Annotated in this window: 113 protein-coding genes, 2 pseudogenes and 1 riboswitch (1 of these 116 running past the window's edge); of the genes and pseudogenes, 44 read left to right on the top strand and 71 right to left on the bottom strand. The window is 53.0% G+C overall.

The features are described 5' to 3' along the window. On the bottom strand, nt 1-1,100 hold the 5' portion of the coding sequence (locus CF651_RS18350) for an extracellular solute-binding protein (RefSeq protein ID WP_094016315.1). The gene continues 433 nt to the left of window position 1, outside the view; the window shows 1,100 of its 1,533 coding nt (coding positions 1-1,100); it begins with the start codon at nt 1,098-1,100; its stop codon lies beyond the left edge, outside the window. A gap of 3 nt (nt 1,101-1,103) precedes the next feature. After that, nucleotides 1,104-3,497, bottom strand: coding sequence for a helix-turn-helix domain-containing protein (locus CF651_RS18345; protein ID WP_094016314.1), 2,394 nt, complete (start codon nt 3,495-3,497; stop codon nt 1,104-1,106). Nucleotides 3,498-3,749: 252 nt separating this feature from the next. Here CF651_RS18345 and CF651_RS18340 point away from each other — a divergent pair, with 252 nt between their 5' ends. Beyond that, entirely contained in the window at nt 3,750-6,086 is a 2,337-nt protein-coding gene (locus tag CF651_RS18340) for a UvrD-helicase domain-containing protein (protein WP_094016313.1), read from the top strand. Nucleotides 6,087-6,342: 256 nt separating this feature from the next. Here CF651_RS18340 and CF651_RS18335 read toward each other — a convergent pair whose 3' ends face one another. Next, a complete protein-coding gene (locus CF651_RS18335; RefSeq protein WP_094016312.1) occupies nt 6,343-7,086 on the bottom strand; it encodes a YqjF family protein in 744 nt (247 codons plus the stop codon). 254 nt (nt 7,087-7,340) lie between these two features. Beyond that, the gene (gene mgrA / locus CF651_RS18330) at nt 7,341-8,336 is read right to left on the bottom strand and encodes an L-glyceraldehyde 3-phosphate reductase (RefSeq protein ID WP_094016311.1); all 996 of its coding nucleotides are present in this window, start codon (nt 8,334-8,336) and stop codon (nt 7,341-7,343) included. A gap of 221 nt (nt 8,337-8,557) precedes the next feature. On the opposite strand from mgrA, the gene CF651_RS18325 reads away from it, so the two are divergent. The 4 genes from CF651_RS18325 to trpA all read left to right on the top strand — a co-directional run bounded on the left by CF651_RS18325 (nt 8,558) and on the right by trpA (nt 12,963). Beyond that, nucleotides 8,558-9,505 carry an AraC family transcriptional regulator gene (locus CF651_RS18325; RefSeq protein ID WP_094016310.1) on the top strand — a complete coding sequence of 316 codons (948 nt, stop codon included), beginning with the start codon at nt 8,558-8,560 and terminating at the stop codon, nt 9,503-9,505. A 454-nt stretch (nt 9,506-9,959) separates the two neighbouring features. After that, complete coding sequence (locus CF651_RS18320) at nt 9,960-10,955, top strand: sugar-binding transcriptional regulator (RefSeq protein ID WP_094016309.1); 996 nt, start codon at nt 9,960-9,962, stop codon at nt 10,953-10,955. A 3-nt stretch (nt 10,956-10,958) separates the two neighbouring features. Then, complete coding sequence (gene trpB / locus CF651_RS18315) at nt 10,959-12,197, top strand: tryptophan synthase subunit beta (protein ID WP_094016308.1); 1,239 nt, start codon at nt 10,959-10,961, stop codon at nt 12,195-12,197. Next, entirely contained in the window at nt 12,145-12,963 is an 819-nt protein-coding gene (gene trpA / locus CF651_RS18310) for a tryptophan synthase subunit alpha (RefSeq protein ID WP_094016307.1), read from the top strand. The genes trpB and trpA overlap by 53 nt, the downstream gene beginning before the upstream one ends. Before the next feature lie 208 nt (nt 12,964-13,171). Here the strand turns inward: trpA and CF651_RS18305 are convergent, their stop codons facing one another. Both CF651_RS18305 and CF651_RS18300 read right to left on the bottom strand, forming a co-directional pair. Further along, a complete protein-coding gene (locus CF651_RS18305) occupies nt 13,172-14,128 on the bottom strand; it encodes an aldo/keto reductase (protein ID WP_094016306.1) in 957 nt (318 codons plus the stop codon). 51 nt (nt 14,129-14,179) lie between these two features. Next, nucleotides 14,180-14,563 carry a MerR family transcriptional regulator gene (locus tag CF651_RS18300; RefSeq protein ID WP_218827864.1) on the bottom strand — a complete coding sequence of 128 codons (384 nt, stop codon included), beginning with the start codon at nt 14,561-14,563 and terminating at the stop codon, nt 14,180-14,182. Between the two features lie 258 nt (nt 14,564-14,821). Between CF651_RS18300 and CF651_RS32340 the strand changes: the two genes are divergently transcribed. After that, the gene (locus tag CF651_RS32340; protein WP_179232867.1) at nt 14,822-14,995 is read left to right on the top strand and encodes a hypothetical protein; all 174 of its coding nucleotides are present in this window, start codon (nt 14,822-14,824) and stop codon (nt 14,993-14,995) included. Between the two features lie 165 nt (nt 14,996-15,160). Here the strand turns inward: CF651_RS32340 and CF651_RS18295 are convergent, their stop codons facing one another. From CF651_RS18295 to CF651_RS18285, 3 genes are all read right to left on the bottom strand, one after another. Continuing rightward, nucleotides 15,161-15,586 (bottom strand): HIT family protein, encoded by a 426-nt coding sequence (locus tag CF651_RS18295; RefSeq protein WP_094016305.1) that lies wholly within the window; start codon nt 15,584-15,586, stop codon nt 15,161-15,163. Between the two features lie 245 nt (nt 15,587-15,831). After that, nucleotides 15,832-16,032 carry a cold-shock protein gene (locus CF651_RS18290; RefSeq protein WP_094016304.1) on the bottom strand — a complete coding sequence of 67 codons (201 nt, stop codon included), beginning with the start codon at nt 16,030-16,032 and terminating at the stop codon, nt 15,832-15,834. A 414-nt stretch (nt 16,033-16,446) separates the two neighbouring features. Then, complete coding sequence (locus CF651_RS18285) at nt 16,447-17,016, bottom strand: pyridoxamine 5'-phosphate oxidase family protein (RefSeq protein WP_094016303.1); 570 nt, start codon at nt 17,014-17,016, stop codon at nt 16,447-16,449. Between the two features lie 164 nt (nt 17,017-17,180). Between CF651_RS18285 and CF651_RS18280 the strand changes: the two genes are divergently transcribed. The 4 genes from CF651_RS18280 (at nt 17,181) to CF651_RS18265 (ending at nt 19,521) form a co-directional block, all read left to right on the top strand. Further along, the gene (locus tag CF651_RS18280) at nt 17,181-18,167 is read left to right on the top strand and encodes a cation diffusion facilitator family transporter (RefSeq protein WP_094016302.1); all 987 of its coding nucleotides are present in this window, start codon (nt 17,181-17,183) and stop codon (nt 18,165-18,167) included. Nucleotides 18,168-18,289: 122 nt separating this feature from the next. After that, a complete protein-coding gene (locus tag CF651_RS18275; protein ID WP_094016301.1) occupies nt 18,290-18,838 on the top strand; it encodes a TetR/AcrR family transcriptional regulator in 549 nt (182 codons plus the stop codon). A gap of 2 nt (nt 18,839-18,840) precedes the next feature. Next, entirely contained in the window at nt 18,841-19,200 is a 360-nt protein-coding gene (locus tag CF651_RS18270; RefSeq protein ID WP_094016300.1) for a DMT family transporter, read from the top strand. Nucleotides 19,201-19,206: 6 nt separating this feature from the next. Then, nucleotides 19,207-19,521, top strand: a complete 315-nt coding sequence (locus CF651_RS18265; protein ID WP_094016299.1) for a DMT family transporter — start codon at nt 19,207-19,209, stop codon at nt 19,519-19,521. Nucleotides 19,522-19,675: 154 nt separating this feature from the next. On the opposite strand, the gene CF651_RS18260 is transcribed toward CF651_RS18265, so the two are convergent. Together CF651_RS18260 and CF651_RS18255 are read right to left on the bottom strand one after the other, a co-directional pair. Next, nucleotides 19,676-20,086, bottom strand: coding sequence for a DoxX family protein (locus CF651_RS18260; RefSeq protein WP_179232866.1), 411 nt, complete (start codon nt 20,084-20,086; stop codon nt 19,676-19,678). 33 nt (nt 20,087-20,119) lie between these two features. Next, entirely contained in the window at nt 20,120-20,980 is an 861-nt protein-coding gene (locus tag CF651_RS18255; protein WP_094016297.1) for a VOC family protein, read from the bottom strand. A 172-nt stretch (nt 20,981-21,152) separates the two neighbouring features. Between CF651_RS18255 and CF651_RS18250 the strand changes: the two genes are divergently transcribed. After that, on the top strand, nt 21,153-21,485 hold the full coding sequence (locus CF651_RS18250) for a winged helix-turn-helix transcriptional regulator (RefSeq protein WP_094016296.1): 333 nt from the start codon (nt 21,153-21,155) through the stop codon (nt 21,483-21,485). A gap of 76 nt (nt 21,486-21,561) precedes the next feature. Here the strand turns inward: CF651_RS18250 and CF651_RS18245 are convergent, their stop codons facing one another. Then, entirely contained in the window at nt 21,562-22,332 is a 771-nt protein-coding gene (locus tag CF651_RS18245) for a PHP domain-containing protein (RefSeq protein ID WP_094016295.1), read from the bottom strand. A 94-nt stretch (nt 22,333-22,426) separates the two neighbouring features. Here CF651_RS18245 and CF651_RS18240 point away from each other — a divergent pair, with 94 nt between their 5' ends. After that, entirely contained in the window at nt 22,427-23,263 is an 837-nt protein-coding gene (locus CF651_RS18240) for a MurR/RpiR family transcriptional regulator (protein WP_094016294.1), read from the top strand. On the opposite strand, the gene CF651_RS18235 is transcribed toward CF651_RS18240, so the two are convergent. From CF651_RS18235 to CF651_RS18225, 3 genes are read right to left on the bottom strand one after another with little or no spacing between them, the layout of a single operon-like run. Beyond that, on the bottom strand, nt 23,248-24,495 hold the full coding sequence (locus CF651_RS18235) for an ABC transporter ATP-binding protein (protein WP_094016293.1): 1,248 nt from the start codon (nt 24,493-24,495) through the stop codon (nt 23,248-23,250). The genes CF651_RS18240 and CF651_RS18235 overlap by 16 nt on opposite strands. A 1-nt stretch (nt 24,496) precedes the next feature. Beyond that, a complete protein-coding gene (locus tag CF651_RS18230; RefSeq protein WP_094016422.1) occupies nt 24,497-26,374 on the bottom strand; it encodes an ABC transporter permease in 1,878 nt (625 codons plus the stop codon). Between the two features lie 14 nt (nt 26,375-26,388). Continuing rightward, nucleotides 26,389-27,594, bottom strand: a complete 1,206-nt coding sequence (locus tag CF651_RS18225; protein WP_245856022.1) for an ABC transporter substrate-binding protein — start codon at nt 27,592-27,594, stop codon at nt 26,389-26,391. A 229-nt stretch (nt 27,595-27,823) separates the two neighbouring features. Between CF651_RS18225 and CF651_RS18220 the strand changes: the two genes are divergently transcribed. Together CF651_RS18220 and CF651_RS18215 are read left to right on the top strand one after the other, a co-directional pair. Then, entirely contained in the window at nt 27,824-28,498 is a 675-nt protein-coding gene (locus tag CF651_RS18220) for an ArsR/SmtB family transcription factor (RefSeq protein WP_425436285.1), read from the top strand. 44 nt (nt 28,499-28,542) lie between these two features. After that, a complete protein-coding gene (locus tag CF651_RS18215) occupies nt 28,543-29,853 on the top strand; it encodes an MFS transporter (protein WP_094016291.1) in 1,311 nt (436 codons plus the stop codon). Nucleotides 29,854-29,940: 87 nt separating this feature from the next. Here CF651_RS18215 and CF651_RS18210 read toward each other — a convergent pair whose 3' ends face one another. From CF651_RS18210 to CF651_RS18195, 5 genes and pseudogenes are all read right to left on the bottom strand, one after another. Continuing rightward, a complete protein-coding gene (locus CF651_RS18210) occupies nt 29,941-30,546 on the bottom strand; it encodes an alpha/beta hydrolase (protein ID WP_094016290.1) in 606 nt (201 codons plus the stop codon). 1 nt (nt 30,547) lies between these two features. Continuing rightward, nucleotides 30,548-31,495: a ring-cleaving dioxygenase gene (locus tag CF651_RS18205; RefSeq protein ID WP_094016289.1), complete on the bottom strand. Its 948-nt coding sequence runs from the start codon at nt 31,493-31,495 to the stop codon at nt 30,548-30,550. Nucleotides 31,496-31,525: 30 nt separating this feature from the next. Continuing rightward, nucleotides 31,526-31,720 (bottom strand): annotated as a pseudogene (locus CF651_RS33405) (nitroreductase family protein); the annotation flags it as partial. After that, nucleotides 31,644-31,841 carry a nitroreductase family protein gene (locus tag CF651_RS33400; protein ID WP_425436287.1) on the bottom strand — a complete coding sequence of 66 codons (198 nt, stop codon included), beginning with the start codon at nt 31,839-31,841 and terminating at the stop codon, nt 31,644-31,646. The gene CF651_RS33400 and the pseudogene CF651_RS33405, both read right to left, overlap by 77 nt. Nucleotides 31,842-31,944: 103 nt before the next feature. Further along, a complete protein-coding gene (locus CF651_RS18195) occupies nt 31,945-32,388 on the bottom strand; it encodes a MarR family winged helix-turn-helix transcriptional regulator (RefSeq protein ID WP_094016288.1) in 444 nt (147 codons plus the stop codon). Between the two features lie 276 nt (nt 32,389-32,664). Between CF651_RS18195 and CF651_RS18190 the strand changes: the two genes are divergently transcribed. Then, complete coding sequence (locus tag CF651_RS18190; RefSeq protein ID WP_094016287.1) at nt 32,665-33,009, top strand: FlxA-like family protein; 345 nt, start codon at nt 32,665-32,667, stop codon at nt 33,007-33,009. Between the two features lie 113 nt (nt 33,010-33,122). Here CF651_RS18190 and CF651_RS18185 read toward each other — a convergent pair whose 3' ends face one another. From CF651_RS18185 to CF651_RS18160, 6 genes are all read right to left on the bottom strand, one after another. Continuing rightward, nucleotides 33,123-34,109 carry a siderophore ABC transporter substrate-binding protein gene (locus tag CF651_RS18185; RefSeq protein WP_094016286.1) on the bottom strand — a complete coding sequence of 329 codons (987 nt, stop codon included), beginning with the start codon at nt 34,107-34,109 and terminating at the stop codon, nt 33,123-33,125. Between the two features lie 120 nt (nt 34,110-34,229). Continuing rightward, nucleotides 34,230-34,988, bottom strand: a complete 759-nt coding sequence (locus CF651_RS18180; protein WP_094016285.1) for an iron ABC transporter ATP-binding protein — start codon at nt 34,986-34,988, stop codon at nt 34,230-34,232. Then, nucleotides 34,985-35,932, bottom strand: a complete 948-nt coding sequence (locus tag CF651_RS18175) for an iron chelate uptake ABC transporter family permease subunit (protein WP_094016284.1) — start codon at nt 35,930-35,932, stop codon at nt 34,985-34,987. The genes CF651_RS18180 and CF651_RS18175 overlap by 4 nt, the downstream gene beginning before the upstream one ends. After that, nucleotides 35,922-36,875, bottom strand: a complete 954-nt coding sequence (locus CF651_RS18170) for an ABC transporter permease (protein WP_094016283.1) — start codon at nt 36,873-36,875, stop codon at nt 35,922-35,924. The genes CF651_RS18175 and CF651_RS18170 overlap by 11 nt, the downstream gene beginning before the upstream one ends. A gap of 19 nt (nt 36,876-36,894) precedes the next feature. Continuing rightward, the gene (locus CF651_RS18165) at nt 36,895-37,455 is read right to left on the bottom strand and encodes a nitroreductase family protein (RefSeq protein WP_094016282.1); all 561 of its coding nucleotides are present in this window, start codon (nt 37,453-37,455) and stop codon (nt 36,895-36,897) included. Nucleotides 37,456-37,617: 162 nt separating this feature from the next. Further along, nucleotides 37,618-39,183 (bottom strand): helix-turn-helix domain-containing protein, encoded by a 1,566-nt coding sequence (locus tag CF651_RS18160; RefSeq protein ID WP_094016281.1) that lies wholly within the window; start codon nt 39,181-39,183, stop codon nt 37,618-37,620. Between the two features lie 206 nt (nt 39,184-39,389). On the opposite strand from CF651_RS18160, the gene CF651_RS18155 reads away from it, so the two are divergent. Further along, entirely contained in the window at nt 39,390-40,514 is a 1,125-nt protein-coding gene (locus CF651_RS18155; RefSeq protein WP_094016280.1) for a glycosyltransferase 87 family protein, read from the top strand. Beyond that, nucleotides 40,468-41,109 (top strand): hypothetical protein, encoded by a 642-nt coding sequence (locus CF651_RS18150; protein ID WP_094016279.1) that lies wholly within the window; start codon nt 40,468-40,470, stop codon nt 41,107-41,109. Before CF651_RS18155 ends, CF651_RS18150 begins: the two co-directional genes overlap by 47 nt. 130 nt (nt 41,110-41,239) lie before the next feature. Here CF651_RS18150 and desA read toward each other — a convergent pair whose 3' ends face one another. Beyond that, nucleotides 41,240-42,232: a Delta(5) desaturase DesA gene (gene desA / locus CF651_RS18145; protein WP_094016278.1), complete on the bottom strand. Its 993-nt coding sequence runs from the start codon at nt 42,230-42,232 to the stop codon at nt 41,240-41,242. Nucleotides 42,233-42,513: 281 nt separating this feature from the next. Here desA and CF651_RS18140 point away from each other — a divergent pair, with 281 nt between their 5' ends. From CF651_RS18140 to CF651_RS33180, 9 genes are all read left to right on the top strand, one after another. Then, nucleotides 42,514-43,182 (top strand): response regulator transcription factor, encoded by a 669-nt coding sequence (locus tag CF651_RS18140; protein WP_144029074.1) that lies wholly within the window; start codon nt 42,514-42,516, stop codon nt 43,180-43,182. 3 nt (nt 43,183-43,185) lie between these two features. Further along, entirely contained in the window at nt 43,186-44,592 is a 1,407-nt protein-coding gene (locus CF651_RS18135) for a sensor histidine kinase (RefSeq protein ID WP_094016276.1), read from the top strand. 82 nt (nt 44,593-44,674) lie between these two features. Further along, on the top strand, nt 44,675-45,457 hold the full coding sequence (locus CF651_RS18130) for a DUF3919 family protein (protein WP_094016275.1): 783 nt from the start codon (nt 44,675-44,677) through the stop codon (nt 45,455-45,457). A 28-nt stretch (nt 45,458-45,485) separates the two neighbouring features. Then, nucleotides 45,486-46,520 carry an ABC transporter substrate-binding protein gene (locus tag CF651_RS18125; protein ID WP_094016274.1) on the top strand — a complete coding sequence of 345 codons (1,035 nt, stop codon included), beginning with the start codon at nt 45,486-45,488 and terminating at the stop codon, nt 46,518-46,520. Between the two features lie 103 nt (nt 46,521-46,623). Continuing rightward, entirely contained in the window at nt 46,624-48,279 is a 1,656-nt protein-coding gene (locus tag CF651_RS18120; protein ID WP_094016273.1) for an ABC transporter permease, read from the top strand. Nucleotides 48,280-48,297: 18 nt separating this feature from the next. Next, nucleotides 48,298-49,377 (top strand): ABC transporter ATP-binding protein, encoded by a 1,080-nt coding sequence (locus CF651_RS18115; protein WP_218827862.1) that lies wholly within the window; start codon nt 48,298-48,300, stop codon nt 49,375-49,377. Nucleotides 49,378-49,493: 116 nt separating this feature from the next. After that, entirely contained in the window at nt 49,494-50,609 is a 1,116-nt protein-coding gene (locus CF651_RS18110; RefSeq protein WP_094016272.1) for an extracellular solute-binding protein, read from the top strand. Nucleotides 50,610-50,771: 162 nt separating this feature from the next. Further along, the gene (locus CF651_RS18105) at nt 50,772-51,614 is read left to right on the top strand and encodes a Cof-type HAD-IIB family hydrolase (RefSeq protein WP_281254485.1); all 843 of its coding nucleotides are present in this window, start codon (nt 50,772-50,774) and stop codon (nt 51,612-51,614) included. After that, a complete protein-coding gene (locus tag CF651_RS33180; RefSeq protein ID WP_281254484.1) occupies nt 51,607-51,741 on the top strand; it encodes a hypothetical protein in 135 nt (44 codons plus the stop codon). The genes CF651_RS18105 and CF651_RS33180 overlap by 8 nt, the downstream gene beginning before the upstream one ends. Nucleotides 51,742-51,867: 126 nt before the next feature. On the opposite strand, the gene CF651_RS18100 is transcribed toward CF651_RS33180, so the two are convergent. Together CF651_RS18100 and CF651_RS18095 are read right to left on the bottom strand one after the other, a co-directional pair. Continuing rightward, nucleotides 51,868-52,413, bottom strand: a complete 546-nt coding sequence (locus tag CF651_RS18100; protein ID WP_094016271.1) for a DinB family protein — start codon at nt 52,411-52,413, stop codon at nt 51,868-51,870. Nucleotides 52,414-52,477: 64 nt separating this feature from the next. Continuing rightward, entirely contained in the window at nt 52,478-53,434 is a 957-nt protein-coding gene (locus tag CF651_RS18095) for a helix-turn-helix transcriptional regulator (protein ID WP_094016270.1), read from the bottom strand. A gap of 118 nt (nt 53,435-53,552) precedes the next feature. Here CF651_RS18095 and CF651_RS18090 point away from each other — a divergent pair, with 118 nt between their 5' ends. Both CF651_RS18090 and CF651_RS18085 read left to right on the top strand, forming a co-directional pair. Then, a complete protein-coding gene (locus tag CF651_RS18090) occupies nt 53,553-53,795 on the top strand; it encodes a hypothetical protein (RefSeq protein WP_094016269.1) in 243 nt (80 codons plus the stop codon). Between the two features lie 173 nt (nt 53,796-53,968). Continuing rightward, nucleotides 53,969-54,664 (top strand): class I SAM-dependent methyltransferase, encoded by a 696-nt coding sequence (locus tag CF651_RS18085; RefSeq protein ID WP_094016268.1) that lies wholly within the window; start codon nt 53,969-53,971, stop codon nt 54,662-54,664. Between the two features lie 240 nt (nt 54,665-54,904). On the opposite strand, the gene CF651_RS18075 is transcribed toward CF651_RS18085, so the two are convergent. Continuing rightward, nucleotides 54,905-55,327, bottom strand: a complete 423-nt coding sequence (locus CF651_RS18075) for a VOC family protein (RefSeq protein ID WP_094016267.1) — start codon at nt 55,325-55,327, stop codon at nt 54,905-54,907. A 361-nt stretch (nt 55,328-55,688) separates the two neighbouring features. Here CF651_RS18075 and CF651_RS18070 point away from each other — a divergent pair, with 361 nt between their 5' ends. Then, a complete protein-coding gene (locus tag CF651_RS18070) occupies nt 55,689-56,570 on the top strand; it encodes a hypothetical protein (protein ID WP_179232865.1) in 882 nt (293 codons plus the stop codon). A gap of 351 nt (nt 56,571-56,921) precedes the next feature. Here CF651_RS18070 and CF651_RS18065 read toward each other — a convergent pair whose 3' ends face one another. Next, nucleotides 56,922-57,227 (bottom strand): hypothetical protein, encoded by a 306-nt coding sequence (locus CF651_RS18065; protein ID WP_094016265.1) that lies wholly within the window; start codon nt 57,225-57,227, stop codon nt 56,922-56,924. 71 nt (nt 57,228-57,298) lie between these two features. Here CF651_RS18065 and infC point away from each other — a divergent pair, with 71 nt between their 5' ends. Continuing rightward, entirely contained in the window at nt 57,299-57,790 is a 492-nt protein-coding gene (gene infC, locus CF651_RS18060; RefSeq protein ID WP_094016264.1) for a translation initiation factor IF-3, read from the top strand. Nucleotides 57,791-58,039: 249 nt separating this feature from the next. Here the strand turns inward: infC and CF651_RS18055 are convergent, their stop codons facing one another. The 6 genes from CF651_RS18055 to CF651_RS18030 all read right to left on the bottom strand — a co-directional run bounded on the left by CF651_RS18055 (nt 58,040) and on the right by CF651_RS18030 (nt 65,837). Continuing rightward, nucleotides 58,040-58,906 carry a copper amine oxidase N-terminal domain-containing protein gene (locus CF651_RS18055; protein ID WP_342746590.1) on the bottom strand — a complete coding sequence of 289 codons (867 nt, stop codon included), beginning with the start codon at nt 58,904-58,906 and terminating at the stop codon, nt 58,040-58,042. Between the two features lie 171 nt (nt 58,907-59,077). Further along, entirely contained in the window at nt 59,078-60,694 is a 1,617-nt protein-coding gene (locus CF651_RS18050; protein ID WP_094016262.1) for a response regulator transcription factor, read from the bottom strand. A 163-nt stretch (nt 60,695-60,857) separates the two neighbouring features. Beyond that, nucleotides 60,858-62,615 (bottom strand): sensor histidine kinase, encoded by a 1,758-nt coding sequence (locus tag CF651_RS18045; RefSeq protein ID WP_094016261.1) that lies wholly within the window; start codon nt 62,613-62,615, stop codon nt 60,858-60,860. A 50-nt stretch (nt 62,616-62,665) separates the two neighbouring features. After that, nucleotides 62,666-63,481, bottom strand: a complete 816-nt coding sequence (locus CF651_RS18040; protein WP_094016260.1) for a carbohydrate ABC transporter permease — start codon at nt 63,479-63,481, stop codon at nt 62,666-62,668. Continuing rightward, a complete protein-coding gene (locus tag CF651_RS18035) occupies nt 63,478-64,359 on the bottom strand; it encodes a carbohydrate ABC transporter permease (protein WP_094016418.1) in 882 nt (293 codons plus the stop codon). The genes CF651_RS18040 and CF651_RS18035 overlap by 4 nt, the downstream gene beginning before the upstream one ends. Nucleotides 64,360-64,505: 146 nt before the next feature. Then, nucleotides 64,506-65,837, bottom strand: a complete 1,332-nt coding sequence (locus CF651_RS18030) for an ABC transporter substrate-binding protein (protein WP_094016259.1) — start codon at nt 65,835-65,837, stop codon at nt 64,506-64,508. Between the two features lie 218 nt (nt 65,838-66,055). Here CF651_RS18030 and CF651_RS18025 point away from each other — a divergent pair, with 218 nt between their 5' ends. From CF651_RS18025 to CF651_RS18015, 3 genes are all read left to right on the top strand, one after another. Further along, complete coding sequence (locus CF651_RS18025) at nt 66,056-66,637, top strand: hypothetical protein (RefSeq protein ID WP_245856020.1); 582 nt, start codon at nt 66,056-66,058, stop codon at nt 66,635-66,637. 211 nt (nt 66,638-66,848) lie between these two features. Beyond that, complete coding sequence (locus CF651_RS18020; RefSeq protein WP_094016258.1) at nt 66,849-67,577, top strand: SDR family oxidoreductase; 729 nt, start codon at nt 66,849-66,851, stop codon at nt 67,575-67,577. Nucleotides 67,578-67,599: 22 nt separating this feature from the next. Continuing rightward, entirely contained in the window at nt 67,600-68,091 is a 492-nt protein-coding gene (locus CF651_RS18015; RefSeq protein ID WP_094016257.1) for a MerR family transcriptional regulator, read from the top strand. Between the two features lie 27 nt (nt 68,092-68,118). On the opposite strand, the gene CF651_RS18010 is transcribed toward CF651_RS18015, so the two are convergent. Next, entirely contained in the window at nt 68,119-68,502 is a 384-nt protein-coding gene (locus CF651_RS18010) for a winged helix-turn-helix transcriptional regulator (RefSeq protein ID WP_094016256.1), read from the bottom strand. Nucleotides 68,503-68,740: 238 nt separating this feature from the next. Between CF651_RS18010 and CF651_RS18005 the strand changes: the two genes are divergently transcribed. Then, nucleotides 68,741-69,280, top strand: coding sequence for an NAD(P)H-dependent oxidoreductase (locus CF651_RS18005; protein WP_094016255.1), 540 nt, complete (start codon nt 68,741-68,743; stop codon nt 69,278-69,280). A 128-nt stretch (nt 69,281-69,408) separates the two neighbouring features. Next, nucleotides 69,409-69,816 carry a carboxymuconolactone decarboxylase family protein gene (locus tag CF651_RS18000; protein WP_094016254.1) on the top strand — a complete coding sequence of 136 codons (408 nt, stop codon included), beginning with the start codon at nt 69,409-69,411 and terminating at the stop codon, nt 69,814-69,816. 77 nt (nt 69,817-69,893) lie between these two features. On the opposite strand, the gene CF651_RS17995 is transcribed toward CF651_RS18000, so the two are convergent. Together CF651_RS17995 and CF651_RS17990 are read right to left on the bottom strand one after the other, a co-directional pair. Beyond that, nucleotides 69,894-70,508: a PH domain-containing protein gene (locus CF651_RS17995; RefSeq protein WP_094016253.1), complete on the bottom strand. Its 615-nt coding sequence runs from the start codon at nt 70,506-70,508 to the stop codon at nt 69,894-69,896. Between the two features lie 128 nt (nt 70,509-70,636). After that, nucleotides 70,637-71,005: a GIY-YIG nuclease family protein gene (locus tag CF651_RS17990; RefSeq protein WP_094016252.1), complete on the bottom strand. Its 369-nt coding sequence runs from the start codon at nt 71,003-71,005 to the stop codon at nt 70,637-70,639. 384 nt (nt 71,006-71,389) lie between these two features. Here CF651_RS17990 and CF651_RS17985 point away from each other — a divergent pair, with 384 nt between their 5' ends. Further along, a complete protein-coding gene (locus CF651_RS17985; RefSeq protein ID WP_094016251.1) occupies nt 71,390-73,039 on the top strand; it encodes a stalk domain-containing protein in 1,650 nt (549 codons plus the stop codon). Nucleotides 73,040-73,114: 75 nt separating this feature from the next. Here CF651_RS17985 and CF651_RS17980 read toward each other — a convergent pair whose 3' ends face one another. Together CF651_RS17980 and CF651_RS17975 are read right to left on the bottom strand one after the other, a co-directional pair. After that, nucleotides 73,115-74,842, bottom strand: coding sequence for a DUF4179 domain-containing protein (locus CF651_RS17980; protein WP_094016250.1), 1,728 nt, complete (start codon nt 74,840-74,842; stop codon nt 73,115-73,117). Next, complete coding sequence (locus tag CF651_RS17975; protein WP_245856018.1) at nt 74,839-75,402, bottom strand: RNA polymerase sigma factor; 564 nt, start codon at nt 75,400-75,402, stop codon at nt 74,839-74,841. Before CF651_RS17975 ends, CF651_RS17980 begins: the two co-directional genes overlap by 4 nt. A 338-nt stretch (nt 75,403-75,740) precedes the next feature. Here CF651_RS17975 and CF651_RS17970 point away from each other — a divergent pair, with 338 nt between their 5' ends. Next, the gene (locus CF651_RS17970) at nt 75,741-76,910 is read left to right on the top strand and encodes a pectate lyase family protein (RefSeq protein WP_218827861.1); all 1,170 of its coding nucleotides are present in this window, start codon (nt 75,741-75,743) and stop codon (nt 76,908-76,910) included. Between the two features lie 243 nt (nt 76,911-77,153). Here CF651_RS17970 and CF651_RS17965 read toward each other — a convergent pair whose 3' ends face one another. The 4 genes from CF651_RS17965 to CF651_RS17950 form a co-directional block, all read right to left on the bottom strand. Further along, complete coding sequence (locus CF651_RS17965; RefSeq protein WP_094016249.1) at nt 77,154-78,344, bottom strand: MFS transporter; 1,191 nt, start codon at nt 78,342-78,344, stop codon at nt 77,154-77,156. 71 nt (nt 78,345-78,415) lie between these two features. Further along, entirely contained in the window at nt 78,416-78,697 is a 282-nt protein-coding gene (locus CF651_RS17960; RefSeq protein ID WP_094016248.1) for an ArsR/SmtB family transcription factor, read from the bottom strand. Nucleotides 78,698-78,828: 131 nt separating this feature from the next. Then, nucleotides 78,829-79,386 (bottom strand): SLOG family protein, encoded by a 558-nt coding sequence (locus CF651_RS17955; protein WP_179232875.1) that lies wholly within the window; start codon nt 79,384-79,386, stop codon nt 78,829-78,831. A gap of 91 nt (nt 79,387-79,477) precedes the next feature. Next, nucleotides 79,478-80,662, bottom strand: a complete 1,185-nt coding sequence (locus CF651_RS17950) for an MFS transporter (protein WP_094016246.1) — start codon at nt 80,660-80,662, stop codon at nt 79,478-79,480. A 202-nt stretch (nt 80,663-80,864) separates the two neighbouring features. Here CF651_RS17950 and CF651_RS17945 point away from each other — a divergent pair, with 202 nt between their 5' ends. Next, the gene (locus CF651_RS17945; RefSeq protein WP_094016245.1) at nt 80,865-81,863 is read left to right on the top strand and encodes a pectinesterase family protein; all 999 of its coding nucleotides are present in this window, start codon (nt 80,865-80,867) and stop codon (nt 81,861-81,863) included. Nucleotides 81,864-82,013: 150 nt separating this feature from the next. Here the strand turns inward: CF651_RS17945 and CF651_RS17940 are convergent, their stop codons facing one another. Next, nucleotides 82,014-82,775: an SDR family oxidoreductase gene (locus tag CF651_RS17940; protein WP_094016244.1), complete on the bottom strand. Its 762-nt coding sequence runs from the start codon at nt 82,773-82,775 to the stop codon at nt 82,014-82,016. A 30-nt stretch (nt 82,776-82,805) separates the two neighbouring features. Then, on the bottom strand, nt 82,806-83,186 hold the full coding sequence (locus tag CF651_RS17935) for a MerR family transcriptional regulator (RefSeq protein ID WP_094016243.1): 381 nt from the start codon (nt 83,184-83,186) through the stop codon (nt 82,806-82,808). Between the two features lie 124 nt (nt 83,187-83,310). Further along, a riboswitch (ZMP/ZTP riboswitch) is annotated at nt 83,311-83,392 on the top strand. Nucleotides 83,393-83,452: 60 nt separating this feature from the next. On the opposite strand from CF651_RS17935, the gene CF651_RS17930 reads away from it, so the two are divergent. After that, entirely contained in the window at nt 83,453-84,052 is a 600-nt protein-coding gene (locus tag CF651_RS17930) for a DJ-1/PfpI family protein (RefSeq protein WP_094016242.1), read from the top strand. 73 nt (nt 84,053-84,125) lie between these two features. Here CF651_RS17930 and CF651_RS17925 read toward each other — a convergent pair whose 3' ends face one another. Then, the gene (locus CF651_RS17925) at nt 84,126-84,590 is read right to left on the bottom strand and encodes a MarR family winged helix-turn-helix transcriptional regulator (RefSeq protein ID WP_094016241.1); all 465 of its coding nucleotides are present in this window, start codon (nt 84,588-84,590) and stop codon (nt 84,126-84,128) included. Between the two features lie 123 nt (nt 84,591-84,713). Here CF651_RS17925 and CF651_RS17920 point away from each other — a divergent pair, with 123 nt between their 5' ends. From CF651_RS17920 to CF651_RS17910, 3 genes are all read left to right on the top strand, one after another. After that, nucleotides 84,714-85,634, top strand: a complete 921-nt coding sequence (locus CF651_RS17920; protein WP_094016240.1) for an alpha/beta hydrolase family protein — start codon at nt 84,714-84,716, stop codon at nt 85,632-85,634. Between the two features lie 175 nt (nt 85,635-85,809). Continuing rightward, nucleotides 85,810-86,820 carry an AraC family transcriptional regulator gene (locus tag CF651_RS17915; RefSeq protein ID WP_094016239.1) on the top strand — a complete coding sequence of 337 codons (1,011 nt, stop codon included), beginning with the start codon at nt 85,810-85,812 and terminating at the stop codon, nt 86,818-86,820. A gap of 202 nt (nt 86,821-87,022) precedes the next feature. Further along, on the top strand, nt 87,023-87,814 hold the full coding sequence (locus CF651_RS17910; RefSeq protein ID WP_094016238.1) for an SDR family NAD(P)-dependent oxidoreductase: 792 nt from the start codon (nt 87,023-87,025) through the stop codon (nt 87,812-87,814). Nucleotides 87,815-87,961: 147 nt separating this feature from the next. Here the strand turns inward: CF651_RS17910 and CF651_RS17905 are convergent, their stop codons facing one another. The 3 genes from CF651_RS17905 to CF651_RS17895 all read right to left on the bottom strand — a co-directional run bounded on the left by CF651_RS17905 (nt 87,962) and on the right by CF651_RS17895 (nt 89,760). Next, the gene (locus tag CF651_RS17905; protein WP_094016237.1) at nt 87,962-88,288 is read right to left on the bottom strand and encodes a MarR family winged helix-turn-helix transcriptional regulator; all 327 of its coding nucleotides are present in this window, start codon (nt 88,286-88,288) and stop codon (nt 87,962-87,964) included. Nucleotides 88,289-88,432: 144 nt separating this feature from the next. Beyond that, entirely contained in the window at nt 88,433-88,945 is a 513-nt protein-coding gene (locus CF651_RS17900; protein WP_094016236.1) for a DinB family protein, read from the bottom strand. A gap of 26 nt (nt 88,946-88,971) precedes the next feature. Continuing rightward, nucleotides 88,972-89,760 (bottom strand): TrmB family transcriptional regulator, encoded by a 789-nt coding sequence (locus CF651_RS17895; protein ID WP_245856036.1) that lies wholly within the window; start codon nt 89,758-89,760, stop codon nt 88,972-88,974. Between the two features lie 215 nt (nt 89,761-89,975). On the opposite strand from CF651_RS17895, the gene CF651_RS17890 reads away from it, so the two are divergent. Then, the gene (locus CF651_RS17890; RefSeq protein ID WP_094016234.1) at nt 89,976-91,205 is read left to right on the top strand and encodes a macrolide family glycosyltransferase; all 1,230 of its coding nucleotides are present in this window, start codon (nt 89,976-89,978) and stop codon (nt 91,203-91,205) included. On the opposite strand, the gene CF651_RS17885 is transcribed toward CF651_RS17890, so the two are convergent. The 16 genes from CF651_RS17885 to CF651_RS17810 form a co-directional block, all read right to left on the bottom strand. Next, a complete protein-coding gene (locus tag CF651_RS17885; protein WP_094016233.1) occupies nt 91,202-91,606 on the bottom strand; it encodes a CBS domain-containing protein in 405 nt (134 codons plus the stop codon). The genes CF651_RS17890 and CF651_RS17885 overlap by 4 nt on opposite strands. A 132-nt stretch (nt 91,607-91,738) precedes the next feature. Continuing rightward, nucleotides 91,739-92,644: an NAD(P)/FAD-dependent oxidoreductase gene (locus CF651_RS17880; protein WP_094016232.1), complete on the bottom strand. Its 906-nt coding sequence runs from the start codon at nt 92,642-92,644 to the stop codon at nt 91,739-91,741. A gap of 288 nt (nt 92,645-92,932) precedes the next feature. Next, nucleotides 92,933-93,238, bottom strand: a complete 306-nt coding sequence (locus CF651_RS33510) for a four-helix bundle copper-binding protein (protein ID WP_483869982.1) — start codon at nt 93,236-93,238, stop codon at nt 92,933-92,935. A gap of 229 nt (nt 93,239-93,467) precedes the next feature. Further along, a complete protein-coding gene (locus tag CF651_RS17870) occupies nt 93,468-94,253 on the bottom strand; it encodes a carbohydrate ABC transporter permease (protein ID WP_094016414.1) in 786 nt (261 codons plus the stop codon). A 122-nt stretch (nt 94,254-94,375) separates the two neighbouring features. After that, a complete protein-coding gene (locus CF651_RS17865; RefSeq protein WP_094016230.1) occupies nt 94,376-95,257 on the bottom strand; it encodes a carbohydrate ABC transporter permease in 882 nt (293 codons plus the stop codon). Between the two features lie 12 nt (nt 95,258-95,269). Further along, nucleotides 95,270-96,583, bottom strand: a complete 1,314-nt coding sequence (locus CF651_RS17860; RefSeq protein ID WP_094016229.1) for an ABC transporter substrate-binding protein — start codon at nt 96,581-96,583, stop codon at nt 95,270-95,272. Nucleotides 96,584-96,696: 113 nt separating this feature from the next. Beyond that, a complete protein-coding gene (locus CF651_RS17855) occupies nt 96,697-97,872 on the bottom strand; it encodes a response regulator transcription factor (RefSeq protein WP_094016228.1) in 1,176 nt (391 codons plus the stop codon). Nucleotides 97,873-97,876: 4 nt separating this feature from the next. After that, nucleotides 97,877-99,250 carry an ABC transporter substrate-binding protein gene (locus CF651_RS17850; protein WP_245856016.1) on the bottom strand — a complete coding sequence of 458 codons (1,374 nt, stop codon included), beginning with the start codon at nt 99,248-99,250 and terminating at the stop codon, nt 97,877-97,879. A gap of 100 nt (nt 99,251-99,350) precedes the next feature. Continuing rightward, nucleotides 99,351-101,126: a cache domain-containing sensor histidine kinase gene (locus CF651_RS17845; RefSeq protein WP_245856015.1), complete on the bottom strand. Its 1,776-nt coding sequence runs from the start codon at nt 101,124-101,126 to the stop codon at nt 99,351-99,353. 557 nt (nt 101,127-101,683) lie between these two features. Beyond that, entirely contained in the window at nt 101,684-102,205 is a 522-nt protein-coding gene (locus CF651_RS17840; protein ID WP_094016225.1) for a TetR/AcrR family transcriptional regulator, read from the bottom strand. A 337-nt stretch (nt 102,206-102,542) separates the two neighbouring features. After that, complete coding sequence (gene pdxA, locus CF651_RS17835) at nt 102,543-103,535, bottom strand: 4-hydroxythreonine-4-phosphate dehydrogenase PdxA (RefSeq protein WP_179232863.1); 993 nt, start codon at nt 103,533-103,535, stop codon at nt 102,543-102,545. After that, nucleotides 103,528-104,850 (bottom strand): four-carbon acid sugar kinase family protein, encoded by a 1,323-nt coding sequence (locus CF651_RS17830; protein ID WP_179232862.1) that lies wholly within the window; start codon nt 104,848-104,850, stop codon nt 103,528-103,530. The genes pdxA and CF651_RS17830 overlap by 8 nt, the downstream gene beginning before the upstream one ends. A 106-nt stretch (nt 104,851-104,956) precedes the next feature. Beyond that, nucleotides 104,957-106,798 (bottom strand): sigma-54-dependent Fis family transcriptional regulator, encoded by a 1,842-nt coding sequence (locus CF651_RS17825; RefSeq protein ID WP_179232861.1) that lies wholly within the window; start codon nt 106,796-106,798, stop codon nt 104,957-104,959. Nucleotides 106,799-107,004: 206 nt separating this feature from the next. After that, nucleotides 107,005-107,775 (bottom strand): class I SAM-dependent methyltransferase, encoded by a 771-nt coding sequence (locus CF651_RS17820; RefSeq protein ID WP_094016221.1) that lies wholly within the window; start codon nt 107,773-107,775, stop codon nt 107,005-107,007. Between the two features lie 313 nt (nt 107,776-108,088). Beyond that, entirely contained in the window at nt 108,089-112,045 is a 3,957-nt protein-coding gene (locus tag CF651_RS17815; protein WP_094016220.1) for an S-layer homology domain-containing protein, read from the bottom strand. A 12-nt stretch (nt 112,046-112,057) separates the two neighbouring features. Further along, the gene (locus CF651_RS17810; RefSeq protein WP_094016219.1) at nt 112,058-112,630 is read right to left on the bottom strand and encodes a type VI secretion system tube protein Hcp; all 573 of its coding nucleotides are present in this window, start codon (nt 112,628-112,630) and stop codon (nt 112,058-112,060) included. Between the two features lie 329 nt (nt 112,631-112,959). Between CF651_RS17810 and CF651_RS17805 the strand changes: the two genes are divergently transcribed. After that, a complete protein-coding gene (locus tag CF651_RS17805) occupies nt 112,960-113,514 on the top strand; it encodes a DoxX family protein (RefSeq protein ID WP_094016218.1) in 555 nt (184 codons plus the stop codon). Nucleotides 113,515-113,651: 137 nt separating this feature from the next. Here CF651_RS17805 and CF651_RS33275 read toward each other — a convergent pair whose 3' ends face one another. The 3 genes and pseudogenes from CF651_RS33275 to CF651_RS17790 form a co-directional block, all read right to left on the bottom strand. Then, nucleotides 113,652-114,524, bottom strand: a complete 873-nt coding sequence (locus CF651_RS33275) for an SRPBCC family protein (RefSeq protein ID WP_094016217.1) — start codon at nt 114,522-114,524, stop codon at nt 113,652-113,654. Between the two features lie 20 nt (nt 114,525-114,544). After that, a complete protein-coding gene (locus tag CF651_RS17795) occupies nt 114,545-115,024 on the bottom strand; it encodes a MerR family transcriptional regulator (protein WP_094016216.1) in 480 nt (159 codons plus the stop codon). A gap of 229 nt (nt 115,025-115,253) precedes the next feature. Continuing rightward, nucleotides 115,254-115,343: pseudogene (locus tag CF651_RS17790) on the bottom strand (tRNA-binding protein); the annotation flags it as partial.

Here is a 115,343-nt window from a genome sequence, read left to right as displayed (position 1 = left end):
ACATCCTCGGATAACAGGCGGTTGAAAAAAGCCAACACCTCCCGAAGCTCCGCCTCGGATTTGACGCTGGATTTGGGGAAGAGGAACAAGCCCCCAAAGCCGCTGCCGCCCCAGATCCGCTCCCCCTTTGGACCTTGAACCCGGTTCATGATTTCCACATTGGCCATCTTATTAACCTTTTGAATCCGATTTCGGATGGATGAAGCGACAACATTGCTGATCATCATGCCGGCCTCGCCTTTGACGAACCGCTCCTCCTGCTGTACCTTGCTCGTTACCGTAAAATCAGGATTGATGAGCTTCTCATCATACAGCTTCTTCATAAATTTCATGGCATCGGCATATTCCGGCGTCATAAAATCCGGGACGAGTCTGCCCTCGGCAAGCCCCCAACCGTTGGGCGCGCCAAAGTAGGCTGCGATATTTTTAAAGGCGCCGTACACCAGGTCGTTGCGGTCGACCAGGCCCAACGTATCCTGTTTGCCGTTACCGTCAGGGTCCCCGTAAGTAAATGCCTTAAGCACCTCGTAAATATCGTTGATCGCCCTCGGTTCCTTCAGGCCGAGCCGGTCAAGCCAATCCTTACGGTATTGAATCCCTTGTCTCGATTGCGGACGCTCCCAATAGATTCCGTACGTCTTGCCGAAATAAGACGCGTTATTCTGAATGACCGGATTGACATACTTGCTGAGCAGCGGATATTCCTTCAAATAAGGCCCTATCTCCCAAAACAAACCGGATCGTATGCCGTTCACGACGGATGGATGCAGCACATCGACCGCCTTAACCTGCACCGCTTTGGGTAAGGTCCCTGTAGCGATAGCAGCCACCATCTTGTCCGAATAAATATTATCGGGAACCCAGTTGAAGATGAGCTTGGTGTTCGTCATCGTCTGTAAAGCAGGCACGATCGTACCCTGAGGCGGGTCGTCCCGGTTCAAAATAAGCATGAGGCTTATTTCTGAAGGGGTGTCGGCCACCCCCTGTTCGCCTTGGGGTTGCAATGCGGGCTGGGATGCGCAGCCAGCTCCTGCCGAAGCCAGCAGCAGAGCTGCGATGACGCCCCCTATATACCTGTGGGGGTTCCATTTTGTATGCATAGCTTATCCTCCAATCGATGCTGCATCTTGGGAGGCGCTCTCCTGATGCCGCTCCAGCTCCCGGTATTTCCCCGGGCTGATGCCCTCGGTTTTGCGGAAGGAGCGAATGAAATTTTGCGGGTTGTTATAGCGCAGCCGCTCCGCGATATCTTTAATGGCCATATCTGTTTCCTTCAGCCACCTTAAAGCGATGTTATGGCGGTATTGAGCCAAGTAAGCGCTGAAAGTGACGTCCATGCTTTTGCGGAATATGGTGCTGAGGTAGCTCGCATTATAGTGCAGACGGTCCGCGCAAATATCAATGGTAAGGTCTGTGTCGAACCCCTCGTGAATCATTTGCACCAGCTGCTTGGACACCGAAAGGTGCCGCACCTCCGTCTGTCCTTCAATCTCAGCCAGGAGAGGACTGATGATTTGGGTCATGAACCAGGCTTCCCCGGTTTCAGCAAAGCTTAAATGAAACAGCTCGTCAAAAAGCGCCTGCTGCCGCTGCATCGGGATCGCTTGTCCCGCAATGCCGTTCGAGAGGCCAAGCAAATTCATCAATAAACGCACGGCATTGAACTGCATATCGTAGGGATTCGGGTGGTTTTGCCCGATCTCGTGCAGCAGCTCGCGAAGCAGCGGCCTGACCCGTTCCCGGTCCGCCAGCTTAATCGCATCGAACAGCTCCGATTGCAGGGCAGACGGATAAGCGTAATGAAGCGCGTGATTTTCGCCGAGATCTCCGAAATAGCCGATGGCTTTTTCTCCGAAGGAGGCATATCGTTTCATCGCTTCCACCGCTTCTTCGTAGGCCCGCGGGATGTCCGGCAGCCGCTGGTACGGAACACTGATTCCGATATTGACCTTCAGGTCCAGTACCTCTGCAACCTTGTTCTGTACCAGCCTCGCGATAGCATACACATCGGCTAGAAACAGCTCGGCGGTTTCGGCATGTCCCGTAACGACCGTCGTTTGCGTCCGCCCCAGCACGATAGGCTGAAGCCTCCGTTCGGACGCGATGAGCTCCCCGACCATATTATTGACGGCGAACAGCAGTAAATCGGCATCCTTCTCGGAGAAACGGGTGGACTCCAGACTGCTGATCTGCAAGGCCAGCACGCAGAACCGGGAGAAATCATGACGCAGCCCCAAGGCTTCCATCCGTTCAACAATCTCCCTTTCCTTCATGCCGAACAGAAACAGCTGGACCATAAGAAACGTGCGCAGCAGCTCGGTTTGGCCCTCCAGCCTGTGCTCCAGCCGCCGCTTCGTATCGAATAGCTTATTTACCTGCTCGCCAATGACCTGGATCTCATCGAGCGATTTGCGGGATGCCCCCATCCCCATTTGAGAGATGACTTCCTTGTAAATTTGGGCGATGGGCCGGTACAGCCGTTTCGTCCACAGCAGGGTTACGATAATAGACAGCAGCAGCAGACTGATGCACATATACAGCGTAAACCAGCCGATTTCACGGGAGGAGCGGGTTAATTGGTCCAGCGTTACGACAGACATGTAGGTCCAGCCGTTGTAGTCCGATCTTCGGTACGTGACCGTAAAGGGCTGTTTGTCGATACTTATGCTGTATTGTCCTGTTCGCCCCCGGGGGAGCTGCCCCAACGATTGCTGGAGAGAAGTATCCAGTCCGTTCAGCGTAACCCCTTTATGGACGAACAGCTGCGACTGCTGATCGAACACAAGCACCGCTTCATGCTCCGTATTGACGGAAATCAGACTGCTGAGGCTGCAGGCCGGGATTTCAATCATCGCCGTACCGATACTCCGGTAGCCTGTCAACGGCAGTCGCTTTAGCAAATTCACATTCATGCCACATGCATTGACCGTCGATAGCACGGTACTCCCGCCGCTGCGCGTGCCGTTCGAATCGGCAGCCCCAGCAGAAAGCCCATCAAGGTCCGCCGCAGCTTCAACCGAGCTGACCTCCCAGACGGTTGGCGCAGCGGGCTCCGGCAGCGGACTGGACGAATGGTCCCTTGTCCAGGCATCAAGCCGGTACAGGCCGTCATTGTTCATAAGCCAGTTGCCTGTCTTGCTCCACACTTGAATATCGTTAATGCCCGTATCCAGCCTCTGTAGTCCGTTGAGCTCGGTTTTCACCTGGGAGAACAGCTGAAATTGATCCGGACCCAGCGGCTCGTTAAGTGCCGTTTGTATAATTTTGGAGCCCAAAAAGTGCGTCGTCGCCTGATCCGCCACCTTCAGGGAATGCTCTACATTCAACTGGGTTTGCTGCAGGCTGAGCGCCGTTTCTTTATTCATCTTGTCCTGCACGACACCCGACGATTTCACATAGGAGAATATCCCCACCAGCATGGCCGACAGCGTGGTGATAATAAAGCATAGCAAGACCCATCTCACATAGTAACGGTTCGGCTGTCTATTCCTCTTCATGTGTGTTCATCCTTTGTTTAGCTCCATCCGGGGAAAGCGTTTTCTTTTCTTGGTTCCCACATTGTAACAGAAATGATTGCTTACATATATATGTATACCTCCGGGAAGTAACGTTCAATGTGCAGCTTTTAACTTCTTTTCGCTTCTTCTCCCCGGATCCATACGCCACCCCTACGAGGCCATTTATTCCATTTGTTCTGCGTGCCCGATTGGTGTACACTAAAGTTTTCCGTTGAAATGAAAGGTGATCGTATGCATACCGAATTTTATGCTTCAACCCCTCATGGCGCAGGGAGCAAAAAGATACCGCTGGCTCCGCTCGCCGCAACAACGACAAGCCAGGCGCTGGTGCCCGACGGGCAGCCGGACGCTTTTTATTTTCGTGCCCTGGAGGAGCAGGGCATCTTTTTGAACAAAGCGCAGATCGAAGCGGTGCGGCACGGAGACGGGCCTCTGCTCACGCTGGCAGGCGCAGGCTCCGGCAAAACGTCGGTGCTCGTCTGCCGGACCGGCTACCTGATCGCCGTTCGGGGAATCAGCCCGCGGAGCATCCTGCTGGTAACCTTCTCCAGCAAGGCTGCTGCCGAAATGAAGCAGCGCATTGCGGGGCTGCCGGGCATGACGCCTCGCATGGCAGGCGACGTGCAGGCGCGAACGTACCATTCGTTCTTCCTGCTGCTGCTGCGCAGACAGGGATACGATCAGGACATCCTGTCTGAAACGCGCTACCAGCACATCATCGTGAAACGGATGCTTCGGGAGATGGGGCTTCAGGACGAGTATCAGCCGGAGACGCTGCTCGCCGAGCTGTCCCACTACAAAATGAATTTGATCGACATCGACGATGTACCGGAGAAAACGGCGGATGAACGTAATATCAAATCGATTTTCCGGCAGTACGAGCAGTGGAAGAAAACACACCATAAAATGGACTTTGACGACGTGCTGCTGTATGCCCACCAGCTGCTGCTCCGTTCCCCGCACCTGCTCCAATCGCTGCAGGAGCGGTTCGTCTATGTGATGAACGACGAGTTTCAGGATACGAACCGGCTGCAGTACGAGCTGGTCCAAATGATCGCAGCCCCGCAGCACAATTTTATGGTCGTAGGCGACGATGACCAGACCATCTACAGCTTTAACGGCGCAAGCCATGAATATATATTGGATTTTCATAAGCTGTACCCGACGGCCCGAACCGTTACGCTCGACATTAATTACCGCTCTACCTCAAGCATTGTCGGGCTGGGCAACGAAGTCATTCGACGCAACAAGAAGCGGAAGCCCAAGCAGCTGCAGGCCACCCGCTCAAGCGATACGATGCCCCGCTACTATCGGCCGGGGGACTCCAACGAGGAAGCGCAGGCCGTCATCGCCCGTATTACGGAGGACGTCGCACAGCGGCAGCGCTCGTACAGCGACTTTGCGATTTTGTACCGCAGCGCAAGCGACAGCCGTGCCCTGCTGGAGCAGCTCGTGCTGCGGGAGGTTCCTTTCGTCCATTATGGGGGCGGAGATGTGTTTTACGAGCAGTGGATGGTCAAGCCGGTGATCGATTATTTGAGGCTCTCCCTGCATCGGCGCAACTTCGAGGCCATGGAAGGCATCCTGCCTACGCTGTACATTAACCGGGACAAAGGCATGGAGTTTATTCGCCAGCAGGAAGCGGTTCAACGAAAAAAAGGACCGCTCGCCTACCTGCTTTTTTTTCCCGAGCTGAAGGACTTTCAGAAGGACAAGCTGAGGGATCGTCTGGCACAGATCAAAACCTTCGCACAAATGAAGCCTGTCGATGCGATCCGGGACATGCGGCGCACATTCTATGATGCTTTCCTTGAAACGAGCGACAGCCGCAAGCTGACACCGCACAAGGAAGTGCTGAAGGAGACGCTCGATGAGCTGGAGTCGGCAGCCAAGCCGTTCGCCTCGACCGCCGAGTTTGTCGAGCATGTGGAGCTGATGATTCGAAAGCATAAGGAGATGGAACTGCTCCGACAAGATGCGGAGGCCGATCGTGTGACGGTGATGACCATTCACAAGTCCAAAGGGCTTGAGTTCCCCGTCGTGTTCGTCATCGGCGTATCCGACGGCATGCTGCCGCACAGCTCGGCGCTGGAGCAGCCGAACGTCCGCGGGGAGAAAGCGGCCGCTTCGTCGGCAGAGGAAAAAGCCGCCGCCCTGGAAGAGGAACGGAGGCTGGCTTATGTAGCAATCACCCGGGCCAGGGAGGAGCTGATTCTGAGCTCCCCGGCGTATTTCCGCGGCAAAAAAGCCGAGGTGTCCCAGTTCATCCTCGCCCCGTTCCGTCAGGCGTCCCCGCAGGGAACGTCGTCATCGGCTCACGGGGGCCGGCTCACGGGAAGCAGCGGCGGCTCACGGCCTAAGGACCTGACGCGGGGCGCTGCGGTGCCTAAACCTCCGGTTCGTACCGTAAGCGAAACAGTGTATGCGTGGGTATGCACTGCCGGGAGCTGCAATGCCTGGTCGCGCATTTCAACGCCGCAGGAAACGAAAGTGAAGGACAAGGCTTGCCCCTTGTGCCATGCACCCATGCGGCGTGGCAGCAAAACCGTGGCCGTGCGGCAGGGTTAAGGCGGCTTTGGCTTTCTGTCTCGCTGCTGCGGTTATGGAGGGGACTGCGCATGGGGCGGAGCCGTGCCTGTGGCCTGCCAATGCGGCGGCAGTGTTTTCGCCCTCGTCTGCTGGGAGTCTGCATCAGACAAGGGCTTGCTGCTGTGATTGCAGCCCACAGCTTGCGGCGGCAGAGTGCGGCGGCAGTGTTTTGCCCCCGCTGCTGCTAGCCTGGAGCGACGGCTTACGGCTCGAGAGCTCTGCCTGGCCCGACCGTCTAAGGCTGCGCCTTGACGAGGGGCCAGATCAGCACGTCGAGCCTGGAGGCATAATGCAGCAGCGGCGCCTTCCCGCCGATGGAAGGCAGGCCCTGCCCGGTCAGCATGGTGCAGCTCCGGAGCTCGGCTTCCGCCAGCTGCAGCGGCCACACCGGATGGTGGATGTCGCAGCGCATCGGCTCGCCCGAGCTTCCCAGCGTGTACAGGCAGTACCGCTCCGTCAGCCAACGCTCCAGCGAACCGTGCGCCGCCTCGAACACCGGAGAAACGGGCCGGTAGCGGCCTTCGAACTGCACCGTGCCATCCGCCCTGCGGCTGAGGTACCGGATCTCCTGCCCCGCCTTTTCAAGCTTCATCTCCGCCAAGTAATACGGCAGACGATAAAACCGCCGCGCCCCCCAGACGGCAAGCGCATGGGCGGCATCCAGGCTGAAAAAATAAACGCCCGGCTTGCCTTGCAGCGTAACGTAGGTTCTCACGTTGATCTCGGGAAACCGGCTTGTGCCTGGGATAGGCGGGAGCCCCCGTGCCCGAATGCCGGTCATGCCGAACGGCACGACTGCAATCCACGCGTTCCCCCCGAACGTATCCAGAGGTAAAGCGTCCGGCACCCATGGCCGAAGCAGCCCGACCGGCACCGGCCAATGGGCAAAAAGCAAATCATGCCACGTCTGCTTCATAATCCAGGGAAGCTTCGGCAGCGGCCAGGGCCGGTGCGAGCTATTTTGCAATAATTCGTGCATGATTAGTTTTGCCTCCTGTCACTGCGATCCAACTGCCTGCTGCCAAGGATAAACGGCTTCGCCAGCTTTCCAGATGGCATGCGTTTGTCAAGGTAGACGAAGGTTGTGAAACTTATACTTTCTTATCTGCCAAAATAGGGAAGCAAGCGAACATTTTCGCTGCTTCCCCTTTTTCATGCCGTCCTAAACGCCGACAGCGCCGTTTATCGTTGTGTTTCCCCTAGCATACACGACCGTGACGCAATGTACAATCATTACGCATTTAAAATAGCATCGATCCGTGCCAATTCCTCTGCGCTGAATTCCAGGTTGTTCACGGCACCCGCCGCATCCTCAATCTGGCTCACCTTGCTCGCCCCGATCAGAGCGGAAGTCACACGGCCGCCCCGCAATACCCAAGCCAGCGCCATTTGCGACAGCTTTTGGCCGCGCTCCTGCGCCAAGTCGTTCAGCTTCCGTACTTTGCCGATCACTTCCTCGGTAATATCCTCACGCTTCAAGAACACGCTTTGTCCAGCGGCGCGGGAGTCTGCCGGAATCCCGTCCAGGTATCTGTCCGTCAAAATTCCTTTAAACAGCGGCGAGAAGACGATGCTGCCTACACCTTCCTCCTCGAGCACATCCAGCAGTCCGTCTTCTACCCAACGGTTCATCATCGAGTAGCTTGGCTGATGAATCAAGCATGGCGTACCCAGGCTTTTCAAAATACGGATCGCCTGCCTTGCCTCTTCCGGCTTGTAGTTGGAAATCCCGACGTACAGCGCCTTGCCTTGACGAACGATCAGATCGAGCGCCGACATCGTTTCTTCCAGAGGCGTGTTTGGATCCGGACGGTGGTGGTAGAAAATGTCCACGTAGTCCAATTTCATCCGTTTCAAGCTTTGATCCAGACTCGATACGAGGTATTTCTTCGAGCCGAAGTCCCCGTAAGGTCCCGGCCACATCAGATACCCGGCTTTGGTGGAGATGATCATTTCGTCACGGTATGGCGTCAAATCATCCTTCATCATCGCTCCGAACATTTCTTCCGCACTGCCTGGAGGCGGTCCGTAGTTGTTCGCCAGGTCGAAGTGGGTAATGCCCAAATCGAATGCGCGGCGTACCATCGCCCGGCCTCTCTCGTAGGAATCAACGCCTCCGAAGTTGTGCCACAGACCTAAGGAAATGGCCGGCAGCTTCAACCCGCTGTTGCCGCAGCGGTTATATTTCATAGCCTCGTAACGCTGCTCCGATGCTGTATAAGGTGTCATCAGTTATCGTTCCTCCTCAAAGTTAGTCCCTGATCAGGACGGATGTCGTGCCTTCAAGCTTCTATTTCCCTCCTTATTGTAACCCAGTTGCCGCCCTAGGGACATGTCAGCATGCGGCAACTATATGGTATAATGTCTTTTAAACAACCATTTCAACACAAATAGATCATTGCCGTTCGATTCGAATCCTCATGAACATCACTTGAGCTAGGAGATGCGCCATGCCCGATTTCAAATATATGCTTCCCCATAACCAATTTTATCCATATGAGGATTTAAAGCTGTATTATTGCGGCTCGGAGCAATGTCAGCCCGGCCATTCCTGGGGACCTGCACTAAAGGACCACTACAAAATTCATTATGTCCACAGCGGCAAAGGCACGTTCCGGACAGCCAGCCAGACCTATGTCCTCACGCAGGGACAAGGCTTTCTGATCAGTCCTGATGTCCTTTCCTCCTACCAGGCGGATGCACAGGAGCCTTGGACTTATTCCTGGGTTGCCTTCCAGGGGACCAATGCGGACTGGATTTTGCAGCGTGCAGGCTTGACGCCGGTTCAGCCTATTTTCCAAACGGCTCAGCAGGAGGCCATTTCGCTCTGCTTCCAGCAAATGTTCCAGGCAAGCCTGACACAAAAAAGCCGTGATCTCCGGCTGCTCAGCTTGCTGTATACGTTCCTATCCATTCTCATTGAGGATACCTCGAACGAGGCATACGCTGAAGGGATCGGGGCAAACAGACAGCAGCTGTATGTCGCCAAAGCGGTAGAGTTCATAGAGACCAACTATTCCCGGTCCATGTCCATTGCCGAGATGGCGGACGAGGTCGGCCTTGAACGCAAATATTTGACCCGCCTGTTTAAAGCAAGCACCGGGCTCTCTCCCCAGCTGTATGTGATTGATTACCGCATCAGCAAGGCTTGTGAATGGATGGCGAATCCGCTGCTGTCCATTACCGAAATTGCCTACTCCGTTGGCTACAAGGACCCTCTGCTGTTCTCCAAAATGTTCAAGAAAATGAAAGGCATCTCCCCCAGCCAATATCGGAGCACGCTATCTGGAGGCACTTCTGGAGGCACTTCTGGAGGCACTTCTGGAGGCACTTCTGGAGGCACTTCTGGAGGCACTTCTGGAGGCACTTCTGGAGGCACTTCTGGAGGCTCTGTCTGATCCTCATCCAGTTTTCCTTCTGATCTTCTGCTTGATCTTCTGCTTGATCTTCTGCTAGATCTTCTGCTAGATCTTCTGCTAGATCTTTTGCTTGATCTTCTGCTTTGTCCTCTGCATCATTTCCTGCCCTATCTCCTGCTTCATCTCTTTGTCTCATTTCCTGCCCGATCTTCTGCCCATCTCCTGCGACATCTCCCGCATCGGCTTTTCCGCGCCTTCCTCCAGCGTTTTACCTGAGGTCTTTTCCGCCGATCCGGTAGCATGCGAGCATTCGCTTTCCCTGCTTCACTTCGCCTTTTCTGTCCCGTGCGAAGCGCTGCTTCGTTCCGTTCCTTCACGTTTTTTTGCCATGTCACTTGCCAAATAAACCTGTAGAGTCTATAGTTATGTACACAATTACATCACTTGAACATATGTACATCAAATTAAAACACCCCAAGCTTCAGGAGGATCTATGACGGATATAAAAAGCGAGCGCAACCGGCTACTGGTCAAAATCAGCCAGCTTTACTACGAAGAAGGTCTGAACCAACAGGATATCGCCGCACGGCTCGGCATGTCGAGACCCCACGTCAGCCGGATGCTGACCGCAGCCAAGCAGGAAGGCATCGTGCAAATCACGATTAAGAACCCTTATTCCGCCGAGCAGCAGGTGGAGCGCGCGCTGCTCGAAACATTCGGTATCCATGATGCGCTGGTCGTCGATGCCTCTCAGCCCGCAGGGCTTCCGCTGTCCGTGCAGCTTGGAAGAACCTGCGCCGTGCTGCTGGAATCGATTCTGAAGGATCATGACACCGTCGGCATCATGGCCGGCCGTACCGTTGCCGCCGTAGGCACCGAGCTCGATTACTTCCCGCGAAACGGTCTGCAATTCGTTCCGCTGGTAGGCGGATGGGGCTCCGAAGGCGCTTCCTGGCATGCCAACTCCAATACGGCGACCATCGCCGACAAGCTTAAATCGAAATATTGGCAGCTGCATGCGCCGGCCGTCGTCACCCACGAGCAAACCGGCAAGCTGTTAAAACAGGAGCCCGACATCGATAAAGTGCTCCAGCAGGCAAAGCGCTGCCAAGTTGCCGTCATCGGCATCGGGGAGGTGTCCGAGCACGCCTCCATCGTGCAATCGGGCAACTTCACCTCTGCTGACTTGGACCAAGTGAAGGCCGGTGGAGCGGCAGCTAACCTGTGCGCCTCCTTCCTTGACGGGAACGGACAAACGATCGCCCTGCCTGTGAACGACCGGATGATCGGGCTGACCGCTCAAGAGCTCCGGGGCATCCCGAACGTTGTAGCCGTGGCCGGGGGGCAGGATAAAGTGGCCGCCATTACGGCTGCGCTCCGCGGCAAATGGATCGATATTCTCGTCACCGATGCAGCTACCGCCGAGGCCGTGCTGCGCTTTCATGCCCAGCTTTCTCCCACCCTACCACTTAAAAAAAAGGACCGATGACCTATGAAAAGCCAGAGCCAGGAAGGCTATTACGGCAACTACGGCGGAAGCTTCATCCCCGAAATTTTGGTTCCCGCCATCCATGAAATCACCCGGGAGTTCGAAGCCGTCAAGCAGGAACCCTCCTTTTGGCAGCAATACTGCGATCTGCTCTCGGGCTACTCCGGACGCCCTACGCCGCTCACCTATGCCGACCGGCTGACGGAGCATTTTGGCCGGGCCAAAATTTATATCAAACGCGAGGACTTGAACCATTCCGGCGCGCACAAGCTTAATAACGCGCTAGGCCAGGCACTGCTTGCCAAACGCATGAACAAAACCCGCCTCATCGCCGAAACCGGCGCAGGCCAGCATGGCGTTGCCACCGCAACCGTCGCCGCCAAGCTGGGGATGCAGGCGACGATCTATATGGGACGCGAGGATATGGAGCGCCAGTATGCCAACGTCTTCTGGATGAAACGGCTCGGAGCCGAAGTCGTCCCTGTCGACTACGGCACTCGCACGTTAAAGGATGCCATCAATGAAGCATTTCGCGACTGGGTCTCCAGCTTCGAAACGACGCACTACGTGCTGGGCACGGCGTCGGGTCCGCATCCTTTTCCGGCGCTGGTTGCTTACTTTCAGAACATCATCGGCATCGAAGCCCGTGATCAAATGCTTGGCTTGGAGGGCCGGCTGCCAAGCCGGGTCTACGCATGCGTAGGAGGAGGCTCCAATGCGCTCGGCGTGTTTCAAGCCTTCTTCCCCGATCCAGAGGTGGAGCTGGTTGGCGTAGAGGCCGGGGGCCAAGGCCCGAATTCAGGCAAGCATGCCGTACGTATTGCTTACGGCCAAGGTAAGCCGGGCATCGCCCAAGGCTACAAGACCCTGTTCCTTCAAGACCGGGACGGGCAAATGACAGATACGTACAGTGTCGCGGCAGGACTCGATTATACGGGGGTCTCCCCGATCCTGGCCGACTTGTCGGAGCAAGGCCGGGTTCGCTTTACAGCCGCTACCGATGAAGAGGTCGTTCGAACGCTTCAACTGGTCATGCGCAAGGAAGGAATCATTCCGGCCTTGGAGTCCACACATGCTTTTGCCGGCGCCTTGCAGGACATTGCGGAGAGCTCCAGCTCCGACATCTTTCTGATTAACATGTCGGGGCGGGGAGACAAAGATATTTTTAACATAGCGGAGGGGCTGCGGGATGAAGAATGGACTGAATTTATCCACCGAAAGCATACGCAATATGCAAAGTAAGATGGCACAAGAAATCCGGGAGAAGCGAAAGTCCAAGCAGATTTTGATCATGACGCATCAAATATTGGGCTACCCCGATTTCGAGACAAATTATGAAATGATCCGGCTGTTTCATGAATGCGGAGTCGATCTGATTGAGCTGCAGCTGCCTTTCTCCGAGCCGACTGCCGATGGCCCCGTGTTCCTGCGGGCAAATCAGGCTTCTCTGGAGCGCGGCACTACGGTGGAGCAGTGCCTGGATTTCGCCCGCAAGGTAACTGCCGAGTTCAATATCCCTTTTATTTTCATGACGTATTACAATATTTTGTACCAATATGGGGTGGAGCGTTTCATAGCGGAATGCAGCCGTATCGGTATCCGCGGCCTTATCGTACCGGATGCGTTTCCGGAAGAAAGCCAGGTGTACATGGAAGCTTGCCGGACCTCCGGGGTAGATCCGATCCTCATTGTCACACCTTATACCCCGCCTGAGCGGCTTGCCTACTTATCGTCTCAAACCGGCGGCTTCCTGTACTGTGTAGCGCGTAAAGGCGTCACCGGCTCACGAACGACCTTCGAGCATGAGCAAGCCTTGTTTCTTGAAAGCTGCCGCCAAGCCGCTCATACCCCTACCGCCGTCGGCTTCGGCATCCAGGACCGGTCCGATGTGCAGTACCTCACCGGCAAAACGGATATTGCCATCATCGGCACGCAGCTGCTGAAGGTGCTCGAAGCCGAAGGGCTCAGCGGAGTCCGGAGCCTGCTGCATTCGATGACGGCTTCGTAAAGCGATTCAGGCAGCTTACTTTGTACAGCAGGTCTGCGGTTCCAGTCCCATTTGGCTGAATCCTCCTTATACAAGGATAAACGGCTAAGCCGTCTTTCAAGATGGCACACGTTTGTCAAGGTAGACGAAGCATGAGAACTTATACTTTCTACGCACAAAAGGGCTGTCGAGGCAGCCCCTTCCTTATGGAACTAAATCATTTATATAGCTAAGCTTTCGTTAAGCGGTCCAGCTGATCCGGCGTCAGCCGAATGTGCAGCGAGCCCAGGTTTTCCTGCAATTGCACCTTGCTGCTGACAGCAATCAGAGGTAACGCCGCAGGTGTGCTTTGCATAAGCCAAGCCAGTACGACTTGATTCGGCGTCCTTCCGGTCTCAGCCGCAACTTCCCTTAATACACCGAGCCTTGCCCGCGCAGCATGCCCTTCGTATTGATCCGGCAGAGGACCGTCCTGTCTCGTATAAGCGCCGTTGAGCAGCGGTGAGTAGGCAAGAAGCGCAAAGTCATCCCGGCTCCGGCAATAGCTCAGCAGCTCCTCATCCGCGCTCACCTGAACCCCGAAGTCCGCTTCCGGCTGCGGATGGAGAAACGTATACCGCTGTTGGATGCAGGCGTATCCGGTCCAGCTGCGGGCTTCACAAATGCTTTGGGCCTCCATGATTCTCGGCAATCGATAATTGCTGCAGCCGATGGCTCTGACCTTCCCCGCACGAACCAGCCCGTCGAGCGTCTCCAGCGTCTCTTCCAGAGGTGTCCTCGTGTCATCAATGTGAGCATAATACAAATCGACGTAATCCGTTCCGAGCCGCAGCAGACTCTCATCCAGCGCTTGTTCGATGGCTTTGCGGCTCAGCCCTTCCATGTTCTCGAAGCCCCCGCCCGGGAAGGTCGGCTTGGCCCCCACCTTGGTCGCCACAACCATCCGGTTCCGGTTCCCGCGTTCCTTCATCCACTGTCCAAGCAGCAATTCGCTCTCCCCGCCGACGCACCCCTCGTTCCAGAAGGCATAGTTGTTGGATGTGTCCAGAAACGTCCCGCCCGCCTCCTCATACGCATCGAGCAAACCGTAGGACGTCTCTCGATCGTCCCGGGAGCCGAAGTTCAAGCATCCCAAAGCCATGACGCTTACCTGAATTCCCGTGCTGCCTAGCTGTATTTGACGCATGAAATGTGCCTCCTCGAAAATAAATTCCGAGCTTCAATCGGGAGCATCCTCCTACCTTTGTACCTGCCCCGCTTCCCACGCCTTGTAGTAGGCTATCTTGTCTTTCAGCAGAGCGAGTGTTTCCTGGAGCTCCTTCACCTGCCCAAGCAGGTCCGCCTCGTGCTCCTCCAGCAGAGCCCTTCGTTGGGAAATCCCTGCGTCCCCCAAGCGCATCATGCTTGCGAACCGCTGCATTTGCGCAATCGGCATTCCCGTAGTACGCAGCCGTTTCAGCAGCACAATCCATTCCAGGTCTTTTAGATGGTAAGAGCGATGACCGTTTGTCGCCCGGCTTATCGGTTCCATTAGACCGATTCTTTCATAATATCTCAGGGTGTGTACACTTAGCTCCGTTTTGGCAGCCACCTGCTGAATCGTTAATTCCATGTCAATCATGAAGAGGCCTCCTCGCTGATTTCGTTCAGTTTACTATTTAGAGCGCGCTCGAAGTCAACCCAGAGCGGATCTTTTTTTCCATAAAAAGTATCTAGCTCTATTATAGTTTCGAGCATGAACATTGAAAAACAATTCTCGCATTGTGAAGTAAGGTGACGATCCCTCCTACCAATCCCCTACATTCATCCAATTACTAGGGTATAAAACAACGGCCGGATGGCAATAGTTACAGTAACTCGATGAAAAGGGGTGTACCCAATGGAAGCTAACATGAGTGTGGTAGATGTGATGGCTCAAATTCAGCAGCTCAAACAGATCGGAGACCCGTTAAGCAAGAAAAAAATTAAGCAGTCCCATCCGGAGCTGATGCAAAATGCACTTTACTACTTCCCCAGCTGGGAGCATGCCATTCAAAGCGCTGACATCCTTTAACCGAACGTACCCACAGCGCGTCAAACGGGGATCTGTGATCCCCCATGGAAAAAGGCCGCGATAGCGCCTTTTTTACCCGCAAAAAAGAGCAGTCCTGTTCAAACAGGCTGCTCTTTCCCTATATCGCCCCGCGTAGGGGAACTTCAGCAACGCTTTAAAATAAAATCAGGCTTGCAGCTGTTCCAGAATGGCCGCAATACGTTCCTTGTAGACCTCATCACTTAGCTGCAGGTTATCCGCAGGATTCATCTCGAACATCTTGCCCCACGCATGCCCGCCTTCATATTTCGGTACCACATGGAAATGCAAATGCGGCATCGTATCCCCGAAGGCCCCATAATTAATTTTGTCCGGCCCAAAGGCGCGCTCTATAGCGCTTGCCGTCTGAGCCACATCCCGCATGAAGGCATCCTGCGTATCCTGCGGCAAATGGAAAAACTCACGCGCATGCTCATTCAAAGCTACGATACAACGTCCAGGGTACGTTTGCTCCCGAAACAAATACACCGTAGATACCCGAAGCTTGCAGATTTCGATCATCAGCTTGTCGATCCGTTCGTCCTGGGCACAATAAATACAGGCTTGGGTCATGAATTCCGCTCCTCTTACCAATAAAATGAACTTACCTCTTTTTCCCTATTTCTTATACTAAACGTCTCCATTGCGATTGTCCATCTCCATTGTGATAGCGCTTACTGTTTTCTGCCCTAAAGCGCTGCTTAACAGCCCGAAATACGCTGCTTCCCAAGAAAAGGGCTTCTGCCGACACCTTGAATATGCCAAGACAAATAAAAAACTGCCTCTAACCGAAGTTAGAGGCAGTCTCTGTTGTTAGATTACAGCTTTACAACGTTCTCAGCTTGTGGTCCACGGTTGCCTTGTACCACGTTGAATTGAACTTGTTGGCCTTCGTCCAAAGTTTTGAAGCCGTCGCCTTGAATCGCGCTGAAGTGAACGAATACATCGTTGCCGCCTTCAACCTCGATAAAGCCAAAGCCTTTCTCTGCGTTAAACCATTTAACTGTTCCTGTTTGCATGGGGAATTACCTCCAAAATTAAATTTAACATGTTCCTTTTATTCACCGAAAGTAAAATAAAAATTCACACATTGGAAAAAGTACCAAAGTACACTTGGTAACCCTTTACAATATGTGAAGAAAGGTTACAGCTTTACAGTTGAGTACATCATACCATGCCGATTAGGGAAAAGCAAGTTGATCCCTGCGCCCTTCCAAAAATTTCATTACTAGACGCCTCCTAACGTAAAAAACGCTTCGATTCCACACCCGTATCGCACTAAAAAAAGGAGACCCGCAGCAACGGGCCGCGAGTCCCAAGCATTTATATATTAAAAAAGGGGGTCATCTTGTATTATAGGCATGTTTCATTAACAACAGATGAAAAACACATTACAGCTTCATTACAAATTCAGCTTTGGGATGGCGGCGGCTTTAAGTCTCCGTCTTCTTCATCAGCTGTCCGTACGTAGTAAGCTGTCCATCCATACTGAGCGTATTTTTCTCCAAACGGTATTCCTGCAAGGCTGGCTCGCCTTTGGCGGCAGCCCACTTTTGGAGCGTCTCGCGCTCGCCTTCGTACGAGAAGAAAGGAACGCTGTAGCCGCAGGAGGTTTTGACCGCGTGGAGATCGGCATAAATGATTTGCCTCGCACCCGGAAGCAGCTCGAATTGCGGGGCAAGCGCCTCCCACGCTTCCGTTCCAGGAAGAATGACTCTGCCCTTTCCGTACAATCGGAGAATCATCGGTGGCCCTTCAACGGCCATGAAGAGAAACGTAATCCGTCCGTTATCCTCCAGATGCGCGCTCGTCTCATTCCCGCTGCCCGTCAAATCCAGATAAGCTACCGCTGTCGGTGACAAGATGCGAAGCACATCGTGCCCTTTCGGTGAAATGTTCACGTGCCCTTCCTCATTCATAGGGGCCGAGCCTACAAAGAAAACATGCTGCTTGCGTATAAAGGCCTCATGCTCTGGCAATATAGCTGAAAACATTTTCCCCATCACTTCACCTCATTATCGAAAGTTACATACTAACCTATGCCTCGTCGGATACTAACTATAAATTTACAACTTCCCTGTTACTTTTGGAAGATCCATCCGTATGTACTTTTTAATGCTAAAAGATGATGGCAGTAACAATCTCAACGGAGGTCTAATCAAAATCTATGAGTTCATTGCTGGAAACACTGAAAAAAGGAAATATGTCTTCCCTCACGGCAGCCATAGGGAACACGGGCATCGCCATATTGAAAGCTATTGCAGCAGCCATGAGCGGCAGCGGGGCGATGTTTGCCTCGGCTATGCACTCCGTGGCGGACGCCATTAATCAAGGGTTCGTATTCGTAGGAAGTGTATTGGCGGAACGGAAGCCATCCCCCAAATTTCCTGTCGGCTTCGGACGTGTCATTAATATATTTTGCATGGTCGCTGTTATTGTCGTCTCGATCATGGCCTATGAAACCATCAAGGAAGGCATTCATCTGCTGAATCACCCTGCACATTCCAGCCATTTCTGGATTAATTTTATCGTTCTGGCTGTAGCGATCATCGTCGACGGGGTCGTCTGGGTGAAAGCGATGAAGGAAATTGTCCACGAAACCCGGGCGGAGGCGAAGGGATTCGCCATTTTTGCAGCCTCCTTCAAGCATGTCGGACGGGCTGCGCCCCCGACCCGACTTGTTTTTTATGAGGATTTGGTTGCTACTCTCGGCTCAACCCTGGCTCTGATCGCCGTTCTCGTATCCACCTTCACGAGCGTACAGCTGCTGGACGGTATTGCAACGATCCTTATCGGCTGCCTCATGATCGGTGTCGTATTCAAGGTAGGCTATGACAATATGGTCGGCTTGATCGGTGTAGCGGCACCCAAAGCTGTGGAGGATAAAGTCGCAAGAATGATTCTGGCGGACTCCCATGTCACGGATATTAATAAATTGCGGATTATTCAGGAAGGCCGGTTTTACCATGTGGAGGGCTATATTGAGCTGATTAAGGGCCTCTCCCTTGCCGATGCGGATGATATCAAGTTCCGGGTACGGGATAAGCTGCTGAATGACCCGGATATTTCAGACGTCATTCTCGGCATTATCGAGGATAACGGGGTGCAGGACTGGAATAAAGCGGAGTCCCGGCCTGCGGTGACGCAAGGATAACCTTTAGATTTAGAGATCCAATTAAGAAGAGCCGTCAGGCGTCCTGATGGCTCTTTTCTTGCCTTGAAACTAAACCGTCCAGACGGTATAGTAAGTACAGGAATAGGAGGCGTCAACGAACGATGGAAAACGTAACGAAGCGTACCGCCCTGCTAAAAGCCGCCTGCCAATTAGTGCAGGAGAAGGGCGCCGCTACGCTGACCCTGGATGCGGTTGCCAAGGAAGCGGGCGTCAGCAAAGGCGGCCTGCTGTATCACTTTCCCTCCAAGGACGCGCTGATCAAGGCGCTGATGGAGGATTTTCTTGATCGGTTCGATAAAGAAACCGAGCTGGAGTCGGCTACGAATGCCGAATTGACCAATAATCGATGGGCACAAGCCTTTTTGATCAAAACAGTTCAGCTGACGAAGGAGGATTTGGAGATGAATGCGGCGGTGATGGCCGCAGCAGCGATGAATCCGGATTTGCTGCAGCCGATCAAGGAGCGGTATGAGGCCTGGCAGCAGCGCATCGAAACCACCGAAGCCGATCCGGTGGCCGCTACGGTCATTCGTCTTGCAGCCGACGGCCTCTTTTTCTCCGAGCTGTTCGGCTTCGCGCCGTTATCGGAACCGATGAAAGCCGCTGTGCTGAAATACATGATGGCCCCCGCAACGAAGGAGGAGAACTAACCATGGCGTGGATTTATGTCGTAATCGGAGGTTTAATGGACGTCGGCTGGGCCACCGGTCTTGCGATGACGGACGGCTTTACGAAGCTCGTCCCCAGTCTGCTGACCTTGACCTGCATCGTCCTCAGCTTTTATCTGTATGCACTGTCCTTGAAAAATTTGCCCGTCGGAACAGCCTATGCCGTCTTTACCGGGATCGGTGCCGCCGGCACGGTCATTGTAGGCATGCTGTTTCTGGGGGAGCCGAAGGATGCGCTGCGGCTGTTGTTTATTGCGTTATTAGTCGGAGGCCTTCTCGGCCTGAAGCTGGTGACGCCCAAGGAGGAGAGCACTCCCACCTCCAAATCTCAGCGAGAGGCTTGATGGAACATGTCTTGGGTATTTTTAATTTTTGCCGGACTTATGGAGGTTGTCTCCGTTATTTTCATTAAAAAATCGGACGGTTTCACGCGATGGAAGCCGACACTCGTCTGCCTGTGCGCTATGGGACTGAGTCTGTACAGCTTGTCTATGGCTTTAAAGCATATTCCTATCGGAACGGCTTACAGCATTTGGACCGGTATCGGGGCGGCGGGAGCCTCTATTGTAGGCATCATCGCTTTCGGGGAATCCCGCGATCCGAAGCGGATTGCATGCATCCTCATGATTATCGCGGGTGTCATCGGCTTGAAAGTGACCGGTTAAGCCCCGCACAGGTCAACCACCGTCATGCAGCGCCACACCGCTGCTTTTCCTCTAATACAAAAATAACAAGGCACCTCCCTCGATAAAGAGGGGATGCCTTGTTGTTTTTTCACGATGTATTCTAATCCACCGGCATGGTCATTCACCGGGCATGTTACGCTTCCTTGGTAGCAGCGTTGGACCCTTTTCCAACTGCAAGCAGGCTGCTGCCGCTTAAGGCCAGTAGGACGGATACGGCCAGCAATGCCAATTCAAGCTCATAGCCCGCCATTTGCGGTGTGCCTGTGAAGCCTGCTCCCAGCTTCGCCATCAAGATCGCTCCTGCCATGACCACAGCGAACAAGACCGCCACAATTCGCGTACCGAGTCCGATGATCATGGCGATCCCGCCAGCCACTTCAATGATAGCTGTTGCATACGCCGTAAAGCCCGGAAGCCCGATGCTTTCAAACCAGCCGGCAATATTGCCGATCCCGCTTTGAAATTTAATAATCCCATGAATTAAAAAAGTAATCCCTACGACCAATCGAACAAGCAGCAAGCCGACTTCTGTTTTCTTTGTCACAATCTAATCCTCCTATATGGTTCCGTATGATATTCAGATGACCAAATGAATGGCAATGCCTGAAGGGTCGTGCACGATCCAGGCTCCGTCCTTCAGCTGCGAAGGGGCCACTCCCTTGCTTTGAAGGCGCTCCAGCGTATGGTTCAGCTGCTCCGCATCGGAGAACTGTACCGTGAAGTAGTCCAGCCCTGCCGCATTCGACGGTGCCAGAGGTGCCCCTGCGCCTGCCCAGCTATTCAAACCGATATGGTGGTGATACCCGCCGGCCGAGATGAACAGCGCGCTGTCTCCGTATTTGGCGACGATGTCGAAGCCTAGCACTCCGTTGTAAAAAGCTTCGGTCTCCCGCAGGTCACTGACATGAAGATGAATGTGTCCGATCTTCGTTCCCTCCGGCAGTCCGTTCCACTCGGCATCCCCGGCCTCAGCCAGCAAGCTGTCGCCGTCGAGAGGTATCGTCGCCATCTTCACGTGGCCCGACGCTTCATACTGCCAAGCCGACCGCGGGCGGTCCGCATAAATTTCAATGCCGTTGTTGTCCGGATCGGCAATGTACAGCGCCTCGCTCACCAAATGGTCCGAGCTGCCGATATGGATGCCCGAGCGGATCAAATTGCGCAGCGAAAGCCCCAGCGCCTTGCGGTTAGGCAGCAGAATAGCAAAGTGATACAGCCCCGCGGCGGATCTTCTGGGCAGCTTCACCGCATTCGGAATTTGCTCGAGTAGCAGCAGCGGGGTTTGACTGTCTGCCGCTGCAAGAGCTGCCGTCCCTTCGGTCCGCTCCACAACCCGCAGACCCACCACTTCCTGATAAAAAGCAAGCGAGGTGTCCAAATGGCTGACTCTGAGCTTCACTTGGCCTATCTCGAGATTTGGATCTAAAAAATACGTCATGGGGGGTTACCTCCTAAAAGTTTCTGCCGTCTGCTACAGAATCATTAAGTTAGTTACTTTTCGTAACAAAGTATACTTAAACAAATAATTTATGTCAAGTAACTTATATATAAAAAATTACTTTGTTACGCAAGCGGCTTTTGATATAATACTAAGTAACGAGGTGATTACTATGGATACATCATCCTTATGCCCCAGATTTGAAAAAGGCATGCAGATTTTAAGTAAACGGTGGTCGGGGCTGATCATTCATCAGCTGTTGGCGGGGCCTCAGCGTTTCTGTACGATCGAGTCGGCGCTTCCCAGCATCAGCGGCAGGCTGTTGTCCGAAAGACTCAAGGACCTGGAGCAGGAAGGGATTGTCAAGAGGGATGTCTATCCCGAGACACCCGTTCGTATAGAATACTCTTTAACCGACAAAGGCCGTGCCATCGAGCCGATCATTCGGGGAATTGAAGCTTGGTCCCAAGCTTGGGTGAAATTAGAGGCGGAGGTACAAGCCTGATTGTTCCCTTCCCCAAAAAAAGAATCGACCCTCACAGCAGCCGCTGAATAGGGTCGATTTTTGTTGTGGCGGGCCGTCAGCTTACCACTGCGCCCGGCTCCAGATTTGCTTTAAGCATTTTTTTGATCGTATTCGCCGCTTTAACCTTCGTGGCCAGACACGGCGATATGTCGATTCGGTACCGCCCCTGCTGAACAGAGCGTTTCAATTCAGCTACGGTGGTGCACGCTTCGTCCAGATGATTCACAACGCACCCGAACTGCATCGGATGATGTGTATCGCTTCCCCCGACAACCGGCACGCCGAGCTGGGAGCCGAATTTCAGCACCTGCTCGCGCATTGTGTCGACGCCGTATTTGTACATGTCCTTGCCGTTTAGATCGAAGCAGTCGAACTGCATCAGCAGCTCGGCCGCCACATGGTGCAGCGGATTGGACTCCCGGAACGGGTGTGCGCCGGTTTTGAGCAAATCGTACGGCTCCCCGATACGAAACAGCGTCTCCAGCCCGATAAAACGGTCCTCCGTCTCATGCCCGTCCAGCTGCCTGCGAATGTCTCGAATCGCCTGCCGATTGCCCACGAATAGGATGTGGCCGCCCTCCTTCACATCAATCTCCATTCCCGTGAACACCTTGAAGCCGTCCACATCATAGCAATCGCCATGATAAGCATATTCCTGGTCCAAAGCATCGTACATATCCCCGAAACGGTACGTATTAAAATGCTCTGTCAGTGTCAGCGCGGTCAGCCCGCTCTCCTTCGCCTCCTCAATGGATTTGCGGAAATATTCGAGCGAAAACGCCACTTTTTTCGTTAATTTCATATGTGTGTGAAAATCGATAATCATGCCTGGTCTCTCCCATTGGTTTGGATTACTTTCAAGTTGGCTTTCAAGTATAATGAATCTTATAGACAAGTGCGGTAAAGGAGCCTGTACAAGCATGGAAAAAAAGTTTCAATGGAATCTTGCGGCCCTCTCCTCGAATCAAAAGAAAATTGCGGATTTTATCGAGAAAAATCATCTTAGAATGCCGCTGCTGACGGAGCAGGACATCGCTACGGAGCTCCAAATCAGCATTGCCTCCGTCTCCCGCTTCTGGAAGACGGTCGGATACAAGAACCTTAAGGATTTCAAGCTCGCTCTGTTGGAAGAACGGGATATATCCCCAGCCAATAAAATGCGCAATATGCTGAACAAGGTGGAGGCCGACGATTTGCCGGGGCATATGATGGAGCTTGGCGTTCAATATTTGACCGAAACGTCAGGCGAGCTGTCCCGCGAGCATTTTCGGCTGGCCGTCGAGGCGATGAACGCCGCCAAGCATATGTATGTATACGCCCCGGGACCTTCAGAAGGGCTCGGCAGCCTGCTCCGGTTCCGGCTCATGCGGTTCGGTTACGCCATTCAATCGCTGCCCAAAAGCGGCCGCGAGCTGTACGAATACTTGCCGCTGCTGCAGCCGGAGGATGTCGTTATCGTCTTCGGCTTCGTCAATATGCACCCCGAGACGAAGGTGCTGCTCGATCGGGCGAGAGAGATCGGCTGCAGGTCGATCCTGATTACCGATGTGCTCGTGTCGGACATGCTGGCCAACGCGGATCTCATCCTGTATGCATTTCGCGGTCAAATGTGGGAGTTTCATTCCATGGTCGCACCGACAGCCCTAGTCGAAAGCTTGATCGTAGCCGTAGGCATGAACAATAAAGAAGCGACCCTGAAAAATCTGGAGCAGTTCAACGCGCTGCGCAAGCAATACGCCCCCTACCTCCCCAAATAAGCCGGCTCCTTCGGTTTCGCCTCCGGAGCATCCGCCTCTGGAGCATGGCCATGGCCGGGGCCCGCTCCCGTTCCAGCCTCCTGCACCTGAACCGCAGCGGCTGGGATACGGCCTGCCTCCACAGCAGGCTTGCCGTATCGGGACAGCAGCCTGCCGGTTGCCGCATCATACACATTGATCTTCTCCGTCGGAACGGTGATCCACACTTGGCTGTCCGTGTCGAGCTCCACCTGCCCGAGCAGCTTCGCCATGAGCAGCAGGTTGCCGGCCGTCAGCTGGAGCAGTGTCTCCGAGCCGGCAGGAAAGACCGAGTATACCGTGCAGGCAATCGCCTTCTCCTCCGGTGCCGTCCGCACCGTAATGTCCTCAGGCTTGACCGCCAGCGTTAAGCCCCGTTCCGGCGGCGATTCGCAGGATACGTCCAACCGGCCCAAGCCGGATTGCGTCATGAGCCTGCCATCCTTCGGAGCTCCGACGGGAAACGCTTCTACGAAGTTGATGCTCGGGTTACCGATGAAATCGGCCACCTGCAATGTAGCCGGGTTGCGGTACAGCTCACTCGGCGTATCCACCTGAACCAGCTCTCCTTGGAAAAACACCGCGATCTTCGTAGACAGCGTCAGCGCTTCGACCTGATCGTGCGTAACATAGATGATCGTCGTCTTCAGCTCGCGGTGCAGCCGTTTGAGCTCGGCGCGCATCTCCATGCGCAGCTTTGCGTCGAGATTGGACAACGGCTCATCCAGCAGCAGGATGCGCGGCTCCGTGACGATGGCGCGGGCAATGGCGACCCGCTGCTGCTGACCGCCGGACAGCTCCGACGGATAGCGGTCCGTCAGATCGAGAATGCGCATCTTCTCCAACGCTTCCTCCACTTTGGCGCGGATGGCGGGCTTGGGCAGCTTCTTCATCGTGAGCCCGAAGGCCACATTGTCGAATACGCTCATGTGAGGCCACAGCGCATAGCTTTGAAATACAAGGCTGAGGCCCCGCTCCGACGAAGCCTTGTGAAAAGCGGCCCGCCCGTCGTCGGCCAGCTTCCCATCAATGACGATGGTGCCGGACTCCGGATGCTCCAAGCCTGCGATCATTCGAAGCGTCGTCGTCTTCCCGCAGCCGGAAGGCCCGAGAAAGGTCATAAAATCGCCTTCCTCGATATGAAGGCTCAAATTTCTCAAAATGGGATTTCCGTCAAAATGCTTGTTTACCTGCTTCAGTTCAATAAGGCCCATGTCAGCCACCTATCCCCTTCGTCAAATCCGCCTTACCCAGCTTCGTCGCAAGATAGTACATGATCATTATGATGACAATAATGATAAGAATGAGCGCGTCGGTGAACTGGAAATAGCCTTTCTCGGCATACCAGAACGTCAGCGTGGTCAAAGTCCCTGTTTTGGGGGTAATCAGCAAAATAATGAGATCCATTTCCTTCATCGCTCCGACAAAGACGAGCAGAAAGCTGCTGATCAAGCTTTTACGGCTCAAGGGCAGTAAAATCCGGGTGAACCGCCGCAGCCAACCGGCACCTTGGATCTGCGCCGCCTCCTCCAGCTCTCCGCCGATCTGCATCATTGCGCCGGTGCCCGCACGCGTGGTGAACGGCAGCTCCTTGACGAGTGTGATCAGAATGATCAGTCCGAGCGTCCCGTACAGCGCAGGGAGAAACCAGGTCGGCTTGGCGAACATCGAGATGTAAATCGCCGACAGTGAAATACCGGGAATCAGATAGGGAAAGAACGAGATGTGCTCGATCCAGCTCGAAAGCAGCCTTTGCTTTTGTTTGCCGCGGTAAATGAGATAGCCGAGCAGCAGACCGAATACCGCCGCAAGCGTGGAGGCGATAAGCGCAATGACAACTGAATTTTTGAGCGCGAGCCAGATCCCTTGATTTTTAAGCACGCCGACCTCGCCGGAGGCGATCTTCGGATTGGACTCTCCGTTCCAATAATGGAGCGTCAGGTTGCTGAAGCTGTAGTCGCCATCCTTCAGCATGAAGGTTTGCCAGACGAGCAGCAGGAGCGGGAAGATCGCAATCGCCGCCATGAACAGCATCGTGAAGCCTGCGGCCGGGAGCCTCCATTTCCCGAGAGAGGTAAGCGATCTTCTGCCGTCCTTGCCCCCTATGGTGACGAAGCTTTTGCGCCGTCCGATCATTTTTTGGTTAAAATAGATCGTTACGACCGATATCCCGATCAGGATGAGGCTCAGCACGTAAGATTCGGTAATCATCCGGTTGCGCATGCTGCTGTAGAGCATCGTCGAGATCGTATAATAATTGACCGGCAGCCCCAGCAGCGCGGGCGGACCGAAGGAGCCCATCGCCTTCGTGAAGGTAAGAATAAGAGCCGACAGGATAGCGGGCAGCACAAGCGGCAATGTGACACGCCGGAGAATCGTGAGCCGATTCGCGCCGAGAATGCCCGCCGATTCCTCGAGCTGGCTGTTCATGGAGCTGAGGGCTACGCCCACCAGCAAATAAAAATAGACACTGTCATGCACGGTAAGCGAGGCTACGACCGGGATGAAGCCGTAGGACAGCCAATCCGGCGGATTGATATGAAATACAGCCTGCAGCAGGCCGTCGCTGCCGCCGATCTTTTGGTTCTTGAAAACCGTGAGCCATGCCAGGGAAAAAATCCATGACGGCAGCATGTAAGGGATCACGGCGAGAAAGGCGATCGTTTTTTTGAGCGGCATGTCGCTTCTCGTGACAAGCCAGGCGAGGCCGGTGCCGAGCAGCAGGGATAGGCACGATACGGCTACCCCTACCGACAGCGAGTTCAGCATCGGCTTGTAGAACATCGATGCGCTCATTTCGCTGGACAGCACGCGAGCCCAATGGAACCAGGTGAAGTGGCCGGGATTGGCATCCGGTGAGAGCCGCACATCCTGCGGCTTCCACAGCAGGGTCGTCTTCACAATTTCAAGCATCGGCACGACGATGGTGTAAGCGAGAAAGAGAAAGGCCAGCAGACCGATCCAATAGACCGGATTGGCAAGCCCGCTCTTGATGGTGTTCTTTATTCGGGTCCACCGAAGACGGTTCCCGCTGCCACCGGACACGGCGGGCTTCAGATCAGACGCAGACGGCGTCTTTTTCGCTGCAAGCATAGATTCGTTCAGCCTCATTTCAGCTTGATCCAGAAGTCACGGACTTTGCCCGAGTTTTTATAAAAAGCCTGTGCGTCATACGTCCACATATTCAGCTTTTCGAACGGAAACGCATTGACCGTCTTCACATCCGTGCGCGGAACCCAGGCCCCCAGCTGGTTAAACGGCACCAGGCCCTCGGCTTTCCCGTCCGCTTCCCCCATCATCCAGCGCATCAGCAGCTTGCCGGCATTGACATGAGGAGCTTTATTCACCATATACAAGTACCCGGCGTCCGGCACGGAAGCCTTGGGCTGCACATCGAACATCGGGGCTACCTTCAGCCCCTCTTCCTCCACCGTGCTCATGTCCCCGGATACGGCAATGCCAACCGCAGGGCTTTTGGAGCCTGCCTTGCCGATCGCCTCCAGCACATCGCCGCTGCCCTTCAATACAATCAGCCCGTTGCCTACAAGTCGCTTAATAAATTCATAGCCGGCATTTTCCGTTCCGTTCAGCTCAATGTCTTTGCCGAACTTATCCTTGTACGCTTTCTTCATATCCTCGCTGTTAACGGTCATTGCCGTAAACAGGTCCATAAAAGCCGGGGAGCTGAGCGGATCGGCGGTGTATACCTTTCCTTTCCATTCCGGCGTCGTCAAGTCCCACCAGTTCGTCACCGGCGGTTGGGTGTACGCCTCGGTGTTATAGTAAAGGCTCCGCATCTCCACATAATTCGCATAGCCCGGAGATTGGGTGCGGAACGGCTCCTCCACATGCTTCGCGATATCCTCCGGCAAATATTTATAAATACGGCCCGGCTTTACCATCTCTTCTTCCACCGCGCCGCTGACTTCCTTCGTAATGATCAAATCCGCGTTGTACAGCCCTGCGTCCTGCTCCCGGATCAGCTTGTCCATCATGTCGTTCGACTTCACCTTGAATACTTCCACCGTAACCCCGGGATATTTGGCTTCGAAGGACTTCTTCGCATCATTGGCGCGGCCCGATGTCGAATAAACGACGACCTTTCCCTCTTTCTTCGCCAATTCATACAAGTCTTCCGGCTTCTCTGCCGGTGCGGGAGCAGCGGATTTCACGCTAGCCGATACACCGTTCGTCCCTGCCGCATCTATACCGGTCGTTGAAGCCGCTCCGCAAGCGGATAAAGCGACTGACATGAGTACAAGGCCGGATAACAGCGGAGCCCCGCTGCGACTGCTCTGGAACCATTTCATCATGAACATAACCTCCATTTACTCGGATAATTGTCATTATAGGGAGCAACTATTATCGGAATGTAAACGGAATGTGTCACCATTGTTAAATTTATTACATTTATATATTTATGTAAATTTTATTACATTATGAAGGATAGATTACAGGTGTCCCTTGACACAAAGCAGCGGTAACTTTATTCTATAACTATTCAATAAATTAATTGAATAGTTGAGGTGGTTACTTGTGAACTTGGAACGAGAATGGAAGGATCAGCTTTACCAGGAGTTTGCTCGTATCGGTAAATGCCTGTCGAGTCCTAAACGCTTAGAGCTGATTGACATCCTTGCTCAAGGTCCTAAATCGGTGGAGCAGCTCGCTAAGATGACCGGAATGAGTGTTGCCAATGTATCACAGCATTTGCAAACCTTGCATGAATCCCGATTGGTTCGCTTCACGAAGAAGGGGAACTATGTCATTTACGAAATTGCTGAACTAAGTGTCGCTGATTTTATGGTGTCCTTGCATCGTCTTAGCGAAAAGCAATTAGTGGAAATTCAACGGCTTAAGAATGAAATTGTTCAACAGCACGCAAGTATGGAACCCATACCTCTGGAAGAGCTTAGGGTACGAATGGAAAAAGGAGAAGTATTATTGCTGGATGTGCGGCCAAAGGATGAATATGTCATGGGCCATATCCCGGGCGCTATTTCCATACCCATTGAAGAACTGGAGGAACATCTGGCGTCTTTACCGGTGGATAAGGAAATTGTGGCGTACTGCCGAGGTCCTTACTGCTTCATGTCTGCACAAGCGGTTGAAATTTTGAAAACCAACGGGATAAAGGCCTCTCGTTTGGAAGAAGGCGTATACGAATGGAAACGTTATGTGGAATATTCCAATGTCTCACTCCCAGGAGATGCTTAATATAAAACTAGTGTTATAAACAAACAGAAAGGTGGTTCTACGCGATGAAGCATGAACCCCAACCTATTGACAATCCTATACGAGCTTACATCGATTCTCCGGATATGCAGCGGCAATTGTATAAGCGCTCCCTGCTCATTGTCGTCATTTCACAAATTTTTGGCGGTGCAGGACTTGCCGCAGGGGTCACCGTCGGAGCACTCCTTGCCCAGGATATGCTGGGGACGGACAGCTTTGCGGGTATTCCTGCCGCTTTACTCACTCTTGGGTCTGCTATGGCGGCGCTGCTCGTTGGTCGTCTTTCGCAGCGTTCCGGGCGCCGGTTGGGGCTTGCAGCGGGCTTCCTGGCAGGAGGCCTCGGTGCCGTAGGGGTTGTATTGGCAGCGGTAAACCAAAGTATAGGTCTGCTGTTCGTATCTCTGGTTATCTACGGTGCAGGCACTGCGACGAACCTGCAAGCACGTTATGCGGGGACTGATTTAGCAAAGCCTACACAGAGGGCAACGGCAGTCAGCATTGCAATGGTTTCAACGACTTTCGGTGCCGTTGCAGGCCCTAATTTGGTAGACGTTATGGGCCGCTTCGCCATGTCTCTCGGTGTCCCGGCCCTGGCAGGACCTTTCCTATTATCTGCAGCAGCCTTCATCCTGGCAGGCTTGGTATTTTTAATTTTTCTCCGCCCTGATCCATTAATGGTTGCAAAGGCTATAACCCAGGCGCAATCCCATCAGAGCACTCTCAAAGATAGGCCGGCGAATCCACAAAAAATGAACAACCGAGGCTTAATTGTTGGCACAACAGTCATGATCCTAACTCAAATTGTGATGATTGCAATTATGACGATGACCCCGATTCATATGAAGCACCATGGACATGGTTTGGGTGATGTCGGCTTAGTTATAGGTATCCATATAGGCTTTATGTACTTTCCATCTCTCATGACAGGTATACTCATTGACAAGATCGGCCGCACAGCCATGTCGATTGCTTCAGGTGCTGTTCTGCTTATTGCTGCTACTGTTGCAGCATTAGCGCCTGCGGATTCCATATTGGTTCTAATCATTGCTCTTGCATTGCTGGGTCTTGGCTGGAACTTTGGCTTAATCAGCGGAACCGCTCTTATCGTGGATGCAACGGAACCGGCGACCCGGGCCAAAACTCAAGGAACGATTGATGTGTTAATTGCTTTGGCCGGGGCATCGGGCGGAGCGCTTTCGGGTGTGGTAGTAGCTCATTCGAGCTACGCAACGCTTTCATTTGCCGGCGGCGGCCTCGCGCTTTTACTCATTCCAGTCGTGATATGGTCCCGCAAAAAGCAAAAGACATCGGCATCAGACACGATTTCTATGAGCTAGCATTGAGAAATCCGCGATTTGAGATTTCACCTGTCCAGACGGACAAGAGAAAAGGGAGCCCTTCAAGGACTCCCTTTTTCTCATCTATCAAAACTGTTCACGGAACCAAGCCGCCGCCGCATTCGCTTCGTTCTGCGACAGCTGGTGGCCGAAGTTCTCCCAATGGACTGTCACTGGGGCTCCTGCATCGCTGAGCAGCTTTTGCAGCTCCTCCGTCTCCTGCGGAGAGCAGATCGGGTCGTTCCTCCCTGCCCCGATGAAGACAGGGATGCCGCTCAGATCGGGCAGCCCGATCCCCCTCCGCGGCACCATCGGATGGTGCAGGATGGCGCCACGGAACGCATCCGGGCAGTGAAACAGAAGGCTCCCGGCGATATTCGCCCCGTTGGAGTAGCCGACCGCTACGAAGTTGCGGCGATCCAGACCATGCGCCACAGCTGCATCATCGAGAAAATCGCTCAGCTCCTTCGTACGGAAGATGAGGTCCTCCTCATCAAAAATACCCTCGGCCAGCCGGCGGAAAAACCGCGGCATGCCGTTCTCCAGCACATTGCCTCTTACCCCGAGAACCGAGGAGGCCGGCGAAATGAGCCGGCCCAAAGGCAGCAGATCGCGCTCGTTGCCTCCGGTCCCGTGGAGAAGGACAAGGACCGGTGCGCCAGGATCGGTACCACTTTCAAATACATGCTTCATCTTATTGATCCTCCTTCAGTACCCTCACCTCGAACGGCTCCAGGTTTTGTACGATTTCGTCGCGTTTCGGTTCAAACCAAGATGGCAGCATCAGTTGTTCACCCAGGTGCTCCGGCTCCTCGTCTCTGGCAAAGCCTGGAGGATCCGTCGCAATCTCAAATAAGATGCCGCCCTCTTCCCGGAAATAAATCGCATTGAAGTATTGACGGTCCACGATAGGCGTCGGGTGAAACCCGTTCTGCTCCACATGGCTTCTCCACAAGGCATGATCGGCGTCATCTATGGCGCGCCATGCGATATGGTGCACGGTACCGGCGCCGCCGATGCCATAGCCCATAGGCGTTACATTCAAGTCGATCACATTGCCAAGGTCACCGGTTGCTCTGTAGCGGGCGTAGGCTCCTTCCTGTCCCACTTTGGTAAGTCCCATCACGTGCTCCAGCAAGTGGCCGGTTTGATTGGGCGCCGTGCTGTACAGAATCGCCCCGCCGAAGCCTTTGATTGCTTTGTCGGCAGGCACGCCGCCGAAGGTCCATTGGCTTTGCGGTCCTTCCTCGCGGGCTACGATTTCCAGCTGCAGACCGTCTTTATCTTCAAATTGCAAATAGGTTTCCCCAAAACGAACGGTCTCGGTGAACGGAATTTGAAATTTCGCCAGCCGCTCTGCCCAGAAATCCAATGTTCCTCCCGGTACGACATACGTCGTGTAGCCAACCTGTCCTCCGCCGATGCGGCCTTTCCGGGAATGGGCCCACGGGAAGAAGGTAATAATGGTTCCCGGGCTGCCCAGCTCATTGCCCAAGTACAAGTGGTACACTTCAGGGGCATCGAAGTTAATCGTTTGTTTGATCAATCTCAATCCAAGCACCCCTGCGTAAAAATCAACGGTTTGCTGCGGATTTCTTACGAAAGCTGTAATATGGTGAATACCTGCGGTTTGTTTTGTCATTTGTTCCATCTCCCTTATCATTTCAATTTTTTATAGTTCAAAACGGTTGTAGCTAACGAATTCACCTGTCGGTTTACGGTAGCCGCGCGGCCGTTGACTTGACGTGTCTTCTTTTCCAATTGTCATCATCAGTGCGGGAACATAGGAATCAGGAATGTTCAATGCCTCGCGGACTGCCGCCGGATCGAAGCCGATCATCGGGCACGTGTCCCACCCTTTTTCCTTCTTCCTTCGCAAACTTGACCAGCTGGAACATCTCTTCCAGTTCCTTATCCAGTATTTCCACCCCGGGAATAAATTTATTAGCCGATCTGCGTTCCTTCAATAAGGGAATGAATTCGCTCATGAGATACAGCCTCCTGATAAATAAAAGTTAGAATTAGCAATTTAAAGAATCTTAAAATTAAGATATATGACAGTTAGGAAAGCAGCCGCCATGATCGGGTCAGCTACTTAAAGGTTTGCTGTGCATGCTTTCCCAGCTTCTTAAGCAATTCACTTGCAAGCTGCTTCTCTTCCGAGGTTAGCGCCTCAACCGCCTTCTCGATGACATCCATATGCTGCGGAAACACCTGCTCGATAAACTGCTCGCCTTGCTTGGTAATCTCTGCATAGATGAGACGCCGGTCTTCCGTCGAGGCTTTGCGCTGTACAAACTGCTTCTTCTCCAATTTGTCCACGACATAGGTGATGTTGCCGCTGCTCATAAGCACCTTGCCGCCGATCTGTTGAATAGGCTGTGCGCCCTTGTGGTATAACAATTCAAGAACCCCGAATTCGGTCCGGTTCAAGCCATGCGTCCTGATGTCTCTGTCGGCATGTGCGTTCACCCACTGGCTGGCCCGGGAAAGAGCGATGAATAGATCGAGTGATTCTGTCTTGGGAGTCGGCATCTTGTATTCTCCTGTCCCTGTTGTTTATCTTGAATTTGTTTATCTTGATTTAAAGATACTCTATTTGCATTCATTTGTCAACACCCTGCTTGAAACATTTTTCTAAAATCCGGTAATCCATGCCTGGAACGACGGAACATGGTCTCCAACCAGGACAATCAGGCCTAACATTCAGTCCAAATTCAGTCGACATTCAGCAAATCCTCAGGTTCCCCCACTCGAAAAGGAGTATATTAAATGCATAAGATCAACTGACTGAATCCGAGGAGTGGGAGCTTGAATATTTCGTCCTTATCATCCGGTACATCTACCTCTTATCCTTCCAGCAGCAGCGATACCGCCGCTTTGGAAAAGCAAAAGGCTCAGCTGCAAGCCCAGCTGGATAAGATCAAGGATAGTAAGCAAGATGAGGAAACCAAAAGTAAACAAACGCAGCTTATTCAGCAGCAAATTCAACAAATTGAGCTTCAAATCGCCCAAGCGAAAGGGAGCTCCGGCAGCAGCAGCAATAGCGGAGCCTCCAGTCAAAGCCAGCAGCAAAGCTCGGCGCAAGCCCAGAGTCAAAGCCTGATCGGTAAAAATACCGCAAGCGGCGACACCACAATAGATATCCGCATCTAATTGATACACAGAGAGAACGGAACACCCGTTCAAGATATGAAAAAAGGTTAGGATAACCAAACACCCCCTCCACGCTCAGGCGTGCCAGGGGGTGTTTGGTCTTTAGATGGTTCTCATTTATAGCCTTTAGCGGCTTGGTTGATCATTTCCGCTACGGAGGTCAGCCCTCCGCCGGACAAGTACCAGTAATTTTGATCCAGGTAGATGATATGGTTGTCCGTGAAGGCTTTTGTTTTCTTCACCAGCTCATTCTCCACAAGCGGCTTCGCAGCGGTGGAGGCCGTGTTAGCTACAGCGGCTCCACGGTCGACGACGAACAAGTAGTCCGGATTTTTTTGTGCAATGTATTCGAACGAAATGCTTTGGCCGTGCGTGGATACCTCCAGGTTTGGATCTACGGCCGGAATGCCGAGCACATCATGAACAAGACCGAAGCGGGAGCCTGGACCGAAGGCGCTGATGGTGCCGTCGTTCGCCAGAATAACAAGCGCATTTTTATGATTCGCTTTCACTTGTGCCTGCACATCCTTGATCGTCTGATCGATCTTCGCAAGCTCCGCCTCGACCGCCGATTCCTTGCCGAATATTTGACCGATCATGTTCATGTTCTTTTTAAACGACTCCATGTAATTTTTGGTATCTACACCCACATACAGCGTGGGAGCCAGCTTGCTCAGCTCCGGATAAGCCGTTTGCTGTCTGCCCGAAATGAGGATCAGGTCCGGCTTGATCGAGCTGATTTTCTCGTAATCCGGCTCCTGCAGTGTGCCGATGTTCTGGTATTTGGCGTCCTTGTACTTGGACAAATACGCCGGCAGGTTCTTTTGCGCTACGCCTGTTACTTCAATGCCCAGCTTATCCAGCGTATCCAATGCGCCGAAATCGAACGCAATGACTTTCTTCGGGTTTTTCTTTACTTTCGTCTCGCCTAATTGATGCTTGAATGTCAGTTCTTCATTCGTCGCTGCCGCCGGTGCGGCGCCTCCCTGCGCACCGCCGCTTGCAGCCGGAGCCGCATCCTTGGACGGGCTGGTGCCGCAAGCCGCGGCAAATAGAGCCAAGCATAGCATCATCAACAGCATGGGTAAACTTTTTCTCATAGGAACCACCTCTTGAATTTAATAGAATGAATGATTAACGTTGTAAAGCTTGGGAAGTCAGGCGAATACATACCTGCTCCGCTGCTTGTTCACCGGACTTACAGATACCGGCTTCACTTCTTAGCTGAAATAGACGCATATCCGGCGGCCGCCCACGTTCTCGATCGGAATGTCCATATCGTACACTTCCTTCAGCACCGCCGAATCGATGATCTCTTCCGTAGCGCCCTCCTTCACGACCTTCCCGTTCTTCAGAGCGACGATGTAATCCGAATAGCAGGAGGCAAAGTTAATGTCGTGAATGACGATAACGACCGTCTTCCCCAGCTCGTCCACGAGCCGCCGGAGCACCCTCATAATCTGTACCGAATGGCGCATATCCAGATTGTTCAGCGGCTCATCCAGCAGCACATACTCCGTATTCTGAGCGATGACCATCGCGATATAAGCTCTTTGGTTCTGGCCTCCGCTCAGCTGATCCAAATAGTTGTGCTGCAGCTCCCCAAGCTCCATATAGGCAATCGCCTCATCGACATGCTTCCAATCCTCGGGAGTCAGCTTGCCCTGGGAGTACGGGAACCGCCCGAATGAGACGAGCTCCCTGACCGTCAGCCTGACGCTGATATGATTCGACTGCTTCAGAATCGATATTTGCTTAGCCAGCTCGGTGCTTTTGCATTGGCTGAGCTCTCGACCCTCGATAAGAATCTCACCCGCATCCCGGTTCGTGAGGCGGCTGATCATCGAGAGCAGGGTGCTTTTGCCTGCACCGTTGGGACCGATAAACGAAGTAATCTTGCCCTTGCCGATGCGGACAGACACGTTGTCAACGACGTTTTTGCCGCCGTAGCTTTTGGATAGATGCCTGACTTCAATCATGATTTGTTCTCCCTCAGCAGCAGATATAAGAAATACACTCCGCCGATCAGATTAATAATGACACTCAACGTGGTCGTAAAGGTAAATACTTTCTCCACGATGAGCTGCCCTCCGACCAGCGCAATAACACTTAGCAGAATGGATCCAGGGACCAGGACCGCGTGCCGGTACGTCCTCATAAACTGGTAGGTCACGTTGGCCACAAGCAGACCGAGGAACGTGATCGGACCAACCAGCGCGGTAGCTACGGAAATGAGTGCGGCGATGACGATGAGCAGCCTTTTGACCACAGCATTGTAATCTACGCCCAGACTCACCGCCTGATCCTTGCCGAGCGACAGCACATCCATGTACTTGGCCAACCTGAAGTAATACATCGCGATCAACAGAACCACGACAAAGCAAATCGTCGTCAGCTGGCCCTGCACCTTGTTGTAGCTGGCGAACATTTTGCCCTGCAGCACGAGGAACTCGTTGGGATCGATCAGCACCTGCATGAAGGTGGTCAGGCTGCCGAGCAGGGTCCCCATAATGATGCCGACCAGCAGAAGATGGTAGATGTGCCCGCCCTCGCGCTGGAACATCATCTTATACAGCAGCCCTGCAAACAGCATCATGATCACGAGCGTCAGCGCAAAATTCAGGTTGTTGTCGACGAGCAGCTTCGTCCCGGAGCCGAAAACATACACAACCGCCGTTTGTGCGAGCATATACATCGAATCCAGACCGATGATGTTCGGAGTGAGAATTTTGTTATTCGTAATCGTCTGGAATAATACGGTAGAGAAGGCGATGCATGCGCCGGTCAGCACGATGGAAGCAATTTTCCAGGCCCTCCGGGGAAAAACGTAATCCCAGCTGCCGTTCACACCGACGGTCAGGAAAAGGGCGATGACCACCAACGCACCTACGGAAAGAACGCCAAGCTTGGCCTTATAAGTCATATGCCTTTCTCCTCAACAATAAGTAAAGAAATATCGCGCTCCCGAGCACCCCGACGGTCAGGCCGATCGGAATTTCGAACGGGTAAATGATCACCCGCCCCAAAATATCGCAAAACAGGACGAAGACGGCTCCGAGCAAAGCGGTGTGCGGGAGGTTTTTTTTCAGATGATCGCCGTTATACAGGGTGACGATGTTCGGAATGATGAGTCCGAGAAACGGAATCGTTCCCACCGTCAGCATGACGACCGAGGAGGCCAGAGCGACAATGATCAGGCCCAGGTTGACGACCTGCTTGTAATTCAACCCCAGATTGACGGAAAACTCCTCTCCCATACCGGCAATCGTAAACCGGTTGGCGTACAAATAAGCGATAAGGACGACCGGAATACTAATGTACAGCAGCTCGTAGCGGCCTTTCATCGTCAAAGCGAAATTCCCTTGAAGCCAGGAAGATAAATTTTGAACCAAATCGTATTTGTAAGCGATGAAGGTCGAGAAGGACGTGACAATGCCCCCGAACATGAGGCCCACGAGCGGGATAAAAATCGTATCCTTGTATTTGACCTTATCCAATATTTTCATAAAAACGAACGTCCCCAGCAGTGCAAACGCAAAAGCGACGAGCATCTTCTGCATCGGCGTCGCGCCGGTGAACAGCATCAGCGAGACCAGAATCCCCAATCTGGCGGAGTCGTCCGTCCCTCCCGTCGTCGGAGAAACGAACTTGTTGCGCGTCAGCTGCTGCATAATCAAGCCGACGACCCCCATACTGATACCAGCCATCCAGATGCTGAACAGCCTCGGAAACCGGGAAATGAACAGCACATGAAGCTGGTCCTGGCTCAGCCGGAACAGATCCCACGGGCGTATATCCTTCACCCCGATAAATATGGACGCAATGGATAAAATCATCAGTGCGGCAAACAGCGTTCTCAGCTTCATCGGTCAGCAGGCATCCCCATCACGCTTGATCGATGACGGTGAGCAGCTGCTCGGCCGGGATTCTTGGCTGGGCCGGGGGGATTTTGGCGGGATAGCCCACATGGAGGCTGCCGATGATTTTCTCACCGGGTCCGGCTCCGAACACGTCGCGGAATTCCGGGTTGTGCAGCAGCGGATACGTCTCCCAGACGAGCCCAAGCCCCTGCTCCCACGCCAGCAGGCTGAAATTATGAATAAGGCAGCTGGTGGACGCGTAATCCTCCTCCCAGACGACGGGATGGGTATTCTCCTTCATGATGACGGCAATGAACATAGGGACCGACAGGAACCGGTCATAAAATTTTTGGCCGAGCTCCTTCGCGTTCGCGGGATCTCTTTTCTCGGCAGCGGCACGGGCAATGTCTGCAAGCCTTCTGCGGCCTTCCCCGTGCACGATTACGAATCGCCAAGGCTGCGTCATTTTATGATTCGGAACCCATACCGCCGTGTTCAGCAGATCGGCAACCTGTTCCAGCGAAACGGGACGAGCCTCGAATTGATGCACCGAGCGTCGTTCCTTGATAATCCGGGCTAACTCCATGGATGCAAAACCTCCTGTTTGAAGCATGTATATGACCTTACGGCAAGCTCCTATTTCGAGATGAAAGTGATAATCATTATCATCTATACTCATTTTACACATTCTGACGGCAGCGAGAATAGACATTTCTTCAGCCGGCATGGATTTTTCTTCATACGTCCATCAGCCGATAAAATGATCGACGAACTGATCCATCAGCCCTTCATAAAAAGAGGCGTTGTACAGCAGAGGCTCCTCATGCCTGATAAAAATGCAGTGCTTCTGCCGCCTGCTGCGTTTGAGCTGAAGCCACTCCTCCTCCATGCGGATACAATGCTCGTCCGGTAGCGAGGCCGGCGCAAGAATGAGAATATTGCCGCAGTCCAATGAGGCGATGTCCGCCAGGGAATCGACATCCCAGAACGTGATCTGCTCGGCCGCGGCGGGCGGCTTGACCCGCAGCTCATCGTAAAACAAGTCCTTCACCTTCATGCGCTGCAGCCCATATACCCGGTAAAACGGCTTCAAGGCGCTGACGACCAGAAACGGCTCCTCTCCCAAATGCCGCTGCAAATGGCCTCTCGCATGCTCCACTTTGACTTGAAAATAAGCCAGCCAGCGCTCTGCCACGGTCGGAATTCCAAGCCTGCTGCCGATCTGCTGCAGACGCTTTTTCCAGGAATAGCCCTTCCACTGAATCATCACGACAGGGGCAATCTGCGACAATATACGGTACACGTCCTCAGCAACCGGTGCCGTGAAGATGAGATCAGGCTTGCACTGCTCGATCTGCTTGTAATACTTGTCCTTGTTCGAATCGGTATACCATTCCCTCTGGAGCTCCAGCACCGGGGAGAGGCCCAGCACCTTGAAATCGCCACCAAATACGGGACACAGGTTGGCCACCCTCGTCTTGGCGCAAGCCGCATATTCCGTAGGGGACAAGCCCATGTGCTTCTTGAACAGACGGCTGAAATACAGCTCATCCGGATAGCCTACGGCATGGGCAACTTCCGTAACGGAGGATGGACCGTTAGCCAAAAGACGGAGCGCCTTATTCATTCGGGCAACCGTCATATATTGGAGCGGGCTGTGCCCGGTATGCTTTTTGAAGACTTGATAAAAACGCGTGTAGCTGGCCCCGGATAAACGGGCCATCTCCTCCACATCCATCGGTGCGCCGCAATGCTCTACCATTTGCTGTTTGACTTGATGAACGTAATCGATCAGATGATCGTCTGTTACGCTGGGCTTCCCTGCCGCTGACATACATTCGGCCGCTATCGCGTAAAGGTAGGACTGGACTTGGAAATATTGGGAAGGCTCCTGCTGCTGCAAGCCTTCGTTCCATAGATCCTGAATCCAGCTGTATATTCTGGGCATCCGAAAGCGGTGCAGCTTCAAATCCTTCTGAGGAAGGAAGGCTCCGAATAGAGAAGCCGTGCCCGCGCCAGCCGGCCTCATGGAGGTTAAAAAACGGATAAGAATGACCTGAGCGGGCTGTTTCTCCTTGTTGCGGATCGTGCATAAGCTGGACGAGGGGAGAAAAAACACGTCCCCGAACGAGATTTTGGCAGTCCGCTGCTGCTGTCCGGCGGTTAAAGTCACCTGGACGGCCCCTTTCAGCACAAAGCCAAAAGCCTCATATTCTTCGGTCATCGTCTCGTGACTGCGATGCTGAGGCACCTTATATTCACACGTATCTATGTATTGCAATGTGAGCTCGCGGAGGGGTTGAACCGGATGCATAAGCCCCGCTCCTTTCCAGATGTTGAACAAGATTCATCAAAATTATAAATGATAATGATTTTCATTTGCAAGTAGATCCCTTGTTCTAACTTCTGGAATCAGCTTCAACATTCAGGGAACCATCAGTTTCCGTTAAGCACGCATTCAGTTCCGAAGGGCATAATGGAGTTAAACTATGCTGGCGTGAATGAAAGGAGTGAACGGGGATGTCCCTGTTAAAAAAACAGTCGCTCTGGATTGCAATGAGCCTGATTCTGATCGTATCCGCAGGCTTGTGCGTATACTCTATAAGCAGCTATCAAGGAAGCGGCGCGGCTTCCTCCGGGATCGGCAGGCCGCAGCAGAGCTTCGGCGGCCAAGGCGGCGGTCCCGCGCCCGGTCAGCGGGCCGGACAAGGCCCGCAGGGGCAGCAGCGGCCGCAGGGAGCACCTGCGGGCGATAGCGCCAGCGCGCAGGGCGCTGCGGCTCGCGGCGGCGGCGGCAGCGCCAAAGGCGGCCCGGCTCCTCCCGCAGGGGGAGCCGGGTTCGGCGGGCGCGCCGGAGGCGTGAGCGCGGACGCCGCGTATTCGACGCCGCTGGCCGTCTATACGGTGCTGTTCTTCCTGCTCGCGGCGGCCGGCTGCGCCTGGATCGCCCGAGTGAAGCCGGCGCTCCGCCTCAGTACTCGCCAGAAGCAGGCGCTCGTATGGACGGCGCTCGGCACCGGCCTGCTCCTGAGAATCGCGGCGGCGCCGTGGATCGCCGGGCATCCTTTTGACATCAGCCTGTTCAAAAGCTGGGCCGCTGCGGCAGCAGATCATTTGACCGGCTTCTACGTGAACGGCTCCAGCGACTACCCGCCCTTCTACGTCTATATTCTATATGCTGTCGGAAAGCTGTCGGCTGCGTCCGCCCTGAGCCCCTATTTCACACTGCTCATCAAGCTGCCTTCGATCGTGGCGGATGTGGCGACCGCTTACCTGCTGTACAGGGTTGCCCGCAAGTCCGTTTCTTTCGAGCTAAGCCTGTTGATTGCGGCGTTCTATACGTTCAATCCGGCCGTTTTCATCAATTCGACCTTCTGGGGACAGGTCGATTCCTTTTTCACCTTGATGGTAGTGGGAGCTGCCATTCTACTTAGCCGGGGCCGGCTCGCATGGGCAACCGTCGTGTTCACCGCTGCCGTACTGATGAAGCCGCAGGGCATTCTGTACCTGCCGCTGCTCGGGTTCGAGCTGATCCGGCGCAAGCAGTGGAAGCCTTGGCTTGTCGCGGCCGCTTCCGCCATAGGGAACGATCCTCGTCGTGGCGCTGCCCTTCTCGATCGGCCAAAGCCCGCTGTGGCTGTATAAGCTGTATGCAGGTACCGTGAACGAATATCCTTACGCATCCGTCAATGCTTACAATTTCTTCGCACTGCTCGGAGCCAATTACAAGCAGGATACTTCGGTGCTGTTCCTGTTCAGCTACCATACGTGGGGAATGGCGTTCATCGTCCTGATCACGCTGTTCTCGTGGCGGGTATATCACAAGGGCGGAGCCAGGCTGGCTCCTCTGGCAGCGCTGCTGCAAATTGCCGGAGTCTTCACCTTCTCGTCAAGCATGCACGAGCGTTACTTGTTTCCCGCAGCCGCTCTTGCCTTGCTCGCTTACAGCGGCTTGAAGGACCGGCGGCTGTTATGGCTTGCCGCAGGCTTCAGCTTAACGGTCTTTATGAATACGTATGCTGTCTTTTACAATGCAACGAAGGGGGCGGCCGCCTACAACTTCACCCTCTTTTTTACCTCATGGATCAATGTGCTGCTCTGTCTCTACCTGTTGAAGGTGGCATGGGATCTGGCAGCTGAGAAACAGGCACTGACTCTCACCGGAAATGAGTCCGATAAGCCTAAGGAGCCTAAAGTAATCGAAGCGGCGGAAGCGGTCAAAACAGCGCCATTAAGCTAACCGCCCCCTCATGACATCGAGCCGAACTGCAAGAAACACGAAAAGAGGCCCTCCAACCGCCGGATGACGGAAGGAAAGCCTCTTTTTTTCTATATTTTACGGAAAGAGAGCCGACTGCCGGTCAGCTGTCTCATCCCCGCTTCATATCCTTATAGCTTAAAAACCTTTTGCTCTGCTCGCACCATACCCGGAACTTGAGCGAACGAAGACTCGATTTGAGCGTAATCGTCTGTACATCCCTTAAGACCGGATTCGTGTTGTGCACCGTCTCCAGGTAATAGTTCGGTACCCTTGGACTCAGGTGATGGATATGGTGAAAACCGATGTTGCCGGTAATCCAGTGAAGCAGCTTCGGCAGCTTGTAATATGAACTTCCCTGCAGCGCAGCCTTTACGTAATCCCACTCGTCCTCATTCTCATAATACGTTTCCTCGAACGTGTGCTGAACATAAAAGAGCCAAATCCCGAGCATCCCCGAAATGAAAAAGATGGGGCCCTGCACCAGCAGAAATTCCTGCCAGCCGATCAGCCAGCTCAGCGTTCCCGCTCCGCCTGCAATGCTCAAATTCGTGATATACGTATTGAGCCGCTCCTTCCACCCGGCGCGCTTGCGGTTAAAGCGGTAGTCGATCAGGAAAATATAGATCGGACCGATCAGAAACATGACGAAAGGATTGCGGTACAGCCTGTAAATCAGACGGCGAACCTTGGAAGAGGATGCGTATTCCTTGACCGTCAGCGTCCATATATCCCCGACTCCCCGTTTGTTCAGGTTGCCGCTGGAGGCATGATGTACGCTGTGGCTATGTTTCCACTGATGATAGGGGCAGCAGGTTAATATTCCTGTAATGGTGCCAATGATTTCATTGGCCGTGCGGCTTTTGAAGAACGATTTATGGCAGCAGTCATGAAAAATGATAAATATGCGGACCAGAAACCCGCCTGCTAACATAGTTAAAGGAAGGGTGATCCAATACGAAACCGATAAACTTTCATAAGCGAGATACCAAAGCAGTGCAAAAGGAACCAGCGTATTCATCATTTGCCATATACTGTGCCTCATCCTTGGTCTTTCGTAGGGTGCGATGTCTGTGCGCCATCCGCCAGCCGCTTCTAATGTCATTCTTTAAATCTTCCTCTCCGAGTCTTTGCCTTGGTCTCCTAATATTTAATGACCTCAACTAAGTGTAAAGGATGCGCTCCCAAAATGATATGCCCATCTTTTAACTCTGGAAACATTTCACCCCCGGCCCCTTTATTTCCGTCACAATTAAGTCAATTTCTTGCCTTTTTTACGTTTTTGAAGGAGACGGAGCGAAACATTGTGGTTGAAGGAATCGACAGGAGTCGTATAATGGAGGTCAAAAGCTTACGACCTTGGGGGAAGAAAGGGTGCTGCACCTCATGAATATTTTAATCATCGAAGATGACCCGAGCATTCAAATGCTGCTGAAGCTGAGCCTGGAGGTGGAGGGCTTTAAGCCGGTGATCGCCGGATCCGTCGCCGCAGGCATGGAAGCGCTTAATAAGCGGACAACCGATCTGATCCTGCTTGATCTGATGCTGCCGGACCGTTCCGGGCTGGAGCTGCTTCAAACGCTGCAGCAGCAGTATGCCACCATTCCTGTTATCGTCTTGACTGCCAAAAACGAAATGAACGATAAAATTCTCGGGTTTCAGCTCGGAGCGGACGATTACTTGACCAAGCCTTTCGAGACCCGCGAGCTGATTGTGCGGATCCGTGCCGTGATGCGGCGGATGAAGGCGGCTGCGCCGGCCGCGGAAGCCCTGCACATCGGCGTAATGGAGATCGATAAACGGGAGAGGTCGCTGAAGGTAGCCAGCCTCCCCATCAAGACAACCAGCAAGGAATTCGATTTCCTCTGGCTGCTGTGCAGCCATCCGAAGAAGGTGTTCACCCGCGAGGAAATTTTGGAGCAGGTATGGGGATTCGAATATTATGGACAGACCCGCTCCGTCGATATGATGGTGAACCGGCTGCGGGAAAAAATAAAGCCCCATGATCCCATGATCGCTACCGTTCACGGCATGGGCTACAAGCTGGAGGGATAGCCGATGGGCCTGCGGAACAAGCTGTTTCTCCAGCATACCGTCACCATCTTGATGCTGCTAACCGCGATGTATTTCATCGTCAATTATACGCTCGGCAAAAGCATGATCGAACGGGACACGCAGACGTTAAGCCAATATTACGCGCTGCACCGGATCGAAGCGTTAAAAATCGTCAACGATAAAAAAATCAATATCGAGCAGCTGTTTTCCGGCACTTACGCGCCTTTAATCGCCTCGCATCTGGCCGCCAACAGCAACTTCCAGGTGCAGCTGTTTGCCTTGGACGAAACGATTGTCGGGAACAGCGGCGACAAACAAAATTTGCTGAAGCGAGGCGACATTCAGGCAGCTCTTGCCGGGCAGACGGCTACGGTTCTGACCGAAGCCGACGATACGCAATATTTGATTTATGCGGCTCCCTTCTGGTATGAGGGCAAGATTGTAGGCGGCTTCCGCTACCTGCTTGACCTGAAGCAGCATGTGGAGACGCAGGTACAGATGCGGTACTGGTTTATCGGCGTCGCTTTGGGCTGCCTGTTGATCTCGCTTCTCGCGAGCTATTCCTTCTTCTCGATTCTGATGAGGCCGCTTCATGACTTGAAGCAGGCGCTGAAGCTTGTATCCATCGGTGATTTCAGCAAAAAAATCGTCGTCCACAGCCAGGACGAGGTCAAGGAGCTGGCCAAAGACTTCAATCATATGTCCGATGCGCTGCAGCAGCACATTCAGATGCTTCACTATGAGCAGGGCAAGCAGAAGACCTTCTACGACAACATGACGCACGAATTGAAAACGCCGCTGACCTCCATCATCGGCTTCTCCGATTTGATCGCCAAGATGAACCAGCCGGGGGATATCCAAACCTGCAACAGCTATATCCGCAAGGAAAGCGGGAAGCTGCTGCACATGGTGGAGGATTTGCTGCAAACCTCGCTCAAGGGGAACGAGACGTGGAGTGTCCGGCTGGAGCGGCTCGATCTTGCCGCCGTCATTACGGACAGTCTGCGGATTCTGGAGCCGACGATCCAGAAGTCCTCGATCCGCACCACGGTGCGGCTGGCTTCCTGCGAGGCTTATCTCGATCCGCAGCGTACCCAGCAGGTGCTGTTCAATATGATCGATAACGTGCTGAAGCACAGTGAATGCAGCCATCTGCATATCCAGCTCGACGAGCACGAGGGCCGCGGGCGGGTATGCATTACCGACGATGGCAAGGGCATCCCCGAGCAGGAGAAGCACGCCTTGTTCCTTCCATCCGAGCTGAAGCAGCACCGGGTCATCTCTGCGCGGTCCCACGGGCTCGGTCTGCCGCTGTGCAAGCAGCTGATGGAGCTGCAGGGCGGCTCGATTTACATCGAGAGCTCCGAAGGCGCCGGGACTGAGGTCCAGCTGCTGTTCAATATGGGGTAGCGGATAAGGAGACGCATGTAAGCGCTGTTACAAAATTGATACAAACTTACGATTTTTTTGAGATAAAAGGAGGGTAAAGTAAATGCCAGAGGAGAAGAAAGGGCTTACATGGTTTCGTCTTATCCTGTTGCAAGTCGTTGTCGGCTGCCTGCTCATCGGCATTTGCGCTTACAGCTTCCGCATCCCTGTCGATGAAGTGCACATCGTGCCGCCGCAGCAGGACGGCCGTGAGATGTTCGCCGGCGTCCCCATGCGGGTCGATGTGACGTATCCGGGCTTGGGCACCATCTCGATTGACGATCCGAAGGAGCTGCTGAAGCTGAAGGCTTCCTTTGCCGATCTGCTCGCCGGCGGCAAGCAGCAGCCGCAGAGCAAGCAGCCGCGCCTGCTTTTGACAGGCTCGATCGCTTATCTGGATCAGGAGGACGTACCGTTCCAGATCGAGACCAATGCATTCCGCTTCGGCGCCGAATCGGTCAACTCGCTTAACGTCAGTGCCGATATCCGCAAGCTGCAAAGCATGCTTATCGACAAGACGCTAACCTCAGCTACCGTGGGTACGGCCATCGAAGCTGCGGACAACGAGGTGTACTCCCTGCGGCAAGGCGAGCTGACGCCTCTGTCACCGGAGGAGCGGGTCACCCTGACATCGCAGGTGCGTTCTGCGATCCGTGTCATTGACTTCAGTCATTTTGACTTTCTCGCGGAGCAGCCTGACGCCCATTACGTCGTCCAGCTGGCGGACAGCGGGGGGGCCAAGAAGCACTGGCTTCATGTGGACCGCTACAACAACGCTTACTTCGTCGTTTTCGATTTATTGGATGAGACCAACCAAAGAGCCTATTTCAAACTAAACGCCTCGTAACATACGCCTGAAGGGACGGTTTGAAACTATGGCCAGAAAGAAAAATAATAACTCGGTCATCTTGGTATCTGTTGTTGTCGTAGCGCTTATCGCTGCATTTTTCTTGTACAAATCCGGAGTGTTCGGAGGGAAGGTTCAAGGGAAGGTTACCGTGTATTCCATCTTCCAGGAGGAAGAGGCACGCAAAATTTTGGACAAATTCAAAGCCGAGACCGGCATCGATTATGACATTCTCCGTTTGCCGAGCGGTGAAGCGGTATCCCGCGTGCAGAATGAAATGGGCAAGCCGCAGGCCGACTTCCTGATGGGCGGACCCGCAGATTCGCACGAGGTTTTGAAAAAAGCGGGCGCATTGGAAGCCTACGTCTCCCCTAACGCGTCGGACATTCCCGACAATATGAAGGATAAAGAGGGCTTCTGGACCGGCTTCTATCTGAACCCGGTAGCTATCGGTATCAACGAGCAGCGCTGGAAGGAGAAATACGGCACCGCCCCTTACCCGCAATCGTTCAAGGAATTGCTTGATCCTAAGTTTAAAGGCGAGATCGGCATGTCCGACCCGGCCACTTCGGGAACCGCTTACACCGCCGTTGCTTCACTGGCACAGGTGTGGGGCAAGGATGAAATGCTGAAATATATGGCGCAGCTGCTCCCGAACTTGAAGGAGCGTCCGAAATCCGGCATTGAGCCGATTCAGAAGGCTGCCAAAGGCGAATATACCATCGGGGTTACGTTCCTGGGGGATCAGTTGAAAATCAAAAACCAAGGCAATCCGATCGTCAGCATCGTGCCGGAAGCGGCAGGCTATGAGGTAGGCGGCCTCGCTATCGTCAAGAACGGGCCTAACACCGCAGCAGCCAAGAAGCTGATGGATTACATGCTGACGAATGAACCGGGCGCACTGTATACGCAATCCGCTTATGCGGTATCAGTGAAGCCGTCCGTACCCGTTCCACAAGGCGGCATCGACATCAAAACAACGAAGTACAACAAAACGTACAGCCTGTGGACCGCAGCGGAGCAAAGAAAAGCGCTCCAAGATGCTTTGAAGGATTTGAAATAAGACTCATCTCATTCACGGGGCATTGCATGTGCAGCCGCTTAGCTAGACCGGCTGCCTGCAGTGCCTCTTATGAAAGCTAAGGAAAGGTGGTATTTCGCCCCCTATGAAAGAGAAAACCGGCATCGGGGAGTCGATAGGCAGGCTCATCAAAGATCCTTCTTCACTCCTGCTAGTGTTGATCAGCTTTGCGCTCTTATGTTTATTCGTCATTTACCCGCTTATTTTCGTCGTCTTCATTCCGAACGGGGACAACTGGATTACGTTTTTCAGCAAAGGCCGTTACGGCACCGCGCTGTTGAACACGATCGTCAGCTCCTCTCTATCGGCGTTGACTGCGACCGTATTCGGCTTCATTTATGCTTACGCCATTAACTACAGCAGCATTGCAGGCAAAAAGTTTTTCCGCTTTATCGCATTTCTGCCCTTGCTAGCTCCTTCGGTCATGAGCGGCCTCGCTTTCCTGCTGCTGTTCGGCCGGGGCGGCATGGTCTCCCAATGGCTTAAGGCCTGGTTTAACGTCGAGCTTGATTTGTACGGGCTGCCGGGGCTGTGGATCGTGCAGACGATTTCGTACTTCCCGCTGGCCTACATGACAATCACAGGCGTGCTTCGCTCCATCTCGCCGAATCTGGAGATCGCCGCACAAAATCTGGGCGCAAGAGGCTTCTACCTCTTCCGCACCATCACGCTCAAGCTGGCGCTTCCCGGAGTCGTCAATGCATTCCTGCTTGTGGCGATTAACTGCTTCGCAGATTTCGGGAATCCGAAGCTGATCGGAGGGAACTATTCCCTGCTCGCCGTCGAAATCTACGGTGAAATTCTCAACAATGAGCCGGGACTTGCTTCGGTGATGGGCATTATACTCGTCATACCGGCACTGATCGTGTTCTGGGTGCAGAACAAGCTGCTGTCCAAGGGCTCCTACTCCACCATTACAGGCAAGCCGGTCTCCGGTCTGAACCGGATGACGACATCACGCAAGACGGATGTGCTGCTTTTTCTGTTCAACAGCCTGATGTCCGTCTTCATTATTGCAATGTTCGCGATCACGATTCTGTTTGCCTTCACCAAAAACTTCGGACGCGACAACACGTTCACAATGGATCATATTATGAAGGTCGTATTCAACCCGTCCTCTCCGGCGGTGATGAACAGTCTGGTTTTGTCGCTCATCAGCTCGCTGCTCGCGGTGGCATTCGCGCTGGTGCTTGCCTATATCATTGTACGCAAGCCGTTCCCCGGCAAAAGGCTGCTTGATTTCACAGCCGTGCTGCCGATCGCCCTTCCAGGTACGTTCGTCGGTCTCGCCCTCATCGTCGCTTTCAGCTCCGGTCCGATCATGCTGCAGGGCTCCGCGATCCTGATTATTGTCGCGATGCTGCTGAAGCAAATGCCGGTCGGCTACCGCGGACTTACCGCTTCCTTCAAGCAGGTGGACAAATCGATCGAAGAGGCCGCCACCAACCTGGGAGCGGACAGCCGCAGAACGTTGACGACCATCGTCTTTCCGATGCTGCAAAAAACCGTCGTAGCCAATTTCGTCTACGCGTTTATGAAAAATATGAACACCTTAAGCACCATCGTATTTCTGATTACACCGAAATGGGTGGTGGCGGCCGTATCCATCTTTAACTATGCGGAGACCGGCACCTATTACTGGGCAGCTGCCGTTGCCGTAGGGCTGATGGCCGCGACGCTCGGCACCCTTGGGATTATGAAGCTGATCTTCCGGTCCAAAGTAAAAATATTCGATTTCTAGATAGAGGGAGTGGGCATCATGAGCACACAAGTGCTGCTGGATCTCAAAAACGTGAATAAAGTGTTCGGAACCAATCACGTGCTCAAACAAATAGATTTGCAAATTGAACGGGGAAAATTCATCACCTTCCTCGGCCCGAGCGGGTGCGGGAAAACGACGCTGCTGCGCTCCATTGCAGGCTTTTATACCATTGATGAGGGTGAAATCTGGATCGACGGCAAGCTCGTGAACGACCTTCCCCCTTACAAACGGGGAACACCGATGGTGTTTCAGGAATATGCGTTATTCCCTCATATGACCGTCTTCGATAACGTAGCCTACGGACTCGATATCCAGAAGCGGCCGGAAGCGGAGGTGCAGGAGCGCGTTCAGGCTGCTTTGGCCAAGGTCAAGCTGACCGGGCTGGAGGAACGGTACCCGCATCAAATGTCAGGCGGCCAGCAGCAGCGGGTAGCGATGGCGCGGGCGCTCGTCATGAACTCACCGATCATCCTGCTGGATGAGCCGCTCAGCAACCTCGATGCGAAGCTGCGGGAGGAAGTCCGTGTGGAGCTGCGCGCCATTCAGCAGGAGCTCGGGCTGACCGTCATCTACGTGACGCACGACCAGCTGGAGGCGTTGTCGATGTCCGACTACATCGTCGTTTTCAACAAAGGCGCAATCGATCAGTACGGCACGCCGCACGAGATTTACTACAAGCCGCGCACCCGCTATGTAGCGGACTTTATCGGCACGACGAACTTCGTCGAGGCCACGGTGAAGGAAGTCTCCGGCCCCGAGGCCACCGTAGAATACGGAATAAACGGGCATACCGTAAAGGTATCCACCTCGGAGCAAGTTGCGGTCGGCGAGCAGGTGCTTTTAAGCATCCGGCCCGAGTCGCTTCGGATCAATCAGCCGGAGGCGGGCGATTTTACAATCCGGGCTGTCGTGAAATCGTCCATGTTCCTCGGTGAGAAGGAGCGCTACTTCCTCTCCGGCTATAACGGAACCGAATGGATTGTCGATGCTTATGATATCGGCCAGACGTCGTTCGAAGGCAATGTGGATATCCGTGCTGCAGCAGACAAAATTCATTTGATCAAAATGGCGGATTAGCCTGGCATGATCCGCAGTCGTCTGCCTTAAGGCCGTAAAAAGGAAAACAACCGTTTTCCTTTTTTGGCATTCCGGCAAGCCGCGGCTCCCCTGCGATAAGGGGGCGCGGATATTCGATGGCGGGCTGGGAAAACCTCTATCGAAACCTTGCGAAGATGAGCGACCGCGCTCAGGCTCACAACAAAGAACAACAGATCAGGAAAGGGGCGGTTGGCATGTGGAAAAAAGGCATCATCATCTTGTCGCTGCTCGCATGCGTATTTATAGGCTACCCGTTCTACAGCAGCCAAAACAACAGCCAACCGCTGAAGGTATACGTCATCTTCCAGGAGGATGAGGGGCGGGTGCTGCTGGAAAAGTTCAAGAAAGCAACCGGTCAGCCCTACGAAATGATCCGCATGTCGAGCGGCGAGGCCAGCTATCATCTGCTCTCGATGGACAAGAGCGGCATTGATGTGGTTTTGGGCGGACCTGCGGACCTGCACGAGCAGCTGAAAAATAACGGAAAGCTGGTTCGCTACAGCTCCCCGATGCGGGATTCGATCCCAGCCCGGTACAAGGATAAGGAAGGCTTCTGGACAGGCATGTACATGGGTGCTCTGGCTATTGGCGTCAACCAAAAGGTGTGGCGGCACGACCCGCTGCTGGCTTCGCTGCCGCTTCCGCAGCAGTACGAGGATCTGCTGCGCCCCGAGCTGAAGGGCAAGATCGAGATTCCCGATCCGGAGACGTCCGGTACCGGGTATACGCTGCTCGCCTCGCTCGCCCAGCAGCGCGGGGAGAACGAGGCCGTCCGCTTGATGCTCGCGCTAAAAAAGCAGAGCTCCTCCACGACCTTCGCCGGCATTACGTCCGCGCAGCGGCTGGCCGTAGGCGATGTCGCCGCCGTCGTGAACTTCCTCGGCGACCAGCTCCGTTTTGCCAATTCGGGCTATGACATCAGCTCGTATATCCCCCCGCAGGCGGGCTGGGAGATCGGTGCGGTGTCCGTGCTCAAGAACGGCAACAATACGGCCGCCGCCAAAAAGCTCGTCGACTTCGTGCTGTCGCGGGACGTGCAGACCGACTATATGAACACGGCCTTCTCGTTCCCCGTTCTGCCCGACATTGCGGTGCATCCGCTGCTGTCGCCCGTCAAGCTGGAAAACCTGCTTGCGACCTACCGCTTCGACACCGCAGCGCAGCACCGGGAGTCCCTGCTTAACAAATGGCGTTCGGCCAAGGAGGAATAATCTGCAGGCTGCGGGTTGACCAAAGCGTTGTACCCGGAGTCAGCAGCTAATGCAAAGCATGCATACGAACGTATACGCAATTACAGAGCAGATGGGCAGTCCATAGAGGATAAGCCGCTGATCATGAATTCGCAGCTGCTACCAGAAGAGGAGGCTTTCCCCTTGCAAAAGACCGATTATAAAGCGGTGTTCTGCGATATTGACGGAACCTTGTTGAATTCAGAGCATCAAATCACACCCGGAACCAGGAGCGCCGTGCACAAGCTGAAGCCGCTCGGCGTTCCTTTTATCCTCGTCTCTGCGCGCATGCCGGAGGCGATCGTACCCTTACAGCAGGAGCTTGGCATCACCGATCCGCTCATTGCTTTCAGCGGCGGGCTTGTCCTGAGCGGAGCCACGGAGGAGGAGCTGCGCAAGCCGCTCGCCAGTATCCGACTGGGGGCTTCTCTCGTATCAGAGCTGTTCACCCTGACCGCGCAAGCCTTTCCAGAGGTGAGCTGCAGCGCCTATACACCATCCCGCTGGCTTGTGCCTGAGGCGGATGCGCAGTGTCGTTGGATCGCTCAGGAGCAAGCGATCACCGGCACCGTTCCGATGCTTTTTGACCCGCAGGAGCTCAGCCGTGCAGGTTCGGCTAATCAAACCGTACATAAAATAATGTGCATGGGTGAGCCGGATCAGATCGACGGTGTGCTTGCCGTACTGAGGGAGCAGTTCCCCCGGTTGGCGGTGTACAAATCCAAGCCGACCTATGTGGAAATCATGGCCCCACTCGTCAGTAAATCGGCCGCGATTCGGGTATTGGAGTCCTTCCTCGGCATAAGCCGAAGTGAAGTCATTGCTATCGGCGACAATTATAACGATGCGGATATGCTTCAGTATGCGGGGCTTGGCGTAGCCATGGGCAACGCCCCTGACGAGGTGAAGGCGCAGGCCGATGAGGTGACCGGGTCGAACGACGAGGACGGGCTGAGACAGATGCTGGAGAAATATTTCGGTGTGTAGCATTAATCCGACAGCCGTGGCGGACCGGCCCCAAACGCAGCACGCAGCGAAGGCGGTTTGTCATCGGGAAGCCGGCGAGACCCGGCCTCCCGACGACAAACCGCCCGGAGTCGATGCGTTCATATAAGTCTGCCGCACGGCCAATCCGCGTGGTTCGCCGCCGCGATGGTCTCCCAAGCGGCTTCGCGACGGATGCAGCCGCTCGGGACTGCCCGGGCTTCGGGCTTACCGCCCAAGCAAGCCCGGAATCTCCCTAGACGCAGCCTGCAATGAACGATTGCAGGCGTTCTTTTTGCAGCAGGTGATGGCGGTAATGCATCTCGACAAGCAGGAACCATTCCTTCGCATTCATCCCGCCGAGACGCGGATGTGCCACCATAATCTCCGGCGGCAGCGTCGCAATCACCGGCTCCAGCTCCCTGGCCCGGCGAAGCACCTCCTGCAGCCCTTCGGCCAGCTGCTGCTTGCTTTCCATCTGCGCAGGCGTGTACTGCGGCGATGCAGGAACCCGAATACGCTCAGGCGGGAAGCCGCCGAGCTGGAACACCTCCTCGCCCGCTGCGGTTTTCACTTCGGTAGTCGCCGCTGCGGACGCCTCCTCGCTCAATACTCTGCATTTCTCCGCACTGCCCAGCTGCATCCGCAGCGCTGTGTTCGTCAGATGAACGATCATTTGACCTAGTGACCAAGCGTCTTCGTCGGGCTGGAGCCTTAGCTGCTCCTCGCTGTACTGCTCGAGAGTGTGAAGATATTGATCGGTAAGCTCCTCCAAACGCTGCAATGATTCCGTTGTATTCATTCCAATCCAGCTCCTTTGCCTTTGTATAGCTCCAGTATATAAGACCGCTCCTGACAACAGTATGTCAGTAGCGTTGTATCATGTTTTCCGCTTCTTCACGCACCTTCTGCCGCAGCGATTCCGGCTCCAGTACAACCGCCTTTGCCCCCCACCCCATAATCCAATGCAGCACATCCTCCGGCTGACGTACTCTGAACGTAACGAGGGGCCCTTTGGCGGCGGGCTCAATCGTTTCCATATAGAAGCTGCCTGCATGCTTCACTTGCTCCGCAACGCTCGCATCCAGCTGTACCTTCACGATCAAGCGGCGGTCATCCACCGGTTTATAGTTATCCAGATTGAAATGCTCCGGCAGCTGAAACCGCTCCTCCAGCACGCTCAGCCCGCTAATCCTGGACACGCGAAAATGGCGAAGCTCCATGCGCAGCTCACAGTAGGCGATCAGCATCCAAGCCCCCCGTACTAAGACAAGCCCGTAGGGAGCGGCGACCCGAGTGGTCTCACGCTGCTCTTCTGCCGCTGATGCATTCGGTCCCTTCGAATAATGAAAATGCACCTTCCGCTGCTCCAGAATGGCGCTGCGAAGAGAGGCGAATGCCCCTCCTTCCTGCCTTTGCGTCTCGATATCTTCCCTCGTTGCAAGCAGCTTGATCGTCGTTCTGACTCTTCCCGCTTCCTTGCGTACCTCCTCCGGCAGCACAGCCTCAATCTTTCTGCCACAGGCCTTCGCATGAGCTCCGTATACGTCATCGAATTGCTGCTCGATAAAATCCATCCCGATCAGCATCGCCACCGCTTCATCGGCAGTAAAACGGACCGGCGGCAGGAAGTAGCCCTCCATCAAGGAGTAGCCCGTGCCCGGTGCGCCGATGACCGGCACCCCCGCTTCGCTGAGCGCCTGCATATCGCGGTAGATCGTGCGAAGACTCGTCTCGAAGACAGCTGCCAGATCCTCAGCCCTCAGCGTTCCTTTGCGCTGCAACTCCAGCACGATCGCCAGCATCCGGTCCGTTTTGTTCATACCACCGCTCTCCCTTCATTCTTGTCCGATCCGTCACAGTCTGGCCTGAAGTCCAGCTCTCTTTACGACTTAAGCACATATTTGGGATCCCACCTCCCCCTTATCCTAGTTTGTAGCTATGACGAATAAAGGAGGTATTCTTTTTGCAAAATACGATCAATTTCATCTCAACCAGTGGATTAGTGAAACGCTGCAGAGCTCGCAGAACAACAGCTTGCTGCCCCTTGATAATCCCGTCTACCTCGAATACTGGCAGCTGCTGATAACTGGTCTTTCATTCAGTCTGGCCGTACTGCTGTTCCTGGTTATTATTTCTTATTTTAAACCATGGGGTAAAAGAGGCAAGCCAAAGCCGGAATAAACCCCGACATCGGAAGCTTCATCAAGCTCAGTTAGTTCCTCGAATGTCCTAACAGCTCCCATACTTATAGTCTAAACCTATAAAATTGATTCTTTTTATATATTTCATAACTAACGATTCTACAGGTACAATGAGAGCAAGCTTACTTTTACCTATAACGAGGAGGTTATCTTATGAATCGGAAACGGACGGTTAAAGAGCAATTTGATGCCGTGGCTATGGACTATGATCAGCAGAGAAGACAATTGATCCCCTGTTTTGACGAGTTTTACGGAATGGCCTTGAGCTTGGTGGAAAGCGCGGATGGGGCTCCTTCTATCCTTGATTTGGGTGCCGGTACGGGGTTATTCTCCCGCATGGTGCTGGAAAAATACCCGGCAGCCCGGCTCACGCTGGTGGATTTGAGCGAAAGCATGCTGGACGTCGCCCGCCAAAGATTTCAGCAGCACCCCCATGTTCAGTATATCGTAGCAGATTACTCGAGCTGCTCGTTCCCTGCATCGTATGATATCGTCATCTCCTCGCTGTCGATTCATCATTTGACTCACCCGGACAAAAGGCAGCTGTTCGTCAAAATCTACGGCATGCTGAACGAGGGGGGCATCTTCGTCAATGCCGACCAAGTACAGGGCCGCTCCGACTCGACGGATGCATACTATCGGCAGCGCTGGCTTGAGGCCATTCATCAAAGCGGCCTCCCTCAACAGGCAATTGACGCCTCTATCGAGAGACGCAAGGTAGATATTAACGCGAAGCTCCCGGACCAGCTTCAATGGATGGAGGAAGCCGGCTTTAGCGAGGTGGACTGCATGTACAAATATTTGGACTTCGCCGTCTTTAGCGGCAAAAAGATGGAGCTGCAGCCGTAGCTTTCATGCATAATCACAACGCAAAAAGCCCTGCCTGAGCCTGAACAGCCAAGCGGGCTTTTTGTTTCGAGCAGGCAATGCGGCGTACGTAAAGCCCCGTAAGCCAGCGCAACCTGCTGGGTCTCGTTACGAAGCGCACGCCCTGATCCCGGAAGCGCTTCGCCATTTGCCATGTCACTTCATTCGAGCCTATGACGAACGGGCAGGGATTGCACGTGGAAAGCCGCAGCTCAGTGCTGCCTACAGCTTATGCTCGCCAGTGCTTTGGAAAAATTCGATACTTTCCCCATTCAGGCCTTTTACAAAAGCAATCCGGACCGGAGTCGGAGGATTCACTCCCAGAATAACGTCCTTCGGCTCCACCGTGACCACCGCCCCGGCCGCCACTGCCGCTTGCACAGCCGCATCCACATCCTCGCTGCGGAACGCGACGTGAAAATACGATCCGGCCGGAGGCTGCTCGTCCGTTCCGCCGGCGAACACTTCCAAATAATTGCCGTCTCCCGAATCGAGGAGGACGACACGCTTATCACCCTCGCCCCAGTGATTCGCTTCCGTAAAGCCTAGACCTTCCTTGTAAAATTGTACCGTCGCTTCGAAATTATAGGCTCTTAGCGCCACATGGTGGAAGCCGCCGCCGCCGATTTTTGCATTCGTGCCCATTGTATCCTGCCTCCTCTTTCAACCCAAGTTAGGTATCCCCATCCAGTATATCTGAATTAAGGAGCCAGCGGAATGAGTTACATGGAGGTAACTTAGTAAACCGCAGCTACCGTTGCCGTTGTGAAATCCCAAAACAATTTCATCACTTGCATCTCCCTAGCAATGCTCTTCAGCGCACTGGTATATCATTTGTACGAAGAACCTTTACGAAAAAAAATCCGCTTCGGCTCACAGAAACAAAATCCCGCAGCCAAAACGCCTTTACCTGCCAGGACCTTGTAATTTATTTTCAGGAACATATGTTCTTGTTCAATGATATATGGTAATCTATGTAATAACTAATGAAAAGGGAGGGAGCCACGTGATGGATCCAACGGAAGTGCCTGCTCGTCTTCAGGAAATCATATTTGCCTTTCCGGACAATACCCGCCAGGAGAGGACCTGGAACCGAACGTTTGGCAGGCTGTTAGCAGGAATCCCGGGTCAGAAGGGTCTCCGATTTGAACCTGAACCACATGGAGCCCTTCCCATGACTTCATTTCGGACAACAGCCTCCGCCTTCCCCTCGATACGGCTGCTAACCGATGTACCTATAGAGGCCGTCACGGGTAAATTGCTTATTTCGAGTCGGAGCGAGCCGATCGAATCGCCGGGAACGCTTGAGGCGAAAGGGGAGCTCGAAGAGTCAGAAACTGCTGCCAGCAAGGAAACGCTGCCTATTGAAGCTCTATATTCACGGCTGCAGGGTCATCTTGCCGCTATAGATCATACCGGGGTCAATCTTCCTGTCCAATCCATCGAGCCTTCGAAGTGGGAAGGGTTGATACGAAGTCTGGCTGCGGTTACCAATTTGTACCGGTACCCGGGAGAAGCCTGGCCTTTTATCATTCCGGCGACAGAAGCGGAATTTTATCAAGACATTACGAATTTCACACCGGTACGCATACCGAAATTTGAATGGGTATTTGATGCTTACACTGCCTTACCGCTATTTCAGTTTGCTTTGGTTACCGATTTATCGAGACAGGAGCTAGAGGAGGCCTTTCCGGCACCCTACGGGTTTGCGATCCCGGGGCTGGACTCGATCTTCCGGAGTGTCAGGGTCGATTCTCCATGGAAAGACGGCTTAGAAATCCGCATCGATCTTTATTATAGACGTAGTGAGGGCGATCCCACAGATTGGGAAACCGGCAAGTGGCTCATAACAGACGGCGGAAGAATCCCACCCCTCTCCTCCCTGTAACGCATTGCTGTCAACACCGACCAAACGGCCTCTCCGCAAAGTTTGCGAACAGAGGCCGTTTTTTCATCCCTTTTTTCGGAAATGTTGTATATTTTAAGCTCATTTTCAGGAAAAACTAGGTACAATAGGTTATAATCAATAGGTATAAAGTTTCAAAAACCGACAACGTTTTACTTTTTTCGCTAATCCCTAGAGTAAGGATGATTGGTATGTTTGATATTGTGTGGCATGGTATTGGGATCGGATTGTTTTTGGCGGGATTGTTTTTTTCATTAAAGCCGCTCCTGAGCCGTCATCGGAACGAGCCCTAAGCAGTGTTTAGCCGCTATGAAGAAGCAGGCAGTCTGCCTTCTATTTATTCCGTTTCCCTATTTCTTCCGTTACAATGAAAGCAAGCTCTTCATTGCCGAATAACGACAGTACGCCTAGTACCGTGTCGTCTGCGATTTCTCCCGCTTCCTCCTTCGGCACGGTCAGCTCAAGCGCCTGTGCCAAGGGCAGGTTGTTCTCTTGATGCGGGTACGCGCGGCGGTACAGCGCTTCGGGGTCCAAGCCGTGATTGATGCACCATTGGGCGAAAACGAGGATCATCATATTTTCTTCCTGCTGGTAGTTGCGGATTACCGCTTCCTCCAGTTCTTTATTGCGGTTGCTCATGCCATAAACGCCCCTTTGCACAAATGCGAATGAATGGAACCATTATATCGAAAGTCCAGGTGATTGCACAAATGATAATGAACGAGAAAATCAAGGCGGCGGAGGTGCTGCTGATCGGCGTGGACGGCGAGGAGCTCGGCATTGTACCGACTCGTGAAGCGCTGGCGATGGCCAAAGCGCTGAAGGTCGATCTCGTCTGCGAGTCGCTCATGAGCAGCCCGCCGCCCTGCCGGCTGATCGGCCGCGGCGCAGCCAAGCAAGCAGCCCAGCAGGAGAAGCAGCAGGCACGCAAGCGAGAGCAGCCGCCCAAGGTGAAGGAGCTGCGGCTGACGCCGCACATCGAGGAGCATGACTATGAGACGAAGAAGAGCCAGGCGGAGCGCCTGCTGCGCGCAGGGGATGCCGTGCTGCTGACCGTGCGCATCCAGGGCAAGGAAGGCGCGCAGGCGAAGGAGCTGCTCGAGCGGCTGGTGCGTGACCTCGCCCCATGCGGGCAGAAGCAGAGCGGCATTCAGCTGAGCGGCAAGCAAGCCGCCGTGCAGCTGAATCCGAAGGACGGCTAGTCCTCCTTCGGCAGCTGAACCCTGCCGACCACGCAGCGGCCCGCCCACCCCCGGGAACGGGCACAGCATTCCCAGCGCGCGCGAATCCCGGGCGCGTGTTGTCGCTCTGCATGGCTGTCGGTCGAACCCCACATCCATGCGCGTGTCCGCCGTCCCCAAGCCGGGTCAGCTGACCCGGCCTCATTTGGATGCACAAAAGACGCCTCCATCCCCGCATACAGCGGGTTTGGAGGCGTCTTTCAAATACTATTATTTATCTTCCGTAATGATCACGGATTGGGATTCACTTTCCCAATTGACAGCAGCTTTCAGAGCTTCACTCACGAAGCGGACCGGTACGACCGTGTTGCCGTCCACAATCGCTGCAGGCACTTCCAGGGTCACTTCTTTGCCGTCTACATAAGCCTTTGCGCTATCGATGAACAGCTTCACGGTAATTCCGTCGCGTGTCACGGTAACGGAACGTTCTTCGGCATTCCAGCTCACTTCCGCTTTCAACGCCTCGGAGATTGCACGGAAAGGAACCAGCGTGCTGCCGTCACGGATGAATGGAGCCACTTCAACTGTAGGCTCTTCACCGTTCACATACAATTTCACGCCTTTTTTTCCAAGCTTATCGTACAGCTTGCCGAGCTTTTTGTAGGAATCGATGTTTTTCAGGTTTGCTTTAATGGCATCCTTCTGAACATACACCGCATCGGTTACACTGCCTTGCTCATCCAAAATATCCGCTACGTTGGACAACGCTTGGTCTTTCTCGGTTAATGCTTCCAGTGCCGCCTTTTGCTCGTCGCTAAGCTTTGCGCCGTATTTGTTCAGCAGCAGATCAGCGATTACAGGTCCCGCCGGTCTGTCTTTTACATTATCCAGAGCATTCAGAAGCCCTCTGTAGCCTTTATGGCCATTGCCGTCATAAGTGCTGGAGGTAACCGAAGCTTCCGTGTCCAGCTTCACCTTCAGTTCCTTCACCTCCGCTTTGACTTGAACCGCTGCTTCCGGCTTCTTCCCTGCATTGCCTGCATCCTCCGGTTTAGCGGCCAATGCCGACCCAGCCATAAGGCTTGTTGCTACGAGGCAGGATGCCGCGATCAACCATGGTTTGTTTGTTTTCATCATTATGTCTCCTTTGAGTGGTTTTTGGGAACGCTTCCCATATGTAGGTTCTCCATGGATAAACGGCCGTCATCTTGGGGGGGCGTACCGTTTATCAGGTTTACTAACCAATTCGGGGCGCGCCCGTCATTTGTGAGGGTTACTCACGCATCATCTACTAATTTTGTCGAGTTTCTACGAAAATTGGTCTCTATATTCCTGCGGCGTCATGCCGAAATGCTTTTTGAACGCATGGTTGAACGAATGCGGCCGCTGATACCCGAGCTGGGCCGCGATTTCGTATATTTTGTTCGGGCTGTTTTTGAGCAAATACTCCGCCCTTTCCATGCGCACGGTATGAATGTAGTCACTCAGGTTATCCCCCGTCTCCAGCTTATAAATCTTGGACACATACACCGGGTGCAGGTGCACATGCTCAGCGATCGTCTGTAAGGAAACGTCATCGGAAATTTTCCGGTCAATCACCTGCCGGATCTCGTTGATGAGCCGTGTGCGGGAGTCCTTCGTCTCCTGATCCATGTCCGCCTTGATCCCGTGCAGCGTACGAAGGGACCATTCCCGAAGCAGGTTGACCGAACGAAACGGATGGCCTTCGGTCAGCTTGTCGTAATCCGTGCCAAGCAGATCTGACAATTGCTTTCCGTTCTTATGGGCGATATAAGTATAGGCCGAAGCGATGGAAAAATACATCTCCAGCAGATGCTCCTGCGATTCCGGATACCGGCTCTCCAGCTGCTCCAGCGCTGCGTTCAGCTTCTGCTCGATCTGCTCCCACCGTGCGGCCTCCAGCAAATGAATAAGCGTCGGAGGCTCGTACAGGCTCGGCAGCGATTGAATGGCTGTCTCCACCGGAGCATCGTCCAGACGCATGAACAGCTCGTGCTCGTTCCCGATCCGCCTGCGAAAGACGGCCACAGACCGGTCATACAGTGAGGTCAGATCACCGGGAAACTGCCCCTGGCTGCTGATCAGAATGGAAATTTTCCCTTTCAGGTACGTCTTCACAGCCGATTGCAGGGACGAGGCTGTCCGCTCCACCCAGCCAGCGCCCTCCTGGTCCCCGTCCTCCTGCTTGCCGAGCATGACGAACACCAGGTAATCATGCGCATCCTTCGTATACCAGGTATCATAGCGTTCGCCGTACAGCTCCTCGACCATGTTGCCGATCGCATATTCCAGAAGGGACAGACTGTGTGCGTCATACTGCAGGAAATATTCCTCCAGCCGAACCATCATCACCACAAAGGAGCGCCCGTGGTAGTCGGATAGCTCCAGCATTTGCATTTTGTCGCGAAGCGACGACTCGGCAAATTTGCGGCCTTGCAGCAGATCGTTCAGCAGATTCGCCCGCAAGAGCGACAGGTTTTCCTTCAGCGTGTAGGTCAGCCGCTGCTTGGACAGCACTTCCTCCCACTCCTTGGTGAGCTTGTCCTTCACCCGGCGAACCGTGTCGACCAAGTCTTTTTCCGTCACCGGCTTCAGCAAATAGTCCTCGGTCTGGTACTGAATCGCTTCCTTCGCGTAATTGAAATCCGAGTAGCCTGACAGCAAAATGCACTTCGTCTTCTGCCAGCGGCGGTCGATTTCGGCAATAAGCTGGAGTCCGGACATGCCCGGCATTTGAATATCGGTAATGACGATGTCGATGGAGAACTGCTCCAGCAGCGCCAAGGCTTCCACAGCCGAATACGCCTTGTATACCTGATCGATTCCCTCCGCCTTCCAATCGATCGTGGCGGAGAAGCGCTCTACGACATGAACCTCGTCATCGACGAGCAAAAGCTGAACCATGCTTGTCCCTCCCTGCTGTACATCCTGCTTTTGTCAGACTCCGCAGCGTTTTGCCTGCCCCTAGACGGCGCCTGCTCTGTTCATCGCTGTTGAATTGAAAGCTCTCTCTGGTTGGCCTCCCGCGGGATTCCAGTACCCGGCCTCCCGGCCTCCCGGCCGCTGCTCACAACGTATCGTCTCCTTGCATCGGCAGCTTCCGCTCCCGGTTCCAGGTGAGCATGACCCGAAGGCCGCCGCCTTCGGCATGCCGGAAGCTCAGCTCCGAGCCTTCCCCGAACTGATAATACAGCCGGTGGTGTACATTCCACGTGCCGCAGCCAATCTCCTCGCTCATCGGCTCCTGCAGTCTGGCCCTAAGCTGCTGCAGCTCCGGATCGCTCAAGCCTTTGCCATTGTCTTCGACAATAAGCCGGTTCCGCTCGTCGGTCTGTTCGCCGGTAATTCGGATACGCCCGCCCCCCATCCGGGCTTCAATCCCATGAACGATAGCGTTCTCCACCAGAGGCTGAAGAATAAGACGCGGCACGAGCTCTCCGAGCATAGCCTCCGGAACGTCGATCTGATACTCCAGCCGCTGCATCCGCAAATTTTGGATATTCAAGTAGTTCCGCACCATATCCAGCTCATCCTTCAGCCGGACGGACTGATTCTCGACTCGTGTGGTATATCGGTAAAACTCAGCCAAATTGTGAGCCATCGCAACCACGGCTTCCCGGTCTTCCAGCTCGGCCGAATTGATAATAAAGAACAAGGAATTATAGAGAAAATGCGGATGGATCTGGGATTGCAGCTGCTTCAGCGTCGCTTCGCGCGAGCGGATTTTTTCGGCATACACATCCTCCACCAGCACTTGAATTTGGCCGGCCATTTCATTGAAATGCTGAATTAAATAATCGAATTCATTTTTGGACCGGTATTCAATCCGTGCGGACAGGTCACCCCGCTTCATTTTTTGTACGCTGCGAATGACCTGAACGAGAGGGATCTGCACATTCCGGTACAATAAGAAGGAGGCCACCACGCTGAGCGCCAGCAGCAGTCCAAGTGAGATATAGAACAAATGGCTTGTCTTCGTAATAGGAGACAACATTTTCTCCACCGGCACGTAATCGATCAAATACCAGCCGAGCTGCGTCGATTTGACGTAGCTGACCAAATATTCCTGCCCCTCGATCACAAGCTCCCGCTGGCCTATATCGTTTAAAGGCACGCCTCCCAGCTGATGGAGAAGCTGATCCACCATCGCTTTGGAAGACGTGCTGTTAAAAATCGGGCTATACCCCGGATAGTATAAGAAGGGATCGCTTTCTTTATCCTTCTTGTAAATATCCAGCAGGTCGCTTATATTTTGCACCGGAAATCTGACTTCAAATACCGCATTCGCTTGTTTCACGCTCTTGGCGTTCGCAGGCTCGGTAATTTCGCGGATAAACGTCCCCATCCGTGTTCCTCTCGAGCTGTCGAATCCGTAGGTCCAGGTGGAATGAATCGGATCCTCCCAGGCCCATGTCCCGGTTCCGTTCATATAAATGCTGGAGGAAACGACCTTCCGCTCCCCAGGAACCACCAGTGTCAAATCGTTCGACCAGCCGCTGGAGACGCTTTGCAGGCTGAGCTTTTCGGTCAGTCGAGCCTCTGCCTTCATCGGATCGGACAGAGAGGCGCCTGTCTTATCGATAAATTCCCGAATGTAAGGATCGTTCGCCAGAATGACGGGGAACATCGATAAATTTTCGATATGCGAATCCAGCTGATGCAGGAAAAAAGACAGCTGGTTCAGGTTCGAGGTCTGGATCTGATCCTGAACCACTTGATTCGTCGTCCGATTGGAGAGCGTATACAGCACCAGTACCGGCAGCAGGAGGACAAGCAGCACAACCACGATTTTGCTGAAAATATTTAATCTGTACGGCAGCTTCATCCTCGTTGGCCTCCTTCATCTCCTGCTGTGTTTACGCAATGGTACTTATTTTACCCTTTTACGGCACCTGCAGCCAACCCGCTGACAATATAGCGTTGCGCGAGCAGCGCGATAATCAGCACCGGCAGCGTAATAATGCAAGCCGCGGCCATCAAAGCGCCCCAGTTGATCTCGGAATACGACATAAAGTTAAATACGGCAATCGGCAGCGTCTTCGTCTTGTCTCCTGCCAAAATAATGGAAAACATAAAATTGTTCCAGGAGAAAATAAACGACAGCAGCGACGAAGTAATGACCCCCGGTCCGGAAATCGGCAAAATAATCCGCGTAAACACTTGATGGTGCGTGCAGCCGTCGATTAAGCCCGCTTCCTCAATTTCTGTAGGCAGCGCCTCGAAGAACGAGATCATGATCCAAATAATAAACGGAAGCCCCACGAGCATATGACTTAAAATCAGAGCGGTATACGTATCGACGAGATTAATTTTGGAAAATAAAATGAACCATGGGATCAGGAAGGTAATCCCCGGAATGATCCGCGCCACAAGAATAATAAGTCCAAGCTTATGCAGGTGATGCCGGGCAATCGCGTAGGCGGCCGGAAGACCTAGAATTAACGAGAACAGGGTTGAGCCGAGCGCGACAATCAAGCTGTTCCAAATAAATTTCATGAAATCATACTCTTTGAACACGCTGGTGTAATTTTTCGTAGTCGGGGTGAAGATGAAAAATTGATCCGTCGACATGATCTGCGCCTGTGTCTTGAAGGAGGCGAGCAGCATCCAAATAAAAGGGAACGCGAAGACGAGCAGAACAATAAACGTCAGCACGGTATTCAGCAGGTTCATTCCTTTGTTCTTCTTCATGACGCTCCCTCCAGTCGCTTCCGCATCCAAATCATAAACAATGTCAACGCCATCACAATCGCAAAGAAAATGACCAGCAGCGAGGACGCCATACCCAGCTTAAAGTACTGGAAGCCCAGCACATAGCCGTACAGGTTCAACGTCTCGGATGCGAAGTTCGGCCCGCCCTGCGTGGTGGCGTAAATAATATCAAACGTTTTCAAAACATCGATCAGCCGAAGCATTGCGGCGACGATAATTGTCGGTCTGAGCAGCGGCAGCGTAATCGCGGTGAATTTCTTCCACCGGCTTGCCCCGTCCACATCGGCGGCTTCGTAAGGATCGGTCGGCAGCGTGGCCAAGCCCGCCATGACGATCAGCGCGATCATCGGCGTCCATTCCCAGATGTCGATAATAACGAGCGACGGAATAACCTGCGATGTCGAAGCCAGCCATAGGAGGGGCTTGAAGCCGAGCGATTTCAGCATCAGATTGGCGACACCGATCGTCGGCTCGTAGATCAGCATCCATACCAAGCCCATCGCTACCGGTGTTGCGACCATCGGGAGCAGGAATATCGTTTTCACGATATTTTTCCCGCGGAACTGCCTGGACAGCAGAATCGCAATAGCAATGCCAAGCACGACTTCAAACAGAAGCGCCGCAATCGTGAAATAAAAGGTGGAGCCTACCGCATGCCAGAACCGCTCATCCTTGAACAGCGCCAAATAGTTGCTTATCCCTACCCATTGGGGAGGTGTCGTAGCCGACATGCTCCACTCATAAAAGCTGATCCGAACCGTGTATATAATCGGAAACAGCATCATCAGCAGCACGAACAATACTGCCGGAAGCGTATAAATCCACTTCAAGTTCCGGTCGAACCAGTTGTACCGCATGAAACGTTCACCCTTTCTTTGTGCTTCGAGCATCAAAAGGGTCATCCTTGGAATGACCCCTGTTGATGCAGACCGGGCTTACAGCCCGTGTTGGTTCACCCTGTCTGAATGTCTAAGAGCTTGATGGAAGCTGAACCATTCTGATCTTATTTGGTTTTGTCTTTATCGATAATCGCTTGCAGCGCCTGATTCGCTTTATCCGCCACTTCCTGGATATTCGTATCGCCTGCCATCACCTTCTGAACAATCTCGCCTACCGCGTCGCGTGCTTCGCCTACGCTGATAACCGTCGGACGGTCATGGTCGACGCCGCCTTTGGCGCTTTCCTTGATTACAGGAACCAGCTCGGCCGGGAAGCCTGTCGTGCCTTCCGGTTTATCCCACACGGAAGCGCGGGCGCCGGGGTTGCCTTTTTGCTGCGTTTTCAACACAACGTCCTTGCTGGTCGCCCACTTGATGAACTCCCATGCCGCGTCTTTATTGGCCGCCTTCGAATTCATTGCCAATCCCCACGAAGTGATGTTATACGGCTTGGAGCCATCCTTGCCTGCAGGGAACGGGGCAAAGCCCACTTGATCGGCCACCTTCGATTTTTCTTTATCCGTTGCGTTCTGGTAGATCGAGTTCGCATCGGTGTAGAACGCCACCTTACCTTGCGCGAAAATTCCGATCGCTTGCGGCCAGGACATGTTCAGCACACCCGGAGGGCCGTAATCCTTCAGCAGCGTTCCGTACGTCGTAAACGCTTTAACCGCTTCCGGCGTATTAATCGTCGCCTTGTCGCCCTTCAGGAAGTCGCCGCCCTCGGAGTAAAGGAAGGAGGATACCTGGGTCACGAGCGGTGAGCGCTGGCCCCGGGCCACAAAGCCGTACATTTCATTTTTGGGGTCGTGCAGCTTCTTGACCGCCGCTACCAGCTCATCGATTGTTTTAGGAACGCTGATGCCCGCTTTTTGCAGCAAGTCCTTGCGGTAATACAAAATTTCCTGCTCCGTAATGATCGGAATCCCGGCCAGCTTGCCATCCACCGTTGCGGTACCTACAGCCGATTTGGAGAAATCGTTGAAATCGTATGCCGCGTCTTTCTTCGCATAATCATCCAGAGGCTGTACCCAGCCGTTCTTGAAGAATAATTTGCCCTCCTGCAGCGGCCGGTACATGAAGACGTCCGGTGTCGCCGAGCCGGAGGTGAACTGAACGGTCAGCTTCTGAGTCAGCTGATCCTCGAAAAAGCTCTGGATATTGACCTTCATTCCGGTAGCCGCTTCAAACTCGGGAAGCAGCGGCTTAATCGCTTCGCCCCAAGGATGGTTTGCGGTAACCAGTGTAATGCTCTTGCCTTCAAACGGCTTGCCTGCCGCCGCTTTCGTATTTGAGTCCGCCGGCTTCTCGCTTGCATTTCCGCAGCCTGCAGCCAACGCCGCTGCCATCATAACGGCCGTTCCTGCACCTACCCAACGATTCCATGATTGTTTCATAGCGACCTCCCGAAGTAGTTATATAGGCGTTACTTTTTCTATAACTAGCTTACTTCATGCATGTTGGGGTTGATATAACGAAGATTCAACATCGATAACTACAGCTGAAGGACTTTGCCTTGCATAGCCAGGCATCCGCCCATGCCATATCAGGCTGTGCCGCATCTACTACAGTAGGCCCCAATGCACCTATTCTTCGAAGGAAAGAGTGGATTGCCATGAAACGGAATAGCCCGCTGATATTCAAAAAAGCTCTGCCGAAGCCTATACGGCTGCGGACAGGCACAGCCTCCACAAGGCGTGCCGTGCCGCAGGGTAAAGCGCTGCCCACCCCTGCCCGGCGTGTGCAGATCAAGAAAAGAACGCTGCCCCGCACCACCCTCCTCCAGGTTCGGAAGCGGCCCGAGGCGAGAAGAAGATCGTTTGCCCGGAAAACGTTGACGACCGGCGTGCTGAGAAGAAACCCGAATACCCAGTTCGCTCTTGTCGATGTAGCCAATCTCAGCTACGACACCGTCAATGAAATTGCTGTCCAGGTGTTCGACTGGTCGAGCGGCTCAGCCGTCCCTCTTGCCGTTCAGCCCTGCGAGCTGGAGGTGTGCAAGGTGGCGCTGTCGCCGAACAGCTCCGACTTCTTGTATGCGGACGTCTCCGGCGTCGAGTTCAAATATGAGGTCCGCATTACCTTGCCGCGTGAGGCCAACGTGCTTGTGAACGTAACGGGCGTAAGCGAGGCCCCTTTCACCCCTCAGGTCGGAGACAACGTGCTGCAGCACAGCCTGGTGGAAATCCGGGACTAAGGCAGACTCCCGTGCAGCTTCCAGCACGCAGCGCAGCGTTGCATGACAGCTGTTGACAACAGGGCGGATCGCATCGACAGCCCCTTAACAGCCGGAATAAGCCCCTTCCGAATCAGGAAGGGGCTTAGCCGCTTGACTTGGAGTAAGGTTCAAGTTGTACAGTTTACATATGGCGGCTGCCAACTATCGATACAGAATGGGAGAGAACCATATGAGTCACACCAAAACCGTCCTGATCACGGGCGCGAACAAAGGGATCGGCTATGAAACAGCCCGTCAATTAGGTGCCCAAGGCTTACACATCCTGCTGGGTTCAAGACATGAGGAAAGAGGTCGGAAAGCGGCGGAAGCACTGCTATCGGAAGGCGTGCGTACCGAATGGATCGAGCTGGACGTGACGCGGCAGAACACCATCGATGCGGCAGCGGCTCACATCGAACAGCAGTTCGGCGCGTTGGATATTCTGATCAATAATGCCGGAGTCACCTTCGAGAAGGGCACGCCCCCGAGCCAGACGGAATTGGATGATTTGCGCCGGACGTTCGATACGAACTTTTTCGGAATGTTTGCGGTCACGAAGGCCATGCTTCCCCTGCTGCGCAAATCGACGGCCGGCCGCATCGTCAACTTGTCGAGCGGCTTAGGCTCACTCGCGTGGAACAGCGACCCGGAAACTGAATTTTACCGGTTCAACCTGCTTGCCTACAACAGCTCCAAGACTGCCGTCAACGCATTAACGGTCATGCTGGCCAAGGAATTCAAAGACTCGCCGATCAAGATCAATGCCGCAGATCCGGGATACACCTCCACCGATCTGAACCACCATACCGGCTACCGTACGGTCGAGCAGGCTGCGGCCGTCGTCATCCGACTGGCAATGCTAGGTCCTGACGGCCCGACAGGAGGTTATTTTGATGAGAACGGAGAAGTACCTTGGTAAACGAAGCTAAGGGGCGATATCCATGTGGGACATTCCTGAGACCGTCACTTCCATCAAACAGGCGGCCGAGTTGACAGGACTGAAGGAAGATACGATTCGTTACTATGAAAGGATCGGTCTATTACCGTATGCAGAGCGGAAGAACAACGGGCATCGGGTTTATAGCAGGGATCACATTCTGGGGATGATCTTTATGACCCGGCTGAAGGCGACGGGGATGACGATTGAGGAAATGAAGCATTATCGTGCGCTTACCGCCCAAGGCAGCAGCACATTAGCGGAAAGGTTATCTATCCTGGAGCAGCATAAGCAAAGGATTCAACGGGAGCGGGAACAGCTGGACGAAACGCTGCGTATCATCGATTACAAGCTGGAGCATTTTCTCGAGCTATCCACTAATCCGGATGTGAACGCGACGGACTGCACCACCTCTGAAGCGGAACTGCAGCTAGAGGCGAAGACAGGGTCAAGAGTAGCGGCCAAGGGGAAGACAGTCAAATATCAAGCGCTGTAAGCTAGCCTGAGCATAGGCGGCAGCAGGTCAGGATTGCGAGTCCTTCGTTTGTACGGGTGCCTCCGAAGTCGCAGCGTTCATAAACTCGATATGCTTGAAGCCCCAGCCGCACATGTCAGTCAACAGCGTGCTTAACGATTTTCCGTGCTCGGATAAGGAGTATTCGACCTTCGGCGGAATTTCCTGGTATACCTGCCGCACGATAAGTCCGTCGCGCTCGAGCTCGCGCAGCTGATTCGTCAGCATGCCCTGTGTAATTTGGGGAAGCTGCCGTCTGAGCTCTCCGAAGCGTCTGGTTCCTTGATACAGCAAAATAAACAATATAAGCGGCTTCCATTTCCCGCCGATCACCTGCAGCGTAGCCAGGATTCCCTTAGATTTTGTGTAGCACCGATCGGTAGGCTCAGACATGCTTCTCACTCCTTCAACGAATCAACATAATATCTTTCTGTTTACTTTACCAAATCGGTGCGTTGAACAAAAGTACTCTTCTTTTTCGTACCTAGTACGCTTCACCATACTATCCCTAGGAAACCCAGCCCCCATCTATGGTATGGTTTGCCGGACTAAGTATGAATAAAGAGCGTACTTTTCAACCCTATACATTCACAGCATAATGGGGGGGAATTCATTTGAGAGGATGATCCCCATGAAAACGATGGTTATCATTGTACATCCCGATTTACAAAGCTCCCGGGTCAATCAAGCCTTTGCCAAGGAGCTGAGCAAGCATAAGGACCTTTGCGTTCGCGGCTTGTATGAGGACTATGCGGACTGGCAAATCGATGTGGAGAAGGAGCAGCTGCTGCTGCTGCAATACGATCGGATCGTGTTCCAATTTCCATTGTACTGGTACAGCTGCCCCCCTCTGCTGAAAAAGTGGTTTGACGATGTGCTGACCTATGGCTGGGCATTCGGTCCCGGAGCCGACAATCTGAAGGGCAAGCAGTTTATCGTTGCCACGACAGCTGGGGGTACGGAAAAAGCATACCGCTCCGGCGGAGACAACGGGTTTACGATCAGTGAATTACTGAAGCCCATTCAAGCGACGATTACCAAATGCAACGGCATCTTTCTTCCCGCCTTCGTCACCTATGATGCAAACCAAGGCACGGAAGCCTACCTCGCCCAAGAAGCTGCAAGGTATACGGAGCATATTCAAGCTTCGATGTACGCCCTTATACACTAATTAAGTATACTCTCCGCCCTCTGCTGAAAGCTTGTTCCCTTCCCTGCATTGTGACAAAGTCACGGTATTGAGCTCCTCCCGACCTTACAATGGGAAAGTAAGCCAATACCTTGTATGGAGGGATGAAGATGAATTCGTATTACGATCGAACCCATCTGGAGCAAATTCCCGAATTAATTCGGCTCGCTCCGGAAGCTGCGGCTTCTTTTCTACAATTCGAAGAGCAGCTTTATCACGGGAGTACGTCGAAGCTCCCAATGCGTACCAAAGAATTGATTGCTGTGACTGTAGCCCATGTCACCGGCTGCCCTTACTGCATCGACGTGCATGTCCGAAAGTACAAGGAACAGGGCGGAACGATGGAGGAAATCGTCGAAGCGCTGCTCGTCGCCGCGGCCACCCGTTCCGGCGCTATTCTGAGCCATGGGGTTCAAGCCCTGCTGGCCTACAACAGGCAGGCCCCTGCCCCTGAAGCAGGGACACATCGGGATCAACAAGGCAGCGGCTCCTCCGGCACGCCCGAATGCTTTTGTTAAGCTAGTCAAAGAGGGAGCTTCCAAGATGGAGGCTCCCTTCGTTTATCCGCATATTCGATTCTTTCGTCCGCAGAAGGCTATTGATTAATATACCGCTCGAAAATCGCCCCGAAGTCCTTTACCTTATACTGCTTACGTGTCTCCACCAGCCAGGCGAAGGTAGATTGGTTCAGCTGCTTGAATTGCTCGGCCACCTGAGTCTCATTGTTCACGACACGGCGCAGCGTAGTGGATGCCAGCTCCAGGCTTTCCCTCGCATAATTGAGAATCACGTCGTTCTCGCGCGTGATCTCGGCAATTTTCAACAGCGCCTTGTACAAGTCCTTCAGCTCTTCCAGATGCTTCTTATGGACGTCAATGGAAAAAGGAGTGTCTCCCAGGTAAAACTTGATCTCCACATCCAAATCCACCGTGCCCGCAGTTTCCAGCATGACATTAGAAACCTGATAAGTGCTATAGCTGTAGCGTCGGAGCGTACGTTTCTTGCTGACGGCACTCGTCCCGTCCAGATGGATCAGGGCCAAATTCGTGAAGCAGTATTCGTCGCTCTTGGATTTAATAAGGAAATAAATTTTCTCCTGATCCTCATGCATTACATAGTCGTCGGAGTCCACCTTGTCATAATTCTCGGGCCTAATCACCGAACCGATATCACTAATCCCCAGAAGATCCGCTGCCACTTTGCCAAACATGCCATCCACCCTCTCATCTTAAGCTAACCCGCTATACTGAGTATACCACTTCAGACGGAGCTTCAAGAACACCATTTTCTATAAATTCCGTAATTTCCCTGGGTCTGGACCTGATTTGAGCCTGTGCCCTATTTTCCCGCTTCCCGTGCATCATGATATCCCCGCTCACCGTAAGGCTGAAGCCGTTCCATCCATTGTTCATACAGCTTTTTCAAATCATCCTTGGGGTCGTAATAGGCCCCTGCGTTTTCCTTGATTTTCAGCACCTCAAGCGGTTCGATTGTGAAGTTCTCCTTGCCGAAGGCCGTCCAATCCGCCTGCAGCCTCCGGTTCCGGTGCGAGCCCATGTCCAGTGCCATCTCCCGGCCATTAATCGTCCGCAAATTCATCGTACTTTCCACATAAACCTTGCCGTTTACCTGATTCTTAATCTGATACACGCCGGCCTCCGTCTTGATTTCCTTGGCCTGCTGCTGCAGTTCCTTTCTACGATCCATATCCCTCTCACCCCAATAAATGACTTTATTCCATTTTGTCTAATGATATATAGACATAATACAATTATGTTTGTTATTTTTCAATAGTTTTTATCCCAGCCTTGTGAGATAAACGGCCTAGTTGTCTTTCAAGAGCCGGATCGTAGAGCCGGACCATTCAGTCGAACCGGAGCGGAGCATGGCTTTTAATGCCTTCCCGATGCCCATACAGCCCGATGCGATCCGTTTGTGCGTACTTCCGCAGGCTGCAGCGACTCGGCATGATGACCAAGCATCAGTGGGACAAGCCGGCCGGTGATATTTATTGGCAAAAGGGTTTCGACGGATTTTGTCGAATTTATTTTTAGAGAATCGTCGAATTTCCAGAGATAAGGAGGGATTCCGTTGAATCCGAAACCACGTCTGATGAAACAACTGCTGCTGCTTTCCCTGGCACTGCTGCTTTGGTGCTCCAGCCTTGCCTTGCCCGCTCCTCGTGCTGAGGCTTTCTCCTATGGTTATTTGGGAACCCCTAAGGACACGATCGGCGTCACCAAGCCAACCCTTACCTTTTATTTCAAAACCGACATGACGGGTGTAACCCCAGCCTATTCCATGACCTTGAATGGGGAGAGTGTTCAGGCCGTTTACAATAAAGACAAAGGCACTTTTACTTATACACCTGGCAAGGACCTGACACCGGGCAGCTATCTTGTCTCCATGTCTATCACCTTCCCCGGCTACAAGCCCATCAATGAATCCTGGACCTTTACGGTAGCCAAGGATGCGCTGCGGCAGCTGCCCGCCGCTAGTTCGGAGCAGCTGGCCGGCATCTCCGCGCTGAACGATTACCGGGTACTGCACGGACTGCCGGCCGTTCAAATGGACGACAGCTTGAATGCTACCGCGATGGCTCACGCCAAATACCTGGATCTGAACAAGATCCGGCAGAGCGAGTCCAGCCAGGAAAGCCTCCACAGCGAGACCTCCGGCAAAGCCGGATTTGTCGGAGCGACTCCATTGGAGCGTGGAGCTTACTTCGGCTACACGTCCAGTATCGGGGAGGACGCGGCCCTCATCACCGGAAGCATCAGCGATGCGATCGACGCGCTGTACGATGCCCCGTATCACCGTTCGCCGATCATAGACCCAACGGTCAAAGAAGTCGGGATCGGCCGGGTCGGCGACTATACGATTATCGAATTCGGCATGGAGAAGAAGAACACTTCCCAGCTTGTCGTTTCTCCGGCGGAAGGAGACCGTTACGTGCCTACGACCTTCGAGGGCAACGAGACACCGGATCCGCTCCGCATTCATGCTAATGAGACCTACCCGGTCGGGTATCCGATCATGGCTCAGTATTATGGGGAAGAGGTCGGAAGCATCAAGCTGCTAAGCGCAGAACTGACCGACAGCAATAAAAACACGGTCGAGCTGTTAACCAATACACCCGATACGGATACCGACTTGTCGAAGACGGTCATCCTGATGCCGCGCAAGCCGCTGCAGGCGGATACCAGCTACCACGTGAAGCTCCGCTTGCAGGTGATGAAGGATGGAAGCACCGTTACGGAAGAGAAGGCATGGGACTTCACCACGGAGCCTGCCGACGGAACCGGGAAGAAAAAGCTCCACCTGAACGCAACCGATTACAAAAAGTATTATGTCACCGCCGCCCCTACCCAGCGTGTCGCGAGCTTCGGACTCGATGACAGCAGCTACCAGCTGGATGGCATTGCATTTCCGATGAAAAGAACGCCGGTCATCGTCGACGGCTCCTCCTTCCTGTATATCCGCGATTTGGCCGCAGCCCTTGGAGCCACCGTGGATTGGGACGAGCAGCAGCGCGCTGCAATTTACACCAAGGGGAGCTTGAAGGTGACGCTGTACACCGCCAAGACCCAATATGAAGTCAACGGCCAGTTGAAGACGACGGATACGCCAGCCCGATTGATCGGTGAGAATACGATGGTGCCGGTGCGTCTGCTGGCTGAAGTACTGGGAGCCAAGGTGGATTATATCGAGGCGACCCGTACGGTAAAATTGACTTATTAAGGTTTTTTAGAATAGTTAGGGATGACACAGCAGCGCCCCAAGAATCTTCAATGATTCTTGGGGCGCTGCTGTGTTTTATGGGTTCGCCGGCTCCGTCTTTTCGGGTACATCCGATATTTCGCTTATTCCGATCGACCAGTTGACATTCGTATACCGTTTATCAACGACTGTGCGGACCAACGTCAGCTTCTCCGGAATGCGGAGCAGGTCCCCATTGCAAAATTGGAACAATGCGCCGGGCCGGCCTGCTTCCAATGTAATAAAGCCATTCTTCCAGTCTGTTCCACTTGCGCCCCACGAGCCTCGCATCGACAATGGGTACTCCCGGCCCTCCGCATCTCGCAGCATCCATTCACTTCTCGATAATTCATTAATCAAGGTGCCGTCCAGATGAAGCGCGCCTTCCGGTTTCCCGCTGTTCGTATTCGGGGGCTGCTCTATCGTGAAGTCCTTCAGCATAAGCTCGTCCCCCTGAAACCGGAACGGAACCGGATGCTCTTTCAGCCGGGCAGGCTCAAACTCGACGGAGGCCCCCTCCCGCTCCGGGACAGAATAACCGTCCAGCACGAACCGGTACGGCTGATCGTCCGGCAAATATTTGAATGTATAGCTCCAATGCATGACCCCCGGCTTGTCTCCGGGCAGCGCAGAATGGGTCATTAAGCTGTCCCTCGTCGGTGTCTTCCTCGTGTTGACGCTATGAATTTCCTCTCCCTGCGCGTCCTCAAAATGGAAGCTCAGCTGCTGCTGCTGCCAAAGCTCAGCTGGCGAACGGGCCAAAGCTGCAGCGCTGAGTTCCGTGTCCAGCTCCAGCCGCACGCCCTGTACCATGCGGGTCAGCCGCTTCAACCGGACGGTCATCCCGTCCGGCGACGTATATTCCCCTGCCAGCGAAGCGAAGGTCGTTCTCTTCTTCGCCTCCGACAGGTCGATAGTAAAGGCAAAATCCCAGCTGCCCTGAAGGAAGGGGATCCGCTGGATGCCGTTCCCGAGCTGCCGGATCTGCCCATCCACGGTAATCCGGTCCGCCTGAAGCGGCTCCGGGAAGAAAGCGACCAAATAGTAGAAATCGCTGGTTGCCCCCATATCGTACAATTCCCCGACTTCATGTCCCTGCTCGTCTCGAATCTTGATCGTATTTTCGCCTGTCAGCACAAGCCGATCCCTGTCATGCTTCCCGTCCGGACCGAACAGCTGCAGCGCCACGATAACGCGGGTCGGGTCACCGACCGCTTCATCAATTTTGACAGTGTAGCCTTTGTTCTTCACCTTGATGCCCGGATGCTGTACCAGTCCGAATTCCTGTGCACGCAGCAAGCCGATATCCACATTCGGACGCGTGAACAGTGAGCGAATCTTCTCCGCTAATGTCGGCACAGAATAGACGGCGGCGGCGCTCATCAGAAGTACCAGGAAAGCAGCCGCTACGGCCACTCGCCAGGTTCGTTTCTTTGTCCGGGCCGGAAGCGAATACGCAGCCGGCGCTGCCTCGCTTATCGGGCTCCACTGCAGAGTCTCCTGCTTCTCCCACGAAGCGGCATCCTCCCGAGGACCGGAACCACCTGCAGGCTCGATCTCGATCCCTTCCAGTGCTTGCATCACTTGGCTATCAAACTCTTGCGACAGCGCCTCGGCAAACAGCTCGCGGCTCCAGTTCTCCTGCTCCTCCAGCAGTGCCCGGTGAAGCTCGCCGCACCGCTGGCAGCCTTGGATATGCTGCGACCGCTCCTGATCAAGCTCGTGAGTCGTTTCCGCGGAACCCGTCGCGTACCATTCCATTTCCTCAGGACTCAAGCATTTCATCTCATGTTCACCTTCTCCGCCGCCATTCGTCTTTGCAGGCTTTTTTTCGCCCGGTACAGATCGTTCTGCACCTTGCTTACCGGTATCCCCAGTGACTCGGCTATTTCCTCGTACGTCAAATCATTCGTATACCGCAGCAGCAGCACCATCCGGTAATTCGCAGGAAGCTGGCCCAGCCGCCGGTGGATTTCACTCCGCTGCTCCGTCAGAAGCCATTGCTCCTCCGGACCGTCAACCGGGGCGGGCTGATTGAGGTCCAGCTCACATTCCGGCCATCGCTTTCGCTTGTAAAAATCCTTGAACAAGTTAGCCGCTATGGCGTACAGCCAAGAGGGGAAGCTTTTATCCGGATCATGGGAGGCCAGCTTGCGGTAAGCTTTAATGAACGTCTCCTGCGTTAGATCCTGCGCATCGGCCGCGGACGCCCCCATGCCTCGAAGGAGAGCGTACACCTTATCTTTATACAGCTTCACGATAAAAGCATAATGCTCCTTATTCCCTTCCAGTACGCTTCTAATTTGCCGCCGAACGGCATTGTGCTGCTCATTGCGATCCTCCACCACTCTGTCCTCCTAGCGTTCTATATTAGATAGACGATCATTAGGCGGGGAACCTCTCACCGGAACCAAAAAGTCCGATAATCATCCCTCCGGTCAAAATAATCTTTACGCTCTGTCCAAAACCGGTGAATAAACCGCCTTTCCCGAGGCTCCTGAATGAAATCGGCTTCCAGCATCCCCTTGAAAAAAGTTAAATTGTGTATATTACATGCATCGAAATATTCAAGTACACTGAATTTCTGGAAAGCGCTTTCCTATGTGGGTAAATGAGAATGGAAGAAAGGAGTTAAACTGCTTTCTTGGTGGTTGTTATGTTTCAATACGATGGAGGAGGAACAATGATGCGCTTCAGAGTCAAACCATTTCTATGCACGGTCATGACGCTTTTCATTTTAAGCGTTGCTTCGGTTTCAACGAACATCCCCCATTTCGGGGCCACTCCTGCACGAGCGGCCAGCACAGGAGGCTACGCTACCGCGACCGGTTCATCAGACACCGCCGTCACCGTGACGACACTCGCGGAGCTGCAAAGCGCATTCAACAACGGCAAGCATCATATTATTATTAAAGGCAACATTTACGGAGGCCCGTCGTTAACCACACTGACCTTCGCCAGTACCAGCTGGAATAACGTGACGATCGAGGGAGCAAGCGGAGGCGGCGCCGTGCTGCAAAACATCCAGCTGAAATTTAGCGGGGAGCTGCTTTCTGCCGGGACGAACATTGAGAATATCGTGATCAAAAACATTACGTTCTACGGCAACATCACCGACCTTCAAAATCTTAGCGGGACGGCTATTCAGCCCGGAGGCACGGGAACGAATTACTTGGGTCTTTCCTTCCGCCGGACCAGCAATGTTTGGGTGGATCACTGTACCATCTATAATACAAGCGACGACTTGATGTCGATTTCCAAGGCTTCCGATAACGTTACCGTTTCTTACAGCCATTTCTACTTTACATCCAGCTGGATGAACATGAATCCGAATCCACTGTGGAACTGGGTGGGCACCTATCAGGATCTTGCCTCAGAGCGTCTCGCGATGGTCATCGGCGCTAATGCAAGCGACTCCTACACTTACGGGGGCGGCAAGCTGCATGTCACGATGCACCATAATTGGTTCGGACCTTATATGAAGGGGCGGCCGCTGATGCGCGGATTTGTCCACCTGTATAACAACTACTTCGATAACAGCACGACGCCGTCCGGTACGAATTCACAGGGTTCCTCACAGCAGCAGTACAATGCGAACCAGATCGGCAGCGGCAGCGTGATCTACTCGGAAGGCAACTACTTCTACAAAACGAACCAGAGCAACCAGATCGGTCTGGACAGCAGCGGAGACGCCTACTCGTTCTACGAGCGGAACAATACGTACAATGCGACGACCGGCACCTCGGCAGCCGGCGCAGCGTACCCGAGCACCCTGCCTTTCCCTTACAGCTACACGCCGGATTCAGCAGCCAATGTACCGAATATCGTTCAGACGAATGCCGGGCCGAAGTGATAAAAGCCTTGATTGAGGCCATTCCTTCAATGACGAATAAACCTTCTGCTTCACACGGCATTACATCTTCGTAAGCCTTCTATTGAAGTTTTAAATTATGTACGAGAAAAACGCCGCCCCGTCTTCCATAGACGAGGTCGGCGTTTAGATTTGGGCCCAAAGGCATGCGTTGCGGCTTTCCACAGAGATCCGTCGAGGCTCACGAAATCCCGCATTGGCACTGCCCGAGTCGTATATCATACATCAAGCCCTCTGCAGCTTGCGATCCTCCGCCTTCTGACGGGCCAGCGCACGGGAGCGTCCGAAGGAGGCTGCAGCCGTTGCAGCGGCGACAGTGACTCCGGCAGCACCGATCCAGCTTATCGAGGTCAGCGACACCTGCTCTACCACGATGCCGCCGATACCGGCGCCTGCGGCCATAGCCAGCTGAAGCACGGAGCTGTTCAGGCTCAGCATAATGCCGGAAGCCTCAGGGGCCTGCATAATCAGATTATATTGCTGGGTCGGACCCGACGACCAGGCCGAGAAGGACCACAGCATAAGCAGCGGAAACATCATGGCCGGGGATTTCGCTGCAAGCGAGATGAGGACGAGGGCAACCGCGTGAAGCAGCATACCTCCCACCAGCGTGCGGGACACGCCCCATTTATCCGTGCTGAAGCCACCGAACTTGGAGCCGATCAGACTGGCAATACCGAAGGCGAACAGCCCTGCGCTCACTCCCTGCTCGCTCATCCCCGTTACCGTAAGCAGGAACGGTGAAATGTACGTGTAGGCAATGGAATAGCCGGAAATCCAGAAGAAGGTGATCAGAAGCGCTACGGTAATTCTAGGCTCCTTCAGCAAAGCAAGCTGCTGGCGGATCGGAACGGGCTCTTCGCCATCCGTCTGCGGAATAGTGAGAGCAACGGCTAGGATGGCGAGCAATCCGAGGAAGCCGATGCCTCCGAAGATGGTTTTCCAATCATACAAGGAAGCGACCACCCTGCCGAGCGGAACACCGACGATCAATGCCGTGGAGAAGCCCATCACAAGGGTAGCGATAGCGCTGCCTTGTTTGTCCGGCGGAGCCAGCTTGGATGCCACAGTCAAGGCTGTTACGACGAATACCCCTGTACTTAAAGCCAAGATGACGCGCGAGGCAACCAGAAATTCAAATCCGGGTAAAGCGACCGCAATCACATTGCCGACAACGAAGACACCGAGAGCATACATCAGCAGCTTCCTTCGCTCCATGCGGGAGGTCACGGCCATCAAGATCGGCGTGCCAAAGGCATAGGCAAGCGAGAACACCGTGATAAGCTGACCGGCGGCGGCCAACGTCACTCCGATATCCCCCGCCACTTTATCAAGAATGCCTGCAATGATGAACTCCGACGTTCCAACCAAAAAGCTGACCACAGCCAGCATATAAATTTTCCATGCGTTAGACATATAATTTGTAACTCCTCTCTCACTCCGTTATTTTTATATTTCTAAAAATATAGAAATTAAAACGAAAAAAATTACTCCAACAAATAAGGTGCATACTTCTTCGCGATTTCATGGTTCACGCTGTAATAAATATAAGTGCCGTCCTTGCGAAGGTCCAACAGGCCACAGTCCGTCAGCTGCTTTAAATGATGGGATAGCGTGGAACCGGCGACAGACTCGAGCTTACCCATAATGTCAGAACAGCACAAATTTCTCTCCTCTGTGAGTAATAGGGCAATTTTCAGCCGGGTCGGTTCTCCGAGTGCTTTGTATACTTTGACGGCTTGACGAGTTTCTGCGTTGTCCTCCACCATAGCTGCCTCTCCTTTAGTGATGGTTTCATGTGTTATTTCGTTATTTCTATATATATTGAAATTAAAGTTACCACAGATTCCTGCGGTTGTAAATAGGTGGATTTCAGCCACCGGCGAAATTCGTTTCTTTTTTAAAAATAGTCCGGCTGCTCCTCGTCGGCAATGGACTGCAGGTCCGAGGCCGTAATTTGAATAATCCGGTAGCCCCCATCCGCTCCTGCCAGCCTCAACGCCTGCTCCTTCATAAACTTCGGCGAACCCTCCATCTCCTCGTCGTACAACAGAATCATGCCGTCCGAGTTGCGCAGCAGAAACTTATTCTTCTCCTTGAACTGCCACGGTCCGTCATACTTCGTCTTCGTCACGCTGTTGATGTAGTTGGCCCTTCGCACGATGCCCCGGTAGTACTCCTGCTTCGGCTCGTTCCATTTCTCATCCTGCTCAATGAAAGGAGTGATGACGGCCAACTGCAGCTCCGGGTATTCCTCCTGAAGCTCCAGCACCGCTTCGGCAGCCCATAGCTCCACCCCCCATTGGCCGCTGACGATGACCCATTCCAGCCCTTCGTCGAGCAAAGCGAGGAGCTGCTTTTTGATGGCCTTTTTAATAATATCGATGCCCGGATGCTTAAGCGAGAAAATGCCCAGCTCCGATGCCTTATAGCCTACGACCAATACGCGGTTCATAATGACATTTACCCCCTTACCCTTGCGCAGCTTCTTCCGCTTGACACAGCATTGCGTGACTGCCGCCAACCTCCATATATTGTATACACTTAAATCAGGACGGCTGAACGGCGTGGCTTTTGGACCAATACGCCAGTCCCATGGAGAAAATAAGCAGCAGTCCCGTTACCCAGAATACGCTATGTATCGAAAAAGCGCCACTGATCGCCCCGCCGACCAGAGGTCCGAGCATGCCGCCCAACTGATTCGCCGTCTGGCTAAGACCGAAGGCCCTCCCGCGGAAATCGGCCGACGTCGTTCGCACTACCATCCCGTTCAGCGCCGGAAATACCGCACAAAAGAAGGCACCATAAACGAACCGGATGATCGAGAAGCCCCACAGGTTATGCACCGGAATCTGCGCCAAATTGCCAAGTCCGCCGACCAGCAGGCCGATAATCAATATTTTCTGAAAGCCGATTTTATCGGCCAGCTTGCCCCAGCGGGGGGCGAACAGAATACTGGCGATGCCGACAAGAGAGAAGACGATCCCGGCAACGAGCGACGCTTCCTTCACCGAGCCGCCAATCTGAACGATATACAGAGGGAGCACCGGCTCGATAGTCATCACCGAAAATTGCGTAAACATGGTCAACACCAGAATCGCAAGCAAGGGACGGTTGTTGACCGCCATTTTCATTGATTCGATGACGGAGCTGCGCGTCTTGCTTGGTACGAACTTCTCTTCCTTCACCCAGAGGATGACAAGCAGCGTACTGAATAGAACGAGCACCCCTGCGCTAGCGAATGCAATCCGGTTGTCAAAAATTTTAGAAATGACCCCGCCGAGCAGCGGTCCCATAATACCGCCGGTTGCCGTAGAGGTGGACATCATGGACAGCGCGTATCCAACCTTTTGCTCCGGCGTATTCGTGCCGACCAACGCGATGGAGCCCGGAATAAAGCCGCTCAGAAGGCCCTGCAAAATGCGCAGCACCAGCAGCTGATACGGGTTCGTCACCAGCGAGGTCAGCAAATAGATGACACACAGCACCAGCCCGGCCCGCACGATCATCGGCTTGCGCCCGTACTTGTCCGCCATCGCCCCCCAGTAAGGGGAAGAAAGCGCCCCAGCAAAAAAAGCGGAGCTGAACAGCAGCCCCGACCACATTTCAATATGCTGGCTAACCCCGATGTGAAGAAGAAATAACGGTAAAAATGGAATGACCATCGAGAAGCTGGCCGAGGTAATAAAGCATCCGATCCATAATAGCCATAAGTTCCGTTTCCAAGTTTCCATGAGAACCCCCTAACCTGCTGACTGCACACGTGTGTATTGGCTTGTCTTGTTATGGTAGCACTCTGTTTCGGTTCTGTAAACCTTTACAATCGTTTCCTTTTGCTGTCGGTTTGCTCCGGATTGACTGCCGTTTGACCCTATGTGGTAAAATAATCTGGATTCCATAGCATCTCATTCATCCCGTTCAAAAGGAGTGCCTGACATGATCGTAGCCGCCGATGGCAGCGGAGATTTCCGCACTGTACAAGAAGCATTGAATCAAATTCCCGACGACAACCGGGAGAGGGTCATTATTCATATCAAAAACGGTATATATAAAGAAAAGCTCCACATCGAAAAGCCATTTGTTACGCTGATCGGTGAGAGCGCAGAGCATACCATCCTCACCTATGATGATCATGCCAAGAAAAAACTGCCGAACGGCGATGATTTCGAAACCTTCCGTTCGTATTCCGTGTTTATCGGTGCCGACGACTTCACCGCAGAGCAGCTGACCTTCGAGAACGCGGCCGGCCGCGGCGAGCTGGTCGGACAAGCAGTCGCCGCTTATGTAGACGGGGACCGCGCCGCGTTCCGGGGCTGCCGTTTCCTGGGGCATCAGGATACGCTGTTTACCGCACCCCTGCCGCCCGCTCCTGTGAAGCGCGCGCTCTTCGGAGGCCCCCGCGAGCTGGCGCCGCGGCGGCATACGCGGCAGTACTACGAGCAGTGCTATATCGAAGGGGACATCGATTTTATATTCGGTTCGGCGACAGCGGTGTTCGAGCGCTGCGAGATTTTCTCGAAGCGGCGCCTTGGCGAAGAAGACGCCGCTGAGTTCCCGTCCGGCCGCATCCACGGCTGGCTGACCGCTCCCTCGACGCCGGAGGACGTACGCTTCGGCTACGTGTTCCACGACTGCCGGATCACAAGCGACGCGCCGGCACAGTCGGTTTATCTCGGCAGGCCATGGCGCAGCTACGCCAAGGCCGCCTTCCTGGACTGCTGGCTGGGCGAGCACATTGTCCCCGCAGGCTGGGACAACTGGAATAAGCCCGAGTGCGAGCAGACGACCGTCTTCTGCGAGTTCAACAGCACGGGGCCGGGGGCTAACCCCGGGCAGCGTGTGGTCTGGTCGGCGCAGCTGACCGCCGAGGAGGCCAAGGCCTACGCTGCGCCAAGGGTTCTTGCCGGCCGCGACGGCTGGAACCCGGCGGGGTGAAGCTGCTGCACCTCCATTAAAGGGAGTAGGCAGCTCGATCGATACGCTAGTTCAATAAAAACACGAAGGCAGCCGAGTAAACGGCTGCCTTCGTGTTTTTATTGGAGTAAAAGCAATACATTTTAAAGAATGCATATAGACTCGTAAACATTATTCAATTGTGTTCTTCGTTGCCTTATACATATTTTCTACGTATACGTCGACTTCATCTCTCGACATGCGTAAGCGATTCACAGAAGTACCATATCCAATTTCCTTTTTACCCTCTTCTAATCCTTTGAAAATTCCATCTGCGAAGGCATCTAACGGTTCCCCTTGGCTATGCAGCCCATATCCGCCTAAATCCGTATTCACTGCCGGGGGAGCAACTTCAATTACTTCTACAGACGTTTCAGAAAGCTGGTGTCGGAGACTCATTGTAAATGAATGAAGCGCCGCTTTTGATGCTGAATATATCGGGGCAATAGCAAACGGTGTAAAGGCTAACCCGGATGTCACGTTAATGATAGCCGCCTCTTCTTTTGTTGCAAAAAATGGAGCGAACAGCATAGCGAGATGGAAGGGTGCTTCCATGTTGGTTGTGATTTCTTTGCTGAAATAACTCCAATTGTTCTTTGCATCCGCTTTTAACACATGAAAGCGTTGTTGAATCCCTGCATTATTAACTAACACATTCACTTCTGGATAGTTCGCCGTTACCCATTCAAACAATGCTGTACGCTCAGATTCAATATCCAAATCACTTACACGAGTAATAAGGCTAGGAAGCTTTTGTTTCGCTTCTTGAAGTACATGTTCACGTCGTCCACAAACGATGACGGTATTTCCGGCTTTTATAAAGCGCTCTGCAAAAGCTAATCCTATTCCAGCACTTCCGCCTGTAATAAGTATTGTGTTTCCTGAAAGTTTCATTGTAGTCCCTCTTCTCCCTTATTCTTTCATCTATTTTTGTTCTTTTCTATCCTGAATGCGTTTGGTATAACGTGTAATTTTCACGTCAATTTTTTTCAAGGATTCTGTCATTAGTGAAATTTCAGCCAGCACAGCTTGTTTGTGATTTTTCATCATTTCAAGTCGGCGTTCAGTGGTGTTATCTCCTTCAACTACCCAATCAACATATTGCTTGATACCACTTATTGGCATGTGCGTATTTTTTAAATAAATAACAATTTCAAGGAGCGTAATTTGATCTTCTGAAAATAACCGCCTCCCAGCTTCATCACGCTCGATCAGTGGTAGCAGTCCTTTTTTTTCATAATAACGTATCGTTGATTCTGGGATATTGAATTTGGCTGAAGCTTCGCCAATTGAATAATACTTCATCTGAAGGCCTCCAAATTTTTTCATGTCGACAAGACTATGATACGACTTAAACTATGGTTTAAGTCAACAAAAAGGATTTTTAGTTGCAATCCTCCAAATTTCTGGTAATAATAAAAAGGAAAGATTTGGTATGTGCGACTGGCGTAAACGTGGAGAGAACCACGAGGAAGCACATATTTCATATGCCGTACGCCTGGGCAAAGTGTTTGGTCTCTTTTGATCAAATGCTTTTTTATTTTCCAAGGAAATGAAAGGTGGTAAGGGCAATGAAAATGGCTTTTGTATTATTTGACGGGATGACAAGCATGGATTTAGCTGGATTTTATGAAGCGATAACCTGGCTGGCAATCTTGAAATCGAGAGAAAACGTATCCTGGACGTTTTGTGCAGACAAGGCGATAGTAACGGATGATCGGGGGCTGACAATGAAGGCCGACAAGGTGCTGCCCAATTTGGGTGAATTTGATCTGGTATTTCTCCCCGGAGGCTTTTCGACCCGAAAGCTTCGGTTCGACGATGCCTTCATGGAATGGGTCCGGACTGCAGAATCCGTACAATATAAGGTGTCGGTCTGCACAGGGGCCTTACTTTGGGGAGCGGCCGGATTTCTGGAGGGAAAGAAAGCGACCACGAACTCGTCGGCTTACGATTTGTTGGCTCCCTATTGTACGGAAGTCGTAAAGGCCCGAGTGGTTCGGGACGGCAATGTCATCACCGGAGGTGGCGTAACGGCTTCAATTGATCTGGGGCTCTACATGGTAGAATGGCTGACAAATACAGACACCGTTCTTCAGGTGCAGCAGAAACTTGAGTATCCCTATTATCAGGCAGGCAGGTTGGGCGATGTCTACTTAGGTACGATGTGATGAACGGAAAGCAAAAGCCCCTCCGTCATTTTGGCGGAAGGGCCGTTTAACATATTTACTTCAACAAACGCGGTCATGGCCGCGGGGCTTTACAAGCAGCCCCTGCTTTTGTTCTTTCCGCCAGCTTAGTAATCAACTCAATGTCCTGATCGGTTAATTGATTAAGAAAATGTTTGCGTATTGCCTTGGAAACGATGGGACGGGCATCGTCCAATGCCGATTTTCCAACGGAAGTGATGATGACTTGAACACCACGATCTGTTTCTAATGGTTTCCTCGTCACAAGTCTGCGTTTTTCCATCCGCGTCAGATGATGTGACAATCGGCTCTTATCCCAGTCCATGGATTCGGCCAATTCCTGTTGGCGAAGGCTGCCGTCCCCCAAAAGGACTAACCGATCCAATACCCCATAATCGCCCTCCGATAGTCCGGTGTGCTCGGACATCTCCTTTATTACGCGACCAAAGATGCTCTGAAAGGAGCCTTTCCACATATGCCATATTCGCATTTCTTCTTCGTTTAGTTCGCTCTTATCCATATGAACATAATATCATAGTTGACGTGTCAACCACAATATGCTACAGTCGCTATTAGTTGACGCGTCAACCTGAAGCCATCATTAGATTGCCATATCAAAGTAAAAAGGAAAGGAACATTTATTATGGAAATGAACGTAAGTACACCCGCTCCAGTCGTCTCAATAAAGTCGATAGTCCTGCCAGCCGCAGGCCGTGATGACAATCTGCAAGTGCGGGTATCTATGCCTGCGATTGGGAGTGAATTGCCTATTATTGTTTTCTCGCACGGTTTTGGCTCGTCGTTGGATGGCTACGGTCCGTTGGTCGATTACTGGGCTGCCCACGGCTTCGTGGTCATTCAACCCACCCATCTCGACTCGAGGACACTGAGCCTCCCTCCTGACGATCCCCGTACACCGCTGATCTGGCGTTTCCGAGTCGAGGACATGAAACGCATCCTCGACCAGCTCAATCTCATTGAAGCTTCCGTTCCCGGCCTCAGCGGGCGCCTTGATCAAAGCCGCATCGCCGCAGCCGGTCACTCCTGGGGAGGCCAAACGGTGAGCATGCTGCTCGGCGCGCGAGTCCTCGATGCCCACGGTAAACCGGGAGAGGACATGTCCGACCCGAGGATCAAGGCGGGCGTGTTGCTTGCTACGCCTGGCAAGGGCGGGCCTGACTTGGCTCCGTTCGCGGCAGAGCACTTCCCATTTATGAACCCGAGCTTTTCGGACATGAGCACGCCGACCCTTGTGGTGGCGGGGGACCATGACCAATCACTACTGTCCACTCGGGGACCGGACTGGTTCACCGACCCCTACTTCCTGAGCCCGGGCAGCAAGAGCCTGCTCCTCCTCTTCGGGGCAGAACACTCGCTTGGCGGGATCGCCGGGTATGACGTCGCGGAGACGACGGACGAGAATCCCGAACGAATCGCCTTGCTTCAGCGGCTCACATGGTCTTACATTCGTAATGCGCTCGACCTCGACGATTCCAGCTGGCCGGCAGCGCGCACCGCTCTGGAAGAGAGCGCCATTCCGTTAGGGCGCATCGAGTCCAAGTAACGGGATACAATAGCTAAAAACTAGGACGCAGCTGCCGATCTATACCGGCAGCTGCGTCTTGCTAACAAAATAGGGCGGCGCTGCTTCATGTCTTTAATGAGGATAAGGGCATTTTTATGTATACTTAATCATAGCCGGAACGAATAGGTAAGCAATTAAAGGAGATCCATACGCTATGAAATCTGACCGCATAAAAATTCCGCCTGGATTTTGGTCGGGATTACAACAATCGGGAATTTCCCCGGACGACGTAGCTCGCGCCGCGCAGCTTCCGCTTACTATGATCGCAGAACCAGCTGTGGTCACCGCGGCCCAATATTTTAGAATCTGGCAAGCCTACTCCGACCTCGTTGGTGATATTGCCATCGGAATCATTAAGCTTGTAACCGTCTTTGAAACGACACAATACCCGCCGACCGTCTTAGCGACCTACCATGCTCGTAACTATCGCGACGCCCTTACCCGAATGGCCCGTTACAAACAACTGTGCCCTCCGGAAAGCTTACGTATAACCGAAGAAGGCGATCACTGTACCATTGAATTGGAATGGATACGTAGCGAGCAACCCGTTCCTCCCGTGTTGGTTGGCACCACACTGGCCTTTCTCCTAGAGCTTGGCCGAAGGGGTACGGGCCAGACTCTAACTGCACGGTCCGTTGAATTTTCTCATCCGATGGGCGATGTCAAGGCTCTTGAGACTTTCTTCGGTTGCCCTATCCGCGTGAGTGCGCCCCATAACCGATTGACGCTGCATCGAAGAGATCTGGATCGCCCTTTTATTTCATATAACAAAGAGCTGCTGGAGATCCTGACTCCTGTACTGGACCGAACATTAGATGAACATTGCAGCCGTTCCATTCCCGAGATGGTCAAGTGGATATTGAAGCGCAGCCTCACCGGAGGGCAACTTGACATTCGGGCTGTGGCAAGCGAGTTAGGCATGAGCGATCGTACCTTGCAGCGCCGTCTTACCGACGAAGGGACAACGTTCAAGCAGCTGCTAACGCAGGCTCGGCACGAACAGGCACGGGAATACTTGGCCGACCCCAAGCTCGATATTAAAGAAGTGGCTTTCTTAATAGGATATGAAGATCAGAACTCATTTTACCGCGCCTTTCGTCTATGGGAAGGGGATACTCCTTCGAATTGGCGTTCCGAATATTTAGAGAAAAACCCGCCCTCATAGACTCGCAAACCTAACCCGCTTAAAGCAGGGTAGTATGTTAACGGGGTTCATGAATTGGCGGGTTATACAAGAAATTTGGCGTTTTACGCTAGTTACCGAACGATCCGGGCAAAGTAATATTATCTCTATCCGGGACACAATGATGTTCCAACAATAACTTCCAATCACCTTCTCGTGAATGACAACAAAGGAGACAACCGTTATGGATATGGGATTAAGAAACAAAACCGCTTTAGTCACTGGATCGACGAAAGGTATAGGTAAAGCCATTGCCATTGAACTTGCCCGGGAAGGCGTCAATGTCCTCGTTAATGGACGGAACCCTGAAGAGGTTGAACGAACGGTAAATGAACTGAAGTCGGAGTTCCCGTCGACCTCTCCTCAGAATGCTGCAGCGGATATCGTGGATATGCAGCAAAGAAACGCTTTATTTGCGAAATATCCCTCTGTCGATATTCTGGTTAACAATACGGGTATTTATGAAATCATGTCTTATGAGGACGTGGACGATGAAGTATGGGACAAATACTTCCGAACAAATGTCCTAGCCGCTAATGGATTATCTAAATTTTATTTGCCTACTATGTTGAAAAACAACTTTGGACGCATCATCTTTATTGCAAGTGAAGAAGCGATTATGCCTTCAGGACAGATGCCCCAGTATTGCATGACCAAATCTATGTTATTATCACTGTCAAAAAGCATATCTAAACTAACGATTGGGACGGAAGTCACATCCAATACGATCATGCCGGGACCAACGCTTTCTGAAAATGTATATCAAATCATTAATCGTTTGTTTCCTGATGATATGGCATTTTCGGAAAAAGAAAAAAAATTCATGTCTGCAAACCTGCCCCAATCCGAAATACAGCGGTTTATCAAGCCTTTTGAAATAGGCAGGCTGGCTGCTTTTGTATGCAGCCCTTATGCATCCGCATTCAAAGGCTCTCCTATCCGTATGGACGGGGGCATGGTGCCTACAATTTTTTGACAAAAACTCTATTTCGATGAGTATCGTTTCTTGCACAGCTGGGGTACCTAGAGGGGCTTTCGCTTACTTCAAGCAAAAGCCCCTCCGTCGTTTGGGCGGAAGGGCCTGTTCAAATAATGTTTAACATATTTACTTCAAAAAACGCGGTCATGGCGACGGGGTATTACAAGACGCTGTATCGGTTAATTGATCGAGAAAATGTTTGCGTATTGCCTTGGAAACGATGGGACGAGCATTGTCCAATGCCGATTTTCCAACGGAAGTGATGATGACTTGAACACGACGATCTGTTTCTAATGGTTTCCTCGTCACAAGCCTGCGTTTTTCCATCCGCGTCAGATGATGTGATAATCGACTCTTATCCCAATCCATCGATTCGGCCAAATCCTGTTGGCGAAGGCTGCCCTCCCCCAAAAGGACTAACCGATCCAATACCCCATAATCGCCCTCCGATAGTCCGGTGTGCTCGGACATCTCTTTTATTACACTTCGAGGAAAATGTCACCGCGGTCGATATTGAACTTACCTCAGAGGATTTAGCTCGTATCGATACCGTGAGTGGACGTTATCCTGGTATGGAAGCGAAGCGTGCAAGTTCATGACTAATCGCTCCACCCTTTAAGACAAATACTTGTCTCGAAGGATATTCAGATGGTGGATCTCATGACCTGCGATGACATAGGCTAGAGCTCGAGCGGATACAATACTGCTGCCGATGGTTCCTTGCCTTAACCAGCTTTCAGACTCGACTCCCTGCAGCGTGGCGATCGTCATTTTACGGACGATTTTGTAATAATCCATTAAGCTTGGCGAGGAAAAGTTAGGGTAAGGAGATTCAGCGATAAATTGATCCTGATTATACCCCGGCAGGATTGTTGCATCTCCTCTCGAGATTCGGAGCAAACGATACACCATAATGATTTCGTTATCGATCAGGTGTCCGATTACTTCCTTTACGCTCCATTTACCGGCAGCATATCGATAATCCCATTTCTCTTCTGGCAAACGAAGCATGAGCTCCACTGCTTTCTTGGCATTCAAGCTCAGCGCAGAAATCAAATCATCCGCAACCAAATCAATATAGTGTTTAAAAGGACTGGCGTATTCTTGTACAGATGGAACGGTTAGCATGTTGGTTCTCCTCCACGAATAGAAATTTAACGGTTACGGATAAGATAAGATAATGTTTTATTCGTGCTGCACATGTCCTGAAATGCGGTATCACCGATGGCATCGATTAGAAAATGTCCCCATATGTCATGCTTGATGTATTCCTTGGCAGTCAATACGATGCTCGGATTCGTTGTCCATATCCCTTTGCTGCCCGTCGTTCGGTCCATTTCGCCGATCACGACTTCCTTCGCATCACTAACTACGACGTTCAGACGTTTTCCGATTCTTTTAACCGACGTGAACCCGCAAGATTGAAGATTGATAACCTCTTTGCAAGCTAGACTGGAGTCACCAAAGACCCCGACGATGACCCTCACCTTTCTGTTTTCCGCGTGATGGATGACCTCTTTCAGTTGTTCCGCTTCTTCAGGAAACAGAGAAAGTAAGAGAAACTCCGATGCGCTGCCAATGGCTTCGATCATCTTCTCGACGATAACGGGGTACTCGGCAAGATTCCATGTAATATCCATATCAGGTATTGCGGGTATTTGCTTAAGCCCGTCTCGTAACCCGCTAATTTTGCTCCTGTACTCCTTCTCAATTTTCTGCAATACAATCTCGGGGTCTACAGGTGAATAATAGGTTGGCTCCGTTGCACTGCAAATAATGGCTCCCTTCCTTACCAATCCGGTTAAGGCTTCATAGATTTTGGAAGTGGGGATTCTAGATAACTTGCTTATTTCATAACCGATTGCCGGATGCTTCTGCAGCAATGCGAAATAGGCTTTAGCCTCGTAAGAGGTAAAACCAATCTGTGTTAAATTCAAAATCATGTTGTTCACGGCATCACCTCCAGCGCAAATGATAACCCTATACTACTGTGGTGGTAAGAAAAGTGCAATAACTACAAGAGTAAGGTAGTGAGTAAACTTTTTTAAAATCATAAATATTTTGAACAAGCTAAGTTTTCCATGGACTGAAGTATAATAAGAATAACTAACCAAATCTGAAACACATTCGTTATTCGGCATACTAAGGAGCGGTAGAAATGGCGCGTGTTTTATTTATTAATGCGGGATCCGAGGGACACATCAATCCGACTATTGGAGTTGTGCAAGAGCTTATTTCGCGTGGAGAAGAGGTAGTGTACTTTGCTATAGAAGCTTTTCGGGAGCGAATTGAGAAGACAGGGGCTACCGTACGAACGCTTGACGATCAAAAATTTATAAAAGCCTTTATCTCCGGGGGAAGAAATTATTTACTCGAAAGGATCAACGGTCTTTTACTTACGGCAGATATAGTCATCCCGAGCGTTCTAGAACAGATCCAAGGAGAGCATTTTGATTACATCATCCATGATTCCATGTTTGGTTGTGGACGTTTGCTTGCTCAAATTCTTAAGCTTCCTGCAATCAACTCCTGTACTTCTTTCGCGCAAACAAAGGTATCTTTCGATAAAATGCTGGCGCCATTTTTCACAAATGTTCCTGCAGAAATAGTTAAACCTATAAACGATAAATTTCAAAGCCTGACGGTCCTGGTGAAGGAAAAATACGGCGTGGATATCCATTCGCCTTACGAAGTGTTTTGTAATCCTGCCCCCCTTACAATCGTCTATACAACAAGGGAGTTTCAACCTGGTGGAGAAGACTTTGACTCAACTTATACGTTTGTAGGTCCGTCCATCTCTTCACGATTAACTCAAGAAAGCTTCGACTTTACTGAAATCAAGGAGAAAAATCCGATTTACATTTCTCTGGGAACCGTCTTTAACCAAGCCATTGATTTCTATAAGCTCTGTTTTGAGGCGTTGGGGAACACGGAGCATCCTATTGTCATGTCGATCGGGAATAAAACTCTAGTTTCCGATTTGGGGGAAATCCCCAAAAACTTCATCGTCAAAAATTATGTGCCGCAAATGGAAGTACTGCAACACACTGCATTATTTATTACACATGGCGGCATGAACAGTACCCATGAAGGTCTCTATTACGGAGTTCCGTTAATAGTCATCCCACAAAGCGCGGATCAGCCGATCATCGCCGGACAAGTCGCCAATATCGGAGCAGGCATTACGTTACAAATGCAAAGCTTAACGGCAAGTCAGCTGCGTGAAGCCGTAGATCATGTGTTATCCCTCTCATCTTTCAGGAAGGCTGCTGCAAAGATGAGGGAATCGTTTCGAAATTCAGGCGGGTATCATGAAGCTGTCGATGAGATTCTCCAATTTACCAAAGAAAGACCCGATCCAGCTTGCAGATCGGGTCTCTCCAACTAATCCGTAATATTCCGGGTATAGTATTCGATTATATCTTTGCGGCGAATAATACCAAGAAAGACGCGATCGTCGTCTACGACCGGAACGAAGTTCTGATCTGCCGCCAGCGCCAGCATATCGTCCAGATCGGCGCCGATCGTGACACATTCGATTTTCATTCGTTTTTTGATGGAAACGATGGGAATTTCGTGCATGCTTCCGAAATCAAGGCCTGGCGTGGCCTTCATTTTCCATAACAAATCTCCTTCGGAAAGCGTCCCGAAATATACTCCATTGTCATCCAAGATCGGAATGGCCGTATAGTGGCACGCCTCCAATTTGTCCAAGGCTTCTTTCATGTTGGAAGATGTCGTGATGTAAGAGACCTCGCTCTTGGGATGCAGAAAAGATTTTATGTCCACTGTATCACGCTCCTTACATACTATTAAAGCATATTTTGTCATGGGGCGCATGTGGCAATGGCAGGTAATGATTTCAAGCTCAGTCAGACTCCCGGTGTTTCATCATTGCTCTCAAGTCTATTCTCGCCAAGTCTATTCTCGCCAAGCCTCTTCCGTGAGGTCCCCAAGAACGGCCATCGCCGCTTTGCTGCCGGAGGCCGCGGCAAATATCAACTGGGAAGGCATCACATAGGCCGAATCCCCTGCCGCGTATACTCCGGCTGCGGTAGTCCTGCCCATCGCATCGGTTACAATCCCTCCGTTGTTTGCAGTTTGATAGCCCAATGCTTCATCGAAGCAGGCTTTGGGAAGCTGAGCGGGATCGATAAATCCTCCGCTTCGCTCAATATGCGTACCATCCGCAAAATGTACCCGTTCGAGCAAGCCCTCCCGCCCGGAAAATGCCGTGACAGGAGTATCCACGATTCGGATGCTCCTGGCTGCAAGCTGCTCCCGCTGCTCAGCAGTCAGGATATCGTGACCGTTAGTGCACACGACCAAATCCCGACTCCAGTTGAGCAGCAGCTTGGTCTTATGAAACACGCCCGGATTGTCCGAAACGACCGCTAGCGGTTGATCCCGCAGCTCCCAGCCGTCGCAAAAGGGGCAGTTGAACAGGCTTTTCCCATAAAAGTCCCGAAGTCCCTCGATCTCGGGAAATACCTCCTTCAGGCCGGCAGCCAAAATCAGCTTGCGAGCCTGCACAAGCTCGCCCGACGGGGTGCAAAGGGTAAAGCCGTGATCCGTTCTCCGGATATCGGTCACCTCCGCCGGCCAATGCCGTACCGAAGGGTAACGCAGCACCTCCTCATAGGCAATGCGCCGAAACTCGGCCGGCTGAATCCCGTCTCGCGTAATGAAACCGTGAGAGGCATGCGTCACAGCGTTCCTCGGCTGGTTGTTATCAAACAGCGCAACGCTCCTTCTCGCCCTTCCCAGCACCAGCGCTGCGTTTAATCCCGCCGGCCCGCCGCCGACAATGGCACAATCATAGCTCATTAATTCCATCCTCCATCCGGTAATTTAGATACTTCAAAGACATATAATATCTATAAATGATCGAAGCCTGACATTGCTGTCCTCTTCTCTTCCTTGTCTTGTCTTAGCCGGCCTCCTTCTATTGTGGATTTAATATATCTATAATAGCCATAAATTTGTCTGCCCGTCAAGAACAACGGTTGTCAGATCAAGTCTCCCCAACAGCGCAACTACCGTAACAACAGACTTCTGCATCTAGGAATAAACGTCAAAAAAGGGCGGATAACCCGCCCTCTGCAATACTTCTTTTTACGCCATCTTGCGGCATTCGTCAGCACACTTGCGGCAATAGTCGGCACAAGCCTTGCAATGCGCATCCTGAAACTTGGCGCATTCTACAGCACACGCGTCACAAATGGTTGCACATAGCTGACAAAGCTGTTTTGCATACATACTGCCGCGAGCCATCCATTGGGAGGCCAGAGCGCAAATGTCAGCACAGTCTCGAAGCATGCTGATGCAATGAATACGGGACTGCACGTCGGCTTCCTGCAGACAAGAAGTTAAGCACTCTTCACACGCTTGCATACACTTGCTGCAAGCATCAATGCACATTTGAGCATGTTCGACAGACGAATTTACAATCGTTGGCACAGTCAGCTCTCCTTGTATGGAATGATTGGGGATTTCCCCCGGATATTATGTCCTTCAAACCGACCGTTATGCCTAATCGGCACGGAGTAAAAAGTCGCCGCTCCGCACCACCTCCCGCAGAATCAAAGACCGGCCCAAGGGCGTAAAAAATACGCCTTTGAGCCGGTTCTCTTTTCTCCATATGCTCGTCTCAGTCCTTCACCGAGCCCTGCATGAGCCCTGCAATGAACTGGCGGCTGAAGAGGGCGAAGACGATGATCAACGGTACCGTGGCCATCAGGGTCGCGGCCATGACCATGGAATAATCCGTACTGTACACGCCGTTCATTGAGGCAATCAGCATCTGGATCGTGAATTTATCCTGCACTGAGATAACAACAAGCGGCCACAGGTAATCGTTCCACGAATTCAGGAACGTGATGATGCCGAGCGTCGCGAGCGCCGGACGCAGCACCGGAAGAGCGACAAGCCAGTACAGGTCGAACGAGTTGCAGCCGTCGATCCGTCCCGCATTGATCAGCTCATCATGCAGCACGGAGGCCGCATACTGCCGCATCCAGAAGATGCCGAAGGCACTCGCCGCCCCCGGGATAATCAGCGCCTTCAGGTCGTTGATCCAGCCGAGCTTCTGCATGATGATGAACTGCGGAATCAGACCGAGCTGCTGCGGCACCATCATCGTCATCAGCAGGAAGAAGAACAGATACGGCTTGCCCGGAAACTCAAACTTGGCGAAGGCGAATCCTGCCAGCGAGCAGAAGAACAGCACAAGCAGCGTATGCGTTCCCGCGACAATCAAACTGTTGCCGAACGATTTGAAAAATCCGACGTGATCCAGCACTTTCCCGATATTGACCAGCAGCTGGTCGCTCGGCACGAAACGGGGCGGGAACCGGAACATATCCGCCGTCGTTGCCGTAGACATCACGAACAGCCAATAGAACGGGAACAAGGACAGCAGCGCACCGATCAGCATGCACAATTGGATGATCAAACTGCTGGGCGTCCGGGTTGACCTCGTCTTGGCCTGGGGCAGGACAGCCGCCCGGCTGCCGCCTCCTCTGCTGCTGACTGCGGCTTTGGAAGAATCCGCGCTCATCAGACCCCCTCCCCTCTCGAGACGAATTTCCAGTTCAGGAAGGAGAACAGACCGATAATGATAAACAGCATCCAGGCAATTGCGGAGGCGTAGCCGAACAGCTGGTTGCCGAACGCCTGATTATACAAGTACAGCACCAGCGTCAAGCCCCCCTTGGTTGCCCCTCCGGTATTGCCGACGAGAATGAGCGGCTCCGTGAACAGCTGCATGCCCCCGATCGTGGAGAGGATGACGGTGAACAAAATGATCGGCTTCAGCAGCGGCAGCGTAATGCTGAAAAACTGCTGCTTTCGGCTCGCTCCATCAATCGTGGCGGCTTCATACAGATCATGCGGAATTCCCTGCAGCCCCGCCAAATAAATAATTGCGTTATAGCCGGTCCACCGCCAAATAACCATGAGCGAGACAGCTACCTTGACCCAGAACGGATCGTTGATCCATTCGATGCGCGGCAGGCCCAACGCCTGCAGCAGCCCATTAATCAGCCCGAACTGGCTTCCGAAGAAGGAGCCGAAAATGATGGCTACCGCTACGATCGAAGTAATGTTCGGCAGAAAGTATACGGCACGGTAAAAATCTTTGAACCGTACAAAGGCGGCATTGAGCAGGAAGGCAACGACCAGCGCCAGAAACAGCTGCGGTACGGTCGATAGAAACCAGATGATGAAGGTGTTGCCGACCGACTTCCAGAAATCCGGATCGTCGGTCAGCAAATTGCGGAAATTACGCAGTCCTACATACTCCATCGGACCCAAGCCATCCCATGCATGAAACGCCAAGTACAGCGAGAACAAGATCGGAAACAGGCCGAACACGATAAACAAGATATAAAAAGGCGAAATCATGAGGTAGGGAGCCAGATACGTCCTGAACCCTTTCATCGTATCCACATCCTATTTATTTTTCAATTTGGTCTTGGCCTTCTCTACAAGCGCCCAGAATTCTTTGTCGGGATCCTTCGATTTATCGACGGTTACGGCCAGCATGCCATCATTCATAATATCTTCCACCGTTTGATAGTAAGGTCCTTTGCGCTGCACCTTCACGTCCTTGGCCACCTCGGAGAACAGCACGCCCAGCTTCTGGTTGCCCCAGAATTCATAGCCTGTCTCCGTAAATGCTTTATCCCCATACACTGAAGGCGTCGACGGGAAGTTGCCCGACAGCTTAAATACTTCGAGCTGTTGAGGCGGCGAGGTCAGCCATTGGATCGCAGTATACGCTTCTTTGGAATATTTCGATTCCTTCGGAATGAGCAGGAACGAGCCGCCCATGTTGCCTGTGCCTTCCGGAATTTTGGCTGCACGCCATTTGCCTTTCGTATCCGGCGCCCGCGTTTCAACGTGCCCACGGCCCCAAGCGGCAGAAATGTAGGTGGCAATTTTGCCCGAGTTCAGAGCCGCGGAATATTCCTGCAGCGCGTTTTTCTGATCATACGTTCCGGCGATGCCCATTTCACGGGCTTTTTTATAGTAATCGAGCGCTTTCTTGATTTGCGGATTGCTTTCCATAATCAAGTTCTCGTCTTTGTCGAAGTAGAGATCGTTGCCTTGGTCACGGATGGCTCCGTACAGCTCGTAAGGATTGGACAAAATGTTAGCCCCTGTCTTCTCCTTCAACGTTTTGCCTGCTGCCAGGAAATCATCCCAGTTTTTAATTTTTGCGGCAACATCGTTCGGTTCCGAAGGAAGTCCCGCTTGCTGGAACAAATCCTGCCGGTAATAAAGCACCATCGGGCCGATATCCGTAGGAAGACCCAACTGCTTGCTGCCTACCGAGGCTTGCTTCCATTTCCATTCCAGATAATCCTTGGATACATCTTTGGCGCCAAGCTCATTCAGATCATAAAATTTATCAGGGTACTTCGTAAACTGGTCGAGCTGCGAAATATCGATCATGGCGATATCCGGAGCTCCCGAGCCGGCCGACATGGCGGTCAGCAGCTTTTTGTGAGCGTCTTCCCATTTGTAGATTTGCGGTACGATTTCGATATTCGGATGGGTGCGGTTAAACTCCGGTATGATTTTCTCAAAGGACGCTCCCTGCCAAAACCACATTTGAAGCTGAACTTTTTTCCCTTCGTTTCCCCCTGCTGCTTCGTTTTTTGCCGCTCCTTGCGTCCCTCCACCGCTGTTGCACGCACTAAGAAGTACCAAGAGAGATACCAAGAGCAAGAACATGGACTTGCGTGTAGGCATCCGATTCATTCATAACGCTCCCTTCAAAATGTAGCTGGACTTTTAAGAAAGCCCTTACATGTAGTATAGGTAACCGGGTATCGCACGTATAGATAACGAATCTTCGATTTCTTGGATTCTTCTCAGGTATGTTCGGCCGATCGGTAATCTCCCGGCGCCACACCGATAAATGTCTTGAAAATTCTGCTGAAATACGCCGGGTCTTTATAGCCCACTTTTTCGCAGACCTCGTAAATTTTCAGGTTCGTTTCCCGCAGCCAGCGCTTGGCCTCCGTCAGCCGGTACTGCGTCAAATACTGGGTATACGTCATCCCCGTCTCCTGATGGAACAGGTTGCTTAAATAATTCGCATTGGCCTGATACTGCTGGGCAAAATCGGACAGGTTCGCAGATTCATTCGCATAAGAGGTATGAATGTAGCTGAGCAGCGCCTTAATAATCGGTGGAAACGAGGCGCCCGTCTCCTTACGGGTCACTTCCGTGAAGCCTAGGCTTGTCATGCTGCGGATGTACATTAAGCCCAGATCGCTGATGTCACGCGTGCAACCGCCATAGCCTGTCTTCACCTCAATACGCAGCTTGTCCTCCATCCATCGTGAGGCCTCCTGCACCTGCTGCTCCCAAGCCTCCCTAGTCTCTTTGCCAGAGAACAGCACCACGGTAATGAGCCGTTCCTCCAAGCATACCGCTGCTGTACCGAGCCGGCTGAACGATTCATGCGCACATTCTCTTATAAAATAACGTACAGACGCTTCTCCCAGTGTGCGTAAATCTTTGGTTGAGAAAGATACGAGCCGGATCGTCTCATACGCCGGAATCAAGCCTTCATCGAAGGTCGGCACCGGCACGCCGTGGAGCAAATCATGCATCCGCTTCTCCAGCAGCGCCCGGCTGCGGATCGCATGGACCTGCTGGGACTCCATCCGGTGACGATACTTCCCGTAGGCTTCGCTGTACACCTCATGCAGCTTCTCCTTGGACAGCGGCTTCAGCAGATAGGCCGCCACCTGATGCTGCATCGCCTTCATCGCGTAATCGAATTCGGCGTGACCGGTCAGCACATATACGTCCGTCATCGGGGAATGCTGCCTTACATATTCAGCCAGCTCCAACCCGTCTATGGCCGGCATGCGGATATCGGTAATGACAAGGTGGATCTGCCGCTCCTTCAAGAGCTCTATCGCCTCCGACCCGTTGGAGGCATCCAGCACCTCCGCCACCCCTTCAAACCGGGACAATGTTCTGCACACCGGCAGACGCACATTCATCTCATCATCAACAACGAGCACGGTAAACATCAGATTATCCTCCCTCCTCTTGCTTGCGGGCTTCAAACTGCCGGACGATCGCTTGCCAGACTGCATTCGGATCGGCACCGTCGGATTCGACCCGCCGAAGCCCGTCGCGGATGATCCTCTCGATATCCGTGTAGTCATAATCATCGTAGCCGGCTTTGTAACGGAGCGCTGTATAAGAATAAATTTGTCCGACAGGCGCATCGTTGAAGAAGGGATCGGTCACTCGCAGAAACTCGGCCGAGGAGTACGATTCCGGCGTCGACGGGAAATTGCCGCTGCTTATAAAGCTGTCCAGCTGCTGCGGCGGAGCCGTCAGCCAGCGGGCTAACGCGTAAGCGGCCTGGGGGGTCCGACCCGTCCGCGGCAGCGCCAAATAGGTTCCCGTCAAGTTGGACGGCAAGCCCGGAGCCCGTGTCAGGTCCCATTTTCCTGCTGTGGCGGGAGCGTTCTTCTTCATCAATCCATGCAGCCATGAGGGCGCCAGCACGACGGCGAATTTTCCGTTAACCGCCCCTGCCGCCCAGGCTGAGGTTTGCGACGGCAGGCCCGCGCTGAGCCCGAGCCGCTGGAACCGGACGGACCGGTCCCACGCCTCCTTGACCCTTGGGCTCAAGTCGTGGTCCACCGGCGTCACATACTGACCATCGTATTGGTTCAGGTAGCTTTGGAAGACGTTGGTCAAATTATCGAACAAGGAAGCTCCCGTTCTCAGCCTAAGCTCGATGCCGACCCGCTCCATATCGTCCCAATTCTTCAGAAGCGCGGCGACCATTTCCCGTTCTATCGGCAATTCGGCAGCCTGGAACAGGTCCCGGCGGTAGGCCAACGCCACAGGCCCGATATTCACCGGCATCGCATACAGGAAGCCGGAGTCCTTGCTCTCGGCCTGCCTCCATTTCCACTCCAGATAGTGGACCTTCTCATCTCCGTAATCGTACAGATTGTAGAACTGCTTCTGGAACCGCTTGAGCTGATTCAGCTGCGATGCCTCCAGCAGCACCAGGTCGGGAGCGTCGCCCTTCGTCGCCAACGCTGTCATGACACTTGGCACCACATCGTCGTACTGAAAGGTGACGCTCTCCACATCCACTTCGGGGTGTGCCGCCGCGTACTGTTTTAACAGCGGCTCCAGGCCGCTGCCCGGCCACAGCCAAATGCGCAGCGTTGTACCTGGCCGGGACTTGCTCTGCACGCCGGGCAGCGCAAGCTCAGGCGAGCAGGCGCCTAGCAGCAGGGTGAGTGAAACCAGAAGCGCGAGCAGGCGCCAGCGCTTCCAGACGTGCAGGCGATGCTTGTTCCTCCCATAATCACACCGGTTCCAGCGCTTGGTGAAGCCGCTGTCTTCATCCTTCGGCCTCCAATCGATTAGGTTGTTCAAGCAGACCTTCCGAGCTCGAGCCCTCCCCGGTCTGCCAAGGGTCCTATCCTCACTGGGTGTACTGCCTGCCGGCGTCCTTGTGTCCCTCCGCAATCTTCCTTTATGCAGCGCCATCCTCCCCCTTCTCCCCCGCATTCAGAGGGCTTTGCTGCTCCGTTTCCAGCAGCGGCAGCGACAGCACGACCTGCAGTCCTCCCAGCGGGCTTGGCAGCAGCCGGATCCCGTGCCCCTTTCCGAAGAACGCCTGCAGCTGCCTATGCAAATTGCTTAAGCCGATGCCGTTTCCCTTCTTCTCGAATACTTGATCCTGATGGATCGAGGCTTCTAGAAAACGCAGCTCTGCGGGTGTCATCCCTACGCCGTTATCCTCGACCGAGCACAAGATGTTGTCGCCGTGTCTTACGATCCGGACACGGATCTGCCAATCGCCCTCCTTCTTCTGCTCCAGCCCGTGGTGGAACGCATTCTCCACCAACGGCTGCAGCACCAGCCGGATGACGCGCTGCCGCTCCAGGCCTTCCTCCACCTCCATGTTGACGCTGAATTGGTCACCGAAACGAGCCCGCTGCAGCAGCAAATACCGGTCCAGCTGCGCCAAATCCTCGCCCAGCGTGACAAAATCGGTAGAGGGGTGGACGCTGTAGCGGAGCAGCTCACTTAGAGCGAGCGTCATCTCCTGCGCCTTCTCCGGACGCTCGTCCTCAATCGTCCAATAAATCAGATTCAAGGAATTGTACAAAAAATGCGGCCGAAATTGTGCTTTCAACGCCACCAGCTCTGCACGCTGGGCGCTGATCTGCTGCTCCGAAAGCCGCTGTACGACCTCCTCCAGCTCCTGGACCATCGCATTATAATTGGAATACAGCAAAGCGATCTCCCGGCTTGCAAAAGGCCGGTCGAACGGCTTCATGCCCGCCTTGCGGATCCGGTTCATTCCGTCGGCCAGCTGCCGGATCGGCTTCGTCAACGTCCATGTAAAGTACGCCACGAGCGTAAGTGCAATCCCGATTCCCGCAACCATCGTGAGGAGAGCCTGAGCCCACATTTGCGAAGCGTCGCTGAACACGGCTTCCGGCTTGAAATAGGCGATCGTCGTCCAGCCGCTATAAGTCGATTTGGCGTATGCGACCAGCATCCGCTGCCGATCCTCGCGGGTCGTCCATTCGAAGAACGGGTGCGCATTGCCCCCGAACTTGGCAAATAGCCCTTGATCCGCTGCCGTCCCGATCTCCCGGGGCTCCGTCGAATACACAATATTGCCGATGGAATCCATCACCTGCACCTTCCGTTCGATCCGCTGCCCGGTTTCGCCGATCATCCGGTTGATTTTCTCTACCGGGAATACGACGAACTCCTCACCCAGGACCGTCAGCCGACGGGAATCCTTCAGCTTGCGGGCACCGATTATGGCCGGGATTTCCCCGTCGCGCCAAGCCGGACCGTACACCCACAGCATATGGCCGTCCATTTCCTCCATCTTGGCATGCCAGCTTACCGCACTGACATCATCGGCCTGACGCCAAAACAGCTGTAATGATTCGTTAGAAATGTAAGCGTTACCATTTTGACCGAACAAGTGAAGCAGCATATCTCCTGCAATGTAGCGGATTTTTTCAGCCAAGTACCGGTTTAGCTCCACCTGCATTTGCCCTCCCGGCTTGGCCGTCGGGTCCGCCAATACAGCCTGTACCTTTTCGTCGAAAGCAATCATTTGGGAAGCCTGATCGTACTGGCGCAGCAGCACGTCGATTTTGGCCGACAGCTGATCCACCGATTCCTGATTGTAGTCCGCCGTTCGGTTCAACACAATCTGGGACGTTTGCCGGTAGTTAAACCAATTCGTAAGCGCAATGGCCAGAGCGGCAATAAGAAACATCCCGGCCAGCAGCTGTATAAAAATAGGGATCGGTCGCCGTCGCAGCGCAATTCACCTCACTTTCATCACGTTACGCTTTGTTTCATAATTCTACTCCAATGTAATTTCACCTTCCTGCCCAAATGGAAAATATGCCCAAAGGACTAAGAACCAACACCATTCGACAATATCTCCATCTACCCGACAAAAACACCGACGATCGCCCGGTTGAAACACTACGCCTCTGCATAGCCGCCCTCCAGCGGGCCCGGAGCCGTGCCGTTCCAACAACAAGCTGACGGCTGCCGCTTGCAGCTTTACCAGTCCCAGCCTTGTTCGAGAAATAGCTTTCCCGGCCCATAACAGGAAAAAACCACCCCCAAGCCCGCAGCCATACTGCGCTTGCCCGTAAGTGGCATCGTTCAAAAGCCCTATCCGTCATTTACCAAAACGTATGTGTTGAAAAAAACTTCACACCTTGACCCGGCAGGCTTCCAGCTGGTCGACCGTGCCGTCGAAGCTCTGCTTCATCGATTTCAATCCTTATTGATCAATCCATTCATATAGCTCACAAAAACTTATCTCTTGACCATCAGATCCGGCATATCCAAAGCCATCGATACGTTGCACAGCAAGCCCCTTGCCAGGAAATCGGACGTTCTGTCCGCCGCATTCTCTATACCTGCTTCTTCAAAAGCGTGCAGCACCAGCTGTTTGACCTCGTTCATCCCCTGCTGCATAACGTCCCGAACCGGCGGGTCCGCAATCGTCTGAGCTTGCATCTGCAGCAAAATTTCACTGCGGTGGGATTGCATAATTTCCTCGTAAGCCCGAATAAAGCCGATTTCCAGCAGCTCGGATGAGGAGGTCTCGATGACCCGTTGAAAGGCTTGCATAATCCGCTGCCACGATACCTCCAGCGCCTCCACCAGCAGCGATTCTTTGGTAAAGAATCGATAAACGTACGGCTGCGAAATGGCAGCCCGCTCCGCGACTTGAGCAGTCGTAGCTCGGAAATATCCGATTTCCGCAAAAACTTCAATGGCCGCGGAGACGATATCGGTACGCCGGCTGGCCGAGGCTTGATTCACTTTTGCCATAAGGTCCTACCCCCTTTCTTTTATTGATTGACCAATCATAGTTACTCACGTGGCTATTGTATTCGATGCTGTTATTTTTTGCAACTGTTTTTTGGCCTATGCAAAAAAAGCCGCCTCTTGAAGGAGGCTGCTGAAAAAGCTTGGGCTGCATGTACGGATCATACTTTCAATCGCTTCTACAAAATGACTCCATTCACTCCGCTAGATTGTCTAGGGCCTCCCCTTGACGGGGAGACGGCTTCCCTGTGTATCGTTTGTGCCGGCCGTAGAGCGAAGCCCCCCGCACCAATTTACAGCCACCTTGATTGCGGCTAACAGCAGCCCAAGCCAAGCCAACTTAACGCTTCGGCGCAAGCTCCATCGCCTGCTTTAACGCTTCCTTCATGCTCTGCTCATCGGCAATCCCTTTGCCTGCAATGTCGAAGGCGGTACCGTGATCGACGCTGGTACGGATGATCGGCAGACCGACCGTAATGTTCACGCCGGATTCCAGACCGAGCACCTTGATCGGGCCGTGCCCCTGATCATGATACATCGCTACCACGATGTCGAAATCCCCCCGCGTCGCGCGGAAAAACAACGTGTCCGCCGGCAGCGGACCGACGGCTTGAATCCCTTCCTGGCGGGCGCGTTCCACGCCGGGAATGACCTTCTCTTCCTCTTCGCCATAGCCGAACAAGCCGTTCTCTCCCGCATGCGGATTAATGCCGCATACGGCAATTTTCGGTGCGGCGATGCCCGCTTTTTGCAGCGTTTCATGAGCCAGACGGATCACCTTATACACCCGGTCCGGGTTGATTTGCTTGACGGCATCTATAATCCCGACATGTGTCGTGACATGAATCACCTTCAGCTTCGGTGCGGACAGCATCATGGAATAGTCCTTCGTCCCTGTCAGCTCCGCCAAAATTTCCGTATGGCCCGGATAAATATGGCCTCCCTTGTGCAGCGCTTCTTTATTGAGCGGGGCTGTGCAGATCGCGTCAATCTCCCCGTTGTTAGCCAGCTCGATCGCTTGCTGCAAGTACATGAAGGCGGCATGCCCCGCCTCCGGGCTCACGGCACCGAACGGCAAATCCGCCGGAAGCAGGTTCAAGTCCAGACAATCCACCACGCCGTGCTCGAATCGGGCATCCTTCGATGACGTCAGGGTCCGCACCTTCAATCCGCTGCCCACCACCTGCGCGGCTCTTTCCAGCAGCAGCGCATCGCCGATAACGAACGGTCGGCTGCTCTCGTACAGCGCCGCATCGTCCAGCACCTTCATAATAATCTCAGGTCCTACCCCCGCGCCGTCTCCCATAGTAATGCCAATGATCGGTCTACTCATGTCCAAGCTCCCCCTTCAATATGTACATTGCACGCAAAAGTGACTCCGTTTGGCCGAAAGCCCCCGCTTTGGTCACCGCCGGGAGATGTCCCGCGCCGATGAGCCTTCCGAGCGGAATGCCCGGCTCCACTTCAGCCATAAGCTCAATGCCGCTGACGCCTAAATGGCGGCACACCGCTTTGGCCGTGTCGCCTCCGGTCAGCACCAGCCCCTGCAGCGGGTGGGCGGCGGCAAGCTTCGCCGCTACTTCCCCCAGCGCATCGGCAATCGCGTCGGAGACGCTGGAGGCGCCCATCCCCTGGCCGGCGCCGAGGTGCTGCGCCTGCTGCACCTGCTCCGGCGAGGAGCCTGCATAGAAGGATACGTCCGCCCCGGCCCTCAGCGCCCCGGAGAGCGCATGGTAGCAGCGCGTCTTCTCGTCTGCCGCCTGCCCCGGCGCGGTCAGCAGCGCCAATGGATCGAGCTCGACAGGGACGATGCCCTGCTGCTCGTTGACCTTCTGCAGTTGAGCCCGCGTCACACGCGAGATACTGCCCGCCACCAGCATGACCGGCAGCCTGCCGCTCAGGCTGGGCGACGGCCGCTCTCCCAGCCGCTCCTCCTCCTTCTCCTCCTCCGAGCCCAATGGCAAATATTCCGCCAGTCCGGCAGAGCCCGCCCATAAAAACCGCTCCCCATAGCGGGGAATGAGCGCAGCCAGGCTTTGAATGTCCTGATCGGTTTCGGCATCCAGCACAATCAACTCGGCACCCGCGCTCAACGCCTGTTCAATCGCTGTCTCCAACGCTTCCTGTCCACCGCGGATCGCGTCCAGCTGAACGCTGGCTGCCTTTCTGCGCGATTGAGCAGCCAACAGCTTCGTGATCTCCGCTTCAGGCACAGGCGTTTTCGGATCCCTGCCGATCTCCGTCTCATGAATAGGGACACCATTCAAATAATGGATGCCGCCGACCGTTGTCCTGCCGATTCTCGGAAAAGCCGGAACGACCAGCGCAGCCCCGAAGCCGTACACATCCAGTACCGCATCGATCTCCTGACCCAGGTTCCCGCGCAGCGTGGAATCCATCTTTTTATATATAAACCGGCAGCCCTGCGCCTGTAAGGACGCAGCCGCAGCCCGGACTCGGCTGTAGGCCAGGCTGCCGGGCACGGCTCGGCTGTCCGTATCTATGACTAAGGTTCCCTGCGAGGCGGATGGCTCCGCCAGTCCCTTCCAATCGAAAACAACCTGCGCCGGAAGCCCTCTTCTCGCCACTTGAACCCCCGAATCGGAAGCCCCTGTTAAATCGTCCGCAATAATAGCCAACCGCAGCAATCCGTCGTCTCCCTCCATAATGCATGTTTTATTTTGCAACAACTCGGGTTCATTTGAGCTTTGCCTCTGCATTATAACAACTCATTCCGTCGGGACTCAACGCCGATTATGTTTTATTTTTCAACATTTTGTTCATTTTTCTCCATAAGGTCGAACGATTGATGCCGAGCCTTTTACAGGCTTTGGATTGATTCATTCCTTCCTCCTGCAATACCTGCCATAAAATGCGCTCCTCAATTTCTTCATACGTTCCGCTAAGATCGATTTGCGCGTAAACCGCTGCGGTACCGGAAGTGCCTGCATGTTGAACTAACCGTTCCCACACGTCCTGCACTTCCTCCCATTCCGTATAATGCCCTTTGGTCATCATCAGCATTTCTTGAATCAGGCTTTCGAACTCAGGCAGATTGCCGGGCCAGTCATACTGCGTCAGCCGCTCGAGCACGGTTTCGCGCATCCCTACGATTTGCTTGCCCGATTGGGAATTGTGTTCGGCGATCAACCCTCGGATCAGCTCCTCCAGATCCTCCAAATGCTCGCGCAGCGGCGGAACGCTGAGGTGCAGCTCGCCAATTTTATAAATCAGATCCGGATGATAGTCCCCGCGCTGCGCCAGCTTGTTCATAGCGATGGAAGAGGAAGCGATGCAGCGGAAATTTCTGCTGCCGCGAAGCAGCTGCAGGATGCTTTCTTGCGCCTGGGGGCTCAGCCGATCCGCCCGGTTCAAATACAGCGTCCCTGCGTAGCCACCCTGCAGCAGTCCCGGAGCCTGTGCCGTTCCAAAGACAAGCCGGTACATCTGCTCCTCCGTCATTTCATCGCAGGAAATTATATAGAAGCCTTCCTGCTGCCGCTGGCTTGCGGAATGAATTGCTTGGGCGAACTTAAGCTTGCCGCTTCCCCGCTCCCCCGAAATCCAGATATTGCGATCCGATTCGGCGAATTTTTTGGCGCGGTGCACCGTCTTTTGCAGGGTCGGGCTTGAACCCGCCAGCTGTGCGAAGGTGGCCAGGCGCGAGGGAATAAAGGCTTCAAACCGCCGCTCGCTCCGCCACTTGGCCAGCGACTCCAGGTAGACCAGATACTCCGCACGGCCCTCCGTTTCCCGCGGAATGACGCTGACCTTATACTGCTCATCGAACAGATGCACATAATGTTCTGTTTCGGAGGATTGCCGGCTTTCCCCGGCCTGCTTGATCACATTCGCCAATGCCGGGGAAGACAGCATCATATTTTGACCCAGAAGCGCCTCCTCGGCTTGTCTCAGAATATGGCAAACCGTCCGATTCACGTACTGAATCCGTCTCGCTTCATCCATCACGACGATGCCCCGGGCATCCGTATCAAGCAGCTGCTGATAGAAGCGGACCTTTTCCTGCCCTTTGCTGTGCACCTCATACACTCTATGGACTTCACCCAGCATATCCGCGACCGATTCCTTGCCTGAGGTGATCAAAATCCCGCGATATCCCATCGCTTGCGCGTTGCGGATGGTCACCATATCGCCGAGCACAATTTCGGCGCCGAACTCGAATGCTTGCTCCAGCGCATGCGTCACCTCGGATTCATGCTCCACCGCAAAGGAGGGAATATCCAGACCGAGCAGGCTCGATACTTCGGCAACTCCCCGGCAGATGGAGGGGAACCCGATAATAGCGACCTTCGCATGCGTGTTTTTGATCAGCGTGAGGACCCGCAAAATGTCATACCCGGACACTGGTATATCGACGACCGGCACCTTCACATGCTCACGAATCAAGGTGGCCGTCCCGCCCCTGCTGACAATCATGTCGTACCCTTGCCGTTGTGCATGCTGAACTAACGGAACCGCCTCGTGCAGGTCCGCGACCTCCACATCCATTTGAATCGCCTCATCCTGTCCCGCAACGTCGAGCAGCACATCCTTTAAGCCGGGATAGGGCGCAATAGCTAATACGCGTATTTTCATAAACAGCCTCCGAATCATCCATTTTGTTGCAGAATAGATCATTTTCTATCCAGTATACACGAACGCAAGGGTAATATCGGCAGGTTCACGAGGTCTAATCAACGAATTGCTCTTTATTACAACAACAGGGGAGTTTTGCAGCCAATTGCAAAAACCCGGCAGGGAAAATACCCGCCAGGGAAAATGAGCTCTCTATGTGATAACCTCTAAGCCTTACGCGCTTTAAGCAGCATATAGTCGCCCTGAAAGCTGATCAGACGGCCGTCCTCTACTGTTACGCCAAGCTGCTCCTGCTGCTCCTGCGGCCAGCCCGATATATAAGCCTCCAGCTCATCCCGGATCAGGACAGGCACGTTCATCCGTTCGCACCAGGCTTGAAATACGAACGTTTTGCGGGATTGAAGGAGCTGCTCCACCCGCAGTCCCGCCAGCTCTACCCTGCGAATCCACTCCGTTTTCTTCCATGCCCGGTAATGGCTCGGGTCCCGCTTCTTCTCGATCTCGTTGTATAGGGCGTCCAGTGGATCTGATTCGGGGGCGACGTTATCGAGCAGCAGGAAGCTGCCTCCGGGCTGCAGCACGCGGGCCGATTCTTGTATGAATGCCTCCGGGTGCGGAAAATGATGGGCCGCGATCCGGCACGCCACCAGATCGAACGTCTCCGCAGCAAAGCCGAGCGCTTCCGCGTCCCCCTGCACGTAGCGCACCTTATCGTAGCCCCGGGCCTTTAAGAGCGCTTCGGTCTGCTTCAGCATCTCCGCCGTCATATCAAGCGCCGTCAGCTGACCCGCATGCTCCGCCAATACGAGCGAGGCATGGCCTCCCCCTGTGGCAATATCAAGCGCATGGGCCGGCTGCTCCTGCTTCACCCAGGCCGCCAGCAGCTTGAGGTCATCGCCCTGCGCATGCAAAGGGCTGTTTGCGTAATGGGCCGCATTCGCTCCGAACTGCAGCCTGACCTGCTCTTTAATATCCATCGCTATCCCCTCCAATTGTTTCATTTAATGAAATTGGTTTTCAAATAGTGAAATGGTAACTTCAGCATACAGCGTTTCGCTGAGTATGTAAATAGGTCTGTATCCACCATTAACGCATTCAGCTGTCTCGCAGCAACAAGGTGTGTACCCCCATGTTTGTATCGTCGATCGTACCTTCCGTAAGCTCCAGCGGGTGCGGTCCTGGTGTTGCATGGCGTTGCATGGCATGACGGCGGTCAACCCACACCATGATTGTTATCAAACGATGCAGCGCAAAACAGTCCAAACCGGGAAAGTTTGGACTGTTTCTGCCTTACTGCAAGCTTTGGAGTAAAGCCGCTATTTCTGAGTTCATCTCCAAGGATCGGAGAATGACTGTAATGGCTTCGGCCCGGGTCGTGTTTCTATCCGGTGCAAACTCTTGATGACTTTCCCCAACAACAATTCCCGCTCGGGCTGCAGCTTGAATCTGTTCTTTGGCCCAGGAGCTGTTAATATCCGTGAAATTCGTGCTGCCCGTCTCCCGAACAGCATTCATATGGATGATGCGGGTCATCAATGCAACCATTTCCGCACGGGTCATCGCTCGGTCCGGTTTAAAGGATCCGTCCTCATAGCCATGAATCATTTGATTCGAGGCCAAAATGTCAATCGAGTCTTTCGCCCAATGGTTGGTCATATCCGTAAATTGCACTGGGGTCTCCGTACTCCTGTTAAGCGCAAAGATTTTTACAATTATGGTTGAAAACTCACCGCGGGTAATCAGCCCATCCGGCTTGAAGCTTCCATCGCTATAGCCGTTGAGAACGCCTAACTTAGCAAATAGCTTAATGCTTTCGTTTGCCCAATGCTTTGCAACGTCATTAAATTGTGCCGCCGGACGGAGCCGGGCTGCCTGGAACGCCTCTTCAAGCGTCTTTTTCATGTTCATAACGGATCCGGGATCACTTGGGTCAAAAGTTACCGTTTTTGTTGAGCTTGTCTGGATGGGTGCTGTACCGCCCGGCCCGGTTTCCCCCGTTGTCTGCGATGGCAATGGCCCAGCAGTACCCGTTTTGGGGTGATGTGCCAATCGAGTCACGGTAATCGTATAGTTCGTTTTTGTCACGCCGTCTTGGGCAACGACCGTAACCGTAACCGTGCTTGTACCTGCTTGAAGCTCGATCGGTGCCGAAGCCTTCCCGCTCTCCAGCTTGATCCCATTCATCCATAGGGTTGCTGCCGGATCATAAACCAGGGACGTTACAGTTGTACGGCTCACCCCGTTCGGGACGGTAACTGCGTAATGCAAGGTGCCGCTTGAGAAGCCCGGGCTAAGATCACCCTCAGATACATTTAGAGCAGCCAGCATGCTGTTTGCACTAGGCAGACGCTTAACATCGACCGTGTATATCCCTTTCGTGACTCCATCCGGGGCCGTTACCTCCAGAACGATTTCATTATCCCCCACGCTCAGGTTTATCGGATATCCCGCCCCGCTCATTACAGCCTGACCGTTGATTGTCAGCTTCGAATTGGGGTCATACACTGAAGCTGTGATCGTCGTTGCATAAACAAGGTTAGCCACCGTTACCTTATAATCCGTGATAGAGGATTGGAAGGCTGGTAACAAGGTTCCATTGGCGAGCATTAAACTTTGCAATGTTATTTTGTCGCCACTTGACTGGGAGCTGGGAATGACGGTGTTGGAGAAGGCCGACGGTGCGCTGCTTCCCATTCTATTCTGCGCTCTCACGGTAAATGTATAGCTCACACCATTGCGCAACCCATCAATTATCATTGGGTTTTCCGTTCCGCTCCAAGCTACGTCACCCGTAGCATCGGTCACCTCATACCCTGTAATCGCGCTGCCGCCGTTGTCCGCGGGTGCCGTAAAGGAGATGGTGGCTTGCCCGTCTCCCGAAACGGCCGTCACATTCGCCGGTGCCGCGGGAACTGTTGCGGGAGTTACGCTTACTGTATTCGATGCCTCACTGAGGCCTCCCGGATACCCTGCTTTAACGACGAAGTAATAGGTCGTTCCGTTCGTCAGATGAGGAACGGTATATGTGTTGCCCGTTGCGGTCCCAACAGCACCTTGGACAAATGGACCAGGAGTGTTGGCCATATAAATATTGTAATAAGTCGCCCCCGTTACCGTATCCCAGTTCAGAGCAGCCTGACGGTTCCCATCGGCGGCGGTCAAATTGTGTGGTCCTGCCAGCGTATCTGCAGCCTCTACAATGACCGTTCTTGTGACTTCTCTCGCTGCATTTCCGGCTGTGTCGATTACGTTATAGGTTACCAAGTACGTCCCTGCCTTACTTGTGTCGACACGATCGCCACCGACAACGACTTGGGATGTCAGATTCCCATCGGAATCATCTGTCGCCATGACGCCAGGGTCCACAAATGTTTCCCCAACCTGCAGCGTGACTGTTGCTCCGCCTAGAAGCTCAATGACCGGAGCCGAACGATCCACATGGGTTACCGTGATCGTGAACACTTGCTCCACGGATGCCCTGCCGTCGCTAACGCCAACCCGAATCGAATAGCTTTTCTTCGTGAGGGCCTCCGCTGTTACAAGCTTGTTTCCCTCCTCGATCCGGAAGGTTCCGTTATCGTCATCGCCATTGCCTGCTATCAGCAAGTACGACAAGGTGTCCCCCTCGGGATCAAACGCCAGCAGCCTTCCCGCCATCGTGCCGATGCCGGCCCCTTCCAGCAACGGGGTTGGCGACAAATGAAGATCCTGCGGAGGGTTGTTGATTGACGGTGCCGGAATAACTGTAACGATAAAGCGGTCATCCGCTGTACCGCCTTTTCCGTCTGATACCGTAACCGTTACGACCGCGCTTCCTCCGGTCTTCGGTTTTAACCACAATGTCGTTCCATCCAAACCAACATCCGCCACTTCAGGAGAATCGACCTGAACCGACCAAGTTAACGTATCGCTATCCGGGTCGGTAAACCAATCATGCACATCTATAGAAAGCGTTGGGTCATTCGCCATCATGGTCTGGTCCGCAAGCTCATAGCCTCGAATCGGAGACTGGTTAGCGGCTTGAGTTACCGGACCAATGATGAAAGAGCTTCTTGCTGCCTTCCCCTGCATGGCCCCGCGATCAGACACCGGTGTGACCTCAAAGGCAATATACAACCCTTCGTCTTCCGGCTGCAAAGTGTACGTTGTCCCCATAGCTCCTGCAATCGCTGCGGCGCCACTGCCTGCAGCATCCGTTGACCGGTACCAACGATAAGCGGAGCGGCCTTCCAAATCCCCATCCTGATCATTGAACTGATATTCGCCATACACGGCTTGTCCGACTGTCGGGGAACCGCTTACCCTCACCCCGCTAGCTTCAGGAGGGTAATCGATGCGTAGTGTTTGAATCCGGTGCAGGCTCGTATCCGTCACATACACTAGCCCGTCCGATACTGCTGCCACGCCTGAAGGGGCGCCGAACGATTTATCGGCCCCTGCCTCGCCCCAGGATTGAAGGAAATCCCCTTGGGCACTGAACTGCTGCACACGGTGATTGCCGGTGTCGGCAACATAGACGTGACCGTAAGGATCCGCTGCAATACCGGCAGGGGATGCGAATTCCACCGTTCCCATTCCCGCACGTCCCCAGCTTCGGAGGAATACACCATCAGCTGTAAATTGCTGCACACGATGATTGCCGGTATCCGCCACATACACCGTACCATCCGGAGCTAAAGCTATACCGCTCGGATTCAGGAGTTCTCCAGGCCCGAAGCCACGGCTCCCCCAGCTGCGTTCAAAACCACCGGCACCGAGAATTTGAATCCGATCATTCCCGGAATCGGCAACATACAGCTTCCCTGTCGAATCATCTACAGCAATGGAAGACGGATGTAAAAACTCCCCCTCGCCCGAGCCGTTCCCCCCCAAGCTTTCAACAAAGGTACCGTCGGCATGAAACACCTGAATGCGATCGTTACCCGTATCTGCTATATAGACATACCCGGTTACACTAAGCGCAAGATCTGCCGGTGAAGAAAGCTCCCCTGCACCGATCCCTTCTGTTCCCCATGTGCTCTGTAAGCTTCCATTGGCATCAAATATTTGAATGCGGTGATTTTGCGTATCCGCCACATAGACGTTACTCTGAACATCGACATCCAGTCCCATAGGATGATAGAAATCGCCCGGCTGGTTTCCCGGCGCTCCCCAATCGCTTGCGGAGGCATTGACTTTTGTGATTAAAGGCATAAGAATCAAAATACAAAGAAAGAGAATGGCGATATGGGTTATCTTCTTTATCATCGAGATTCCTGCTTAATAAATCTTTTGGGCAGCTATATCATAACTGATGGATGACGGTATACCGCGACTGTCCCATGTTGTAGCAGTAATCCCTGTATAATTAATGGAGAAGGTTTCCTCAGGGGCGAAGCGCGCCTTATTGTTTATTTTGTAACTATTGATGATAGGCTCCTTTAAGGTATATTTCAGATAAGGGACTCCACTATCATTCAGAAATACGATGACCCAATCTTGATATGGATTCGAGGAGCTTCCAGCATTTATGGACATCAGATGTTTTCTAAAAATCGCACCGCTGGCGGTGTCCACCTGTCTGGTGATCGAAATATCGTCTTCCTTTGGGAAGCTTACCGCTGCTCTGGATCCACCCTGAATAACCAAAGGTATTTGGCTGGAAAACTCCGCTTCCGACAATTCAATCCAGCTGGTATAACCGGCCACGGTAGATTCCCCCTGAATGTTCGGAATTTGCAGCAAAACATGAGAGCTTCTCTCCACAGGCGCCGCAGTTACCCCCGACCTTACACCTCCCATACAAATGATCAGTAAAACAATTGCAATGAATAATTTCCCTCTTTTCATCATTTCACACTCTCCCAGATTCGTAGATAGAAGCTTTTATAGATATTTCTACATAGAAATGCTGTTAAAATATAATCAACCCAGTTTAAAACTGGTTTAAAAAATAACCCCTGGCCAACAATATTTTTACACCTTGTGATTTTAATCACATACCAATGCTTTCGTACATGGTACATTAAGGGTGTAGAAAGGAAGCAAACATTGTAAGACGAAAGGAAGATATCCTATGAAAACACAAAAACGATCCCGCTCTTAGCTGAACCAAATAAACCGTAATTTTTTAACACACTATGTGAAAGTTTTCACCAATATAATTTCAGGAGATGATTATCATGTTAGGAACATGGCTCAGAGAAAATAAATATGCAGCAGGCATCCTGCTTTTCGTCAGATTGTATTTCGGATATGAATGGCTTACTCACGGATGGCAAAAGCTAACCGGCGGATTCACTGCAGAAGGCTTCCTAAATAACGCAGTCACGAAGCCGATCATCGACAAAGCAACCAATGAGCTTGTTTATCCGACCTTCACCGCATTCATACAACACTTTGCTCTGCCGAATGTTAAAATAATTAACTTCATGATTCCACTCGGCGAATTCTTGGTTGGTCTTGGTTTAATTCTTGGTGTGTTGACTACCGCAGCAGCCTTCTTCGGTCTTCTCATGAACTTCATGTTCATGTTCGCAGGTACCGTAAGCACGAATCCTTGGTTCGTTCTTATCGGTGGGATCCTGTTCATGGCAGGCGCAAACACCGGCCGATTCGGTTTGGACTACTACCTGATGCCGTACCTGCACAAACAATTCGCACGGTTCACCCATAAACATGACGACACGAACCGCACAGCAGGAACGGGTACAGCTCATAAGGCGGCACATGTTTAACTAGCAAACAACAATGAGGATAAACGGCATCGCCGTCTTGCAAGCCGGCATGCGTTGAACAAGGTAGACGAAGGAGGAGAAACTGCTACTTCCTCTATCCAAAAAGGATCCGCCGCGGCGGATCCTTTTTACTGTTTTTATTGAACTATCGTTCTCAAGAGCGAGCCGAGTCTGTCCAAATTTTGTTCATTCGCTTCTTCGCAAATGGGTTTAAGCTTGCTGTATTCTTCCTCTGTTTCGAAAGTCTGCCGGAAAGTAATCTCCGTCCCCCCGTCCGCCTCCTCGAAGGTTGAGGTCAGAATAAAGTGAGGTCTGGATTCGTGCCGCAGCACAATCCCTTCGGGCCCGATTTCATGAAACACGCTGCGGTTCGGAAAGTCGGCTCCATCCGGACTATGCATCGTATATTCCCAGACGCCTCCAGGTCTCAAATCGAACGCGTGGAACGTATTCGTGAAGCCGTTAGGTCCCCACCACTGGGCGAGCAGCTCCGGCTCTGTCCAAGCCCTGTATACCAAATCCCGGGGAGCATTGAGCTTCCGGCGCGATACGAGCTCGAAAGCATCTGCATTGCTTTCCCCAAGAGATTTTCCGAGAAGATCCAGCATTTCCTTCGTTCCCTGCTCGCGCTGCTCGGGCGTATCATGGCCGTCGAAAAACGTCCCCTGCTCCGTATATGTCAGTTTGACACCATCGCGGGTCGGCATGATTTCAATGGTTGAGATGGATACAGACATCCGGCTTTCTCCTTGGTCCAGACTATAGGTGTATACCAGACGTTCATTGGGCACGATTTCCTGGTAATAAGCCTCGAATGTATAGACAGGTCCGCCCGGGGGACCTCCTTGGCTCATTTCTCGTCCGCCGACGCGAAAGTCGAATACCTCGGCAGGCTGGAACCAACGCGCCTTGGCGCTCGGCTCCGACCATGCCGCAAACACACGTTCCGGAGTTGCAAGGTATGTACGCTCAATTTGGAATGTAGCGTGCGTCGTAAATCGCTGTTTCATAAATTTATCCTCCCCATAGCTCATGTCAACTGATCGTTTAGAAAACCCCCAAGCAGATCAAAGCGGCGCTCCCAGTTCAACCGGTGTTCAATAATATACTTTTCGTGACTTTGCTTCATCGATTCCAGTAATGAAATAAATGCATCCGTTGAAAGAGGATCCTGCCGGTTCATTCGCTCTGCCACGCGTTCGAGTTCAGCCAGAAGCTTCTGTTGGGTTTTTATATTTTCCCGGACTCGTTCAATCTGAATATTCACGAGATCAGACGGGGTATAGTTATGCCCTTTAAGCACTGATTGAATTTCTTCAAGCGATAGGCCTAAATCTTTGAGAGACAAGATTTGATGCAGCCGTTTGATGTCGGCTTCATTATACAACCGATGGCCGGTCTCGGTATGCGCTGACGGTGAGAATAAGCCGATCTGATCGTAGAAGCGCAGGGTGCGGACGGTAAGTCCGGTCCATTTGGCAAGGTCCCCCACTTTCCAATGCTGCTGCATAACCCACTCCTTTCTTTGACGCTAGCTGTTTACCGGTGTCTTTAGTATAAAACATGACGTTACGTAATGTGCAAGAGGGAAGGAAAATTTCTTTTTAGAGGGACAGGTATGATTTAAAAAGCGAAAGATTGAGGGGATAAAATGAGCTGTCCAGGGCGGAGCTGTATATACCAATAAGTCTCCAGCTATTACTGGAGACTTACAAAAGCATCGCCGTAGATCCTTATTTTTACGCAATAGGAGTACCATTAGGCATTTCAGTATCCGGCTTTAATAGAATCACATCTCCTTTTTCCGGGACTCCTCCCAAAACTAATAC

Source organism: Paenibacillus rigui, assembly GCF_002234615.1.
Classification (GTDB): domain Bacteria; phylum Bacillota; class Bacilli; order Paenibacillales; family NBRC-103111; genus Paenibacillus_S; species Paenibacillus_S rigui.
This window is presented reverse-complemented; position numbering and strand designations above follow the sequence as displayed.

Coding starts and splice junctions, on each gene's coding strand:
- CF651_RS17970 (WP_218827861.1), top strand. CDS start 75,741: ATGATGCGCTTCAGAGTCAAACCATTTCTATGCACGGTCATGACGCTT.
- CF651_RS18325 (WP_094016310.1), top strand. CDS start 8,558: ATGCCCGATTTCAAATATATGCTTCCCCATAACCAATTTTATCCATAT.
- CF651_RS17920 (WP_094016240.1), top strand. CDS start 84,714: ATGGAAATGAACGTAAGTACACCCGCTCCAGTCGTCTCAATAAAGTCG.
- CF651_RS18055 (WP_342746590.1), bottom strand. CDS start 58,906: ATGATGAAAACAAACAAACCATGGTTGATCGCGGCATCCTGCCTCGTA.
- CF651_RS18290 (WP_094016304.1), bottom strand. CDS start 16,032: ATGCAAACAGGAACAGTTAAATGGTTTAACGCAGAGAAAGGCTTTGGC.
- CF651_RS17855 (WP_094016228.1), bottom strand. CDS start 97,872: ATGTTTACCGTGCTCGTTGTTGATGATGAGATGAATGTGCGTCTGCCG.
- CF651_RS18140 (WP_144029074.1), top strand. CDS start 42,514: ATGAATATTTTAATCATCGAAGATGACCCGAGCATTCAAATGCTGCTG.
- CF651_RS17880 (WP_094016232.1), bottom strand. CDS start 92,644: ATGAGCTATGATTGTGCCATTGTCGGCGGCGGGCCGGCGGGATTAAAC.
- CF651_RS18130 (WP_094016275.1), top strand. CDS start 44,675: ATGCCAGAGGAGAAGAAAGGGCTTACATGGTTTCGTCTTATCCTGTTG.
- CF651_RS18165 (WP_094016282.1), bottom strand. CDS start 37,455: ATGGAGTTAGCCCGGATTATCAAGGAACGACGCTCGGTGCATCAATTC.
- CF651_RS18345 (WP_094016314.1), bottom strand. CDS start 3,497: ATGAAGAGGAATAGACAGCCGAACCGTTACTATGTGAGATGGGTCTTG.
- CF651_RS17950 (WP_094016246.1), bottom strand. CDS start 80,662: ATGGAAACTTGGAAACGGAACTTATGGCTATTATGGATCGGATGCTTT.
- CF651_RS18180 (WP_094016285.1), bottom strand. CDS start 34,988: ATGATTGAAGTCAGGCATCTATCCAAAAGCTACGGCGGCAAAAACGTC.
- trpB (WP_094016308.1), top strand. CDS start 10,959: ATGAAAAGCCAGAGCCAGGAAGGCTATTACGGCAACTACGGCGGAAGC.
- CF651_RS17795 (WP_094016216.1), bottom strand. CDS start 115,024: ATGCAGCAGCATTGGAAAGTGGGGGACCTTGCCAAATGGACCGGACTT.
- CF651_RS18320 (WP_094016309.1), top strand. CDS start 9,960: ATGACGGATATAAAAAGCGAGCGCAACCGGCTACTGGTCAAAATCAGC.
- CF651_RS18295 (WP_094016305.1), bottom strand. CDS start 15,586: ATGACCCAAGCCTGTATTTATTGTGCCCAGGACGAACGGATCGACAAG.
- CF651_RS17930 (WP_094016242.1), top strand. CDS start 83,453: ATGAAAATGGCTTTTGTATTATTTGACGGGATGACAAGCATGGATTTA.
- CF651_RS18275 (WP_094016301.1), top strand. CDS start 18,290: ATGGAAAACGTAACGAAGCGTACCGCCCTGCTAAAAGCCGCCTGCCAA.
- CF651_RS17940 (WP_094016244.1), bottom strand. CDS start 82,775: ATGAAACTTTCAGGAAACACAATACTTATTACAGGCGGAAGTGCTGGA.
- mgrA (WP_094016311.1), bottom strand. CDS start 8,336: ATGACACCTTATACAGCATCGGAGCAGCGTTACGAGGCTATGAAATAT.
- CF651_RS18280 (WP_094016302.1), top strand. CDS start 17,181: ATGAGTTCATTGCTGGAAACACTGAAAAAAGGAAATATGTCTTCCCTC.
- CF651_RS18110 (WP_094016272.1), top strand. CDS start 49,494: ATGGCGGGCTGGGAAAACCTCTATCGAAACCTTGCGAAGATGAGCGAC.
- CF651_RS18270 (WP_094016300.1), top strand. CDS start 18,841: ATGGCGTGGATTTATGTCGTAATCGGAGGTTTAATGGACGTCGGCTGG.
- CF651_RS18125 (WP_094016274.1), top strand. CDS start 45,486: ATGGCCAGAAAGAAAAATAATAACTCGGTCATCTTGGTATCTGTTGTT.
- CF651_RS18050 (WP_094016262.1), bottom strand. CDS start 60,694: ATGGTTCAGCTTTTGCTCGTCGATGACGAGGTTCATGTCGTAGAGCGC.
- CF651_RS17870 (WP_094016414.1), bottom strand. CDS start 94,253: ATGCTGATCGGTGCGCTGCTGTCCTTGTTCCCGTTCTATTGGCTGTTC.
- CF651_RS18020 (WP_094016258.1), top strand. CDS start 66,849: ATGAGTCACACCAAAACCGTCCTGATCACGGGCGCGAACAAAGGGATC.
- CF651_RS18245 (WP_094016295.1), bottom strand. CDS start 22,332: ATGATTATCGATTTTCACACACATATGAAATTAACGAAAAAAGTGGCG.
- CF651_RS18015 (WP_094016257.1), top strand. CDS start 67,600: ATGTGGGACATTCCTGAGACCGTCACTTCCATCAAACAGGCGGCCGAG.
- CF651_RS18000 (WP_094016254.1), top strand. CDS start 69,409: ATGAATTCGTATTACGATCGAACCCATCTGGAGCAAATTCCCGAATTA.
- CF651_RS18035 (WP_094016418.1), bottom strand. CDS start 64,359: ATGCGGTACAACTGGTTCGACCGGAACTTGAAGTGGATTTATACGCTT.
- CF651_RS18285 (WP_094016303.1), bottom strand. CDS start 17,016: ATGGGGAAAATGTTTTCAGCTATATTGCCAGAGCATGAGGCCTTTATA.
- CF651_RS17845 (WP_245856015.1), bottom strand. CDS start 101,126: ATGTTTCTTATTGCCGCTCTGGCCATTGCGCTTACGAATTGGTTTAAC.
- CF651_RS18090 (WP_094016269.1), top strand. CDS start 53,553: ATGACGAATAAAGGAGGTATTCTTTTTGCAAAATACGATCAATTTCAT.
- CF651_RS17935 (WP_094016243.1), bottom strand. CDS start 83,186: ATGAAGTATTATTCAATTGGCGAAGCTTCAGCCAAATTCAATATCCCA.
- CF651_RS18300 (WP_218827864.1), bottom strand. CDS start 14,563: ATGATTGACATGGAATTAACGATTCAGCAGGTGGCTGCCAAAACGGAG.
- CF651_RS18045 (WP_094016261.1), bottom strand. CDS start 62,615: ATGAAGCTGCCGTACAGATTAAATATTTTCAGCAAAATCGTGGTTGTG.
- CF651_RS17865 (WP_094016230.1), bottom strand. CDS start 95,257: ATGAAAGGGTTCAGGACGTATCTGGCTCCCTACCTCATGATTTCGCCT.
- CF651_RS18025 (WP_245856020.1), top strand. CDS start 66,056: ATGAAACGGAATAGCCCGCTGATATTCAAAAAAGCTCTGCCGAAGCCT.
- CF651_RS18230 (WP_094016422.1), bottom strand. CDS start 26,374: ATGCTTGCAGCGAAAAAGACGCCGTCTGCGTCTGATCTGAAGCCCGCC.
- CF651_RS18075 (WP_094016267.1), bottom strand. CDS start 55,327: ATGGGCACGAATGCAAAAATCGGCGGCGGCGGCTTCCACCATGTGGCG.
- CF651_RS18240 (WP_094016294.1), top strand. CDS start 22,427: ATGGAAAAAAAGTTTCAATGGAATCTTGCGGCCCTCTCCTCGAATCAA.
- CF651_RS18265 (WP_094016299.1), top strand. CDS start 19,207: ATGTCTTGGGTATTTTTAATTTTTGCCGGACTTATGGAGGTTGTCTCC.
- CF651_RS17990 (WP_094016252.1), bottom strand. CDS start 71,005: ATGGATCGTAGAAAGGAACTGCAGCAGCAGGCCAAGGAAATCAAGACG.
- CF651_RS18195 (WP_094016288.1), bottom strand. CDS start 32,388: ATGCCGACTCCCAAGACAGAATCACTCGATCTATTCATCGCTCTTTCC.
- CF651_RS18120 (WP_094016273.1), top strand. CDS start 46,624: ATGAAAGAGAAAACCGGCATCGGGGAGTCGATAGGCAGGCTCATCAAA.
- CF651_RS18010 (WP_094016256.1), bottom strand. CDS start 68,502: ATGTCTGAGCCTACCGATCGGTGCTACACAAAATCTAAGGGAATCCTG.
- CF651_RS18085 (WP_094016268.1), top strand. CDS start 53,969: ATGAATCGGAAACGGACGGTTAAAGAGCAATTTGATGCCGTGGCTATG.
- CF651_RS33510 (WP_483869982.1), bottom strand. CDS start 93,238: ATGTGCATTGATGCTTGCAGCAAGTGTATGCAAGCGTGTGAAGAGTGC.
- CF651_RS18205 (WP_094016289.1), bottom strand. CDS start 31,495: ATGACAAAACAAACCGCAGGTATTCACCATATTACAGCTTTCGTAAGA.
- CF651_RS18305 (WP_094016306.1), bottom strand. CDS start 14,128: ATGCGTCAAATACAGCTAGGCAGCACGGGAATTCAGGTAAGCGTCATG.
- CF651_RS17890 (WP_094016234.1), top strand. CDS start 89,976: ATGGCGCGTGTTTTATTTATTAATGCGGGATCCGAGGGACACATCAAT.
- CF651_RS33275 (WP_094016217.1), bottom strand. CDS start 114,524: ATGAAACAGCGATTTACGACGCACGCTACATTCCAAATTGAGCGTACA.
- CF651_RS17945 (WP_094016245.1), top strand. CDS start 80,865: ATGATCGTAGCCGCCGATGGCAGCGGAGATTTCCGCACTGTACAAGAA.
- CF651_RS18340 (WP_094016313.1), top strand. CDS start 3,750: ATGCATACCGAATTTTATGCTTCAACCCCTCATGGCGCAGGGAGCAAA.
- CF651_RS17960 (WP_094016248.1), bottom strand. CDS start 78,697: ATGGTGGAGGACAACGCAGAAACTCGTCAAGCCGTCAAAGTATACAAA.
- desA (WP_094016278.1), bottom strand. CDS start 42,232: ATGACATTAGAAGCGGCTGGCGGATGGCGCACAGACATCGCACCCTAC.
- CF651_RS18185 (WP_094016286.1), bottom strand. CDS start 34,109: ATGAGAAAAAGTTTACCCATGCTGTTGATGATGCTATGCTTGGCTCTA.
- CF651_RS18005 (WP_094016255.1), top strand. CDS start 68,741: ATGAAAACGATGGTTATCATTGTACATCCCGATTTACAAAGCTCCCGG.
- CF651_RS18335 (WP_094016312.1), bottom strand. CDS start 7,086: ATGCACGAATTATTGCAAAATAGCTCGCACCGGCCCTGGCCGCTGCCG.
- CF651_RS18255 (WP_094016297.1), bottom strand. CDS start 20,980: ATGACGTATTTTTTAGATCCAAATCTCGAGATAGGCCAAGTGAAGCTC.
- CF651_RS18115 (WP_218827862.1), top strand. CDS start 48,298: ATGAGCACACAAGTGCTGCTGGATCTCAAAAACGTGAATAAAGTGTTC.
- CF651_RS18160 (WP_094016281.1), bottom strand. CDS start 39,183: ATGCATCCGGTTCAACCCCTCCGCGAGCTCACATTGCAATACATAGAT.
- CF651_RS17810 (WP_094016219.1), bottom strand. CDS start 112,630: ATGATGAAAAGAGGGAAATTATTCATTGCAATTGTTTTACTGATCATT.
- CF651_RS18155 (WP_094016280.1), top strand. CDS start 39,390: ATGTCCCTGTTAAAAAAACAGTCGCTCTGGATTGCAATGAGCCTGATT.
- CF651_RS17805 (WP_094016218.1), top strand. CDS start 112,960: ATGTTAGGAACATGGCTCAGAGAAAATAAATATGCAGCAGGCATCCTG.
- CF651_RS17895 (WP_245856036.1), bottom strand. CDS start 89,760: ATGATTTTGAATTTAACACAGATTGGTTTTACCTCTTACGAGGCTAAA.
- CF651_RS18095 (WP_094016270.1), bottom strand. CDS start 53,434: ATGAACAAAACGGACCGGATGCTGGCGATCGTGCTGGAGTTGCAGCGC.
- CF651_RS18030 (WP_094016259.1), bottom strand. CDS start 65,837: ATGAAACAATCATGGAATCGTTGGGTAGGTGCAGGAACGGCCGTTATG.
- CF651_RS33400 (WP_425436287.1), bottom strand. CDS start 31,841: ATGAGCGAATTCATTCCCTTATTGAAGGAACGCAGATCGGCTAATAAA.
- CF651_RS17980 (WP_094016250.1), bottom strand. CDS start 74,842: ATGAAATGCTTGAGTCCTGAGGAAATGGAATGGTACGCGACGGGTTCC.
- CF651_RS17905 (WP_094016237.1), bottom strand. CDS start 88,288: ATGTCCGAGCACACCGGACTATCGGAGGGCGATTATGGGGTATTGGAT.
- CF651_RS17815 (WP_094016220.1), bottom strand. CDS start 112,045: ATGATAAAGAAGATAACCCATATCGCCATTCTCTTTCTTTGTATTTTG.
- CF651_RS18170 (WP_094016283.1), bottom strand. CDS start 36,875: ATGAAGCTGAGAACGCTGTTTGCCGCACTGATGATTTTATCCATTGCG.
- CF651_RS18175 (WP_094016284.1), bottom strand. CDS start 35,932: ATGACTTATAAGGCCAAGCTTGGCGTTCTTTCCGTAGGTGCGTTGGTG.
- trpA (WP_094016307.1), top strand. CDS start 12,145: ATGAAGAATGGACTGAATTTATCCACCGAAAGCATACGCAATATGCAA.
- CF651_RS18040 (WP_094016260.1), bottom strand. CDS start 63,481: ATGAAGAAGAACAAAGGAATGAACCTGCTGAATACCGTGCTGACGTTT.
- CF651_RS18235 (WP_094016293.1), bottom strand. CDS start 24,495: ATGGGCCTTATTGAACTGAAGCAGGTAAACAAGCATTTTGACGGAAAT.
- CF651_RS18210 (WP_094016290.1), bottom strand. CDS start 30,546: ATGAAGCATGTATTTGAAAGTGGTACCGATCCTGGCGCACCGGTCCTT.
- CF651_RS17840 (WP_094016225.1), bottom strand. CDS start 102,205: ATGGCAAAAGTGAATCAAGCCTCGGCCAGCCGGCGTACCGATATCGTC.
- CF651_RS17915 (WP_094016239.1), top strand. CDS start 85,810: ATGAAATCTGACCGCATAAAAATTCCGCCTGGATTTTGGTCGGGATTA.
- CF651_RS18225 (WP_245856022.1), bottom strand. CDS start 27,594: ATGATGAAATGGTTCCAGAGCAGTCGCAGCGGGGCTCCGCTGTTATCC.
- CF651_RS18250 (WP_094016296.1), top strand. CDS start 21,153: ATGGATACATCATCCTTATGCCCCAGATTTGAAAAAGGCATGCAGATT.
- CF651_RS18065 (WP_094016265.1), bottom strand. CDS start 57,227: ATGAGCAACCGCAATAAAGAACTGGAGGAAGCGGTAATCCGCAACTAC.
- pdxA (WP_179232863.1), bottom strand. CDS start 103,535: ATGAGTAGACCGATCATTGGCATTACTATGGGAGACGGCGCGGGGGTA.
- CF651_RS17820 (WP_094016221.1), bottom strand. CDS start 107,775: ATGGATATTAAAGAGCAGGTCAGGCTGCAGTTCGGAGCGAATGCGGCC.
- CF651_RS18215 (WP_094016291.1), top strand. CDS start 28,543: ATGAAGCATGAACCCCAACCTATTGACAATCCTATACGAGCTTACATC.
- CF651_RS32340 (WP_179232867.1), top strand. CDS start 14,822: ATGGAAGCTAACATGAGTGTGGTAGATGTGATGGCTCAAATTCAGCAG.
- CF651_RS18100 (WP_094016271.1), bottom strand. CDS start 52,413: ATGAATACAACGGAATCATTGCAGCGTTTGGAGGAGCTTACCGATCAA.
- CF651_RS17965 (WP_094016249.1), bottom strand. CDS start 78,344: ATGTCTAACGCATGGAAAATTTATATGCTGGCTGTGGTCAGCTTTTTG.
- CF651_RS17910 (WP_094016238.1), top strand. CDS start 87,023: ATGGATATGGGATTAAGAAACAAAACCGCTTTAGTCACTGGATCGACG.
- CF651_RS17900 (WP_094016236.1), bottom strand. CDS start 88,945: ATGCTAACCGTTCCATCTGTACAAGAATACGCCAGTCCTTTTAAACAC.
- CF651_RS17825 (WP_179232861.1), bottom strand. CDS start 106,798: ATGAAAATACGCGTATTAGCTATTGCGCCCTATCCCGGCTTAAAGGAT.
- CF651_RS18135 (WP_094016276.1), top strand. CDS start 43,186: ATGGGCCTGCGGAACAAGCTGTTTCTCCAGCATACCGTCACCATCTTG.
- CF651_RS17925 (WP_094016241.1), bottom strand. CDS start 84,590: ATGGATAAGAGCGAACTAAACGAAGAAGAAATGCGAATATGGCATATG.
- CF651_RS17995 (WP_094016253.1), bottom strand. CDS start 70,508: ATGTTTGGCAAAGTGGCAGCGGATCTTCTGGGGATTAGTGATATCGGT.
- CF651_RS17860 (WP_094016229.1), bottom strand. CDS start 96,583: ATGAATCGGATGCCTACACGCAAGTCCATGTTCTTGCTCTTGGTATCT.
- infC (WP_094016264.1), top strand. CDS start 57,299: ATGATAATGAACGAGAAAATCAAGGCGGCGGAGGTGCTGCTGATCGGC.